The organism is Paenibacillus beijingensis (assembly GCF_000961095.1).
Taxonomy (GTDB): domain Bacteria; phylum Bacillota; class Bacilli; order Paenibacillales; family Paenibacillaceae; genus Paenibacillus_O; species Paenibacillus_O beijingensis.
Map to the genome: position 1 here is coordinate 1,145,001 of NZ_CP011058.1, position 115,343 is coordinate 1,260,343.

The window sequence follows — 115,343 nt, forward strand, 5'->3', positions numbered from 1 at the left end:
TTTAAAATCTTTTACTCTTCTTTAGTTCGAAGCTGCCCTGTTTTTAACTCTGTAAAAGCGGCAGGAATCATAGAATAACACATTAAAAGAATAGATGCAAGTCTTTTGTAACAATCCTTTTTTAACCAGACACGACTCTCGAGCAGCGGCCAGCTCAATCCTTCCCGCTAATCTATAGACCGCCTGCCGCACGTGCAGACGGTATGAGATCGGATGGGGAAACGTGTTGCCGGTTTGTGAGATCATGCAGGGACTTGAACACGTAGCCTTGACGTCTGGCCTCGTCAATGATGCGGCCCAAGGCATGTGCGTTATCGCTCGATACCGAATGAAGCAAAAGCACCGCGCCGGGATGAAGCTGCTTGACGACCGATCCGTAGGCGTATTCCGCCCCTTTTTGCGCCTTAATATCCCAATCTTTGTACGCCGCCGACCAGAATACGCTCGTATAACCTTCTTCTTTGCTAACTGCCAGCACCCGATCGTTAAAAATGCCGCGGGGCGGACGCAAATAGGACATATCGGATTTACCGGTCACCTCCGTTACTTTTTGGCGGACGCGGCTTAATTCCGTTCGGATTTGCTGATCCGATATTTGCGTCATATCCGGATGACTCCAGGAGTGATTGCCGATAATGTGCCCTTCGTCCGACATGCGCTTGATGAGCTGTGGCTGATCCGTGACATAATGCCCGGTTACAAAAAAAGCGGCAGGCACTTGTTTATCCTTAAGCACATCGAGAATGGCGGCCGTAAATCCGTTCTCATAGCCGTTGTCAAAGGTAAGGTACAACTCTTTGCGGCCGGAGTCCCCCATAAAAATGGCGCCGTGCTTTTCAACGATCTCTTTAAAGCCTTCTTCATTAATAGAAGGAAGCGATCCGTTGACACTTTTTTTAAAGCCGAAATGATAAGCGCCCGCAGGCCCGGCTTCTGCATGTCCGGCCGCGGCCGTTGTCAGTATTGCGATAAGCAAAACAAGCCAGCAACGCTTCACGGCCCGTTCCCCCTCTCACTGATTTCATCGTTCTTCATATAGAGTACTATTTCACCATTGTCCGGAAAGTATGTTGGAAATTGTTGAGCGCCGGCATTAAACAACAAAAAAACCACGGACAACAGCGGTCCATGGCTCTTCGTATTCGAAAGAATTATGATGCGGTAGCAAGTGCATTAGCAATAACGGGAGATGACCCCGCTAAGCTCTCGGGACAAAGCTTCGGGACCTGCCGCAAGCTGCGCGTCGGAAAAATGGCACCGGACATAGGATTCGTCCATATCGAGCGCTTCCGCAAACAGGCTGCCGAGCCCTCTTGCCCGCCGGTCGATCTGCAGCAGCAGCTCCAAGCCGCCGCCATATGGATTGAAGATCAGTTCCAACTCGTCAAGCTGTCCGCGAAAATGCGACGTCGGCGCAAACTCAAACTCTTGAACGAACGGCAGATGGCCCCTGCCCCGTGGACATGTTCGCAATCCACCTTGATCAATCGGAAACCAAGAAGTTCCAATGCATGGAGCACCGTGTTCATTTGCGGGGTAGGCACAACTTCGATCCGGTCGTTGTCTCCCGGGTCCATTCCGCCTCGAACTTCCAGCTCCGTTTTGATCCACACCGGCGTCCGGCCAAGCGTCAGCGGCGTTTGCAGCGGCAGCGTAAAGGAAAACGGGATTTCAATCTGTTCGCCCGCTTCCAGCGTAAACGGGTCGCTCACATGGATGCGGGCAATCCCGCACGTTTGCCGGTATTTATTATCGTTGCTCTCGCGAATGTATTCGGTCATGACCGACAATGAAATTGTGTCGATGCTCTGCTGGACATTGCCGCCCTTGACCCGGACGATGCCGCTCAATTCTTCCCCCGGCATGAACCTTCCATGATCAAGCAGCGTGTCAATGGTCGCCGCCCCGATTCCGATGCTTGCAAGAAAACGATTGAACAAGTTCATTCCTCCTTAAGGTTTTGCGTTAGCATAACCGCTTCGTAAGCATAAGCTTTGGAATCCATATTCCCTACTCTCTACGGAGTTGCCAAGGAATTGGTTCCTGCTCATGCGTTCGATTTTGCAAAAATTTTTTTGCGGTCATGGGCGCTCCACCCTAACTCCCCGGATACAACACTCTATTCCGTCAGCTTTCGGTACGCGTCGGCATCCATTAAGCTGCTGACGGCTTCTTCGCCGCCGCCTTCCACTTCGATTTCCACGATCCAGCCGTTTTCATACGGACTTTCGTTGACGAGCTCGGGGCTGTCGATCAGCGCTTCGTTCACTTTCGTTACTTTGCCGGTAAGCGGACTGAACAGATCGGAAACCGTTTTTACCGATTCGATCGTCCCCATCGGCTGATTCATCTCCACTTCGGCTCCGACTTCCGGGAATTCCACGAACACGATATCGCCAAGCTGGCTCTGCGCATGGTCGGTGATCCCGATCCGCACGATACTGCCGCCTGCCGCAGCCGCCCATTCATGTTCCTCCGTATAACCGAGCCCTTGTCTAATTTCGCTCATGCTTCAACATCCTCTCCGCTAAATAATTGTAGATCGCTTTTTTCGCAAAAAAAGACAGAGAACCGGCCTGATGCCATGTTGCTCTGTCCCGGGTACCTGAAAGTTTAAACCGCGATTATGCGGTCCTTACCCCTTTGGCGGCCTGTGAAGCTCTCTCCAGAGATGCGTCGGAAGGCGGTTCGTTTACCTGAGAGATTGATCGCCGGACGGCTATCCGTGCGACTTGCTCCTTCGGTGCATGCGGTTATTTTATCCGCAAGTCTCTCCCGTCATTCGTCATTCGCTGCTTATTTGATACCCTTAGCGTAAAGCAGGTCTTGATTTCATGTCAATATAGATGACAAAAATCGAGGAAAAATAAAAAAAGTTGACATAGGCATGTCCCATCATGTAAAAAGGAGTTAGATAACCGAATATGCGGATGAACGTAATGGGAGAGACTGACCGGAACATGCGGCGGCGCCGAAGGAGTAAACCTACTTAAGGTGAATCTCTCAGGCAAAAGGACCTTTACGGGACGCACCTCTGGAGAGAACGGCCTTCACGCTGCAGCGGTTTTGGAGCGGCAGACGGCGCGTCACCCAAGGGGAAACCCGCATGGGGCGGGGTAACTCTCAGGTACAAAGGACAGAGCGAAACGGGAATGACAGCAGCCGGGAGGCTGCTTGCGTTAGTCCCTTTCGCGCGTTGTCCTTTTTTGCATTTTGATTTAAGGGAGTTAATAGCGGTTCAGTTGTCCACCATACAGTTATGGAGTTTTTAATTTTGAGGAGATGGTGAGTAAAGATGGTTCAACCGCTTAAAAGAACCCCTATTTTTCCGCTTTATGCCGATTGCAAAGGGGCACGATGCATCGATTTTGGCGGCTGGGAGCTTCCCGTGCAGTTTTCCGGTATTCAAAAAGAGCATGAAGCCGTCAGACGGCAGGCCGGCTTGTTTGACGTGTCCCATATGGGCGAATTCAATGTGACCGGCCCGGAGGCGGAGACGTTTTTGCAGCGGATGACGACTAATGACGTGTCCAAGCTTTCCGACGGGCAGGCCCAATATACGCTTATGTGTCACCCGGACGGCGGCGTCGTTGACGACCTGCTTGTCTACCGGCTGACCCCCGGCTCATACATGCTTGTCGTAAACGCCTCGAACATCGACAAAGATTTTGCGTGGCTGCAGGAACATCTGATCGACGGGGTGACGCTGGAGGATGTGTCGGCCGAAACGGCGCTGATCGCGCTCCAGGGCCCCCGCGCCGCAGAGATCATGGCGAAGGCGGCCGGCGCGGATTGCGGCTCGCTGCTCCCGTTTCATTTTGTCCGGAATGTTGATGTGTGCGGCGTAGAAGCGCTCGTTTCCCGAACCGGATATACCGGTGAAGACGGATTCGAAATTTATGTCCGTTCGCAGCGGGCGCCGGAAGTATGGAAGGGACTCATGTCCGCCGGCGAACCGTTCGGACTTGTGCCGGCCGGTCTCGGCGCGCGCGACACGCTGCGGTTCGAAGCGAGGCTGCCGCTGTACGGCCAGGAGCTGTCGCCATCGATTTCGCCGCTGGAGGCCGGAGTAGGCATGTTCGTCAAGCTGGCCAAAGGGGATTTTATCGGTCGCGATGCCCTTATGAAACAGCGAGAAGAAGGACTTCCGCGCAAGCTGGTGGGCATTGAAATGGTCGACCGCGGTATCCCGCGGACGCATTACCCCGTCTATGCGGAAGACCGGCTGATCGGAGAGGTGACGACGGGCACGCAGTCTCCGACACTTAAGCGCAGCCTCGGACTTGCGCTCATCAGCGCCGAATACGCCGAAGCAGGCACGGAGGTTCAGGTCGAAATCCGCGGCAAGCGGCTGAAAGCGGTCGTCGTGAAGACGCCTTTTTACAAAAGAACCGCCAATTAAGATGAACCGATAACCGCGCATACGGTGAAAAAAGGACTGCCGCTAGGCAAGGTGCTTCACGCTGAACCGGCAACATTGCAGGGGGACATCTCTTCCGGCAGCAGCATGGGTCTGTGCCCTGTATGGCAGCATATTAACTTTGAGCAAAGGTGGAGAACGATGAGCTATAAGCACCGTTATATTCCGATGACCGAACAGGATGAAGCCGAAATGCTGCAGACAATCGGCGCCCAAACGATCGAGGATCTGTTTCGCGATATCCCCGCTTCGATCCGCTATCGGGGAACGCTGCCGATGTCGTCCGCTCTTGACGAACAGGAACTGCTGAAGCATATGAAGGAGCTGGCGGGCCGCAATGCCGACAACGAACGGTTCATCAGCTTCCTTGGAGCCGGTCTGTACGACCATCACATTCCGGTCGTCATCAACCATATTATTTCCCGCTCCGAATTTTATACCGCCTATACGCCGTACCAGCCCGAAATCAGCCAAGGCGAGCTGCAGGCGATCTTTGAGTTCCAATCGTACATTTGCGAGCTGACCGGCATGGCGGTCGCCAACGCCAGCATGTACGACGGGGCGACGGCGCTTGCGGAAGCCGGCGCGCTTGCCTCAGCCGCCACCCGGCGCAAGCAGGTCGTCATCTCCCGCACCGTCCATCCGGAAGCGCGGGAAATTATGCATACGACGGCCCGCGGCCTCGGGCTTGAGGTCGTGGAGATCGGCTATGCCGGCGGCGTTACCGATCTGGAGCAGCTTCAGTCAGCCGTGTCGGATCAGACGGCGGCAGTTATCGTCCAGTCGCCGAATTTCTTCGGCTGCGTGGAAGATATCACCGCCATCGAGCCGATCGTTCACGCGCGCAAGGGACTGCTCGTCGTCAGCATGAATCCGATGGCGATGGGTCTGCTGGAGGCGCCAGGCCGTCTCGGCGCCGATATCGTCGTGGGCGACGCCCAGCCACTCGGCATTCCGGCGTCGCTCGGCGGGCCGACGTGCGGCTTCTTTGCCGTCGCCGAGCCGCTGATGCGCCGGATGCCGGGCCGAATCGTCGGCCAAACGGTCGACAGGGACGGCAAGCGCGGCTTCGTGCTGACGCTTCAAGCCCGCGAGCAGCATATCCGCCGCGAGAAAGCGACGTCCAACATTTGCTCCAACCAGGCGCTGCTCGCCCTGTGCGCATCGGTCTATTTGTCGACGATGGGCAAAGCGGGCATCCTGGAAGCGGCGAACCTCAATCTGCAAAAGGCGCACTATGCGGCCTCGGCAATCGGTTCGCAAAGCGGCTGCACGCTTCCTTTCCCGTCCCCTTTCTTCAATGAATTCGTCGTCAAGCTGCCGGACGGCGCTTCCGCCGCCGAGCTGAACCGGGGGCTGCTTGCTTCGGGATTTATCGGCGGCTATGACCTTGGAGAAACCTATCCCGAGCTTGCGGGGCATATGCTCGTCGCCGTCACCGAGAAAAGGACGAAAGCGGAAATCGACCAGTTTGCCAATCGATTGGGGGAACTTGTATGAAACCGGAAAAAGCGTTGATTTTTGAAATGAGCAGGCCCGGGCGTGTCGCGTATTCGCTCCCTGCTTGCGACGTCCCGGAATCGGCGCCGGCCGATTACATTCCGGCGTCCATGCTGCGCAGCAAGCCGGCGGAGCTGCCGGAAGTGTATGAGGTCGACGTCATCCGCCACTATACGGAGCTGTCCCGCCGCAACTTCGGGATTGACAACGGCTTTTATCCGCTCGGCTCGTGCACGATGAAATACAATCCGAAAATTAACGAAAATACGGCACGTTTTGCCGGATTCGCCGGCATTCATCCGTACCAGCCGGTCGAAAGCATCCAAGGCGCGCTCGAGCTGCTGTATACGCTGCAAAACGATCTGGCGGCCTTAACCGGCATGGACCAGGTAACGCTGCAGCCGGCGGCCGGCGCCCACGGGGAATGGACCGGCCTGATGATGATCCGCGCTTATCACGAAAGCCGCGGCGAGAAGCGGACAAAAGTGATCGTGCCCGACTCCTCGCACGGCACGAATCCGGCGAGCGCTACGGTGGCCGGATTCGAAACGATCACGATTACCTCGAACGAGCGCGGACACGTCGACCTGGACGCGCTGCGCGCCGCTGTCGGTCCTGACACGGCGGCGCTTATGCTGACCAACCCGAGCACGCTCGGTCTGTTTGAAGAACAGATTGAAGAAATCGCCGCCATTATTCATAAAGCGGGCGGACTGCTCTACTATGACGGCGCCAACTCGAACGCCATTATGGGCATTACGCGCCCCGGCGATATGGGCTTTGACGTCGTCCATCTGAATCTCCACAAGACGATGAGCACCCCGCACGGCGGCGGCGGGCCGGGCGCCGGTCCGGTCGGCGTCAAGAGCAGGCTCATTCCGTTCCTGCCGAAACCTGTCGTCGCAAAACGAGAGGACGGAACGTTTTATTTCGATTTCGACCGCCCGGCCTCCATCGGACGGGTAAAAGCCTACTACGGCAACTTCGGCATTCTCGTACGGGCTTACACGTATATCCGCACATATGGCCCGGAAGGGCTGCGGCGCGTGTCGGAGTGCGCCGTGCTGAACGCCAACTATATGATGCGCCGGCTCTCGAATGCATACGAAATTCCGTATCCCGGCGTCTGCAAGCACGAATTCGTCATGTCCGGCCGCGGTTTGAAGCGGTACGGCGTGCGCACGCTCGACGTCGCCAAACGGCTGCTCGATTTCGGCTATCACCCGCCGACCATCTATTTTCCGCTCAATGTGGAGGAGTGCATCATGATCGAGCCGACCGAAACCGAGAGCAAAGAAACGCTCGACGCGTTCGTCGACACGATGATCTCCATCGCCAAAGAAGCGGAGGAAACGCCGGAGGTTGTGCTGAACGCCCCGTACGACACCGTCGTCCGCCGGCTTGACGAGACGCAGGCGGCGCGCAAGCCGGTGCTGAACTGCTCCTGCGGCTGACGGCTGATGGCCGAAGATAAATTAAACAAAAAGGGAAGGTGCCCGCAGCACCCTCCCTTTTTGTTATGAAATCAATCCGCATCCCGAACCATTCGGGTAAGTGAGCGGCATTCCTGCTGCTTATTGAATCATCCGCATCCTCATCCGGCTTCTTTCGCGCAGCAGCTCCGGCAGGCCGACCCCAAGCAGCACCAGAACGACTCCGGTCCACTGGAGCGCACTGACATATTCGCCCAGCACGAACGAGGACATCAACGTCGCAACGGGCAGCTCCGCCGCACCGAGTACGGCGGCCGTTCCTTCACCGATATGCGGTACGCCTGCCGCGAACAGCACCGGCGGTATGAAGGCGCCGAACAAACCAAGCAGGAAGGCGTACAGCAGCAGTTCGCCCCATAATTCTCCGTTCAATATAAAGCCCGGGGGCAAAATGGACCAGCTCGTAATGAGTCCGCCCGTCATCATCCAGGCACTGCGGGATGCGGGAGGCGCCTGGGTCACCACTCTGCCGTTGAACAACACGAAGAGCGAATAGCTGAGCGCCGAAAGCAGCCCGAGAATGACACCCCACATTTGGAACTGTCCTGCGTCCCGTTCCAATATTCCGGCTGCAAACAGCGTTCCGGTCAGCAGCACAGCCAATGTGATCAACATGCGGTTATCGGGGCGTTTGCGACTGCTCACCGTCTGGATCATAACGCCGATCCACGTGAATTGGAACAACAGGATGATCGCCAGCGACGCCGGGATATATTGCAACGCGCCGTAATACAGCAGGCCCGTTGCCCCTGTCGGAATACCGGCTGCCATCAGCAGCAGCCTTTGCTTCCAGACGAGACGCTGCGGGGGAATGACCGCTCGACCCGCTTCAACGCTTTTTCGCAGCGTCCGTTTCTTTTTCCACCCGTTTGCGGCAACGAGCAGCCATGTCAATGCCGTTCCCATCAGCAGCTGACTGCCGGCCACCTCTCCGAGCGTGTATCCATGTCCGTAGGCCAACACCACAATGGTGGATAAAATGCCGTAACTGCAAGCACCAAGTAAAACAAGAATTTGGTTCCTCATGATTTCCTCCTATCCGGGCACAGAGCCGCTTGCCGGCTCATCATTGTCGCCCCTTGCAACCATTCCGGCAGCACAAAAAAACTTCCCCGCTGCGAATACAGAACCGGCGAAAATACCGATTCCGTTACGTAGCTGGGAAGTTTCGGCTTCCTGTAGAAACCCCCATCCATAATTATGGGGTTATACGTAAATGAAAATATGCCAATATGGTTACGTTTTCGCAATATTTATAACCTTACATCATACGTTACATGTTACAGTTTGCCAAATCGTTTTGTCAAGGGGGTAAATGCGGATCATTGAAAATATTTTTTTGGCCCAGAGTATGTTATAATTCAACCGAAAATCAACCAACCGGGCGGAGGCGTTATATGCTTACTTTTGAACAAAAGCTTGCCGTTTTTGAATCTTTTCCCGAACTCGAGCGCCGCAACGTGTCGCTTGGACGTGTCAATTTTCATTATGAGAACAGCTTGTACGACAAAAAAACCGTCGCCTATCATTTGCATCCGAACGGCAATGGCTTTGTGTATGCGGGTTTAATGGACGAATACAAGACGGACGCCAAAGGGCTTGTGAATATTCGCGATTTTTCGGAAGACGAGCTGCGCAAGCTAGTCGAAGCATCCATCCGCTCTTTGTCGCAGCGGGCTCCTGAGGAAGCGGCCGCGCCCAAGAAACGCAAGCCCGCAAAGGAGCAGCGCTGGCACAATAACGACGGACAAACGCTGCTGCTGAAATATGAGGACGAGCTCTGGTACATTTACATCGGCCTGAACCTGGAAGCCGCTTTCGAGACGTTCGAAGAAGCGGAGGAATATTTGCGCGAGGAAGGATTTACCCCGACTGCTTGATGCAACAAGACCAAAAAAGATCACATTTGTGGATTGGCAGGGGAAAAAAATGACTGCAATACGCTCATCGGCACGTCAGCGCATTTTGGATGTTGCGAGTAATTTGTTTTATCGGGAAGGCATTCGTTCGATTGGTGTAGACACGATTGTTGAGAAATCCGGAGTGGGAAAGGCGACGCTCTATCGTCATTTCCCAACGAAAGATGATTTAATTGCTGCCTATCTCAAGGAAACGGATCATCTCCATTGGAAATGGTTTGATGAGGTCATCGCAAAGCATGAAGGATCGCCTAGAGCGCAGCTGCTGGCATTGATCGAAGCCACCGTTCAAATCATGATGGAGCCGGGTTATCGTGGCTGCGCCTTATTGAATGCTCTGGCTGAATTCTCTGAAGCCGATCATCCTGCCCATCGAATAGCGGTAGAATACAAACATGCGTTACGATTAAAGTTGACTCAGCTGAGCCAGCAAGCCGGTGCACATAATGAAGAACTGGCCGATCAGCTTATACTGGTAATCAATGGAGCGCTGGCTTCAGTCCCCGTATTCGGCTCAGCCGGTCCAGCGGCTCAACTCAAAATGATAGCGACACATCTGATCGACCACCATCTTGAAAATGGTCAGCGAAATCATTCATAGGGCAGTAAAAAGAGATAAGGTGTCAATTGAACAGCACCCTCAAGAATAATCATTTGGAATTAAAATTCGTTATTCCGATGAAATTCTTTCGGGGTGCATTTTTTTGCGATTAAGGTCAAAAGTTAATTCCACTAAGTATGCGGTAACGGAACCATGCAGCAGCCGTGTTCACGATTGGATTACGTTGCTTCTCTTGACGCGAGACAGATCTGTACTGTAATATAGCTAAATGAGACAGAACTGTTCTGTTTCGTTACAAGCCGCGAGTGGATACAACAGCGGTTTCGATCCTATGGTGATGCTATTGTGATCCTCTGATCCTCAGTAGTGGCAAGCTCGTTTGTAAAATGACATGCATATAGGAGGATGAAGAATATGTCGACAAAAAGTTCGTGATCTAGTGATCGACGAGCCGGCTAAAAATTTTGTCCTGACCGCGTAGAACCCGCTGGGAAGCATGAGTCAATAAAACTTAAATTTACGAGGTGTTTATGAATATGAAGGCGATCTTTTTCGATAAAATCGGTTCCCCCTCAGACGATTTTGACGTTCTCCAGATGCGCGATATTCCAATGCCTGAGATCCGGGAAAACGAAGTCCTTATCAAAGTCGTTTCCGCTTCAATCAGCCCCACGGATTTTATATTTATGCAAGGGTTATATCCGGAACCCCATGTTCCTGTTTTTCCGCAGATTGCCGGGTCACATGGCGCCGGTGTTATAACGAAAGTTGGAGAGGGAGTATCACTGAAACCAGGAACGTTCGTCGGATTTAACTACCACAATTGTTGGGCCGAATATGTCGCTGTGCCCGTAGAATGGTTGTTTCCGTTACCAACCGACTATCCGATTGAAAAGGCCACTCAATTCTTCAACCTCATATCTGCATGGGATTTGTTCCACAATGCTAAGGTTGAGCCTGGTCAATGGCTGGCGCAAACAGCCGGCAACTCAACCGTCGCGACACTTGTATCGCAATTAGCCAAACGAAAAGGTGTGAATGTCATCTCCATCGTGAGGCAAGCACAGGATCATCTGAATCTGAAAGATCTGGGAGCGTCTGAAGTCATCGAGCTCTCGAAACTCTCAAAGCCCGTCAGTGAGCGGATCATGGAGATCACGCAAAACAAAGGCGTGGCAGGTGTCATCGACTGCGTCGGCGGCCCCGTTACGAGTGAATTAATCAGATCCCTTTCCCTTGGCGGGCAGGTAATCCTTTACGGTGGTCTCAGCTCTGAAAAATTTGAGCTCCATAACTTCGACCTTCTTTTCAAGGTCGCCGAGATCAAGACCTATGCCTACCGTTACCTCTTCACTCCGCCCGAAGAGGAAGACATCACGTTGCTTCAAGAGATCGCAGAGGTCTCATCGGAATTTTATAGTCCTGTAGGTGGAGTGCACGCTCTAGAAGACTTCAAAACCGCAATTTATGAGAGCTTACATCATCCGGAACGCGGAAAACGTTTCTTCAAGATCTCGAGCTTGGAAGATTAAAGCCGCAGATGATATATCATCTCGCGGGATAAGAAAAGCGCTCCTCATGCCGAATGGCGGCCGGGAGCGCTCACTTCTTTATGAAGTATGACATGAATTATTGAACGGGCTTCATCATTTTTTGCTGAAAAAGCGCGATCGCCTCGTATTCCTCTTCCATCTTGCGCGCGATGCGGATGTACATCGGCAGCAGCTCGCGGTAAATTTGCACGTACTCGCGGTTTGGCTCGTGAGCGTGCGTGGTGCCGATCATGCCCGACACCGCATGAATGCTGTCGATGCGGCCGGTGGCGTACAAGCCGAGAACGACGGCCCCGAGACAGGAGCTCTCGAAGCTTTCGGGAACGACAACCTGCTGATCGAATATGTCCGCCAGCATCTGGCGCCATAAGGAAGAACGGGCAAATCCCCCCGTGGCGTGGATTTTGGCCGGAACGCCGATGCGCTCCTGCATCGCCAGCATGACGGTGTAAAGGTTGAACAGCACCCCTTCCAGCGCAGCCCGGATCATGTGCTCTTTCTTATGATGCAGCGTCAGTCCGAAAAACGAGCCGCGCGCGTTCGGATTCCACAGCGGCGCCCGCTCGCCGGTCAAAAACGGGTGGAACAGCAGTCCTTCCGCTCCGGGCTGCACTTTTTCAATAATTTTCATCAGCACTTCGTAAGCTTCGATGCCAAGCCGCTTCGCCGTCTCCACCTCGGAAGCGGCAAACTCGTCGCGAATCCAGCGGAAAATGATACCGCCGTTATTGACCGGTCCGCCGATCACCCAGTGATCCTTCATCAGGGAATAGCAGAAAAATCTTCCCTTGGCATCGGTGACCGGCTTGTCGACGACCGTACGGATGGCGCCGCTCGTGCCGATCGTTACCGCCACCACGCCGGGATCGATCGCCCCGACGCCGAGATTCGAAAGCACGCCGTCGCTGGCGCCCACTACAAAAGGCGTTTCGGCGCTGATGCCCATTTCCTTCGCATAGGACGGATTGAGGCCGTTCATCATATGGGTCGTCTCGACGAGCTGCGATAAATGCTCTCTCTTAATGCCGGCAATCGTCAGCGCTTCCTCGTCCCAATCCAGCTTCTCCAGGTTAAACAGCCCGGTAGCGGAAGCGATCGAGTGGTCCACCACATATTCGTTAAACAATTTGGCAAAAACATATTCTTTGATCGAGATGAATTTATGCGTCCGGCTGAACACATCCTGCTCATCCCTCGACAGCCACATCAGTTTGGTGAGCGGCGACATGGGATGAATGGGCGTTCCCGTGCGCAGGTAGATTTCATGGCCGTTCATTTCCTTTTTCAGCTTTTCCGACCATTTGGAGCCGCGGTTATCCGCCCACGTAATACAGCGGGTGAGCGGCACGCCCTCCTTGTCGATTGCAAGCACACTGTGCATCGCCGAGCTGAAGGAGACGAACAGTACCTGTTCGGGCCCGATGCCGCTCTCCTCGATCACCTTGCTAACCGAACCGACGACCGCTTCCAAAATTTGATCCGGGTCCTGCTCCGCTACAATCGGGGTCGGCGTGTACAGCGGATACCCGATGTTCCCTTGGGCGACCACAGCACCGTTCTCCGTAAATAGAACCGCTTTCGTACTCGTCGTACCGATATCCACACCGATCATATAACTCGCATGGCTCATTGAATTTACCCTTCTTTCGTTAGCTTGCTGTACCCGGCCGTTACACGAACAGGCTTAACAGCAGAATCAGAATAAACGAGAAGACCGACAAAATCGTTTCCATTGCCGTCCAAGATTTCAACGTCTGGGTGACGGACATATTAAAAAATTCTTTTACCATCCAGAACCCGGCGTCATTGACGTGAGACAGAATAAGCGAGCCGGCGCCGGTAGCCAGAACGACCAGTTCAATGTTCGCCCCCGGAGCTACCGCGAGGACCGGAGCGACGATACCGGTTGCCGTCGTCATGGCGACGGTGGCCGAGCCGGTAGCAACCCTTATCAGTGCAGCGACCAAATAAGCGAAGAAAATAACGTTGATGTTCGCATTCACGGCCAATTCGGCAATCGCCTTGCCGACGCCGCTGTCGATCAGCACCGCCTTGAACGCGCCGCCGCCCCCGATAATAAGAATAATGGAAGCGGTTGGCGCTAAGCAATCGTGCATGAATTTTGACAGCTGTTCTTTGCTGAAGCCGCGAGAGAAGCCCAGAGAGAAGAAAGAGAATACAACGGCGATCAAGAGCGCGATGATTTCATTGCCAATAAATTTGCAGAAGACCGTAAGCGCCCCTGTTCCGTCCGGATCGGCGATCTCGGCTACGGAACCGATCAGCATCAAAATAACGGGCATCAGAATCGTCAGCAGCGTAATGCCGAAACCCGGCAAATTGGTATCGTTTTTGGTCGTGAATTGAGCGGCCAATTCGGCGGGCGGCTGTACTTGAATACGCTTACTGATAAAGGAGCCGAACACCGGTCCGGCGATGATGGCAGACGGAATGCCGATGATGAGCGCGTATAAAATCGTTTTGCCGATATTGGCGCCAAACGCCTCGATTGCGATCATCGGCGCCGGATGGGGAGGCAGCAGCCCGTGAACGGTCGAAAGGCCGGCCAAGAGCGGAATTCCGATTTTCAGCAGCGGCATATTCGTCTTGCGGGCAACGGTGAACAAAATCGGAATGAGCAATATAATGCCGACTTCGAAAAAGATCGGGATGCCGACGATAAAAGCGACTGTAACCATCGCCCAGTGAACTCTTTTCTCGCCGAAACGGGCGATCAGCGTATTCGCGATGCGTTCGGCTCCGCCCGACTCGGCCATCATTTTGCCGAGCATCGTTCCGAGACCGATGACGATCGCGATCGTGCCGAGCGTCTTGCCGAGTCCGGTCGTAACGGATCCGACGACATCATTCGGCTTCATGCCGATGAGAAGACCGAGCAGGACGGAGCTCAGCAGCAGCACGACAAAAGGATTCCACTTGAACTTTGCGATAAAGACAACGAGAAAGACGACGGCCAGCAGTGTCCATATTAACATCGTTGCGTTATGGCTTAAACTGAATAGCGTATTCATAACCCAATTTTCCTCCCTGATGTACGTGACTCTTATTTTTAACCTGCCGGTAACATGACAAAGCTATCGGCTGAGCCAGCCGCCGTCGACGGCGAGCAGATGGCCGTGAATGTAATTTGACGCCGCGGAAGCCAGAAATACGACGGCCCCCTTCATATCGTCCGGATTCCCCCACCGCCCAGCCGGTATCCGGTCGATAATCTGGACGCTGCGGACGGGATCGTTCATCAGTGCCTCATTCATCTCGGTCGCGATATAACCGGGAACGATCGCGTTAACGTTTACCCCGTGCTTGGCCCATTCGTTTGACAGCGCTTTAGTCAATTGGGCGACTCCGCCTTTGGCGGCTGCATAAGCGGGAACGGTGAAGCCGCCCTGAAACGAGAGCAGCGAAGCCGTATTGATGATTTTGCCGCTGCCGCGCGGCACCATATGGCGCCCCGCCTGCTGGCATAAAATCCAGACCGTCTTCAGATTGACGCGCAGCACGTCGTCCCAGTCGGCTTCCGAAAAATCGAGGCTCGGCGATCTTCGCTGGATGCCGGCGTTATTGACCAGAATGTCGAGTTTGCCCAGCTGCTGCACGACTTGAGGCACCGCATCCTTCACCTGTTCCAGATCGTCCATATCGCATGGAATAATGACGCATTTCCTGCCAAGCGCTTCGATTTCGGCTTTCAGCGCGGTCTGCGCCGGCGAGCGCTGCAGCAGCGCCACATCCGCACCGGCTTCCGCCAGCGCGAGCGCCATCGAACGCCCAATTCCGCGGGTAGCGCCTGAAATGGCGGCTGTTTGCCCGCTTAGATCAAACAGATTTCCTTCCATTGTGCTACTCTCCTTCCAATGGCCTCGTATCCACTAATGCCCCGCTAATGCCTCGCACCCCGACTTCCGAAAAGGTTCTTTCGGTTTCGTCCGTAAGCGCTGTCAGTTATGCTCCATCAGGCTCAAGCCGAACCCGTTGACTCGATGAAATCCCATTGTATACGCTGTCAATTCATAAATTACTGCGTTTCGCTTTGATTGCGTCTTTATCTGCGTCTCTTGCCAGCATCTGCGTCCATCCACGCTTCACAGCGCCGTTTGTTGTATTCTTGTCGACAAGTTAGGCAATAAAAGACGCCAAACGAGGCAGTGAGTAAGAATCGCAGCAGATCGTTTGCAAACAATAGACCGGCCTTTCTACAGATAGCGCTTTCAAAGTGTCGCTAATGCGATAATGAATGGATTTTAAACATGAGACTCCTTCTATTCGAGAAAGCATGGTTGGATACTTGTGTACAACCTGATTTGAATTATACATGGGAATTATTGTTTTGTAAACGGTGTCAAACAAAAAAACCGAAGCGGACCACGAATCCCGCTACCGACCGGCTAGCCTCTCGGGGCCCACAGGATGATCGATGCTCCAATGATGCAGACGGCCGCTCCGATCCAGTCGTACATATCGGGGCTCTTCTTGTCGACAAGCCATCCCCAAAGTACCGCCAGCACAATAAAAACACCGCCGTAGGCGGCATAGATTCGGCCGAACGCCGGAAAATGCTGCAGTGTCGGAATAACGCCGTACGCGGCCAGCAATATGACGCCGAGCAGTCCGACCCACAACGGCCGCGACTCCCGCAGCCACAGCCATACGAGATAGCCGCCGCCTATTTCGGCCAGCCCCGCCAGCATAAACAAAAAGATCGATTTTATCATTATTTTACGAAGACCTTCCCGCCGCGCTGCGCGCTAGAGCAGCCCTTTCAGTTTGGCGAACGGGTTGTTTTCGAATCCTTCCTCGGCGTATACGACTTCGGTTTCGTACTTATCGTAATGCTGATTTTCGGAAAATGAGAAAATATCGTTGTCCCGCTCGTACATCGCTTTTAAAATTTCAAACGTATAATGCGTATCCGCCAGAGCGTCATGCAGCAGCTCCGATTGGGCGATGCCGAGATCCTTGAGCGCCTGGGCGAGACCGATCCGCCGGTTGTGATTGAATTTGCGGCCGAACATCATCTGGATATCGTTATAATTGCGCAGCCAGTCCGTGCCGAGCCCGTGCCTGCGGCACTCATCGATAAAGATGTTGCGGTCGCTCAGCGACCACGAGCAGAGGTAATACGTTTCTTCTCCGATCCATCTTAAAAACTGGGGCTGCACATCGGTAAAGCTCTTGGCCTCCTGAAGCTGCTCGCGCGTAATGCCCGTGAAACGGGTCGTCTCCATGTTGATCGGCGTGCTCGGCCGAACAAACGACATGTAGGTGTCCAGCTGGGTAAAAGTATGATTTTCAAGTCTGACTTTCAAAGCGCCGATCTGAATCAGCTCAGCTTCCTTGCGGTTCCGCACCACTTTCGTTTCCAGATCGTGAAAGACAAGCAGCATAGGGGCACCTCCTTTGCGTTCGGTTGCTTTCTGTTGCTTTCTATTAGTATATCTTTTCTTTGTTCCTCTGAAAACCGGAAGTTTAATGGCCGGCCGGAGACGAGAGCGTCACGCCTTCCGCCTGCAGCCGCGCCCGGATGCGTTTCGCAAAAAGGAGCGCCTCGCCGCCGTCCCCGTGGATGCACACCGTCTGGGCGGCAATCGGCACGTCGGTCCCCTGCCGGGAGCGGACTGTACCGTATTTGATCATTTGCAGCACCTGCAGAGCTGCCGTCTCCCGGTCTTCGATGAGCGCACCCAGCTCGCCGCGCCGCGTCAAGCTGCCGTCCGCCTGATAAGTGCGGTCGGCGAACACTTCGCTTGCCGTCGCAAGAGAAGCCTTCTTCCCCGCCCGGATCAGCTCGCTGCCGGATAAGCCGAACAAAATGAGACCGGGGTTCACCCGGTAGACGGCTTCGGCGATCGCCTCGGCGAGCGCCGTATCTCGAGCCGCCATATTATACAGCGCGCCGTGCGGCTTCACATGGCGCATGACGCCGCCTTCCGAGCGGACGAAGCCATCCAGCGCGCCGATTTGATACACGACGATGTCATAAGCCTCCTGCGGCGAAATATCCATATTCCGCCGGCCGAACCCGCTCAGGTCGGGCAGTCCCGGATGGGCGCCGATCGCCGTATGATGAGCGATCGCCAGCTTGACGGTCCGGCGCATCGTGCCGGGATCGCCCGCATGGAAGCCGCAGGCGATGTTGACCGAGGTGACAAGCGGCACGATTTCCTCATCGCGGCCCATCCGGTAGGCGCCGAAGCTCTCTCCCAAATCACAGTTTAAATCGACCGTATGCATCCGCGTCTACCTGCTCTCTTTCATATAATGTGCGATTGCGGCGGCCGCCTGTCTCAGCTCCAGCTCACCGAGAATATACAGCTCTTCTGCCTGCTCGATCGTTACCGGCGCGAACCGGACACGCTGACCGGGCCTTAGCTGCGCAAGCAGAGGAAGGTCCGCCGTAACGACCTGGGCAACGACCGGATATCCGCCGATCGTTTGCCGGTCGGCCATCAACATGATCGGCTGCCCGCCTTCCGGCACTTGAACCGTACCGGTCGCGACCGCCGACGATATCGGTTCGAGCCGCTCTTTTAACGAAAGCGGCGGTCCTTCAAGCCGGTATCCCATCCGGTCCGACTGTGGCGTTACGCGATACGATCGGCCTTCAAACCATTGTCTGCTCTCCTCGGCGAAGCTGGAATAATCGCGGCCCGGAACGAAGCGGATCGCCGGATGTTCCGAATAGCCCGGAAGCGTGCTGCCGCCGGCAAACCATGACGGGGCGGCAAAAGGGCTCGTCCCCGCGACCCGCTTCAGCCGCTCCATGTACTGCGCGGACAGCGCGGACGGAATGCCGACCGAAAGCTCATCTCCTTCCTTCAGCGCTCTTCCTTCGCAGCCGCCAAGCCCCGCCCGCAAGTAGGTGCTGCGGCTCTCCATCACGATTGGAACGCCGATGCCCCCGGCGACGGCGACATAAGCGCGCGCCCCGCTCCGGCAGCCGCCGAACCGGAGTGTCTGCCCCGCCCGGATCCAGACCGGCCTCCACATCGGCAGCGGCCTCCCTCCGACCTCCGCCGACAGATCGCCCCCGCAAACGCTGATCAGCGCATCTTGTCCGAACGTTATCTCGGGTCCGATAAGCGTCGCTTCCAGCGCGGCTTCTCCTTCCGCGTTGCCGACCAGCAGATTGGCCATCCTTAGCGCAAAGCGGTCCATCGCGCCGCTGACGATAACCCCCTGCCGCTGATAGCCGAATCGCCCCAAATCCTGTACCGTTGTAAGCAGGCCGGGATTCCCGATACGAAAGCTCATGTCCCGTCCTCTCCCCACTCTATGTACTGCTCGTACCGAATCGGACGGAACCTGACCAGATCGCCGGCCCGCAGCAAGCTCGGCTCGGCGCGGTCCGGCTGAAACAGCTTGAGCGGCGTTCGTCCGATCAGCCGCCATCCGCCCGGCGTCGCGATCGGATAGATGCCGGTCTGACTGCCGCCGATTCCGACGCTGCCCGCTTCGATGTTCACGCGCGGCACGCTCCGCCGCGGCGCGGCGATCCGCTCGGACATGCCTCCCAGATAAGGAAATCCGGGCGCAAAGCCGATCATATGCACCCTGTAATCCGCTTGTGAATGGATGCCAATCACTTCCTCGGGTGCAAGTCCGTTCAGCTCGGCCACCTCCTGCAGATCGGGGCCGAGCTCTCCGCCGTAGCAAACCGGAATTTCGACGATTCTGGAGACGTCTTTCTCGTCGTCCGAACCGAGGCTGGCCGTCAGCCGGCTGAGCAGGCTGCTGACGATGCCAAACGGGGAGCGGATACCGTGGCCGGAATGCGAGCTCCACGTTTCTCCGGTATGCGGATCGGCTACCTTCATCGGATCGTAATAAACGGTGACCGTCACGAACGCCGGAACGGCCTCGATCAGTCCGGGAAAAGGATGCTGCTCCAATATTGCGATCAGTGCCTGTACCTTCCGGCGCGCCGTCTCCCCGATGCGGCTGCCGAACTGCACGACCGCCGCGGCATCTCCAAGCGGGAACAGCCTGACAGGCGCCGCCTGCTCCCGGTCCATGCGATTCATGGCCTTCGCCCACCTCCGATAAAATACGAAAAAAACACGATTTAACGAAATCTGCGCATCTTGATTCGGTTTTGCTAGCGTATACGGTCAGTTCAGGACCGCTTAACCGGAAATGAGCGCCGTCAGCACTTTTCCGATGCTGTCCTGAATTAAATAGTTGGCGCGGGCGTCGTAAGGCGTCGCCGATTTGTTGATCAGAATCAGCTTGTCTCCCTCGTATTCGGCTACCAGTCCGGCCGCGGGATAGACGCTGAGCGACGTGCCGCCGACGATGAGAATGTCCGCTTCCCGGACCGCCTCCTGCGCCTTGAGCAGCGTATCGGTATCGAGCATTTCCTCGTACAGCACGACGTCCGGCTTCACGGTGCCGCCGCAGGCGCCGCACTTCGGAACGGCATCCTCCGCCTGCAAAATATAGTCAAGCTCAAACCGAGCGCCGCACTCCATGCAGGTATTGCGTTCCACCGAGCCGTGCAGCTCCAGCACGTTCCGGCTTCCCGCCTTCTGGTGCAGCCCGTCGATATTTTGGGTAATGACCGCTCGCAGCTTCCCCTGCCGCTCCAGTTCCGTAAGCGCCAGATGCGCCGCGCCTGGCTTCGCGTGGGGGTGAACCATTTTGGCCCGGTAAAATTCATAAAACTGCTCCGTATGCTGCATGAAAAAGGTGCGGCTTAGCATTACCTCCGGCGGATAGGCAAACGCCCCCCCGCTGCCGTAAAGCCCCCCGGCCGACCGGAAATCGGGAATATCGCTTTCGGTCGACGTTCCCGCTCCCCCGAAAAAGACGATATTGCCGCTATCCGCCACGATTTTTTTCAGCTCCGAAAAATTCACCCGCTTCCCTTCCCCCTTCCGCCCCAATGGCTCGTTACCTTTATTGTAGCTTTGCTTAGGGCAACATGCCACTCCCGGATTCACAGCGCTAGTGCAAGCGGGGTTGGCGCTATAGTGGACTTCAGGATGCAGTGCCGCCCCGCGCGCCGGGGACTAGAGCTGCTGGCGGCACCGGCAAGTTTTCGCAATTTAGGAAAACATAGTACAATAACGGATAGAGTCATGATCGCACAGGTAAGGGAGGAAACGAACCGATGAGTTATGAAGCTTATTTTGAATCGAACCGGGAGCAGCATCTGGACGAGCTGAAACAGTGGCTGTCCATTCCGAGCATTTCCGCCTTGTCGGAGCATAAAGGCGATATGCAGAAGTCCGCCGAGTGGGTTGCGGATGCGCTGAAGCGCGCCGGCCTTGAGCAGGTGGAGATCCATCAGACGAGCGGGCACCCGATCGTGTACGCCGAGCATTTGCATGCGCCGGGCAAGCCGACCGTGCTGATTTACGGCCACTACGACGTGCAGCCCGTCGACCCGCTTCATCTGTGGACGACGCCTCCCTTCGAGCCCGACATCCGGGAAGGCAAGCTGTACGCAAGGGGCGCTGCGGACGATAAAGGCCAGCTTTTTCTGCATATTAAAGCGATCGAGGCGATTTTGAAACAGGAACAAAAGCTGCCGGTCAACGTCAAGCTGATCATCGAGGGCGAAGAGGAAATATCGAGCGAAAGCCTGCCGCCGTTTCTGCAGGCGAACCTTGACAAGCTGGCTGCGGACGTCATCCTCATCTCCGACACCCACCTGCTTGCGCCGGGCAAACCGGCCATCAGCACCGGGCTGCGGGGGCTGTGCTCGCTTGAAGTCGCGGTGAACACCGCCAATACCGACCTGCACTCCGGCACGTACGGCGGCGGGGTGCCGAATGCGCTGCACGCGCTCGTCGCGCTGCTGGCCACCCTCCATGACGATCAAGGCCGCGTAAGCGTCGAAGGCTTTTACGAAGGGGTGCCGGAGCTTTCGCCGCTGATGCGGGAGGAATTCGCCAAGCTGAAGCTGGACGAGGATAAGCTGCGCGCGGGACTCGGGCTTGAAGCGCTGTACGGCGAAGAAGGCTTCAGCTTCCCGGAGAGGACGGGCGCGCGTCCGACACTCGAGCTGAACGGCGTGTACGGCGGGTTCCAGGGCGAAGGAACGAAGACGGTCATCCCGAAGGAAGCGCACGCCAAAATCACCTGCCGTCTCGTCGGCAGCCAAAATCCGCAGGACATTTTGGACAAAATCCAGCGCCATCTTAAGGCCCACATTCAGCCGGGCGCCAAATTAACCGTCACGCCGCGCGAAAAGGCGTTCGCGTTCAACATCGACCCCGAGCACCGGATGCTGCAGCTGGCCGCCGACGCCTACGAAACCGTATACGGCACGCGGGCGCTGTTCACCAAGGACGGCGGATCGATTCCTATCGTCGAATTGTTCTCGCGGCTGCTGAGCGTTCCGGTCGTCATGATGGGCTTCGGGCTGCCGGACGAGAACCTGCATGCGCCGAACGAGCATTTTAACCTGGAAAACTTCGATAAAGGATTGCTGACGATTGTGGAGTTTCTGAAACGGCTGTAATCCGCTACACGTTCGTCCCGTTCGTCCGGTAAATCGCCTTGTTTTCGAGTCCCCGGATCGGCGGCGTCCACGGCTCGGTGTCCGGCGTCGAATCGAGCGCATCCTCGACCATCTGCATTTTGGCGTCGAGCGCGTCGATATGATGCAGGGCGACGGCCTCGGCGGTCTGCGGCAGCACGGGGCTGCCCCATTCCGGAAGGTTGTGATGCGACAGCACCATATGCTGCAGCGCCACCACCTTCTCGGACCGGGGATCGATATTAAGGCGGACGGCGGCTTCCGTAATCCAGCTCGCTGCAATCGAAATATGGCCGATCAGCTTGCCCGTCAGACTGTATTCGGAGACGATGCCGAGCCGGGCGTCCATTTCTTCGGTTTTGGCAATATCATGCAAAATGATGCCCGCTTTCAGCATATCCGGGTTTAAAAAGGGCCGCTGCCGGCATAAAAATTCGCCCAGCTCCAGCATGCGCGCCATATGATACGCAAGTCCCGCATAATAGGCGTGATGATGGGTTTTGGCCGCGGGATAATGCATCAGCTTCTCTTCCGCTCTGTCAACGCAGAAGGCGGTCAGATCGTGGATTTCGCGGTCCGTTATGCTGCCGAGCGCCTGCTTGATCGCATGCACGAGATCGATCGGCCGGATCGGCGCGGAGCGGATAAAATCGGTCAGCGACACTCCGTCTTCGTCGTTCGCCTTGCGGATCTGCATAATTTTGACCTGAAGCTTCTCGCGGTACAGCTGCACGATGCCCTTCACCTTCACAAGCGCCATCGGGAAAAACGTCTCTTTATCCGTCGGCGACACGTCCCAAAATTTGGCGGATATTTGCCCGCTCGAATCGCCCAGCACGATATCGAAATAATCTTTGGGCGGCGTCGAATTGGTCTGCCTCACTTCGAGCTCCCGCAGCAGGTAAAAGCCGACGAACTGATCTTGCGCATTCATATCTTTTATTAGTGTCATGATTACTCCTTCCCTCAGCCATCCCGATGTTGCCGCGGATGGCAGAGCGCTTCCGACAATGTCCGGAACTCGATCTTTTTGATCTACAGCAATTCGACAAAATTCAAGTTAATCCTGCTTCATAAGGAGGCGTCAATATGCTGACAAGCCTGTATGGAAAAGAAGTCGCAATTTATTTCATTGACGGGACGAGTGTAAACGGGGGAACACTGGAGCAGGCGGACGATACGTTTGTGAAATACCGCACGGAATACGAGGATCTGTATATTCCCGTTACGTCGATCCGCAGCATAACCGTTAATACAAAAGAACGCCAGCGCCCGCGCATCGGGTTCGGCATCGAATAATATGGCAATAAACGTTAACGGAGGCTAGCATGAGAAAGCTTGTGTTTTTTCTGGGACCGGCCGGAGCGGGAAAGACGACTCTGGCGAAAACGCTGGCGAAACAGCGCCGCGCCGCTTTTTTTGATATGGATACGCTGACCCGGCCGGCGGCCGAGGCGATCATGACACTGTTAGGACAGGATCCGGACGACCGCGACTCGCCCGTTTACAAACGGCACTGCCGCGATTTGGGGTACCGCATCACGATGGACGCCGCGCTGGAAAATGTGGAGCTTGGGACGGACGCGTTCGTTGTTGGCCCCTTCACCAAAGAGATTGAAGACCCTTTATGGCATAAGCAGGAGCTTGCCCGGATCGGCGCTTCACCAAATGACGTTGACGTCAAGGCGCTGTTTGTTTTTCTCCCGGACGACGAGCACTACCGCCGCCGCATTCAGGACAGAGGTTCGCATCTGGACGAGTGGAAGCTGAGCAACTGGAGCCGCTTCAGCCCGTCGCTGATCCGGCGGGACATCAAATGGGAGCTTCCTCCCTCTTCCATCCTCTATTTCGATAACTCGGGACCTTTGACGGAAGAGAAGTTTGCGCAAATCGAGCGGTTCGTGTACGGAAACGACGGGGGAAAATAAAGAAGCTGCCCCAAACCACCATGACCTAGGGGCCACCGCCATAAGGCCGGTCAGTGGTTGGCTCTTTCGGACCTCAACGCGGGTTGTCACTCCGACATGGTTTTGCCTACAAAAAGACGCTTCCTTCCCCGGCTTATACAGTGGTTCCGGAAGCGTCTTTGCGCATTGATTGGGACTAACTCACTGACTCACACCCTGATACCCTTTTGGGAAGCCCCTTGTCGTTTCACTGAAAACCCGTCATTTTGATCGGCCGGCAGCGATCTCCCGGATTAAATCCGGCAGCCAATCGTTCAGTTGCTCGAACGCAAAACCGGCGGCTTCCGCTTTTTCCGTATCCATGTACCAAGGCTCGGGCACGCCAAACGGCGACATGTGGATCTGCTCCGTCTCGCTGACGATATCGGCCGGTTTGCCGACCGCTTCCGAAATAAACGACACGATTTCCCCGGGGGATATTTCCCCTTTGGAACAAGCGTTTACCGGCCCAGCCAGCTCGGATCGGCCCAGCCAGGCGAGGAACGCGGCCGCTTCGTCGGAACGGATGAACGACATTTTTGCGCCCGGGTTCGGGATGCCGAGCGGCTGCCCGTCCTGGACATGCTCAATATGAAAATGAAGCCTGCGGGTATAGTCGTCATGCCCGAGCACGATCGGGAAACGGACGGCCGCGGCCGGAAACGGCGCTTTCTGGAACACGACCGCCTCCACCAGCCGTTTCCCTTCCGCATAGTCGCCTTTCGGCGGCAAGGGGTGCGGCAAAGGATAGCGGTACGGGTCAAAATCGCGCTCGCTTAGCCGCTCTTCCCCAAACGGGTAGACGCTGAGCGACGACGTGACGATATATTTGCCGGTCCGGTCCGCAAATAAAGCGATAGCGTCTTCCGCTTCCTGCGGCGTATAACAAATGTTGTCATATACGACATCGAACGAAGAGGAGCCAAGCAGGCGGCTCAGCGCCGCCTTATCGGTGCGGTCGGCCTGCAGCCGCGTTACAGCGCCGCCGAACGGATCGGGAACGTTGCCCCTTGTGACGATCGTGACGCCTGCCCCTTCGCCTACCAGCCGCTCCACCAGCTTTTTCCCAAAAAACCTCGTTCCGCCCAAAACAAGCACCTTCTTCAATTCCTCCACCCCCTTCACAAATTTTACCACAAAATATTCCCGGCTTGCGCCTATAGCGTCCTGCTGCCGAATATGCTGAAAAGAGCCGTTTATTGAAGTTAGGGGGATGTGCTTATGCATCGCTTTGAGACGCCGCGTCAGGGCGGCGCCGGGCTGCTCGCCTATACGTCCAACCGCGGAGGAACGTTCGAAATTTGGATTTATGTCCCTGCTGCCGGGCTTACTTATCCCATTACCCGGGGGCTGGGAACGGAATTTTCTGTCCCTTATTGGTCGCCGAACCGAAGAAGAATCGCCTTTATCGGAGCAGGCAGCATCCTATACGCGCTTGACACGGCAGCGGGATCCGCCGCACAGATCGATCAGATCGAACCGTACACGCTGCTGGACTGGTCGCCGGACAGCCGATTCCTTACTTATGTGAAAGACGGACAAATCGTCATTTACAATGTGCTCACTCATACGAGCCGTTCCATCCTTCAGGAGGGGGCCGCCGATGCCCAGTGGTTTCCTTCGGGACGCGAGCTTTTGTTTGCCGCACCGGATTCGGCCGGAATCAGCCAGCTCTACCGCATTAACAGCGACGGTACGGATAAGCAGCAGCTGACGCAAAATACGGAAGGCCCGCTTCATAACGTCCGGCTGTCTCATGACGGCCGTTTCGCGCTGTACACTTCACCCGGCGTCAGCATATCCATCATCTCGACGGTCGATTTGGCTACCGGTCAAACGGTTCAGCTCGAAGGCGGACCGCTCGCCAAAAACTACTTTCCGGAATGGTCGCCGGACGATTCGTTAATCGCCTACAGCGCCACCGCGATGGAAGACAACCGCTATATTTCGCTCATCCAAACCGACAGCCGCAGCGGCGGGCAAATGAAAACATGGGCGCAATCGGACTGCTTTGCCTCGCCGGTAAGCTGGTCGCCGGACGGAAACCGCATCGCATATTTGTCCGGATGTACGATCGCCGAACAGGCAAGCCAAATTTGGCTGGTCGATATCCGCAACCCGGCGCCGTTCAAAATCGTGGAAGGAGGCCGCATTGCCGCGCTGCAGTGGTCGCCGCCCGCTGCTGCCTTGCCGCAGACCGACCGGTATATCAATCGGCAGTACCGGGTTTCGTTTCCTTACCCGGCCAGCTGGCGCAAAGTGACGGAGGAGCGATACGAAGGAGCGGACGGTTTTTTTCAAATATCCGCGATTTCGTCCGAGAAAGGGATTGATGAGGTGTGCCGCGCGGAAGCATTTCATCCTTTGCGTCCTTACGGTTCAGCCCCCCGGATCGTCCGGGCAAACATTCAAAATCAGCCGGCCTGCTTCATCTTTCCTTCCGCCGACCAGCCGGCCGAGATGCGAAGCCAGTCGGCGCTGATTGTGAAGTATCCGAAGCCCGTTCCGATTCAGGGGACGGTTTACACCTATTTTATTTTGTGGGCGGACCGCAATCATATCGTTCCAATCGGACAGAGGCTGATGTTCGTTTAACCGGTACTTCCTTCCATACAAAAATGGCCCGCAAGAGGACGTTTTTTGTAATGTCCTTCTTACGGGCCGCCGTTTTTGGGCTGCTTCGATGACAGCCTCAAACAAAGCTATTCCTTATAAACAATGCGCTCCTGGCCGTCTACGAATGCCATCCCGCGTTCAATCGCCAACTCGACCCCGCTGCGTACCGCTTTGTCCAAAGCCGGTCCGGAGCGGGCATATCCGAGCGCTTTCAGCGTTTGCTTGGCCAGGTCCTCTTGCGACAGGCTGATTTGGGCTGCAAGCACCCATTTCACAGCGTTTGCCACTTCTTCCGGCGGCAGATCCTCGGCGGTGCGGCGATGGGTATCTTCCCTCGCTGCGCGGAAGCCGGTATATTCATCCGGCCCGGTTCCTTCCGGCCAGAAAAACGCCCCGCCCGCCGTTTCCGTCCGATTGACGTTTAGCCGGGACAAAAGCTCTTCCATCCGCCGGTCGATTTTGGCGCCCATCCGTCCGATTCCCCATGCCTGCAGCACCCGCTTTGCAAGCAGACTGCGGCTGATCGGTCCTTCCGCGTTAACAACTTGCTTCAGCTGCTTAAGCAGCAGCGGCGTATGCTCCGGAGCGTAAAAAGCGTCCATTCCGAGCGAAACGGCCTCCGGCTGGCACGGCGCATACGGCATCGCCCCGCTTGGAAGCGGATGGTCGCCGCTTGAAGGGATCGGCTGGGCCGCCAAGGCATCCGATGTCGGGGCGCTCGACGTGGAGCCACTCGCCGTCGTGGCGCTCGACGCCTGGGCGTCCACCGTGGAAGCATCCGCGGAACGGGCGCTCGCGTCAGGGGTATCCGTCGCAGAGGCATCGGCCGCCGGAGCGTACACCGTGCGTTCATCGGCTTCCGGGATATCCACTATGGTGGACTTCTCCGGGCGGGCGTTCGCCGTGGGATCCTCCTCTGAACGGGCGCTTGCCTCAGCGCTATCCGCCATAGAGACCGCCGCCATGGAGGCCTCCTCCGTTATGCCGGCCGGCTCTGACTGCAAGGCAGACGCGGCGGCCGCTTCCTGCTGCGCCCGCACGATTCTGATCCGCTCGACCGCCAGCCCGATTTTGCGCAGCTCCGCTTCCCGGTTTTCCCACCAATCCGGCATCCATACGCGGTGCAGGCTCCAGCCAAGCTGCTGCAGCACTTGAGGACGCAAAATGTCCCGGTCGCGCGCCGTCTTCGCTTGGTGATACATCGGACCGTCAAGCAGAATGCCGAGCAAATATCGGCCGGGGTCGTCCGGATCGAGGACGGCAACGTCGATCCGGTATCCCGAAGTACCGATATGAAGACCGGCCTCGTAGCCAAAATGCTTTAGTTCATCCGCTATCGTGCGCTGGATATAACGAACCGAGTCGGCCTGTGCGGCGCTATCGCCGACCGGCAGCACATGCTTTCCTTTTTCCGCAAAGTCCAGAAAAGCTTTCAATCCGAGCACGCCCTGCGCGCTCGTCCGGCTGGCGCTCAGCTGATCGGAACGCAGGGTGGAAAAGACGATCATTTCGCGTCTCGCCCGCGACACCGCCACATTGAGGCGGCGCCACCCTCCCTGCCGGTTCAGCGGCCCGAAGTTCAGGCTGATCTTTCCCGCTTCATCCGGACCGTAACCGACCGAAAATAAAATGACGTCCCGTTCATCGCCCTGCACGTTTTCCAAATTTTTGACGAACAGCGGCTCCGGCAGCTGCGCCATCAGCAGCTCCAATCCCGGCTCCTTCTTCAGCTCCTCATCGAGCAAATCCTCAATCAGCGTTTGCTGGATAGAGCTGAACGTGACAACCCCGATGCTGGATTGACGCAGTTTATCGTCTTTCAGCCGCCGTGAAATTTCCGCAATGACCGCTTCCGCTTCCGCGCGGTTTTGCTTGGAGCGTCCCCGGTCGTAAAATCCGCCCACAGGGCGCCACGTCACGCTGGATACCGGCTCATCGGGCGACGGGAACGTCAGCAGTTTGTTGTCGTAATAGTGCGCATTGCTGAACGCGATCAAACTTTCGTGGCGGCTGCGGTAATGCCAGGATAAATGCATCTGCGGCATGCCCAGCGCCAGCGCGTCGTCGAGTATGCTTTCCATGTCCTGAACCGCCGTTTCTTCTTCGCCTTCTTCATCGTTTGTTTTGGAGAAAAAGCTTGTCGGCGGCAGCTGCTTCGGATCTCCAACGATGACGGCCTGTTTGCCCCTGGCTAAAGCGCCGACCGCCCAAGCGGTAGGAACCTGCGAAGCCTCGTCGAAAATAACGAGATCGAATTTGGCGCCTGCCGGATCCAAATATTGCGCGACGGAAATCGGGCTCATCAGCATGCAGGGCGTCAATCTCGGGAGCAGATTCGGAATTTGCTCGAACAGTTTCCGGATCGAAACGCCTCTGCCGCCGCTGCGGATCGCCCGCTGCAGGATGCCCGCTTCGGAGCTCTGGGCCGCTTCTTGCGTCATTTGCGGAACTTTGGCCGAGAGCCGCGCGGCGATCTCCTGTCGGGTCAGTTCCTCAAAGCGGCGGTCCGTCTCCGCGAACCGCTCCATGCTCTCTTCAAACAAAGAGCCGGAGAAAGAGCCCAGCCGCTCGTCATTGGCAATAATATCGTTTGCGCAAGCTTTATACAGCCCCCGCTCAAAAGCCGGAATCAGCTGTTCATTCGGCAGCTCGCCTCGCTCGTAAGGAATAAGGAGCGGGAGAAGACCTTCCGCCTCCGCTTGTTCGCGCACCCGCTGCCATGCGCACCAGTCGCGCAATGCGTCCAGGCTCATGGCCCATACGCCCGTTTTGCGCTGCATGAACGAATACCAGCTCGCAGGTCCGGCCGCAGCCGCAAGCTCTTCCCGATCAACCTGCAGCTGCAGAAGCAGCTCCCGCTCAAGCGCATCGGTCTGCTTGTAAAGAGCTGCCGCGCGCTCCAGCACCCCGCTCTGCGCCATAAAAGCGCTGCGCCCGCTTTGGAGCAGCTCGCCGATCCGGCTGCGCGCCTGCAGCGCAGCGGCCGGACTGTTGTACCAGCCGGCAAGCAGCCTGTCCAGCTGCATAACCCAATCGCAAGTCTTCAGCACGGCGTCCCAATCGCCATGCTCTTCGTTCCACAGCGTGCTTCCGATCAGCGGGGCGGCGGAACCGCCCGCTTCTTGCAGCTTTTGCTCTTCTTCCTGCCAACGGATGATATCGTTCAGGTGACCTTTCACCCGCTCCTTGGACAGGTTTGTACCGGGGAGCGCCATCCCTTTCAGCAGCTTCAGCACGCGGTTTTGTCCCGTCCATTTCGGCAAAAACCACTGCAGCTCCGCCTTCGTCCACTCCGAAAGCGTCAGCCGCGCATCGAAACGGACAGCATCCGGGCTGAAGCTGGCGCAGACGGTTTGACGAATCGCATCTCTTCGTTTCCCTTGTTCCGCCGCGGCTTTCAACCCGGCTGCGGTTTCCTCCAGATTCGCAGCTTGCAGCAAAGCCGGCTTCACGTCCGGCACTTGGAGCAACAATTCGCATAACTGGACGAGCATCGTTATATCGCGGGCGCACAAGGCTTCTGAACCGGTTTGAAGCAGGCTGGCGGCCTGGGCCAGCGCATCCTGGCAAGGCTGCAGCTCGGCGCCATACCGTTCCAGCAACCGCTCCACTTCATCTTTAAACGGCTGCGAGTAAGCGGCGCAGCGCGCTTCGCGCCAAGGATGTCCGGCCGGAGTTCCGCTTTGACGCCCCGCCGCTTGAATCCGGGAGGCGAGGTCCCGCCAAACGCTCAGCTTCTCCGGCGTGAGTGTTTCGATGGCGGCCAAGTCGAAGCGAACGGGATCGAGCCCTTTGCCGGCACGTTCAAATCCGGCTATCGCCTCAAATAAAGAAAGGCCAAAGCGGTGCTGACGATGAAGCGCGGTAGCGTACCCGTTGAGTTCGCCGCGCAAGCCTCCCAGGCGGTCCGCCTGAACGCTCCACGTTTCCGGCGTCTGCGCCCGCGGCGCTTCCATTGCTGCGTTAAGCTGATCGAGAACGGCTTTCTTCGTGCTTTTGTTCGAATGCAGCTCCAGACAGAACGGGCCTAGACCAATCTGCTCCAGCCGCTTCTGGACAACGGACAGGGCAGCCATTTTCTCCGCCACGAACAGCACCCGCTTGCCGCCGGCGAGCGCGCTTGCGATCATATTCGTAATCGTCTGGGACTTGCCGGTCCCCGGAGGGCCGTGCAGCACGAAGCTTTGGCCGTCTGCCGCCGCCCGTATCGCCGACAGCTGGGAGGAATCGGCGCTTACCGGGACGGTAAGCCGGCCGGGATGCTCCTCGTCAAGCGGCCTCTCCTCTCCGGCCGCTTCCTGCCACAGCAGCTTCCCTTCCATTAAGCTGGCGACGATCGCGTTCTCCGCCAAAGCATCGACGCGTGTGCGGATGTCGTTCCACATGACAAACTGGCCGAAAGAAAACAGTCCCAAATATGCGGATTCTTCCACATCCCAGCGGGACATCTGCATCAGGGCATGCCGGATGACGGTAAAGATCCCTTTCAGATCAACGCCGTTATCGTCTCTCGGAAGCGGATCAAGCCCGCCGATCTGGATGCCGAAATCTTGCCGGAGCATTTCCAGCAGCGTAATATTGATTTGCGGTTCCTCGTCCCGGCCGCGGATCACATATCCGAGGCGTGACGATTTTCGGACGATATCAACCGGGATGAGGACGAGCGGCGCATACCGGGGCAGTTCGCTGACGTTCGTCTCGTACCATTTCAGCAGTCCGAGCGCAAGATACAGCGTGTTTGCTCCATTTTCTTCAAGCGAGCTGCGGGAGGAGCGGTACAAATGTACGAGGCGTTTTTCCAGCTCCGCCTCATTCAGGTCTGCGCGCAGACGATTTCGTTTAAATTCTTGATGGAGCAGCTCCGCCAGAGGGTGGCTGCCGCTTATGCTTTGATATAAATTCGCGCTTCGCACCTCGTCCTGCCAGTCCCCTGGCTTTGCGAGCAGAGAGAACTCTTCGCGCCGGGCAAGCGCATCCTCCAATTCGCCAAGCTGAACGGTCATTAGTGACACGCTGGCTTTCGTCAGCCTGAAATTAAGAAGCGTATTGCGGAGGGACAAATCGAGCAGGCGGCGCTCCCACAGCTTCTGGCGGGTGATGGGGATCGACTCCGCATCCTCCGGTTTCGCAATCACTTCGACCGGCAGCGGAGCAGCGGACGAATCGGCTTCGGGAAGCGGGGCTTCGATCTCCCATCCTTCCGGCGTTGCCGTCCGCAGCGGCAACGGACGAATGGAACCTCCACGCGCACGGCGCACGTCCACGACGCAATCAAATTGATCCGGATTTTGCAGCTTGGATTCCGCCCGCAGCACCGCATCGTCGAAAGTGGCCCCCGTTCCCTGCACGAAAGCGGTCGATTCGATCACGCATATTTCGTTAACGCCGGAAGCGATCCGCTTCGTCAGCAGTGAAATATCGTCCTGGACGCTCTCGGAGAACGTCTCCTCCACAAGCCAAACGCCCGCAAACGCATGCCCCTCGGTAAAAATGAGCAGCGGATGCAGCCCGACCGCTTCCATGCAGGCGGCATACAAAAGCGACAAATCGAGGCAGTTGCCCATACGCTGAGCAAATACCGCTTCCGGAAGACGGACGCGCTGGCCGATCTTCTCGAAGCTTGGCGGCGCTACGTTGTAAGAGATGCCTCTGTTTTGCAGCGCCGCATAAATGGCCGCCGCCTGCATCCGCACCCGGTTAGGGTCTTTGCTCTGATAAGCCGTGAACGAAGGATTGCCGCTCCATTTGCCTAAATTGTCTGCCGCTTCACGCACAATCTGCGCCACCTGCGGGTGATTGGGCATTACGAATGCGGCGGCCAGCTCCGGCAGTACGGCCAGCCCGCTCCACTCATCAAACGTGAGCACGGTGATCGGCTGCCTCTCCTGCAGCAGCGGCGTTTCGCCCTGCATGACGGTGAGGGTCATCGTGCCGCTTACCCGCTCCGACAATCCGCCGAGATACGAAGCGGACATGTGCACATCGATAGTTCCGAGATCCGCCGGATGCCCGGCCGGCAGCACATCATATGTTTTGCTCCATTCAAAAGCAAAATCCGGCTCGGCAGTCAATGTTACCGTTACGTTATGCAGATCATCATCCGAATTATTTGTTAATACAACCCGTTTTACGACAGGCACGTGATTTTGCTGCATCGCATAATTGATCGTTTCGCTGTACGTCCAATCGCATGTGATTTTGTAGCTCAATTGCAAGCCTCCCGTTTTCATGCAAAATATTGGATTCTCCTGTTTAATACGGAACTATATGGGTCTTTTCATAGTATCATAGCATTGATGCCTTAAACACTATAACCATTTTCCTGCGTAATTCACGAAAAAGCAAAAAAACCCTTTGCCCGCGCAAAGAGTTTCAACATACTGTGTACCGCAAAAAAATCGGCAGGCCAAGGGTTCCCCCTCAACCTGCCGTCAGCTGGCATTGTCTAATCGACCTAGATGATTCGAATTTCGTTAAGCGAGCGGATAAGCACATCCGCCTCCGGAGCCAACACTTCTTCAGAGCCTTCATACGTGATGATGCCTACAGCCAGACTTCCCGCCGCCTTAGCCATTCTCATATCCACGATTGAATCGCCGACGACCGCCATATCGGCAGGTTGGATACACAGCTCTTCGCACGCCAAATGGACCATGTCGGGAGACGGCTTGCCGGTTTGAACTTTCTCGGGTGTAATGACAAAATCCAATTGTTCCAATATATTTAGCAGACGCATGCAATCTTCCGTTCGCGCCAGAGCATCCGAAGTCAAAATGCCGGTGTAGATTCCCTCCTGACGCAGCGCATGAAAAATTTCAGGTGCTCCTTCGACACGCTTGAAAGCAAGGTCAATCTGAAGCTGTGCATCAGCGGTTCTGAAAATTTCCGACGCGATCTGCTTGCATTGCACCCATGAACCGCCTCCCAACTGATATAGAAGCCCGGCGGTCATAATAATCTCTTCCTGAGTGGACGCAACCGCCAGCACGCCATGATGGTCAACACCATCTTCGGTTATCCCCATCAGCCTGCTCCATGCCTGCCGATGCCCGTCGCCCACGACAGACAGAAACGCTTCTTTGCGCAAATTATCGATATAGGTCCAGAAGCCGAAGGCATCGAACAGCGTTCCATCCTTGTCGAATGCCACGCATTTAACTTGGGCACTCATCGCGCCAAAACAAACTGTTCTCCCTGTCAACGCATAATTCCTCCTTTATCTGTTGGCTGCAATCCGATCCGCCATGCTGTCGATCTCCTTCGCCGTGGTCAAAAATCCAAACCTTGTGCTGAAAAGACTCGACTCCTGAGGCTGCAAGGACGCAACGCCCCGGCCTGCCCGCTCCCTCACTCTTCCGTTCAGCCCGCAGTTGGCCGGTTCGAACCCGATGCAGTAAACCCCTTTACGAATACCTTTCCACAGCGAAAATGCAGGGAATTGCACGGTATCGTACTTCAAATAAAATCCGATTCCGCGCTCCCGGTTTGCCAGCATGACGTATCCGTTTCCGTCCGCAGAAGGATTAATATCCAGATGAAGAACCTCTTCGTCAACCGTATCGCTTGGCGGAGGAACTTCATTATAAGCGGGTAAATCCGCAGTTGGCGTCCCTTCCCATGCCCGTATCGAAGCGCAGTTGGCGACGATGACCGCACCCTCGTCAACCAATGGAAATCCCAAATTAATGTGATACATGAACATAAACGGAGAAGCCGAATGTCCGCAGTTCGTAACCGTATCCTCAACCAAAATTTCATTCGATCCGTATTCGGTCGTGATGGCCCGCTGCAATTCAACATACTCCCCATACAGCGAAGATTGTGTCACGACTCCGCTGACCGATAAGCGGTACACATCGCCGTCCCACCGTTCCCGATGCGACACCTGGGTTGCCGGAAGATTGGAAATCCTGCCGTGAAGCCCCAGCTTTTCGTCTCCGTCCTGACAAGCTTCACCCGTTTGAGTGAGACCGCAGGTCGTCAGCAGCCCTCCGGCAAAATTGCGCAGCCACCCGTTCCCGTCCGGTTCATAATAGGCGCTTGCCGCATAGCCAACCGGAGAAATCCAGGCAAACGGCACTCCTTCGCACTCCACCTGTCCAATATCCATTCCCCTGTCAGCTAATACGTGGAATCGCAGACGGCCATTTCGCACATCAAACGCTTTTACTCCAGCCGCTTTCCCCTCCTGCAATACGATGGGCTCAATTCCCGCCAACTGCCGGATGGAACCGATCCGGGACAGGTTGCTCCGCTCAAGCAAGTATCGGTTGTCCTTCATGCGCTGTTTCTTTCCTTTCTCCGGCCTCTGCGGTTCGTAATGAACACGATCAGCAGAGAAAGAATGATGAAGATAGAGTAGATCGCGTTGATTTGCGGCGAAAAGCCGAACCGGATCATGGACCAGATCTGCATTGGCAATGTATTATCGGTTCCAATAAGGAAAAATGTGACTATGACCTCGTCGAAAGAAACCGTCAGTCCGAGCAGCATACCGCTAATAATCGCCCCTTTAATATTCGGAAGCGTGATCCGGAAAAAGGTCGTTACCGGACCTGCTCCAAGATCCATCGACGCCAATTCAATGGATCTATCGAATCGTTTGAGACGGTTCATCGTCATCAGCATGATCAGCGGAGTGATCAAGACGGTGTGTCCCAAAATAACGGTGAACAGAGATGAAGGCACACCCAGAAATTTAAACATCAGCGTCAGTGAAATACCCGTCAGAATGCCAGGGAGAACATAGGGCAATAGGATCGCCATATGCAGCATGCCCTGCCCCGTAAATTTATGGCGATGAAACAGAAATGCCGCCATCGTGCCGATAATTGTGCTTACGATAATCGAAGGCAGGCTGACCAGAAGACTGTTTTGTGCTGCGGTCCACAGCTTTGAATCGCTAAACAGTTCCGAATACCAATGGATACTGAAGGATTGAATCGGAAATGCAGGCACTTTCCCGGAGTTGAAGGAGAAAAGTACCGTAACCAGAATCGGGAAATACATAAAGAAAAAAACGGAGCATACGAACAGAAACAACAAGAACTTCCAGACTTTCATCTCAGACCCTACCCTTCTTCAATGACGCCTTTGACATCGCCCAGCTTCTGGGAAACGACAATGACAAGCAGCGTCATGATCAGTATGATAATAGCAAGGGCAGAACCAAGGGGCCAGTTGAAACTGTTTCCGAATTGGGACTGGACGATATTCCCAATCATAATTCCGGAAGTCCCGCCTACGAGCGAAGGCGTCATATAATCGCCCAATGCCGCGATGAAGGCGAACATGAAGCCTGTTACAAGTCCCGGCAGACTGAGCGGAAACAGTACGGTTATGAACGTTTGCCGCGTACTTGCTCCGAGATCTGCCGCTGCATTCAGCAGATAGGCTGGTATTTTTTCAATAGCATTGTAGATGGGAATAAACGTAAACGGGATGGCGATGCACAGCATCGTAACGACAACGGAAAAGCTATTGAACAACAGCTTGTCGGTAGGCTCCGCCAATATGCCTGTCATCGTCAGAATGGAATTAATGACACCGTTCTCGCTCAAGATCGACCGCCATGCGTAGACCCGTATCAAATAACCGACGAGCAAAGGAGCAAGCACGGCAAGGTAAAGAAAATGCTTGTATCTTCCCCCGAAATAGCGAATGTACACTGCGAGCGGGTAACTGATGAGCGACGCCAGCAAACCAACGAACACGGACAGCCTGATCGTCTTCCATAGAACCGAAAGATAAGTACCGTTCAGAAATATTTCCTCATAATTACGAAAGCTCATCTTCTTTACAATCTTGAAATCCTCCACACTCCACAAACTGTATGCCGCCATGACGCCGATCGGAATAAGGATAAACAGCAGCACCCACGCTGCAATCAACCCGATTACGATATTTCTATTCATAGGCTGTCCCGCTTTTAGGTATGGAAATGACGTCTTTCGAGCGAAAGTAAATGTCGGTTACTGTCCCTTCCGTCAGATCGGCAGACTCACGATCGTTCAGCTTGACGAGCATAGGCCCCCACTCCCCGGTATTCAGCAAAATTTCCCTTTCCGAGCCGTAATAGGATTGATCTACGACTATGGCTCCAGATATACAGTTATCATAGCTGTCATCAGGCTTCGAAAACTTCACGGTATCCGGACGAATGGAAATATAAAACGGTTCCCGGGCCTGAAAGCAACTGTCGTCTTGAATTTTCAAGCCTTTCTGATCGTGAGAAAGGATGAATTGACGTTCCGAATTAAGTGTGCCTTCCAATATATTCGTCTTCCCGATAAAGCCCGCGACAAATTTCGTCGCAGGCTTCCGGTAGATGGCGGAAGGTGTATCCACCTGCTGGAGAACGCCATGATTCATCACGGCAATCCGATCCGAGAGACTAAGCGCTTCGCCCTGATCGTGCGTAATATATACGAACGTAATGCCGCTCTCCCGTTGCAATTGCTTCAGCACTCGCTGCATCTCCTGACGAAGATGGAAGTCCAGAGCCGACAAAGGCTCATCCAGAAGGAGAATATCCGGTCTTGAAATCATCGCCCTGGCAAGCGCAATCCTTTGCTTTTGTCCTCCGCTAAGCTGATGGGTTGCCTTCTGCGCATGTTGGGTCATGCCAACCATATCCAGATGCTCCATAACCGTTTGCCTGATGGATGCTTTGTCCGCTTTTTTGATCCGGAGAGGGTATGCGACATTGTCAAAAATGTTCATGTGCGGAAATAACGCATAGTTCTGAAAGACGGTGTTGACGTTCCGTTTATATGGAGGCAGACGATCGGACGGCTTCCCAGCAATCTCAATCGTGCCGGCTGTCGGAAATTCGAAACCTGCAATCATCTTTAGTATGGTCGTTTTGCCGCAGCCGCTCGGCCCGACGATAGAGAAGAACTCCCCTCTTTGGATAGACAAGTCGAGCCTCTCAATGGCAGTATAACCTCCGTACTGCTTCTTAACGTTCTGAAATTCCAGCACGATGTCTTGTTGTTTGACCATATTACCCTACCTTCCTTAAAAGGATCAGCAGCGCGATCGATGCTTACTGCGCCTTCACTTCATTCCAAAGCTTCACGCGGTTTTCAAAGTTTTCTGGAGATGCGACATAAACGAGCCTATCGAAATAGGAGGCATCATCCATATGAGACTTTTTGGCCTCTTCAGGAGTCAGATTTTCGACAGACAGCTTGTTGACCCCGCCGTAGCCGGTTTTTTTGATCAATTGCGCCTGTACCTCGGAAGAAATCAAATAATTAATGTATTCGTAGATTAGATCGGGATTTTTCGTATCTGCACCAATCGTGGCATTATCGATCCATACAAGCGCGCCTTCTTTTGGAATAACCTCTTCGATATTCATCCCCTGAGCCTGAAGATCAGTGATCATTGTCGGCCCTTGCGTAAACATCAACCATGCCTCTCCGCTCGCCATTAAATTTTTGCCGTCTTCAAATCCGGTGTAATAAGAACGAACAAGAGGCTTTTGTTCAATCAGCTTCTGCTTTACCTGATCAAGCTGCTCCGGCGTGAGATTGTACGGGTCCGAGAAACCAAGCAGCAGCGCCGTCGTTGCAACCTGATTGCTCGCATCATCCATCGTACCAATTTTGCCCTTGTACTTGCTGTCCCATAGAGCGGACCAGGACGTGATCGGTTCTTTGATTTTATCCTTGTTCACAGCCATCGGAAGCGAGCCCCAGGCAAACGGAATGGCGAATGTCTTACTATCGAATACGACATGACTGTCATTGATCGACTTCATGTTCGGAATAAGGTCGCCATAGTGCTTCAATTTGGAGACATCAATGGGCTGAATCAGATTCAGTTTGTTGTACCTCGTAACGGATCCGCCATCCATAAAAATCAGATCGTATTTCAACGAGCCCGATGCGGCTTTCGAAAACATTTCGTCTACGCTGCCCGCATAAGTTACATTTACTTTGACGCCATACTCCTCCTCGAAAGGCGTGACCCATTCGTCCTCCTGATACCCTTCCCATGATAGAACGTTGATCTCTTTCCCCGCATAAGGCTTGTCCTTGCTCGAAGATTCTTCGTCAACACCTTTATTGTTCCCGCACGCAGCCAATACCACCAACATCAACCCCGCGACAAACAGCTTATTCAACCAATTGCTTCTTGTCATCTATTACACCTCCCTAGTTATTCCATTGCATAATGCATTTTTTCCAAGACCATTGTTTCGAAGCTAGCACTTCCGCCGTCTCATGCGGCAAAATCACCCGATCGGCTATGTCATCAATATGCAAAACATGATTGCCTACGCTCTCAATCGCTTTCACCCAAACAGAAGGAGCATTCGTTCTTCCATAAATCGTCAGATTTTTCAAAATTATTTCCCTATGGGGAAACCGTTCCGTCTCTTCTTCCTTTAATCCGTATAAAATAATCCGCCCGCCGACGCGAACCAGCTCTACCGCACGCTTCACCGTTTCGGAATAGCCCACTGCGTCGATAACCAGATCAAAGCCGGAATGTTCCCGGTATGGAGCTGTATCCGCCAGTTCCAGAATGCTTCCACTTTCAGCGAACTGTATCGCGCCATAGCGGCGCAGCTCTTCTATTCGGGAGGCCAGCTTGTACGATACCGAGATGGAGGCGGCTCCCATCATGCGAACGATCTGTACAAAATACATCGCTGCCGGCCCGTCTCCGATGATAAGCACATGATCCCCGGTATGAACGCCTGCTGCTTCTGCAGCGCCAAACGGGCAGACAAGCGGTTCGAACACAGCTGCAGCTTCATTGCTCAAAGAATCCGGAATAGCGTACGCGCACCTGGCAGGCGCTTTAACGTATTCTGCCCACCCTCCATCAACATTAATTCCAAGCTCGCGATAATGGAGGCAAAACTCCGGGCGGCCCGTTCGGCACGACCTGCATGTCTCACATGGAATAGCAGGATCAATGACTACTCTGTCACCCACTTTCAAATGCTCGACGCCTTCCCCGATCTTCGCTATCGTTCCCGTAATTTCATGACCTGGAATGTAAGGAGCATCATAAGGATATTGACCGTTAAAAATTTCCTGATCCGTTGCGCAAATGCCGGCATATTGCACCTGAACGAGCACCTCTTTGGCTCCAATCGCGGGAACCGGAACCTCTTCCAGCCGTAAATCGTGTACGCCATGCCACACAAGCGCCCGCATTCGTTGTGTCACTCGGCATCCTCCTCGTTCATGTGCTCTGTACTTGCTATTTTGAAACATGACGAAAAGCTTGAATTTTTTATAATATCATACCAATACGCGGTTGAAACTCTACAGCTGACTCATCATCATAAAATACCATTTCCCGGATTTCGTCCTTCGCCAAACCGTTGAAATCAGATGCAAGATCAATGCCTAATCCGGAACGACCACTCATCGCCAGCTTCCCGTCAACAATATTCAGCTTGTCTTGCAACACATCGGAAGCATACCATTCATAGTGCGTATCGCTGGCAAAAACGAAATTCCGTGAGGACGCGATCAGATGTGCGTTTGCCATCGTTGCAATTCCGGTTTCAGCCCAAGAGCCTGTCACGCACCAAATGCCATAACTGTTCGCCAGCTCCACGATCTGCTTCGCTTTCAGCAGTCCGCCCGCTTCCGACGGATATACGGTAAACGCTGATACAGCCCGCTTCTCGATCAGCTTCAACGCGGAATCGAAGTTGGTACAGGATTCGTCTGCCGTAATTGGAACCGGAACTGAACGGCTTACCGTCGCCATCCCGTCGATGTCATAATAAGGTACCGGCTGCTCAACGAGATGCAGCCCATAGGGAGCCATCTGGTTAATCGCACGAATTGCTGTCGGGACGCTCCAGATTTGGTTCGCATCAATTCTTAGCTTCACGTCTGGACCGACGGCGCTGCGAATTTCCTTGATCCGTTTAGTGTCAAAATCGACCTCTCTGCCTACTTTGATTTTGATTTCATCGTATCCTTTGGCTACAAGCTCTTCCGCTTCTTTTGCATTTACGAGTGGATCGTCGATAAACAAATAACCGGCGAAACGAACATCATTCCGATATAATCCCCCCAGCAGGTTATACAGAGGCGTATTCAATATTTTGGCTTTGAGATCCAGCAGAGCAATATCAATGCCGGCCAGAGCATAGTAACCAATTTGCGACCAATTGAGGATATATTCCTCCAATTGATGCAAGATCAGCTCGGTTTGCATCGGATCCTTGCCAAGCAGAAACGGTTTGAATTCTTTTTCAACAATGGTTTGAATGGTCGGAATGGTTGGACCTACACATTCACCCAATCCAATCAATCCTTCATCCGTTTTCAGTTGAATAATAAGTGCAGGAGCATTTCTGCGGGTACCTCCCGACCATTTTGCCGGTTTTTTGAAAGGAATTAGCACAGGTGTTGTAATGACGTCTATAATCCTCATTGTGACACTCCTTAGCCGTTATTATTTTTTCATCAATAGAATATTAAAGAATTATTAAATTGTCAACAATAACATAATTGTTGATGATTTACTGTAAATGTTGACGAAAGAATATTTGTCCGTTATTGTAAAGGGTAGTACCCTAAATACAGACTGGAGGTAAACCTCATATGAACTCCGAATTTCGGTTTTCGATAAAAAAGACAGACACTTTGCGAAATCAAATTTATCAGGATATCAAGGACGCCGTTATCGGCGGACAATTAAAACCCGGTCAGCGATTGCGGGAACAGGATTTATCCAATGACATGGGCGTCAGCCGGGGTCCAATTCGCGAAGCCATTCTGCTGCTGGAGCGCGAAGGACTGCTTGTTACGCAGACCCATCGTGAAACAACCGTCGCTCAAGTGGAGAAAGAAGAAGTTGATGGCTTGCTTAATCCGCTTCGCCTGTTGTTGGAGTCGTTCTGCATCCAGAAAATTATTTCGCTGCTGAGTGACGAACATTTTTCTGACCTCGACAATATTTTGAATGATTTGATTGACGCCTGCAAAAATCAGGATTTGGGGAAGGTTGTCAAAAAAGACTTGCAGTTTCATGAATATCTTGTCTCACTGACCGAAGAGCCATATCTCATTTCACTTTGGTCGGGCGTATCTTCAAGAATTGTTTTCCATTTCATGAACAACTCCCAAATCCATCAGCAAAATGACTTCTCCCTTTTTATCAGCGAACATGTCCAATTGCTTAATGCGATCAAAACGAAAGATTGGTCCAACATTGAGCCGGTCCTGAGAAAACATATTTATTAAGTCGAACGAAAAGCGCCCCTGACATTGCTCAGGGGCGCTTTTCGTTCGACTTCGTTTAAGCAGGATACGCTCCCGCGAATAATGGTGCGGACAACAAAAAAAGCTCCTTGCGTAAATGCAAGGAGCTGAACCTTATAAACGAATGGAGCGGGTGATGGGAATCGAACCCACGCTACCAGCTTGGAAGGCTGGAGTTCTACCATTGAACTACACCCGCAATAAAAGATGGTCGGGACGACACGATTTGAACATGCGACCCCCTGGTCCCAAACCAGGTGCTCTACCAAGCTGAGCTACGTCCCGAAGTTAAAGCTTTATAAATGGCGTGCCCGGAGAGATTCGAACTCCCGGCCTTTTGATTCGTAGTCAAACGCTCTATCCAGCTGAGCTACGGGCACTTATGGAGCGGAAGACGGGAATCGAACCCGCGACCCTCGCCTTGGCAAGGCGATGCTCTACCGCTGAGCCACTTCCGCTTAGGTGGTGCGGTCAAGAGGACTTGAACCTCCACGTCATTGCTGACACTAGAACCTGAATCTAGCGCGTCTGCCAATTCCGCCATGACCGCAAATCATGATATGGTGCGGTTGAGAGGACTCGAACCTCCACGAGCGTACGCCCACTACCCCCTCAAGATAGCGTGTCTGCCATTCCACCACAACCGCAAATATTTATAAAGTGAGCCATGAAGGACTCGAACCTTCGACACCCTGATTAAAAGTCAGGTGCTCTACCAACTGAGCTAATGGCTCATAACAAATGGCTGGGGATCTAGGATTCGAACCTAGGCATGACGGAGTCAAAGTCCGTTGCCTTACCGCTTGGCTAATCCCCAACAGGATTTAACATGGGGCGATCGAGGGGAATTGAACCCCCGAATGCCGGATCCACAAACCGGTGCGTTAACCACTTCGCCACGATCGCCATGAAAAATAACTGGTGGAGGATGATGGATTCGAACCACCGAACTCGTCAGAGAACAGATTTACAGTCTGCTGCGTTTGGCCACTTCGCTAATCCTCCAAGGGTGGTGCCGTCGAGAGGACTTGAACCCCCAACCTACTGATTACAAGTCAGTTGCTCTACCAATTGAGCTACAACGGCATGGACCTTTATAAAAATGGTGGCTCGGGACGGAATCGAACCGCCGACACGAGGATTTTCAGTCCTCTGCTCTACCAACTGAGCTACCGAGCCCTATAATTTCATAAGTGGCGGAGCTGACGGGATTCGAACCCGCGGTCTCCTGCGTGACAGGCAGGCATGTTAGGCCTCTACACCACAGCTCCGTATTCCGTATAGGGTATTCCGACGTCTTGAACGCGCGTACGGAAGTCTCCAATAATAATGTTTGGTTGCGGGGGCAGGATTTGAACCTGCGGCCTTCGGGTTATGAGCCCGACGAGCTACCGGACTGCTCCACCCCGCGGTAAGATGATGGTGGACGCTGACGGGATCGAACCGCCGACCCTCTGCTTGTAAGGCAGATGCTCTCCCAGCTGAGCTAAGCGTCCAGGTTATTGGTGACCCGTAGGGGATTCGAACCCCTGTTACCTCCGTGAAAGGGAGGTGTCTTAACCCCTTGACCAACGGGCCTTGAAAAATGAAATCGAACGGAGAGAGAGGGATTCGAACCCTCGCACCGCTTGCGCAGTCTAACCCCTTAGCAGAGGGTCCCCTTGAGCCACTTGGGTATCTCTCCAAATGAATGGCTCCCCGAACAGGACTCGAACCTGTGACAACTCGATTAACAGTCGAGTGCTCTACCAACTGAGCTATCAGGGAACGAATAGGTGAATGGTGGAGCCAAGGAGGATCGAACTCCTGACCTCCTGCTTGCAAGGCAGGCGCTCTCCCAGCTGAGCTATGGCCCCATTATTTTCCCTGTCATGAAGCGGAATCTCCGTAAAATTACCGGTCCTAAGCTTCAAAACCCGTTTAGGAAAGTATGGTGGGCCCTAGTGGACTCGAACCACCGACCTCACCCTTATCAGGGGTGCGCTCTAACCAGCTGAGCTAAGGGCCCGTACTCATAACAAAACCCACTGTTGTGGGTATTTTGGATAACAAATTACACCCTGAAAACCGGATGCGAAAGATTGCTTGTGCTTCCTTAGCTGATTCATATGCCTTGCGGTTTTCCTCACTTGGAAAACCCATTAGGATAAGCCCTCGACCGATTAGTATTCGTCAGCTGCACACGTTGCCGCGCTTCCACCTCGAACCTATCAACCTGGTCGTCTTCCAGGGGTCTTACATACTGGGAAATCTCATCTTGAGGGGGGCTTCACGCTTAGATGCTTTCAGCGCTTATCCCGTCCGTACTTGGCTACCCAGCGGTGCTCCTGGCGGAACAACTGGTACACCAGCGGTACGTCCATCCCGGTCCTCTCGTACTAAGGACAGCTCCTCTCAAATTTCCTACGCCCACGACAGATAGGGACCGAACTGTCTCACGACGTTCTGAACCCAGCTCGCGTACCGCTTTAATGGGCGAACAGCCCAACCCTTGGGACCTACTTCAGCCCCAGGATGCGATGAGCCGACATCGAGGTGCCAAACCTCCCCGTCGATGTGGACTCTTGGGGGAGATAAGCCTGTTATCCCCAGGGTAGCTTTTATCCGTTGAGCGATGGCCCTTCCATTCGGTACCACCGGATCACTAAGCCCGACTTTCGTCCCTGCTCGACTTGTAGGTCTCGCAGTCAAGCTCCCTTATGCCTTTGCACTCTGCGAATGATTTCCAACCATTCTGAGGGAACCTTGGGGCGCCTCCGTTACATTTTAGGAGGCGACCGCCCCAGTCAAACTGCCCGCCTGACACGGTCCCCCTACCGGTTTCACGGTAGCGGGTTAGAACTCAAGTACGATCAGGGTGGTATCCCAACGGCGCCTCCACCGAAGCTGGCGCTCCGGCTTCTTAGGCTCCCACCTATCCTGTACAGATCGTACCCAAGTCCAATATCAAGCTGCAGTAAAGCTCCATGGGGTCTTTCCGTCTTGTCGCGGGTAACCTGCATCTTCACAGGTATTAAAATTTCACCGGATCTCTCGTTGAGACAGCGCCCAAGTCGTTACGCCATTCGTGCGGGTCAGAATTTACCTGACAAGGAATTTCGCTACCTTAGGACCGTTATAGTTACGGCCGCCGTTTACTGGGGCTTCGGTTCACAGCTTCGGATTGCTCCTAACCGCTCCCCTTAACCTTCCAGCACCGGGCAGGCGTCAGCCCGTATACTTCGCCTTACGGCTTCGCACAGACCTGTGTTTTTGCTAAACAGTCGCTTGGGCCTTTTCACTGCGGCCCCCTCGGGCTATTCACCCTACCGAGGCACCCCTTCTCCCGAAGTTACGGGGTCATTTTGCCGAGTTCCTTAACGAGAGTTACTCCGCGCGCCTTAGCATGCTCTGCTCGCCTACCTGTGTCGGTTTGCGGTACGGGCACCTTCTCCTGGCTAGAGGCTTTTCTCGGCAGCCGGAGCACATGACCTTCGGTACTGTAATTTTCCCTCCCCATCACAGCCCAGCTTTAACGGTTGACGGATTTACCTATCAACCAGCCTCACTGCTTGGACGAGCTATTCCATCAGCTCGCGTCACTACCCTTCTGCGTCACCCCATCGCTCATAGCGGATTACGGTGGTACAGGAATATCAACCTGTTGTCCTTCGACTACGCCTTTCGGCCTCGCCTTAGGTCCCGACTTACCCTGAGAGGACGAGCCTTCCTCAGGAACCCTTAGGCTTTCGGCGGATGGGATTCTCACCCATCTTTTCGTTACTCATACCGGCATTCTCACTTGAATGCAGTCCACCAGTCCTTCCGGTCTGACTTCAACCCGCATTCAACGCTCCCCTACCCAAGTACCTAAAAGGTACATGCCATAGCTTCGGTGGTGTGTTTAGCCCCGTTACATTTTCGGCGCAGAGTCACTCGACCAGTGAGCTATTACGCACTCTTTCAATGGTGGCTGCTTCTAAGCCAACATCCTGGTTGTCTGGGCAACTCCACATCCTTTCCCACTTAACACACACTTGGGGACCTTAGCTGATGATCTGGGCTGTTTCCCTCTTGACGATGGATCTTAGCACTCACCGTCTGACTCCCGGTCTTACGTCTATGGCATTCGGAGTTTGACTGGACTTGGTAACCCTTGGCGGGCCCCGCACCCAATCAGTGCTCTACCTCCACGACGCATAATGACCGAGGCTAGCCCTAAAGCTATTTCGGGGAGAACCAGCTATCTCCGGGTTCGATTGGAATTTCTCCGCTACCCCCACCTCATCCCCGAATTTTTCAACATTCGTGGGTTCGGGCCTCCAGTGCGTGTTACCGCACCTTCACCCTGGACAGGGGTAGATCACCCGGTTTCGGGTCTACATCCACGTACTAAAGCGCCCTATTCAGACTCGCTTTCGCTGCGGCTACGGCTTCCCACCTTAACCTTGCACGTGAACGTAACTCGCCGGTTCATTCTACAAAAGGCACGCCATCACCCATAGATCGGGCTCTGACTTCTTGTAAGCGCACGGTTTCAGGATCTGTTTCACTCCCCTTCCGGGGTGCTTTTCACCTTTCCCTCACGGTACTGCTTCACTATCGGTCGCCAGGGAGTATTTAGCCTTGGCAGATGGTCCTGCCGGATTCCCACGAGGTTTCACGTGTCTCGCGGTACTCGGGATCCGTCTCGGAGGGGATGAGCTTTTAGCTACAGGGCTTTTACCTCTTCTAGCGGGCCTTTCCAGACCTCTTCACCTAACCCATCCCTTTGTAACTCCATGTGAGACGTCCCACAACCCCAGGAAGCAAGCTTCCTGGTTTGGGCTAATCCGCGTTCGCTCGCCGCTACTGACGGAATCACTTTTGTTTTCTCTTCCTCAGGGTACTTAGATGTTTCAGTTCCCCTGGTATGCCTCAACCTGACCTATGGATTCAGTCAGGAGTGACTGCGCATTACCGCAGCCGGGTTTCCCCATTCGGACATCCCCGGATCAAAGCCTGCTTACGGCTCCCCGAGGCATTTCGTCGTTCGCCACGTCCTTCTTCGGCTCCTGGCGCCTAGGCATCCTCCGTGCGCTCTTACTAGCTTAACCTAAAACGTTGCAACGCAACGTCGCTTCGAAAGCATAAGCTTTCCGGTTGATTCGATGACGTCTCCGTTGCAGCCCTGTTTCTTTGATCACACGCTAACGCGGTGGAAACACGTCTGCAAAAGTCGCTTGTCATTCGAACAACCTCCGTCCTACCGGACAGAAGTTCGCTCCATTCCCGAAGGAATGTCGCCCAACCTAAAGCATATTTAAAACAGCTAAAGGATGTTTCAGCATTTCTTTCGCTATCCAGTTTTCAAGGTGCAACCCTGACCGCTCTCGCGGCAGGAAGATCATCTTATCATGGCCGTTATGCCAATTTCAACACCAAAATGTTGGAAATCGCTTGCCATGATTCGATTCTCAAGGTGCTTAAAGCACCGCTTGGCGACGTCCTACTCTCCCAGGACCCTGCGGTCCAAGTACCATCGGCGCTGGAAGGCTTAACGGTCGTGTTCGGGATGGGTACGCGTGGTTCCCTTCCGCCATCGCCACCAAACGATGTTGCGTTTGAAAGATCGTTCCGAAATGCATCGGAATTGCTCTTTCAAAACTGACAACGAGCGAATCAAGCCGGTTTGTGCTTACGCACATTTTGATGCTTTCGCATCGTATTTGAATGTTTCCATCGCAGGAAACGATTCTCCATAGAAAGGAGGTGATCCAGCCGCACCTTCCGATACGGCTACCTTGTTACGACTTCACCCCAATCATCTACCCCACCTTCGGCGGCTGGCTCCTTGCGGTTACCCCACCGACTTCGGGTGTTGTAAACTCTCGTGGTGTGACGGGCGGTGTGTACAAGACCCGGGAACGTATTCACCGCGGCATGCTGATCCGCGATTACTAGCAATTCCGACTTCATGCAGGCGAGTTGCAGCCTGCAATCCGAACTGAGACCGGCTTTATAGGATTGGCTCCGCCTCGCGGCTTCGCGGCCCGTTGTACCGGCCATTGTAGTACGTGTGTAGCCCAGGTCATAAGGGGCATGATGATTTGACGTCATCCCCACCTTCCTCCGGTTTGTCACCGGCAGTCGTTTCAGAGTGCCCACCACTACGTGCTGGCAACTGAACCTAAGGGTTGCGCTCGTTGCGGGACTTAACCCAACATCTCACGACACGAGCTGACGACAACCATGCACCACCTGTCTCCCCTGTCCCGAAGGCCGCCGCTATCTCTAGCGGATTCAGGGGGATGTCAAGACCTGGTAAGGTTCTTCGCGTTGCTTCGAATTAAACCACATACTCCACTGCTTGTGCGGGTCCCCGTCAATTCCTTTGAGTTTCACTCTTGCGAGCGTACTCCCCAGGCGGAATGCTTACTGTGTTAACTTCGGCACCAAGGGTATCGAAACCCCTAACACCTAGCATTCATCGTTTACGGCGTGGACTACCAGGGTATCTAATCCTGTTTGCTCCCCACGCTTTCGCGCCTCAGCGTCAGTTACAGCCCAGAAAGTCGCCTTCGCCACTGGTGTTCCTCCACATCTCTACGCATTTCACCGCTACACGTGGAATTCCACTTTCCTCTTCTGCACTCAAGCCTTGCAGTTTCCGATGCGACCTCAGGTTGAGCCCGAGGGTTAAACACCAGACTTACAAAGCCGCCTGCGCGCGCTTTACGCCCAATAATTCCGGACAACGCTTGCCCCCTACGTATTACCGCGGCTGCTGGCACGTAGTTAGCCGGGGCTTTCTTCTCAGGTACCGTCATTCGCAGAGCAGTTACTCTCCGCGACATTCTTCCCTGGCAACAGAGCTTTACGACCCGAAGGCCTTCCTCACTCACGCGGCGTTGCTCCGTCAGACTTTCGTCCATTGCGGAAGATTCCCTACTGCTGCCTCCCGTAGGAGTCTGGGCCGTGTCTCAGTCCCAGTGTGGCCGATCACCCTCTCAGGTCGGCTACGCATCGTCGCCTTGGTGAGCCGTTACCCCACCAACTAGCTAATGCGCCGCAGGCCCATCTGCAAGTGACAGCTTGCGCCGTCTTTCCCGATTCCTCTATGCAAAGGAACCGCTTATCCGGTATTAGCTTTCGTTTCCGAAGGTTATCCCGGTCTTACAGGCAGGTTGCCTACGTGTTACTCACCCGTCCGCCGCTAACCATCCGGGAGCAAGCTCCCTTCAAGTCCGCTCGACTTGCATGTATTAGGCACGCCGCCAGCGTTCGTCCTGAGCCAGGATCAAACTCTCCATAAAAGTTTTTGACCGAAGTCAACTTTATTTCGAAGCTTGTTAGCTCATTTAAAACTTGGCTTTAATTCGCTCGTTGTTCAGTTTTCAAAGAACAATTTGTTTCGTCCGTGTTTCGTTTGTTTCGGGCTTTTTTCTCGCCCGGAATTAGAATATAACACACGATTCAACAAAAGCGCAAGTGTTTTTTAAAAACTTTTTTAAATCTTTTTTAAAGCCGCAGATTTCGTACATAAAATAATTCGTTTTTATTAACTGTCATTGAATTAATCCGTTCGTTATTTAATTACTCCAAATATGGAAAAGAGCTGACCAAAATAAAGACAGCGTTCTGTTTTCTTCCCGCTCTCTATATAAGAAGCAACTTTAACCGATAGCATTAAGGGACTCGCGGCTGCATGCGTCGCGAACCCCGTCATGCGACACTTCACCGCGCACAGTGAGCTGCGGACGGCGCAAAAAGAAAGTAACAAATGAGCTGTCCCCGGCAGGCAAATCTGCTCATGGAACAGCCCATCTTGGGGCAACCTATGTTGGCCAGCCAATCCATCCGACTCGTTGCATCACATCACATGGTTGGCTTGATGACCATCAGCACAACAATGATCAGCGTCAGCACAAGCACTGTCGCTTCCAAAGGCGCAATTTTGCCCGTCAAAGCCGTATATCCCGCCGGAATTTCCTCGCCTTCGCTGGCTGCTACAAGCTGCCCGACTTTTTTCATGCCAGGTTCGACGAATCCGATAATAATGACCTCGATCACAATGAAGAGCAACAGCGACAGGTTCAGCCACAGCAGCGATAGTCCGGTTTTGCCGATCACCATGAGCAAAATCCCGGTAACGATTAACGTGATGCCTCCGGTCTTCGGAAACTTGTTTATTTTTTGAAGGAGGCTGAACACGAACCGGAGCTGACTCCCCGTTTTGGCCGATTTTCCCACAATCGGAAACACAAAAGCGGGGCCGATGCCGACAATGGCGGCTGCTACATGCAGGATAAGCAAAATGTCATATAAAATATCCACCCGCTATCCCCCTCATCGTTTGTAAAACAGGATATTAATGATCGTGACCGCTCATACTATCCATGCCGGCCGGCATAATTTTGTCCTGTTCTTCGCGGGAAATGTAATACAGATGCATATCGTAATGAGGAACTAAATAGCCCTCATGGCCTTCCGGATTCCAGTCGATATCGAAATGGTCGATTTTCGCGGGGGTCGGAACGAGCGTGCCGGGAACGTCATGTACCGTTTTGTCCAGATCTTTGGCAGGCATATATTCCAAAAAGACGAGTTTCCCATTATATACGCCATAGATCGGTCCGAGCGGCAGATCTTTCGGATTGGCCCAATGCTCGCCCATTTGCGGAACAACCGGTGATACCATGATTGTGCCTTCGGGAAGTATGGTCGCATTTACGGTGCGGGATTCATGGTCCCACCCGACCTGGGAAGAAACACCGCCCAGCGCATAGGTCAGCGCCCGGATCGAAGCGGTTCCACCCTTGGCATCGGGAGCACCGTATGTATCGGAAACAACCGTACCGTTCAGCTTGAGCACATTCGATTTTGGGTTCCATTCCACTTTCGCTCCATAATAAGCGGCGAATGTATCTACGGTCACATAAGCGCTGCCGTTATCGGCTATGTAAGCTTTAGGATCCGCAACACCGCTTCCGTTAAAGTTTAATGCGATGGACTTTTCGGCAAAAACCGTCGGTACAGCAAATAACAATCCTGCGACAGCCGTCAATACGATTTTTCTTTTCATTCTTTGCCCTCCCAATAATATGATGATCCAGCCGCAATCATGACCTTTATCGTTACATTCCTAGCGCTACGCCCCGTCCACCTTCGCCTCCATTCGCCATTGCCGTTTATTCCCAAAAATATTCTATCGCTCCGGCAGCAGACAGATAAGTGTAAACATATTTGTCTGCCCAATAGAAAAAAGCGGACATCGAAATGTCCACCTTACCGCATGCAATCGTTTGATTATGGGTCCAAAAGGCCCAGCAGCTTGCACCTTCGCGCCAATTCCTTGCTCGGGAGATGCCAGTTCAGCTTATCCAAAATGCGCTTGATCCGCTTTTTCACCGCATCCAGGCTGACCCGGTTTTTTTCGGCGATTTCCTGCTGCGTCATTCCTTGCAAAATCATGTTCAGCAGCTCGATGTCTTTGGCGTTGATCAAGCGCTTTTTCTTTTCGACCATCAGCTTTCGCAAGCGATCGCCATCGGGAGAGACGCCGGCTTGGACGGCCTGGACGATCTTATCGGCCAGCTGCCCGATATTGTTGTCGTTACAGGAGCCGAATGCCCCGTTCAAAAACGCTTCGTACATGGCCTCGTCGTCATGCTCGGAAGCGCTGATTACGATCACTTTCAAGTTTGGAAAACGGCTTGTAATGTCTAAAATGACAGCCGATCCAAAATCGCGGCAATCGTTCAAATAAGCATCCATCAACAAAACTTGCACCGGCTCCCCGCGCAAAACGCTAAAAGCGGTCTCGATGCTTGAAACGAAGGTCAGCGTCCCGATCCGATTGCGGCCGCCCAGCAAACCGGTCAGTCGATCCCGCCAGCGGCTGTCATCCCCGACAAACAATACACGGATGGGATTTCCGGTCGTACCGGACGTTTGGATTCTGCCGTCTGCCAAGCAATAGTCGCTCGCTTCCTCCTCCAAGCCTTGACGCTTGCACCATTCCTCCGCCTTTTGATACAACCGCTTTACGGCATTTGCATCCGATTGTCGCAGCTTTTGCAGCAAAAAACCGGAGAATAGCTGGTGAAACCGATACCACTGACACTGCTCATCGAGCGGTACGATAAACAGTTGGGAAGCGGCGAGCTTCTCAAGCATCGCTCCGCTGCCGGCATCATCCGTAACGGCCTTGCATAAGGAGCCGTTCATACGGTTAAGAATGGAACACTTCATTGCAAATTCCCGCATCGGTCCGCTCATCGAACTGAATATTTCTTCAAACAAATAAAGATCAATGGTACGCAAATTTCCGGAAAAAACGCGAATGAAGGCCGGTACATCCTCATATTTTCTAACCGAAAGGCCGGCCAGCTTCATCGCGGCAATCCATCCTTCGGTTCGCTCCACAAGGAGCGCCGAATCGCGCTCGGACAGGATCAGGTTCATACAATCCCGGTAAAAATGTGCCCCTTCCCGCTCGTCGAAACGCAGATCTGCGGCATTCACGCGAACAACCATTCCTTGACATTCAAGCCGGGCTAACGGGAATCCCGGTTCCGTGCGGCTTGTCATATAAAGATGCAGATGAGCGGGTAAATAATGGATAAAATAGCTGAACGAGCGGATGATCGTTTCATTGCGAATAACGTGAAAGTCGTCCAGCACGAGGATAAGCGGTTCCCGAATGCGTTCGATTTCATTGATTAGCGCTGCAACGGCACTCTCCAGCCCATTTGGATGCAGAGCGGTTAGAAAAGGAACCATTTTTTGTGAAAAGCCGGGCTCTACCGTATCGATGGCAGCCGCGATGTACTGCCAAAACCGGACCGGATGATCGTCTCCGGAATCAAGCGATACCCAGCACGTTAGTGCGCCCGATCGGTACGCCCAACCGCTGACGAGCGTTGTCTTCCCGTAACCGGCCGGAGCGCACAGCAGGGTAAGCTTCGCGCTTAACCCCTCGTTTAATATTTTCGACAACCGCTGCCGCCAGACCATCTCTTCTTTGCATGCGGGAATATGCAGCTTCGTAGAGAGAATTACATGTTTCAGCCAGTCTTCGTAATCATCGAAGCTTGCTTTCATCGTAGAGGAGGTCCCTTCCCTTCCCTGGTAAATAAATCGTCAGCCGTTATTTGTGGCGAGTCTATAAACGGTTCCCGCTAGTTCTTCTAGTTTACTCCAATTTTCCACCCTTTGGTAGTTAGCGCTAACAGAAATACGGAAAATTTCCGTTATTCAATCAAGGATCAATCCACAATCAAAAAAAAGGTTGAACATTTCCGGCAATCGGGTATAATGATGATAATGATTATCATTTTAACTTGACTTAAGGAGTCGTGGTGATGAGTCTACTGCTGCCGGTTATGACCTTAATCCTCGTTGTTGTTGGCGCATTTTGCATCTTTCTTGCGATGGAGCACGATCGGAAAATAAGACAGAAATCGCTGGGCAAAGCAACCGCAACGAACGAAGCGGCGGTACTGGGACAGCGGCAGATGAATCATGTCTAAATAGGCGAAACGGTATGTTGAAAAAAGCCGGGCGCCCCCCTTGTTTGGGGGGCGCCCGGCTTCTTGTTTTAGGAGGATAAAACAGCGGGTTTGTTCCGCAGTAACCGGAGACCGTTCAAAATGACGAGGATCGTGCTTCCTTCATGCCCGACGACGCCGAGCGGAAGCGCAATGCCTTCAATAAAATTAGCGGCAATCAGCAGCAGAATGACGCTGAGCGCAAAGACGATATTTTGTTTGACGATCCGGATCGTCCGCTTGCCGAGCGCAATGGAATCGGCTATTTTTCCGATATCGTCGTTGAGCAGCACAAGATTTGCCGTTTCGAGCGCCGCGTCGCTTCCGGCCGCCCCCATTGCGATTCCGACCGTCGCCGTCGCCAGAGCGGGCGCATCGTTGATGCCGTCGCCCACCATCGCAACGGAGCCGTATTGCCGCTTCAAGTCTTTAATCCGGTTCACCTTGTCTTCCGGCAGCAGCTCGGCAAACACAAGGTCGATGCCCGCTTCGCGCGCGATCGTTTCCGCCGTGCGCCGCTGATCGCCGGTCAGCATTGCCACCTGGACGCCCTGCCGCTTCAGCCGCGCGACCGCCTGCGCCGCCTCCGGCCGGATCGTGTCGCGCAGCGCGATCACCCCGGCCGCTCCCGCCTCGTTATGCATGACGGTTACCGTCTTGCCTTCCTGCTCGAGACGGCCGATCAGCTGCGACAGCTCATCGCCGGCCAGCCTCGAGTCCATAAAAGCGGGCTTTCCGATTTTCCACGTTTCGCCTTCTACTTGGGCCTCGACACCCCAGCCCGTCCGGGTTGAAAATTCGGCGGGACGTGTGAGCGCGAGCCCCTGCTCCTGGGCGTGCAGCACGATCGCTTTCGCCAGCGGATGCTCCGACAAGCTTTCCAGAGAAGCGGCAATGCGCAGCATCTCCGTCTCCTCATATCCTTGCAGCGGAATCAGATCGGTCACCTCGGGCTTGCCGGTCGTAAGCGTGCCGGTTTTATCGAAGGCGACCACCTTCGTATGCGCCAAATGCTCCAGATGGGCGCCGCCTTTGAACAACAGTCCTCTTCTGGCGCTGCTCGAGATGGCCGACAGCACGGCCGGCATAATGGAAGCGACGAGCGCGCACGGAGAGGCAACAACCAGAAATACCATCGCTTTATACAGCGTCGTCTCCCACGACCATTGAAAAAGAAAAGGCGGGAGTGCAATCAGCAGCAGCGATACCAAAATGATGATTCTGGCATACAAACGTTCAAAACGTTCAACGAACAGCTGCGACGCGGGCTTCTCGCTTTGCGCCTCCTGCACAAGGCGGATGATTTTGGCGAAAAGCGCCGCTTCGCCGGGACGGCTCACTTCGATAAACAAAGCGCCCTGACCGTTTAACGTGCCGGCGAACACTTCGTCGCCGGCTTCTTTATCGACCGGGATCGACTCCCCCGTAATGGATGACTGGTTCACGGCCGAAGCCCCTTCTGTCACGATACCGTCGGCCGGAATCCGCTCCCCCGGCTTAACGACAACCGTATCCCCGACTTTCAGCCGCTGGATGGAAACCGTCGTCTCCACACCGTCCTGATATAGAACGGCGGTTTCCGGCTTCAAGTCCATCAGCGCCGAGATGTCCCGGCTGCTCCGGTCCATCGTATAGCTCTCCAAAGCGCCGCTGAGCGAAAAAATAAAGATCAGCACCGCCCCTTCCGTCCAGTAACCGATGCTGGCCGCTCCGATTGCGGCAACGATCATCAGCAGGTTGACATCGAGATCGCGTTCGGCAATTAACGTATGCAGGCCTTCCTTTGCTTTCACAAATCCGCCTACGAGAAAAGCGATGGAATATAACACGACCGCCCACGTATGAGAGGTGTGATCGATCCCCCATGCAGCGGCAATAAAGAGGCCGCTGGCGAGCGCCGCCAGCCCTTCCGCGTAACGAACGAGCGGATGCTCCTCCTTATTCGAGAGCTTCATATCGGACTTGCCGATCTCCTTGTTTTGCATTGTTTTTTCTGCCGCTGGCAACATTGACATCACCGTCATCACTCCTCTTATTGAGAATGAAACCCATTATTGGACCCCTTAAAACAGCACATGCTGCTCCTGTACAGGAGCAGCATGGTTTAATGAGAACAAGATTTTATTGAGAAAAACGACGATCGGAGTCATTCGAAGATGAGCGACCGCGTCTAGCGGAAGTTTTTATCGCCAATCGGAAAGAATTGCACTTCGCTTTAATAACTTTAGTGAACTTAAACTTTCCGATGTGGTCAATTAAGTTTCCTCCAGGAAACTTTATAATAATAATTATAATCTGGAGAGTGGGGAAAGTAAAGCCTAATTACGGGGAGCCGTAGTGAGCGCCGTTGAGCGCTGTGAGAGCCGGTGAGCGTCCGAGCGTACGGCGGCGGAAGCGCTCTCTATTAACCATGCGCTTAACCGCGCCGTCGCTGACGCCTACGATAATGCTCTTTTGAAGCCGATCCAGATGCCCGCCGCATTCTCCGAGCTTCGATTCTCCGAAAAATGGGGTGTCATCGCGTTATAGCAAATTGAATCGCCTTGTTTGCAAACGATAATTTCCTCGCCCAAATGAAGCGTAATTTCCCCTTCGATCACGTACAAAAACTCCCAGCCCTCGTGCGTGGCCAAACCGGCTTCCGCCCCGATTTCCGGCTCTAGGGTAATGTGCATCGGCTCAATTTCCAAATGCTCTCCCGGGGTCAAAATCCGGATTTGCCGGTTCCCGTTGCTTCCCCCCACGGTAAACTGTTTTTCATAGGGGAAAAATAAGTATTGCTGCTCGCTGTTTCTCGATTCGAAGAAATAGTGCAAGCTTTTATTGAACGTGTCGCTCAGTTTAAGCATGACTTGAAGAGAAGGGATCGCCTTCCCGTTTTCCAGCAAGCTCAAATAGCCGGGAGACAGGCCGGTCAGCTCCGCCAGCTCGCGAAGATTCAGCCCTCTCTGGTTGCGAAGATCACGCAGACGGTACCCGATTTTTTGCAGCTCCGCCGACTCTTTGATCAGGTCGTTAGACATGTCGAACAAGCACCCCGCTTAAATGAAAATAAATAAATAATTTCAGCTTCACCGCATTATACCATTTTTTACCCGTCTGGGAGGAACAAACGAAACAAGGACTCCTCCTTAGGCACCGCGGCCGGAAGGAAAAGTCCTTGCATTTATAGAAGCGCCTGATTGGCCAGGTCGGCAAGCACGGCATCGTCCGCAGGCGGGTTGTGCAGTCCCGCTCTTACGTCACGGTACAGCCGCTCCAGCGGCAGCGCGCGCGAAAGGCTTGCTCCCCCGACGATTCGCATCGCCCGGTCGACAATTTGAATCGCGTTATTGGTGGCGACATATTTGGCGAGGCCCAGCTCGGATTTCATATCGGCCCGTCCCTCTTCGTCGTTGTCCCAGCGCTGCGCAGCCGAATAAAGCTGATTGCGGGCAACGCGCAGATCGGCTTCCATCAGTCCGATCTGGTGGCGGATTGTCGGCAGATCGGCAATCGGACAGTTCAAGCTGCTGGGCTTGTAGTTGCGGGCAAAGTCCAGCGCAAAATCGCGCGCGGCAAACGCAATGCCGAGATAGCAGGCCGGAATGTGCAGCAGCCAGCCTCCCCCGTCATCGAGCCGCTGCGGCTTTTGCCCGATTTCCGTAAATTCCAGCACTTCGTCGTCCGGCACGAACGCGCGCTCCATGACCAAATCATGGCTTCCGGTCGCCCGCATGCCGAGCGTATTCCACGTCTCCTCGACCCGGACACCTTGCTGGGCACGGATCAAGAAGTCCCCGACCCGGTTCTCATCCTTAATCTTCGCCTTGACGACGAAGTGGCGGAGCGCCGGGCTGAGCGTGCTGTATGTTTTCCGTCCGGTAACAAGCCAGCCGCCATCCGTCCGCTCAGCTTCCGTTGCCGGAACGCCGCCCCGGCTTGGGCTGCCCGTGCTCGGCTCGCTGAAGAGCTGGTTCACAAGCGCTCCGCCATCCACGACTTCGCGGCAAAACGATTCGAACAGCCGCTGCGGCCAAAACTTCGCCGTGCGGTAATGGAGCATCAGCCCCATATGCCAGCCTACGGCAAGGGCGGTCGATCCGTCCCCGTACGCGAGCCGCTCCTGCAGCAGCACCATTTGGTAAAGCGAGATTTCCTCGCCGCCGTATTCCCGCGGCACGGCAAGCTTCGTGAAACCCGACCGGCGCAGGTCTTCGATATTTTCAAACGGAAAGCTGCCTTCGGCATCGTGCCTCGCGGCTCTTTCCCTAAACTTCGGCAATAAGAGATCGACAAGAGCGGCTATACGTCTGTCGTCTTCGCCCCGGATATATTTATCCCACTCTTTTACATATGCCATAATCGGATTACACTCCTGCCAAAATAACTAGATTTGTGCGGAGCGAAATTTATTTCTCTCCAAGGTACGCTTGACGGACCCGGTCGTTATGAAGCATTTCCTTCGCGTTTTCTTCAAACGCGATCCGGCCCGTTTCCAGCACGATTCCGCGATGTGCCACTTTAAGCGCCTGACGCGCGTTCTGCTCGATAATCAAAATCGTAATGCCCTGTTGTTGGATGACCCGAATCAGCTCGAAAATTTGCTTGATGATGAGCGGAGCGAGCCCGAGCGAAGGCTCGTCCAGAATGAGCAGCTTCGGTTCGGACATAAGAGCGCGGCCGATGGCCAGCATTTGCTGCTCTCCGCCGCTTAACGTTTCCGCCGATTGGCTGAACCGCTCCTCCAGACGCGGAAACAAATGCAGCACATAATCAAGCGTCCGCTTTACCTCTTTGGCGTCTTTGCGGATATAAGCGCCCATGACCAAATTTTCGCGAACGGTCATGGCGGGAAACACCTTCCGGCCTTCCGGAGAGTGGGAAATGCCCAGACGGACGATCTGATCCGGCCTTAAATGGTCGATTCTCTCGCCCATAAACCGGATCTCGCCTTCGCGCGGCTTCATCAGCCCCGAGATCGTCCGCACCGTTGTCGTTTTTCCCGCCCCGTTGTTGCCGATAAGGGCAACCGTTTCGCCCGCGTTAACTTGAAAGGAAATGCCGCGCAACGCGCAAATATTGCCGTAATAGGCGCTTAAATTACGAATTTCCAGCATCGTCATCGTCCTCCTCACCCAAGTAGGCTTGAATCACTTTCGGATGGGTACGGATCTCGCTCGGAACGCCTTCGGCGATCTTTTCGCCGAAATCGATGACATAGATGCGGTCGCACACTTCCATAATGACGTTCATGTCATGTTCGATCAGCAGAACGGTATGTCCGGCCTTCCGGATCGTACGGATATGCTCCACCAGCCGGTCGGATTCCGCCCCGTTCATTCCCGCCCCCGGCTCGTCCAATATAAGCAGCTTCGGCTCAGTAGCCAGCGCCCGGATAATTTCCAAATAGCGCTGCTCCCCGTAAGGCAGACTGTCCGCCTGGTAATTCGCTTTCGATTCGAGGCCGAACAGCAACAGCAGCTCGTAGGCTTTGTCTTCGATCCGCTTCGTTTCCGCCCGGTACTTCGGCGTCTTTAAAATCGAATTAAGCATGCGAAGCTGCGATTTCGGATACAGCGCGATTTTTACATTATCGATTACGCTTAGCGAGCCGAACAGCTTGATGTTTTGAAACGTCCGGGCCATCCCCATCAGCGCGATGGAATGAACGGGAATGCGGGTGATTTCTTTGCCAAGGAAATGAACGCTGCCTTCGCTCGCCTTCTGCACGCCGGTCAGCAGATTGAACATCGTCGTCTTCCCGGCGCCGTTCGGACCGATCAATCCGAGAATCTCCCCTTCCCGGACGTGCATACTTACGCCGTTCACGGCAGTGAGACCGCCGAAACGCTTCGTTAAGTTCCGGGTTTCCAGCAGCATCCTATTTCCCTCCCTTGCTGTGAATGTCGGCGGCAGCCGCCGCTTGTTTGGAAGCGCGGCCGCCAGACCAAGCGGCCCATTTCAGCGAAACCGTTTCACTGATCAGCCCCTGCGGACGCAGAAGCACCATCAAAAAGAGCAGCACGCCGTAAATAATCATCCGGTAATGATCCAAAAAGCGCAGCGCGTCGGGCGCTACCGCGAGCAGAAACGCTCCCAGGACGACACCCGGCACGCTTCCCATTCCGCCGAAAACGACCATCGACAGCAGCGTTATCGACTCGGCAAACGTGAAATTGCCCGGATTAATATAGGCGGCATGGAAAGCGAAAAATCCGCCGAACAGGCCGGCCACCCCGCTGCCGACGGCAAAAGCCTTCACTTTATAAGCATTGACGTTGATGCCCAGCGTCTGCGCCGCTTCTTCATTTTCCCGGATCGCGCGAAGCGCCATCCCAAACGAAGAGTAACCGAGCCGCCACATCGCATATAACGTCGGAATAAGCAGCGCCAGCAGGAAATAATATTGGCTCGTGTTGCTTCGCAGCTCAAATCCGAACAAGGAAGGATACGGGATGCCCGTAATTCCCATCGGCCCGCGCGTAACCGAAATCCAGTTCAGCAAAATAAGGCTGACAATTTCGCCGAAGGCAAGCGTCGTAACCGCCAAATAGATTCCCCTCAGGCGGATCGTCGGGAAGGCGATCAGATAGCCGATTCCAGCCGATACGAGCGCTCCCGCCGCCAGCGCCAGCAAGTACGGCAGGTGAAAGTGGACGGACAGCAGCGCCGCCGTATAGGCGCCGATGCCGTAAAAAGCGGCCATGCCCAAATTGAGCATGCCACCGATACCGAAAATAATATTTAAGCTGCAGGCGAGCGCGATATAGATGCCCGCCATGATCATCACTTTTACAACGTACGGACTGACGGCAAGCGGCACAAGCAGCGCGGCCAGCAGCAATGCCGCTGTTGCCAGAGCTAGCGGTGACAGCCGGCGAATGTTCATATCAGGAACGCCCCTTCCTGCCGCCGAGACCGTTCGGCCTTACGACCAGCAAAAGGATTAGAAACAGGAATGCGATCGCATTCTGCAGCCCGGTAGAAATATAGGCGCCGGCCAGCGATTCCGACATGCCGAGGATGATTCCGCCGATAACGGCGCCGGGAACGCTCGTCAAACCGCCGAGCGCCATCGCGACAAACGCTTTGATGCCGGGCATATAACCCATATGGGCATCGACGGCGTTGTAATATAAAGCGACCAATATTCCGGCGGTCGCACCAAGCGCGGACCCGATCGCAAACGTATAATTGATTGTTTTCTCCACGTTGACGCCCATCAAATAAGCCGCGTCGCGGTTTTGCGAAATGGCGCGAATGCCGAACCCGATTCTCGTCCGGTAGAGCAGCTGCTGAAGTCCAAGCATGAGGCCGACCGAAACGAGCAATATGACAAGCTGGATGCCGGAAAATTTGAAATCTCCGAATCCGTAGCTCTGTTGCAAAAACGGAATGTCCGTGCTCATCGACTGGGTTTGCGGACCCCAGATCAAAGTGGCGCACTCTTTTAGCAAAATGGAAAGCCCAAGCGTTGCCAACAGCGTCGTCTCATGCTTCGTATTGCGCAGCGGCTTGAACGCCGCTTTTTCCATCGCCATGCCGATCAGCGCTCCGGCCGCTACGCCGCCGCAAAAGGCGGGGACGAGTCCCCACCCTAAATATTGCGACAGACTGAAGGTGACAAACGCGCCAAGCATGAAAATTTCACCGTGGGCGAAATTGACCAGGCCGAGCACGCCGAAAATAAGGGTAAAGCCGATGGCCGTTAAGGAATAAATCATCCCGACGCTAAGACCGTTTATAATTTGTTGAAATAACAACCGGAACTACTCCTTTTTGTACAGAATGAATGTACCGTCCTTCACTTCGAGCTTGGTCAATTCCTTATTGACGTTGCGGTTTTCGTCAAAAGCCGTTTTCCCGGTAACGCCGGCGAAATCTTTCAAGCCCGCGAGTCCGTCGCGGATGCCTTTGCGGTCCGTCGCCCCTTGTTCGATGACGGCCAGAATCATATTGACGGAATCGTATGCGAGCGCCGCGAACATGTCCGGCTCGTCATTGAATTTTTGTTTGTATGCATCGGCAAACGTTTTGACGGCCGGACGCGGGTCTTCAGGGAAAAAGTAGCTCGACGTATGAGCCCCTTCGACGGCCGTGCCGCCCAATTCAATAAACTCTTTGGAATACAGAATGCCGGTTCCGATGACCGGAACGTTCAAGCCGAGCGTTCTCGACTGCTTGGCGATCAGCGCGGACTCCGTGTAAGGCGAGCCAAGGTAAATAACGTCCGGATTTTGCTCTCTGATTTTAATCAGAATATTGTTGAAGTCTTTCGTATCCGGGTTAAAATTCAAGGAGCTGACAATGTCGCCGCCGTTCTCTTTAAACTTCTTCTCAAAGCTGTCTTTGGCCGAAAGCCCCCAGTCATTCTGAATGTAGATGACGGCAGCCTTGCTGTATCCGAGCTCCTTCGCGTAGTCGGCTACAAATCCGCCTTCGATTTCCTGCGTATCCACGTTGCGGAAAATAAAATCGCCGGTTTTCGTAAAATCCGGATGCGAAGCCGTCGGGGACAGCTGCACGAGTCCGGAGCGCTGATAGATCGGCGAGCCGGCCATCGAAGTCGTACTGGAGAAGTCGCCGACGACCGCGCGGATCGCATCGTCATCGGCAAACTTTTGGGCGATGTTGGCGCCTTCCTTCGGATCGTCCTTGGAATCGGCTTTTACGAGCTTTACTTTAACGTTCGGATTTTTTGCATTATAGTCGTCGATAGCCATCTGCGCCGCGTTGCTGAAGCTTTTTCCGTACTGCGCACGGTTGCCCGTAATCGGCGCGACAAGCCCGATCGACACCTCTTTCACTTGGTCTTCTCCGGCACCCGAACCGGACGATTGCTTGCCGCATGCCGTTACAAGCAAAACAGCAATCATAGTAAATACAACGGCGATGGAACGAAATGGACGGTTCATACGGTTTTCTCCTCCAATTTTAACATTAAAATTTTTTTCTGTAAGTAAACAAGAAGGTTAAAAAAAAAGACTCCTATTCGCCTTCCTGTTGTACCCCACCCTTCATAGGATCTCAAAACCATTTCTTCCCATAGAGATCATCTATCGTCTGTTTCTACGGCAAGCAATTTTAATAATTCCTATGTTTTAACTAAGATATTACTTGGTATGTTATCACCCGCATTATTTTCTGTCAACGAGAATTTAGCGACCGAATTTAACAGCCGAATGGCGAAGGACAAATTAAAGAAACTGTCACTTTTTTAACGGCTTCGCACATACTTATTCGCTACGAATAAGACAAAAACCTCCCGGAACGGGAGGCTGGAATGAAAGGATGCTAGCGGTCAAAAAAAGGTCAAACCATATGCAACGACAACAACTCCAAGCATAAAGGATATCGCAAATTTGGAGTTCCAACGAATAATGTTTATCGGACTGGCGTTTAACTGATGTGCCATAATAGAGGTTGCAATATTAAAAGGACTGACCATTAATAATGAAATGGAGGTCCCTATGAAAAGCAGCGCAAGGCTATCCTCCATCCCTTGCGAAAACGGCAATATAATTCGGGTAAGCAGTATAATGGTGACAACAGAATGAAAACCGCAAAATGACATCAACCAAAACAATAAAGATAAAAGCAAAAAAAAGAAAAATAGCGGAATATGATTCATTTGATATTTTAAAAAGCCGCTCAAGTAACCGAATAAATCCGACTGCTGCGCCATTGTAATAAAAAAGCCGGCTGAAAGAAACACGGCATGAAAATGAGCTGTTTTCTTAATATTTACCGCCCAATTTTTTTGAATGGTTCTCCAAAATAACGGCAGTTTCTTTAGCAAAAAGCTCCAACAGAGTGAAAACGGGATCAAAACGATCGTGATGGCGATCATCATTCCCTGTTTCAGCAGAGCATTCACAAGAACAACTAAAATCAGGAGGATGATAACCGCCAAAAGCAGTTGGCACACCTTAATCAAATCTTTTCTTGGTGAACGGAAATGTTTGCGTTCCGGAACCGGGTCTAACGGGATATTATCCTTATTCCTTACCAGCCGCCAGTCTGCCACAAGGTAAACGAGGCCCAGAAGCAGCATGACCGGCATAATATGCAAATAATTTCCACCTGTGTAATCAATACTCGTCACAACAAGCAATTCTACCGGACTCCAAAACAACGCAAGACTGTATGCGCGCAGCATCGAGCTGGAAAAAAAGCGTTGGTGATCATGATCCTGGAGCACGGAAGACGTTGTTTTTCCGAAACTTTGATAACCGATCGGTAATGTCGCAATCGTAAGAAAAATAGACAATAAATAAGTGCTCAAGGACGTTCTGCGGTAAATCGTACCCAAATGAAGGGCTCGGAATTCAATGATCCGTTTCATGCTTTTGTCAAATCGGCCTGTACGAACAACGCCTTGTATAAAAGGAAGAACAAGAAAGATTCCCAACACTCCCATCATCGGGTGGAACGCACGAATCCATTCTGATGCCTGTACATGCGAAGTTAAGAAGATCAAGAGACCGAGACCAAGAAATACAATTGTAGATGCCAAATAAAGAGATTGGATGTGCTTTAAAGACAGTAAAATTGAAATAATGGCGAGAATCATCAGAATAATATCGACAACAAGAAGATGGACGAATAAATTCCAAATATAGAATATTGGAATTAAGGTGTAAACGATGATTCTCATGTTGGCAGCCTGCTTCCAATTCCTTCAACGCCAGGAATGCCTCCGCGTTTTTTTCTCCAATCGTCTTTCCAATTTGCTATAGGGTGTAATGCCAATGTCATCGGCTCCTTATTGGTGAAACGACTACGATACAATATCTTTCTGTATGGAGCTGCTGCTATAATTCGGTTTCAATATATAGAGCCGCAAAATCGGATAGGCCAGCAGTGAAACGACGATCGACGTGAAAAATTCGATCGGAATAAAGCTCTTCAGAGCATAGTGGGCGAGAAAAACACCGATCACAACCGAAAGCACACCCGACCAATTAACCGCTTCAGCATGAAAAATTTCCATATTCCGATGACCGAGTACCGGGCGAACAATGAAGTAATCCGCGATCATGACCGCCGCGACGGCGGTTGTCACAACACCCAGGAATGTAATCCAAGCATTAACCAATTGCAAAAGACTTCCATAAAGCATGATTAATCCGATCACATTCGCCATAATAATAAATACAAATCTGCCTGGATACCATTTGAATGAAGCAAACAGATTGGACAAGGCAAGCGAACCGCTGTACGTATTGAGAACTTGCGCCTTCCCTTGAGCCAAAACCATCAGGATCGTACCTGTAATGCCTCCGAAGATGATAAATGCAGCAGCAATACTATTAGGACTTTGCGTAGCGGCTTGTGCGGCTTCCGACATACTCATCCCTTGCGTATTCATATAGTATTCGATTAATCGGGGCATCCCTGCAAACATAATAATTCCACCGATAAGCAGCATGCCAATATCCATGGCCACATTGCCAAGGAAAGCGGCTATACCAATGTCTCTGGATCTTCTGGCATATCTCCCGATATCTGCATCGACTAATGCCAGAGCGCCAGCCGAACCAATTAAAACATTAATAGCAAAGATCAGCTTACCTAAGTTTGTGTCGGCATGCATGGATGCCAAAACTTCAGGGGGGAATTGGGCGCCATAGGATAAAACCGAACGCCAAGATTGCCCGGAAGAAAGAATAATATCGAGCAGCATATAAACAAGAACTCCCATAAATAAGACGAGCGTTATCGAGGATACCTTGGCTACAAGCTGAAAACCGAAGCTGGTAAGAATAATCCAAAACGCTGTTAAAATTCCGTATATTAATATTTTGGAGATCAAGGTATCTCAAGGTATCCTTTAAATCGAAATAGAACAAAAACCCTTTGTATAGAAGCGCATTTTCCAAAGCCAAAAATCCAAGAATCATAAAACCAAATAAAGCTGAAGTAAGAATGGACCCTTTGCTGCCAAATCCAAAGACTCGGGACATCACCGTACTGGACAGCCCCGATTTAAAAGCGATGTGTCCAACCGCCCATCCAAGTAATCCGCCGATAATCGTTACGAGTACACCTGCCGTCAACCCTATTTTGATACCGGCGGTAAATGTAACAAGTACACCGAAAAATAATTGAATCAAAGAGGTGACGATTCCGGCTGTATTCCAGGTAAGACTAAGCCAGCCCTTCCGTTCGGATTGCGGAACCGATTCTAAAGCGTGGTCTTCCATCGCATTTTGCGAGCTTTTGTTTCCCATGTTCTAAATCCTCCTCCCCTTGCGCAACAGCTGCTCGGCAAGCATGTAACCCGAAGTCGCGTTCAATCCTCCGCCGGGCCAGGTGGACGCGCCTGTTAGGAACAAGCCCTGGATCGGGGTATTATATCTGGACCATCCGGGAACCGGACGGAATAAATAATTCTGATCGAGATGGTGGCTTCCCGATACGCTGTCCCCTCCTACAAGATTGGGATTGTCCGCCTGCAGATCGCGGGGGGACATTACATGCCGCGCCAGAACCGTTTCCTTAATATTAGGCGCATATTCGGCTATTTTGTCGATCACCCGGTCAGCATACTGCTCTTTCATTTCCCGCCATGAGGCGGAATGAATTTCGTTTAATGCGTCGCTCTTCGGTTTCGCCGGGAGAGCTCTCACCTGAACCCATAATGTATGTTTGTTCTCCGGCGCCCGCGAGGGGTCCGGGCTGGATTGTTGTCCGACAACAAGCAATGGGCTTGCCGGCAATCGACCGTTCAATGCGTCCGTATACGTTTGGGCGACATCGGAAGTATAAGGACCGATGTGGACGTAGCTGAATTGCGAAAGCTCATCGTTCGCCTTCCAGTTCAAGGGAGCATTCATTGCCAAGTGAATCATCATCGTACCCGGACCATATCGATAAGTTTGGACACGTTTCACGTACTGGGAAGGCAGATGTTCGGGGGCGATTAGTTTCTCAATCAATTGGGACGGATTCACATTCGCAATCACACCATATTTGGCAAACAGCTTTTCTCCATCTTCCATCTCAACCCCGGCTGCCCGTCCATTTTGGACAATGATTTTACTTACGTGGCGTCCAAGAACGACTTTTCCTCCCATTGATTCCAATGTTCGGATCATGGACTGAATCAGAGTTCCAACCCCGCCTTTAGCGAGCGCCATACCGTTCATATGATCCAGCGGCACCTCGAGAAACGGGAACATCGCTCCTCCCGCAACGTCAGGTCCAAAATCCAGGTGAAAGCTCCAAGGAATGAATAAGGATTGAACCTTCTCCGATTCAAACCACGATTCGGCGAATTGACGCGGGGTCTGCAGCAGCAGCTTCATAAGCTCAAGTGATCCGGTCCGGCCAAGCCGGCGGTACAGCTGGAATAAATGTTTTGCCAGCGCAAGAGACGGCATCGGAAGCTGCATGATGGGCAGTAAATACGGGGAGGTTTGTTGAAAATATGCAAGAAGATCCGTCCAGGCGGCCGCATCCTTTGCCGATTGCCGCTCAAACTCTCGAAGCGTTTTTTCCGGATTCCGGTAGACGGAAATGGCATCGTCATCCGGAAAGACGCTTACAAACGGCTTGTCGGATACGACCGTTTCAAAGCCGTTCCGATGAAGCTCGCTGCCCATTTCCCGATATAAGGCGGAGCCGAGAAATAACCCGATGTTCGTCGCATAAAGATCGTGCTTGAAGCCGGGAAGTGTGATTTCCGCCGTTTTGGCCGCTCCCCCCGGCTGGTTGGCCCGTTCCAGAACGACCACACGCCAACCGCTTCGGGCCAGCTTAAGGGCGGCGGCCAAACCGTTGTGCCCGGAGCCCACGACGATAATATCCGCATCGGTCATATCATTTCCTCCACTTCGACAGCAGCAAACCATTCTTTAATTTCGATCAGCATGCGGTTATAATCCGAGGCCCACAGCTCGTCCGAAAAAATTTCAAGATCGTAAGGTCCCGTATAACCGGCCTGTTCAATCTTCCCAATTATTTCACGGACAGGAAAAACCCCTTGCCCCGGAAGCGCCCGATCGCTTAAGGAACGGGTCGGGTTGCGCCAATCCGCAAGATGGACCCCCTTAATTTTCCCTTTGCATTTTGGAATCACATGTTGAATTGAAGGATCCCACCCGATATTGAAAGTATCCAAAAACAAACCGAGCTGAGCGGAGCCGATTTCATTCACAAGCTGAAGGGCGAAATCAAGCGTATGAATAATCGAAAAATCGGTAACATACATCGGATGAATCGGCTCCAATGCAAGATGGACCTGTCTCTTCTCCGCATAATCGCACACTTCAAGCAGCCCTCTTCGCACATATTCAACCGCTTTGTCGAAACTGTGGTTTCCAAGCGGGCCGCTGATCAGTAGGAGGCAGTCCCCTTGCACCTCCTTTGTGAAGTCGATCGCTTTCTTTGTTTCCTCTATTGCAGATCGACGCGCCTCCTCATCCTCACCCGTAAAAACTCCGCCGAAGCAGACATTGGAAACATGAAGATTGTTTTCCAACATCAACTGTCTTACGGCCTGAGGCGAATGCTGCCCACATTTGAACAACCAGAGTCCGATATTTGAAATTCCGTTGGCGACAAGTCCTTTCATATCTTCTTCGAGTGACCAGTTTTTTGTCGTCATCCCGCTTATGCCGAGCCGCTTCAAGTCCATGAAAATCGCTCCTTTTCCTGTTGAACAACGGTATCCATTCCACCAATTGAGTCCAAGGGGACCCAACAACGCCGTCGTGTCATCCTGTAAAAAAACCCGGGCATTTACTCCGTATGCAGCAGAGTATCCCGGGTATATGAGGATAAACAAGCTTCTTCTTATACGGCCAGATAACCTCCGTCCACGATCAGAGGAGCGCCTGTTACATAAGAAGATTCATCGGAAGCGAGGAACAATATCGCCTTCGCTATTTCTGACGGCAATCCGTGACGATTCATCGGAGTCGTTCCTCCGGCAATCGACCAAAATTCATCCATGCTCACCGCATTTTGTGTATGCTCTTCTTTGATTTGGTTCGTTCGAACCGGCCCCGGACAAACCGCATTCGCTCTGATTCCGTCCTGGCCATAGCGGGTGGCAATCGATCTGGCCAGCTGCAGTGCGCCGGCTTTTGTCATATTGTACAGAACGGTGCTTTTGCCCATCATTTCCTGCCCAACAAAAGAAGAGATCGAGCCCAGATTAATAATCGAACCGCTTTTTTGCTTCTGCATTTGAGGAATGACGGCCTTCGTGCATAAAAACATGCTTTTGAGATTAATGCCCACACAGAGGTCGAATTCGTCGGCGCTAATATCCGTTATATCTTTGATGTAGTGAATTCCCGCATTGTTCACAAGAATATCAATCCGGTCGAATTGCGTTACGGCAGCTTGAACTAAAGCGTCAGCCGTCTCCTCAGTCGCGATGTCACCGGCAACGGCAGCGTGTTTGGCCGGGTTTCCTGTCGCATGGATGACGTCTTGAATTCCGGCCGGGTCAATATCATTCAAGACGAGGTGCGCCCCTTCCGAAGCAAACAATTCCGCAGTCGCTTTCCCGATTCCGCTGCCGGCTCCGGTTATGACGGCAACTTTTCCCTCCAACCGTGATCCCGCAGCCATATTAGGACACTCCTTCTTTTTGTGCAGACTCGACCGGAGGCTCAACGGATTGAAGCGGCGGCATCGCTTCCATCGGATTGAGTCCCATGCTGAGCAGACCTACCTGATCCGCGCAGGCATCGATGTTGGGGGGCATAATCGGAGCTGTCGCCGCGTCGCGAATCATACGCTCGAGGTGGAGCTCCTTCGTCATTCCGTGAGCCCCGCAAGCGACCGAAGCGGAATGGGCCGCATTGGAGGTGGATTCTGCGATCATATATTTCGCCCGCATGAAATGATGGAAGGTCGCAATGCTTGGGCCGTAAGTATCGCTGTACCATGCGGCATACAGCATCGCCAGCTTTGCCGCATGAAGCTCTGAGGCCATGATCCCGATTCTGTGGCGGTTGTCGGGATGAAATCCCTGGGGCTGGGCATACCCTTTGGCCTTGCGCGCCGTCAACAGTTCCGTTGCATAGCTCAAAATGCCAAGTCCAACCCCAAGATAAACGGCGGCAAATCCGCCGAAGGACCAATTCGCGCCGCGAATGATAAAATCATTCAAAAATTCGTCCGTTCGGTGCAAATAAAGCTCATCCGGTACAAAAACGCCGTTATAGTCAACCGTATTGCTTCGTGTCGCTCTCATCCCCATCGTATCCCATACATCGTGAATCGTAACGCCTTTCACCCGTCCTTTGTCTATGGGCACGAGGAAACCGATGCTGGCCTGAGGATTCGGATCTCCTTCGGGATGGGCATAAAGATATACATAATCGCTGGACTCGACCATCGAACAAAACGCTTTTTTGCCGTAAAGCTCATATCCGCCCTTCACGCGGCGGGCTTCAAGCGATGGCGTATATGAGGTGGCCAATAAACTGGAAGAGGAAGGTTCCGATACGGATGTGCACATCAATTTACCTTGATTGATGGCCAAATCGACGACCATCCGCTTAACATTCTCCGGGATATCCGGATGATGCGCGATCGATCCCGTTGCGTTGGCATGCATATTAAAGGAGTTTGCCGTAGCCGCACAGCCCTGCGCAAGTTCGGTTATAGCCAGCGTATAACCCAGAAATCCAATTCCCAATCCTCCATATTGTTTTGGGACGGCAATTCCGAACAATCCGGCTTCTCGCAGCTTTTCATAATTTTCCACCGGGGCTGTACGGTCACGGTCATGCTCTGCGGCCCGTGTCAGGAAATCTCCGGCCAATTGCCGGCAAGTTTCAATAATCTTCTGCTGCTCTTCCGTTAATCTGAAATCCATTTGAATTCCCCTCTCAAGTATAATCCTTCCGTGTGAATTCGCCTGTTGATTAATCGTTCCAGCCGGTCATGACCGCCCCTACTTTTCCTTTGCATCTGGTCTACAGAAGTAATTATGCCTGGAAGCTGGTTGCCATTCTGCTAACCGGTTAACGTTTTGCGGATTAAAGAATAATGCTCACTTTCCCGTGCGGACGTAAATAGTCCATATCAAGAATGACTCGCTTTTCAAGGATTTTGATATTTCCGTTCTCGCAAACAAGCTTATATTTGTAATGTCCCACGTACGTATCCAATACGCCGCGCTTCGTGCGCGAAACCATGAAATTGCAGGCGACACTCATCGCATCGTCTTCTACGCCTTGGATCCGCACGTTGGTGACCATATGCCTCGTTTTTGAATGCGGGTACTCGATATGCGTTTCCTTCTTTAACAGTCGTTTCGCTCTTTCTTTGATCCGAAAATACGGATCGGCGATAATATATAACGTCGAATTATAATCTTCCGATGCGTTGTTCATGGTTGGAACAGCATAGGCTCCCCGTTCGGAAAACAGGTCCGACCATTCCATAAGCAGCCATTCGTCCAGCAGCTCCGCTTCAAAAAATAAAAAGTCTTCCACTTGTTCCCGCTTGACGTCCTGGATGTTGTTCACCGTTACCACCTTCTCCGCATTCACTTGGTATCCCCCTTTATTCTTTCGTCATGATTTCGTTATACTGTTTCCAAAATGCCCGCATCTGCAGCTCATCGTCGAATGATGGGGTCTCTTTGATCATCCCTTTTGAAATATCGTTCCACTGGACTTCCTTGTTGTTTTTATAGCCCTCCTGACACAGCTCAAGCGCTTCGATATCGTCAGGCGTACCAAATCCGCCGGGACCGACAAACTCAACCAAATTGTTCAACCGCTTGCCTTTCATGTCGGCCCCTTCTTCCTTCGGCGCCATCGCCCAAATGCTGATTTCCATATAATCGGGACTCACCGGAAAGAAAGTGCGGACAGTGAGAGACATAATATCGCTGATAATCATATTCGGGAATACAATGACGTTGCGGTTCCGTTTCGCTATGCGCTGGGCTCGTTCCTCGCCGACTCGGGCAATAAGCAGTTCCATCTTTTCGTCCAATTCCTTCTTGCCCTCTTCGCCCCATGCGGGAATCCACTTCGCCACTGGCCGGCCCCAAGGAGAAGCATACTCCATAACCCCATGGCCGTTGCCCAAATCCCTGCCGACGCCATGCATCGGCTCTTCCGATACTTTAATGTTCGTGTTATTCAAAAAATCAAAATACGTTTTATGCGTCGGATGCGTATGATAGTTATCAACGGCATTCTCCGACAGTAGCTTCCAGTTGCAGCGCATACTGTACTCTTGCGAACCTTCTCCGAAAACTTCCAGACCGGTTTCGGCCTGGTCGACGACCAGATCAAAATACTCTTTGGCATTGCCGAGATAATCTTCCAAGGACATCGCATGATAGTCAAAGTTGACGAAATAAAAGCCTTTATAGTTTTCCATTCGTGGAACCTTCTGAAGATTCATCGATTCGTCGCAATTAAAATCGGAAGGGTAAGCGTCTTTGCCCGGCATACCGACCAGTTTTCCTTTATTGTTAAACGTCCAGGCGTGGTAGAAGCATTGGAACGTTTTTGAATTCCCTTTATGCTCTCTGCAAACAATCGAACCGCGATGAGGGCATGCATTTGAAAATACGTTGATATTCCCATCGCTGTCCTTTGTAAATATAAGCGGTCTGCCTGCTACTCTCCGGTTAATAAAATCGCCCGGTTTCGGCAGCTCGGATTCGTGTCCCAGGTAAAACCAGCACTTGTCGAAAATCTTCTTTTTCTCCATTTCAAAAATGTCCATATCCGTAAAGACCTTACGATTTACTTTGAACACATTCTTGTCCTCATCCATGATGATCAGCGGTTCGGATAAGGATGTCTGAAGCTGCTTCGTCTCCATCTTCATCGGTCATTCTCCTTTTCTATGGGCATATTTCAATCGGTTCAACAGACCGGCCGGCAGCAAACCTTAAGAATGTTCCATATGTTCACCTCTCCCCGAATAAGATTTGGATTGCATCGGGTAGCTTTATCTTATCCGGTTGCCGAACGGTCAACTATTAAGCAGTTAACGTTCCTAAAAAAGTCCATGCCGGGGATCGGAGCTTGAACTCCAAATCCCGGCATGGACTTTACCGTATCGATAATCAATTCAATTGTCCCGGACACATTAGCCTTAATAATTCCGGTTTTTTTATGTAAATGACTTTATTTCGATTGTCGATAATGTGTTCGCATTTCCACTTCCTTAAAATTTTATAAACCGAAATCCTCGTTAAACCGGTATAATCCGCCAAATCCTGCTGCGTAATATAGATTTCGCCATTCTTGTATACGCGCGATAATTTGATTAACGTAATGGCGACCCGCTGTTCAGCAGAATAAGCGTTTTGCATAATGCTGGTCGACAGATTTCGTATTTTTTGAGTTAAAGATTCCATCAACAAATCAATTAATTCCGGTGACGAAATCAAAAGCTCCTTTAAAATCCGGTTGGGAAAATAGTAGATGATGCAATCTTCCAATGCGAGAGCTGTCGTGCAATAATATTGTTTGTCAACCGCCTGCTCGCCGAATAATTGTCCCGATCCGAACAGATCCAGGATCCTTTCATCCCCCTGATGCGAATACGTGACAATTTTGATCATTCCTTTGGATAAGAAGTAAATACCGGCCCCTTCTTCTCCTTGGCAATAGATAACCGAGTTTCGCTTCTTGTACAATCGTTCCCCATACCGCAAATAATGCTGCCATGAATCTTCATTCGGATGCTCTTGTTTCGCAATCATTATCGCTTCCATCGATCCACCCCACTATATGAATATCATCATAACGACACCATATTTGCTAATCGGTTCTTCCGGACAAATTCGCACATTTGTTCTTTGTAGAACATTATTTCATCTATTTCTATGCTATATCATACGTCAATGATGTGTCAAGATATATAACATATATTTTCGGCCGCACCTTTTACTTTGTGCCGAACACAAAAAAACACTGCGAAATTCGCAGTGTTTTAGCGGCATCATGATACAATTATGTTATAATATATCCCGTTTCAATCGGCAAGGAGCGGTGCACAATCGATGACGTTATGAAAATAAAGACTCCATGGCCGGATAAAGCTGTACATACTTCTCGTACTTTTTCTCATAGTGCGCAGAGAAGACATCGTCCGGAAAGTACCGTTTAACCCGCTGCTGGCTGAACCACCGACGGCAAAAATCGGAATAGGTTTGTTCCCAGCCCATGTTCAGGAAACCGGCTGCAGCCGCCCCGATCGAGGGGAGATACTGGGATTCCTCTGGAACGATCACCTCAATGCTCAGAACATCGGCGATAATCTGGTTCCATATTCCGCTTTTGCTTCCCCCGCCAATTAGCGTTAGCCGGTTGTCCCTGTAATTCGGCGCAATCATTTCCATCACTTGCTTCATCGCCATGGCAACCCCTTCAAGTACGGAGCAGCACATTTCTTCCTTGGTCGTCGTTGCTCTAAGGCCGATAAAGCATCCGGAGGCATTCGGATTTTGAACCGGGCACCGTTCGCCATTCAAGTACGGCAAAAAAAGCACGCCGTTTGTTCGGCGGTCACAGGCCGATATCAGCTGCTCCAGCTCATCATAGGCCTTCTCATCATTATGGTGACGGCCAAATACGGATTTCGCCCATTGATAGGCATTTCCCGCATTCATTAAGGGAGCGACGGCAACGAACAGGTTCTCATCCGCATAAGCGAGGTTAAAAACGCTGTCGCTAACATACGATACCTTAGGAACGGGCGCGGCAACCCATCCCGTTGTTCCGATGTAAGCATACAGATCTCCCGGGCGGACCGCCCCCGCTCCAATCGTCGCCGCTCCGGCGTCCCCGATACCGGATAATACTTTCGTCCCCTGCACAAAACCGGTATACGCTGCGGCATCACCGGTCATATAGCCGACAACTTCATCGGAAGCACGAATGGCGGGTAGTTTACCCGCTTCAATTCCGTACAGCTGCAGCCAGTCCGATTCCCACCTGCGCTGCGCGATGTTCATGCACCCGGCTGTCGAAGCCGTGGTCGGATCGGTGACGCTTTCGCCGGTAAGGCGGTGAATGACATAGTCTTTGGAGCTCATTAAAAACATCGCCGTTTGCCTGTAAATTTCCGGCTCCATCTCCTTGACCCATATCATTTTGGGAAATACGAGCGTACCATCCATATGATTTCCGGTAATCTCACGAATGGACGTTTCACCAATGTCCCGCTTCATCCGGTCGGACTGATGCCCGGCTCTGCCGTCCGAATACAAAATGGCAGGCCTTAGCGGCTTCCCATGAGCATCGACAGGGATACAGTCCTGCATCTGGCCGCTAAACGAAATCAGAGCGATTTCACGGGGATGTATGCCCGCTCTCCACCATTCGAGCGCAATGTCCCTCACCGCTTCCAGCCATTGCTCAGGCTCCTGCTCAATCGCCGTATCCTTTTGCAGGGTCGTTAAGGACCTATTGAATTCAAGGGAAGTCCGGCCCTCACGGGAAACCAATAGTCCCTTAGCGTTTGTTGTCCCGATATCAAAGGATGCAATATACGCCATCGCCTCTTTACTCCTTTTTCACGCATCTGGATGTTTGCAGCTTCATATCCGCAATCATCCTATACAGATAATCCTGCTCGCCATTCTCACACCTTGCAACAAATGCCGATCCCACAACGGCGCCGTCAAATCCACTGTCAATCGCCATTCTCACCCTTGCGGGCGACCTTAATCCAAAACCGGCAATAACGAGCGCGGAAGAGTGCTGTCTTGCCTGTCTGCATAATTCCGATAAATCCTCCAATTGGGCAAAAGGATTGCCCGTTGCTCCGATATAGGATTGTGCATAAAGGATGGTCGCGAGCTCGCCTGCTGCCGCCAGCTCCGAATCCGTCATTTGAGGATTGATGAAGCGAACGACATCCACTCCGTACCTGCACACTTTCTCATGAACGTCGTTTTGTTCCCGCAAGGAGCAATCCGGCAATACCAAGCCGTCAATGACACCTTCTTCCGCAAGCCGGACGCCCAAACCCGAATCGACAAGCTCATCTTTATAACCCATCGCCCAGATTGGATTATCGATATCGGCCCGCAATTGGCGCGCATATTCCATTAACCCGTTATCCGAATCAAATTGTGAATTTTGAATGGCCCGTTTATGGCCGCGTTTAATAATATCTCCATCCAGATAAGGATATCTGCTTGGAATCCCCAATTCCACGATATCGATCCCGGCAGCGACGGCTCCTTTCACAAGCTCCATCGATTGATCAAAGGACGGATCGCCTGCAATCAAATATCCGATCAACAGACCCTCGCCCTTCTCCTCCGCCTGCTGCGAAATTTCATAATTTCTTCTGCTGTAAAAACCTTTCCTCAATGCGTACCACGACCCAAACGCTGTAAGATCACCGCTGCAATGACGATAATTCCTGTAATAACGTCCTGCATAAAGGTCGGCACTTCCAAAATCGTTAACCCGTTAGCCAAAATGCCGATAATTGCAGCGCCTACGAATGTCCCCCACATATTCGGCACGCCTTCCTTGAACGTCGTCATGCCGAGAAAAGCGGCTGCATAGGCCGGCAGAAACAATCCGTTGCCGCTTGTCGGATGGGCTGAACCAAGACGTGATGCCATCAAAATTCCAGTCAGGGCGGCAAGCGCGGCACAAATGGCAAAGGCGGCGTTTTTATTCCGGCGAACATTGAGTCCGGCAACGCGGGAGGCCGCTTCATTACCGCCGATCGCGTACAGTCTTCTGCCGAAAGCCGTTTGGGCCATGATGTACCAGAACAATACGGTCAAAAGAATCATAAGCAGCGACAATAACGGAATACTTCCCCATTTCGTTTGCCCTAAATAGCGGAATGAATCCGGAATATTTTCAAAAATGGTCGCTCCGCCTGTCAGCCAGAACGTAATCCCGCCTAACACGGTTCCCATTGCCATTGTGGTAATAAAAGAAAGGACCTTGAAGCGGGTAACGATCCAGCCGTTAATAAAGCCGATGATTACCGATGCAGCCAAAGGAACGAGAAAAGTGACCCAAACCGGCATGCCGGATACGGCCAGCTTCGCCGCCAGAACGCCGCCGAAGCTGGCAACCGCGCCGATCGAAAGATCAAATTCTCCGATCGACATGACAAGAGTTGCGCCCAGGGCAATGATGACAAGAAAGGAGATTTGTCTGCTGATATTAATCACATTGCCGATTGAAGCAAAGGAATCGGGACTTAGCGCGCTAAAGCAAATGACTATAAGCAGGCAAGCCAACACGGTCCCATACATTCGTAACAATCGGCCAATGTTCATGCCGGAATCTTTTAAAATCGTATTCATTCCCCGTGTTCACTTCCTTTTCGCCTATAACAAATCTGTAGAATCTGCTCCGGTACAATTCCGTCATTATCGAGCTCGGCCACCATTTCGCCGGCTTCGAGCACATAAATGCGGTCGGCAATGTCCAAAACCTCCTGCAGATCGGATGAAACGAATACGATTCCGCATTTATGAGCCGCTTGTTCTTTCAGCATCCGATGAATTTCATCGCGGGTCATGACGTCTACCGCTTGCGTCGGTTCGTCGCATAAAAACAAAACCGGGTTGGACAAAAGCGCCTTTGCAAACACGATCTTCTGCTGATTCCCGCCGCTTAATTCGCGTATAAACTGCTCCGTCCCCGTCGCCCTTACCTTCATGGAGTCCATCATGGCCGTAACTTTTTGTTTTTCGGCCTGTTCCAAAATTTTGATCCCGTTCGAGAATTGATTCAGTACAGGCAAAGTCATATTTTCACGAATGCTCATGTCCATGATTAAAGCGTCCGATCTGCGGTCTTCAGGGATCAGAACGACCCCTTGCCGTAAAGATTGCATCGGTGACGGCTTGCCGAGCGTCTTGCAGCCGATAATTACGCGGCCCTCTTTGATCGGACGCGAGCCGTAAACCGCCTCAAGCAGCTCGGTTCGTCCCGCGCCGGCAAGGCCGAAAATGCCAACGATCTCCCCTTCTCTAACCGTCAGATTGGCATTCTTCACTCTTCCGTCCGCCGTTGAAAGACGGTCTACCTTCAGCACAGTCTGCGCGTTCTGAGGCAGCGCCGCTTTCTGGATCGCCGATTTTTGGATATCGAGGTTGGTCATCATACGGATGAGCAAATCTTTATCCGCCTCGGATTTGTTCACGGTTCCTGCTAATTTTCCGTTTCGCAGCACCGTGATCCGGTCGGATAAGCGGAAGATTTCGTCCATCCGATGCGAAACGTAAAGAATAGCCGTCCCTTGCGCCGTAAGCTTATGAATGAGTTTAAACAGCAGCTCCGTCTCCTGGTCCGTTAAGGATGCGGTCGGCTCGTCCAGAATAAGCAGACGGCAATCCAGCATCATCGCCCGAAGAATTTCGAGAATTGTTCTTTCGGAAGGGGACATTTCCTGAGCCGTTTTTTTCAAATTAAGTTGGATGCCCAACTCTTTCTTGAGCTGTTCCGCCCGTTTGCTCATCCGATTCCAATGAATTCCGATCTTTAACTTGCGTTTTGGGTATTCCATTCCAAGGAACAAATTCTCCATACCGGAAAAAGAAGGAATTAGATGGCGGTCCTGGTGAATCACGTTGATGCCTAATTCGCGCGCATGTTTGGGATGAAAAATCGCCTGCTCTGTGCCGTTCCAGTAGATCCGGCCTCCGTCTGCGGTATATACGCCGGTAATGATTTTAATAAACGTTGATTTGCCCGCGCCATTCTCCCCCACCAGCGCATGCACTTCACCGGGACGAATATCAATTGAAATTTGGGAGAGAGCATAATGCAGCCCGAACCTTTTATCCAACCCATCGGCTTTCAATAGTGACATCGGCTTCCTCCCTTGAAGCTTAAGAGAATTTAAGAGAAAGCGGCTGAAAATCCGCTCTTTTCCGTTTTTTATTTCGCATTCTCTTTTGTAATCAGGGTGGCAGGGGCATACATTTGGGTATCCTCTGCCTGCTTGCCTTCAAAGACTAGACCGATCTGTTTCACAACGAGTTCAGCCATGCCGTCGAAATTTTGCTGGACCGTTGCAATGAGCGGCGAGCCTTTCTTGATCATATCGATCGCCTGGCTGTTGCCGTCGATGCCCGTCACGACGATATCTTTGCGGCCGGACGCTTCAATGGCTTGCGCCGCACCGATCGCAGGCTCGTCCCATCCTGCCCAAACGGCGGTAATGGCGCCTGCGTCCTTGTTGGCCAGCAGCAGGCTTTCCATTTGTTTTCTGGAATTTTCGATCGGACCGGGAACTTGAACTTCCTGTTCCGTAACCTTTTTGACGTCCGGGGTTTGCTCCAGCATTTTGTCCAGCTGCACCGACCTTTTCAATACACCCGGATGAGGGCGGTACGTCAGCACGACCATATTGGCTTTGTTGTTCGTCGTCTTCAATAAATACTCCGTGATCATTTTGGACATCGCTTCATTATCGCTTGTCGCATTCATGGCCATTCCCTCGATATAGCCGGAATCGCAGCCGAAGACGGGAATATTCTTTTCAGAAGCCTGCTGGATTTGGGACTTGAGCTGATTGGGATCCGTGCTGACGATAATAATCGCGTCGACATTGGTCGAAATGACATCTTCCATGCGGCTTGCAAGCTGACCCACATCGCCTTTCGTATCGACGACATTTGTTTTCCAGCCCTGGTCGGCGGACTGTTTCTTTAAGACTTCAATCATTTGATTCGTTGTAACCGAGGAAAGATAAGGCGACAGGATCGCAACTGTTTTTTGTGAATCCCCCGATTTCCCTCCACACGCAGCCAAGCTTAGAATGATGAAGGCCGCTATAAATCCTGACAACCATTTCTTCATCTTTATCCTCCTCAATTTTTTTTGAGTGTCGATTACTATTGTACAGGATGGAAACGGTGCCATTCCAAGACTTTCTTTGCGGTTTCCATATCAATTACCAGAATATCGACCCAGCGCCCTCGAAGCGCTGCCGTAATGGCAGGCACTTTGTCTTCACCGCTGGCCGAAGCGATAATATTCGGAATCCTCCTCATCTCTCGGGCCGTAAGTCCGATCATCTTGGATTCCGCGCCATAAACGACAGTTTCCCCTTTCTCATCCAGGAAAGACGTGCATATATTGGCAACTGCCCCAAGCTTCCGAACCTCTTTGATGTCCTCTCCGGTTAAGAAACCGGCATTTACAATCGTTGATTGCTCCGAAACCTGTCCAAGACCGATGATGGCCACATTCGCCTGCTGCGCTAAGGAAAGCACTTCAGAAATCTCGGCTTCCTCTAAAATGACGTTGCGCGCCTGCTGTGACGTAACGAGGGCCGGCGCGTTCAACAGCCAATATTTGGATTTCAGCTTTTCGCCGAACAATCGGCTGTTCGAGTTCGAATGCCAGGAAGTTCCTTCGGCTCCCCAGCCTCCGATCATCGGAACGAACTGCATGTTTTTTCTTTTGAAATATTGAATCTCATTGCCGATCGAAGCGATGGTGCGGCCGGCCATTACCGCGACAATGTCTTGATCCTTCAGCACGTTTTCCAGTAGAGCCGCCGTTGACCGGGCAAGTTGAAGATCGATCAATTGTTGGTCCGCGTTTGGAATATGGACCACGATGACGTCATGAATGCCAAATGCTTCCGCCAATGCCTTCTCATATTGATGCTCCTCGGCATACTGGTCTTTTATCGTGATTTGCACGATGCCCTCTTCTCTGGCCGCGCTTAACATCCGGCTGATTTGGGCCCGGGAAATGCCGAATCTCTCCGAAATCTCTTGTTGATTCAATCCATCGATGTAATATAACGTGCTGACCTTGACCAATAGCCGCGTTTTTTCGGTTTCCGTCATCTCTTTCATCCTTTATGCACATTTTCTCATTATCGAAATTATTTTCAAAATTAGTATATATTGTGCATAACGAATTTACAATCCTATTTTCCGTTTTCCTTATTCAACGACCCGCTTCGCTGGCACAAGTGCAATGGGACGAATCGGGCTCCCGCTTCCACCCGTAATTTTCAGAGGGGTGGCAATAATAACGGCTCCTCGCGCCGGCAGAAGATGAACATTGGCCAGTTGAGCCAACCCATAACGGTTAACCTCGTGCATGTAGTGATGACTGGGGAAGGGGACGTCAAAACTTCCGGCTATCCCTGCATCCGTTCCGACCGTTTCAACACCGGCGCCCAACACTTTCCGTTCATAAGCCAGAAATTTGGATGCCTCCATTGTAAATCCCGGCGTGTGCGGCATACCGTCTTCCCCTATATTAAAAAATTGTTCCGGATTTTGCGCATACTCCCCCCATCCGGTATACAAAATGACCCATGCACGCTCAGGAATCCGACCATAACTCAATTCATAAGAAAGGATGTCGTCCACTGTTAACAAATAATCCGGGTTGTCTGCGCACTGATCCTTTACATTAATGACACACGCTTCGCCGATCATGTTCTGAACGGGCATCGTATCCACTCCGTCCTTCCCTCGGCCGCTGATCCAATGATTAGGCGTGTCAAAATGAGTCCCCACATGCTCGCCGGCCGTGAAATCATTCCAATACCAAGCCGGTCCCGCTTCGTCATAGTCCGAAAGTTTATGATACTTGAATCCTGCGGGATTGGCAAAAGGCTCCGGTAATTGAATGACAGGCGTCTGCTCATTCAAAGGCTGTGCCAAATCGATAACTTCAATGTCGCCGCTGATTATCCCCTGCACCAAGCTCTCCAACAAACTCCTCACTCCTCCAAATTTTATTGACCTGTATTGATGCCTTAATCATATAAACGCCATAATAATTAATCTATTAAACAGTTAACGTTTAGAGCTGATTTTAATAACGATATACCAATATCAGCCTGAACTCCTATCAGCTTCACTGAGCGGGGCAGTGCAATCATTTGAGTAACCGCTTCGAACACTAAGCCAGCCTCCTTAAGGCTTGTACTGAATTTTCCCATAAAAAAATCCCTCCTGCGTGTCTACAGTAAGAAGCTTAATTCTCACCATCTACACAAGAGGGATCATACCAAGGAGTAACCCTACTCCATCAAGGTTTCAAATACCAGGTGCATCACCTACAGGAAATATTTACCGGCATATGGATGAGAAGCTACCTCCTACTTTTGACTCTTGCAAATATTTTGTAAAAGGACATCGACTCTTTTTGGCGAATTGGATGGTTACCACACAAACCCATTTCCAAGAAAAGAAGATGTCCCAATTCCATGGTAACCTTGCTTTACGCTCGTCAAGTTCATTTCCGTTCTGTCGCTAGGCTTTCGTCACCTTCAGCTCCGGCACTTCATTCGCTTTGTTCACGGCATCCTTCATTTGACTCACCGCTTCTTCGGGGATCAAATCTTCCGCCTCTTTCCTGGGGCAAACGCCATTCTCCTGAACCCATGTCCACATCGCGGCAAAAATAGGCTGCAGACGCTGACCGCGTTCGGTAAGGTCATATTCGACATGCAGCGGTACACCAGGGTAAAGCGTGCGTGTGACGATTTCCTTCTCCTCCAACAGCCGCAACCGGTCTGTCAATGTTTTCGGACTGATGGGGTGCAGCTTACGGCGTAATTCCCCAAAACGTCTGGTGCCGTTAAACAGTTCGAGCAAGAGAAGAAGCGTCCACTTTCCATCCAAAATCTCCAGGATGGGTTCAATGGCACCAGGGCAAGATCGATCCATCATCGGCTTTCCCTCCATAGTTCATTTTTTGAAACTATTGCACTTTTCTGTAACTACTTTTCAAATGTACCATACTTCAAATATGATTGGAATCGAGGAGAGGAAAAAAATTGAAAAGTGGCAGAGAGGAGGGATGCACAAATGGAGAGACCGTTTGAAGTCGATCTGATTGAGTACCCATTCACCGATCGCTGGCTGCCTTACCGTGACGGTTATATTCATTACCTCGATGAAGGGCAAGGACCGACGGTTCTTCTTCTGCACGGCAACCCTACGTGGTCTTATCTTTATCGGAACGTCATCAAAGAGCTGCGCGGGGAATACCGTCTTATTGCTCCGGATTATCCCGGATTCGGCATGTCGAAGGCGCCTGCCGGCTATCGCTTTACGCCGCAAGAGCAATCAGAAGCCGTTCTTGATCTGATCCGCCGCTTGGATCTAAAGGATTTTGTACTAGTGGTTCAGGATTGGGGAGGTCCGATCGGCCTGAACTACGCGGTACGGCATCGGAAAAACTTGCGCGGCATCGTCGTGATGAACACCTGGGCCTGGCCGGCAAAAATTTTGCCGATGAAAATGTTCTCGCTCGCCATGGGAGGTCGGCCACTCGGGTACTGGCTTCAAACACGGCGCAATTTTTTCGCCAAGGTCATTGTTCCGCGCGGGATTTACCATGCCGAGAAAGTGACGGACAGCTTGAGAAAAGCTTATACCGCCCCGTTCCCGACCGCGAAGTCCAGGATACCGACATGGGTCTTTCCCGGGCAGATCCGCAAGGCGCGGCCATGGCTCGCCGACATTGAATCGAAGCTGTGGAATTTGTCCGATTTACCCGCGCAAATTTTATGGGGCACGAAAGACAGCGCCGGCTTCCCGCCCGAACAGATGGCTAAATGGCAGAGATATCTGCCAATGAGCGAAACCGAGATCCTGGACGACGCCTCACACTATGTGCAAGAGGATCGGCCGGATCGGGTAGCGGCATCAATCCGAAGAGTATGGATAAGAACATGAGGAGGAATTCGATAATGAAAACGATTTTATGGGCAACCTTAACCGCTAACGGCAATTATGCGCAGTCCAGCCCCGAGAACCCGCCGAAAAAGGAAGCGCTGGACGACTTCGCGACGCAAGCCAAAACAGCAGGAAATTTCATTGTCGGACGCCGGACTTTCGAGCGTATGCTCGAAGACGGTGGTGGTGGTGCGAGTCCCTTTGCCGATATCGATATCGTCGTCGTTTCCAGGAACGGCGCGGAAATCCCGGGCGTAACGGTTGCAGGGTCGCCTCAGGAAGCCTTGAATTACCTGCAGCAAAAAGGCCATCAAACCGCTCTCATTGGCGCCGGCGCGGATATCCACAATTCGTTTCTGGGTCACGGGCTTGTAGACGAGGTGATTTTCAATGTGGCGCCTGTGATGGAGGGCAAGGGGTTAAATCTTGTGATCGACAAAGATAACTATCAATATAAACATGTGCAATTGCTGGACTGCAAACCCCTCGGCAGCGGTGTCGTTCAACTGCGCTATGCGCTTGAACGGTAAATGCTCGAGGCCTAATTGCACCGCGCGCAGCTCCCAGCGCACGGTGCGGCATTGCATGACGGACGACCACAATACTATTCCAATTCCAGCTCGATGACGATATCGAAATCGTCCGGAAGCGAGGGGCCCGGCAAATGAATAAAAACAACGCCGCTGTTGATCGTCCGTCCAAAGTCCGCAAATGTTTCGATTCGGATTTGTCTTTGAGCAGCATCGTTTTCGCAACTTGCGGTTCCGCGTCTCGCTCTTGGACTCACTCTCCCATTAACTCAGGAACCGAGCAGAAATGGCTGTCGCTGACCTTATCGGCGAACAAAAGTTTCGCGTTAGAATATCAGAAAAGGAAAAAGCAGATTTTATACTTTCTGATATTTTAAGAAAGGCTCCTCTTCGAAGCCCTCTCCACGATGAATGGCACTACGTAAGAGGTAGCTTTTCATGCCGAACAGAAATTTCCTGAGCCGATGGGAGAATGGACAAAAGATGCTGACAAGTGACCTGTACCATACATCCCTCACTATATTTCTCACAGTCATCATCAACCCCGTTTCCGCGCCGAAACGTTATGCTTTCTTAATCTTATTGAAAAAAAGACGCCGTTTGTACGACGTCTCTGTTCGTTCTCGAGTTACGATTCAGTATGCCTCGCGCAGAACATTCGCTTGAATACGGGATAAAACAATAAGAGCAGCCGGCGGCTGCTCTCTCTTTTGTATTTGGGAAGCCCGCTTCAGTTTTCTTTATTTTGCAGGCTCAATTTTTTTCTGTATACGACTTTGGAAATGGTGATGCTGATTTCATACAGTAAACAAAGCGGCACGATGACGATAATATCCGATAAAATATCCGGCGGGGTAATCGTGACCGCAACAATGACGAGCAGGAAGTAAGCGAGTTTGCGGGCTTTGGCGAGCCTGACCGGATTCACGATTCCGAGCTTGGTCAGAAACATGACGACGGCAGGCATTTCGAACAGCAGCCCGAACGGGACCGTCATATTGACCATAAAAGTGAAATATTTTTGGGCGGTGTACATCGCTGCAAAGTCGTCGGCCGCCATTTCGTACATGAAGTGCAGCACCATCGGAAACAAAATAAAGTAACCGAAGCTGATGCCGACGAGAAACAGCGCCGTAATGGCCGGGATAAAAAGAATCGTGGCACGCTGCGCCGCCGACGGAACGGCCGGCTGCACGAACTTCCACGTTTGATAAGCGGCGACCGGTATCGTGACGGCGAGAGCGACGATGGCGGCGATCATCATGTAGACCCAGATCACATCCGAAGGCCCCAGCACGACCAGCTTCTGGTCGATATCCCGTGTGAGCCACGCGTAAATGTCGCGTACATAGATGAAAGCCGCGGCCATGGACACCAAAAAAGCGATCAGCGTCCGTATAAGCCTCGACCGCATTTCCTCCAAATGCCCGATCAGATTCAAATCATTCGGGTCTTTCATCTTATTTGTCAGCAAGCGGCTGCTTCGTGTCGGATTCTTTCTTGCCGTCGTCTTCACCGTTTACCAGGCCGCGGGTCGCGCCTTTGAATTCGCTTAATGTGCGCCCGAAAGCCCGGCCGAGTTCAGGAAGCTTGGAAGGTCCGAATATAATCAGTGCGATGATCAAAATGAGAACCAAACCGCCGATACCAATATTGCCAAAAGGCATTGCTGTCACGCTCCTCTTAGTAAATGACGGCCGGAGGGGAAAGGTCCGCTTCCGGCCGGTAATGATAAAATTCCGTTATAATGCTGGTCTATTGCTCCGCTTTAATTAACCGAGTTTGAAACCGCTGATTGCCACGACGCCGGCGCGGGCCTTTTTATCGCCCGGACGGTGAGGCCAACGGCTCGTCGGATTGTTCAGGTCCGACGTTTCTTCGCCCGGATGCTGGATGGATAAGAACAACGTTTTTTCATCCGGCGTGAAGTAAGGACCCGTCAATTCGCACTCCACCGGACCCGAAGCGAACTGCAGCGCGGTTCCTTGGCTTGGACCGCTCGTCGGAATAACGAAAAGTCCGTTGTTCATGAACGGTTTGTGCACGCCTTTGTTTTGGCTGCCGCTGGAGATGTCCGTCACGACCCACAGGTTGCCGTTCGAGTCGAAAGCAAGATTGTCCGGCGAGCTGAATCCCGACTGGCGGCCGCCGGCTGCAAAGATTTCAAAATCGAATTCCAGCGCGCCCAGGTCGTTGCCCGATTCGAAGATGCGCGTAATGTGGCCGTGAATGTTGCCATGGATATCGTTGTTCGTATGGCAAATGAATACCGTGTTGTCGAACGGGGAAATTTCGATATCCTCCGGACGGTCCGTCGGCGTGCCGCCCACGAGCAGTGCCGCTTCCTGGCAGTATACAACGACGTCAGCCTGCGTTTGATATTTTTTCAGCAGATCATCGCGTTTGGTGGATACGCCGAACGGCGCCTTGAACTTGCTGTCGTTGATCACTTTCTGAACGGCCTCGATCGTTACCGGCAGCCATTTGCCCGACTTAAGGTTGGCGACATAAAGCGTGCCGTCTTCCAGCAGAGCCGAGTTGCCGCGGCCTTTCAACGGGTCAAACTTGCCTTTGCTAATAAATTTGTAGACGCAGGCGTCCTTCTTGTCATCGCCCATATAAACGACGACGCGGCCGTCCGCCGTAAGGCCCATTGCCGTATTCTCATGGTTGAAACGGCCAAGCGCCGTATGCTTTTTCAGGTAGGATTTGTTAAATGGATCGATCTCTACGACCCAGCCGTAATGGGTGACGTTCAAATTGGACGCTTCGGCCGTTTCGGTAAAGTTCTCTTCGCAGGAAAGCACCGTGTTCCACAGCGTTACGCCGCCGGAGCAGTTGGCGAAGGTGCCCTGAACGGTCGAAGCGCCTCCAACGGCCGCCGTCCCTTTTGCCGGCCCGGTAAGCGCAAAATTGGTGAAGCCGTTGATGCGCCGCGCATAATTGGACGTCGTGTCCATTTTCCATGTGCCGTTCTCGTCGCGGAATACTTCAATGACGGACATCCCTTGGTAGTACAGATTTTTTTGCACCTGTTCCGGCGTCATTTTGCCATCCACAGGTCCGATGCTAAATACGCCGGTATATTCGTGATTGTTGACCAGAAGGCCGCGCGAATTGGAGCCGTTAATCGGGAAATAAGCGTTGTAGTCCGAGCCGTCGCCGAACTTCTCGCCGGCTTTGTTGATCACGTCGTCCAGCGCGGCGATAACGTCATATTTATAACCTTTCGGGAGAATAAGCTTGTCTTCTTTGGAAGGCGTAATCGGTTCGAAATACCCGCTTACTTTGTTCGTTTTGAAACCGAAGAGGTGATTGGCTGTCGAAGATGCGGAAGCTTTGCCCTCCAATGAACCGAGGCCGGCCGATGCTGCTGCCAATGCGGCAGCCCCTGTGCCTAAATAGGATAGAAACGTGCGGCGGTCTATGCTTTTGCTCAACTTGTTCACTCTCCATAGTGATAAAATTTACCTTCGGAGAGAACTATACAGGTGAAGTGTTAAGACCAGGTCAAGCTAATATGTTAAATTTGTAAAGTTTCATCATCCGCAATGAATTGGATGTCTTCCGAGCTGATGCTCATATACCGGTAGCCGTCCTCGTCCCGCTTTTTCAATGCTTTTTCCTTATAAAATTTCGGGCTTCCCGCGCCGGCGTCTTCGTCGTAGACGAGCACAATGCCGTCCGTTTTGCGCAGCAGCAGATCGTCTCTGGCCGAGAGCTGCCAACCCCCGCTGTACGGCTGATTGCTGACCGACCCGTAATAATCGACCCCTTTTAAAATTTGGTGAAAATATTCTTGTTTATCTTCCTTCCACTTTTCTTCCGGGCTGCGGTAAGCCGAAATAATGGACAGCTTCAATTGGGGATACTGCTGTTTTAAGGCGATGACGGTCTCGCACGCCCACAGGTCGACCCCGTACTGGCCCGGCGTGACGACCCATTCCAATCCTTCTTCGATCAGCGGGATCAATTTGGCGGCGATCGCCTTTTGAATGTAGACAATCCCTTTATGGTTCCGGCTGAAAATGTTCATCTCATGCGCGCGGTAACCGGTCACGAGCAGGTTTTTCATTTTTGATCAAATCCTTTGCAGAATCTTTCAAGGTAGAATCCGGCTGCTGTAAAACGGCAATTGAACGCTTATCCAACCCGCTATCGATAAGGTACAAATACGGATAAATAGCTTACGAACCGAGTCATCGTTATTTGTACTTATTGAACCTGTTCCAAGATCTAACGAACCGTAGATTCATTATTCGATTCATATCGACTCGGTTGGGTTGTTTTTTGATGAAATAATGATTGTAGGGTTCGTTATCGCTCAAGAAGTCTCATTATTCCTGAAATAACGGTTTTACGATTCTTTAGGTCCGTTTCAGAAGGCGAAGGCTCGGAGGAAGAGCTGCTCCCACCCCGAAAGCCGCGGACTTTTTTGTCCGCAGCTAACAGTTTATCGTATCGATGCGAGAAAGTATACCGGGTACGGCAAGCTTGGAATGCAGTCATTCGGTCCTGCCGTGCTTGGAATTGATAACCAGATTCCCATCAACGGCTGCCTCGGCCGATACCATTGCCGAAGTAAATGCCCCTCTAACTCTGCTCGCCAATCTGCTGAGGCATCGATATCTGCACATCAAGAAGCTGAACCGAGCCCTGGCCCCGGTTCACAATCGTTAGAAGCGGGAGGGCGGACGGACGCTCCGACTCCGTCGCAGCAAGAAGCAGTTCGCCCGCCTTTAACAAGCATGTTCCGCCGCCATCGCCGCCAATTCCGATCTCCAAATCCCCGTCCGCCGCATACAAAACCCGGGACAGCCGGGTCACTCCTTTTTGAGAAGAAAGCGGAGCTGCCAGGGAGATTTCCTCGCGGGGAGGAATGTCCAGGCAGATTAGCTCCGCGTTACACTCTTCCGCAAATATAAGATTGAAGTTAGTCACCAGCCCGCTGCTAACCGTGCGCCATTCGCCCTCGAAGCGGTCCTGCCGGAAAGGCTTCAGCATGCTGTGATGACGGCCTTCGTGATCGAGCTCAAGCTCGCCCTTCAGGACCATCAGGATGCGGCGGAACCCGGGCAGCGGGGTAAAAACGGACTGCTGCGTTTCAATCGTCGCCGTGCTTAGTCTCCACATAAAGTTTCGGGCCGCATAATCCGCCGTTTCCGGATAGATGGCGAGCTGCGTCGTCGTCCCTCCGCTCCACATGTCGGTTGAGAGGCTTTCTTGTCCGATATGCACCCATGATTGTCCACGCATCTTCTGTCATCATCCTCTTCCTCGTCTTCCTGTTCGTCAAAGCAGTGTGCTTATCAAAATCCAAACCCGCTTTTTCCCGTCCTTCATGCGGTTCTCTCTATTATAACGATTCGCGATTGGAAATCTACAAGATGCCTTTCGAAGAAGGGATACCGGTCATGCCCGGCTCAATCCCGGCCGCTTCCCGGAGCGCTCTGCCGAGTGCCTTAAAAATCGCCTCGATCATATGATGCGTGTTATGACCATAATGAACGATGACGTGAAGCGTGATCCGCCCCTCAAGCGCCAGCTTCCACAAAAATTCCCGTACCAGCTCCGTTTGAAAACGGCCCGTCTGCATGGAAGGATATTCCGCCCTGTATTCCAGATGCGGCCGGTTGCTCACGTCGATGACGACCTGCGCCAGTGTTTCGTCCATCGGAACAAAAGCGTTGCCGTAACGCCGGATTCCTTTTTTGTCGCCTAAAGCTTGCCTGAGACATCCGCCCAGCACGATCGCGATATCCTCCACCGTATGATGGTCGTCGATTTCGATATCCCCGTTGGCATGGACGTCCAGATCGAACTTGCCGTGAACGGCGAACAAGTGCAGCATATGGTCGAGAAAAGGTACGCCTGTTTGCAAGTTGCACTGCCCCGTGCCGTCAAGCGAAAAAGAGATGCGGATATCGGTTTCTCCGGTTGTACGGCTGATCGCCGCTTGTCTTACGGTTGCTTCGTTCATCGTCATTCTCCTCTTTTGGATAAAATGGATCGAAAAAAAAGAAAGCCCCAAAGGGCAAATCCGAGTGGATTTTCCCTCTGCAAAGCTTTCTTCTATTAACTGGTAACTAAATAAAAGCTTCCTCTGATCAATTCTGGATTTCAGGGATGGGCGGCCGCGTGCAGAATACAGCCAATCCATTTGGCCACGTTCAAATCCGCAGCTCCCTACTCCGTCCGGGTGACAAACCGGTAAGCGAGCAGCGCGTACACTTTTGCGGCTTGCAGCACCTCATCAAGCGGCACATATTCGTCAGGAGCGTGCGCGACGTCGATGCTCCCCGGTCCGAACAGCACCGAAGGAATGCCGGCGGCTGCGAGCATTTCCACCTCGGCGTAGCCGTTAAAGCCGGTGAATTCGGGCTTTCTCCCTGTTGCGTCCTGAAGCGCTCCTGAAAGCCCGCGCACAACAGCTTCCGATTCGTCCACCGACCAATTGTTAAGCGGCTGCTTCAGCGTCAGCTCCGCCCCGATGCCTTCCGCCTCATTCACCCGCTCCGTCAGGTCGCGGATTTCCCGCTCGGCCTCAGCGATTGATTCCGTCGGCATCACCTGCCGGTCGAATTCCATTTCGCAAGCGTCGGGTACGAGCGTCACGCCGACGCCCCCTTGAATCTTCCCGACGTTAACGGTGGGGTAGCGGAGAACGGGCTCGTCCATGCGGTCCTTTAACGAGTTGTTGTACAGCCGCAGCGCCTCCAAGTAACGGCCCATTTTGTAGATCGCATTGTCGCCCGCAAACGCGATGCCGGCATGCGCGCTGCGTCCGGTCGTGCGCACCGAAAATTCGAGCGACCCTTTCAAGCGATTGCCGATCTTAAGGCCCGTCGGTTCGGAGACGTATGCCATGACGCAGCCGGCAAGCTTTTGTTCCGCCAGCAGCGCGTTCGTCCCTTTGAAGTACACTTCCTCATCGATTACGGCGGCGAACATCAGGCTCCGCTCTAGCGCAGCTCCGCTTTGCTTCACCGCTATTACAGCCGCTATCATTGCAACCAGCCCGGCCTTCATGTCCGAGGAGCCGAGCCCGTACAGCCGTCCGTCCCGGATAACTGCGCTCCAAGGATCGTCCCGCCACAGCTTCGCGTTTCCCGCCGGAACGGTGTCCATATGGCCGTTGAACAGCAGCTTATCCGGTCGCTTCCCTTCGAGTACGGCAATCACGTTAAACCGCTCGCCTTCCACCGGCTGCAGCTCCACCTGACAGCCTGCCGCTTCCAGCGCTTCGGCGACGACCCGGCCAACGGCCCGCTCGCGGCCCGGCGGATTCTCACTGTTGATCCGGACGAGCCGCTGCAGCAAAGCGGTCAGCTCACCGGCGTCGATAAGTTCCAGCAGCGCCTGTTCTTCCGCAGTCAGCATGACGTGCCTCCTGTCCTAGTGTTCTTCTGAATGATCAAATCAGGAAGCAGCCTACTTCCCGGACTCTCCGGTTTTTCTCGGTTTAGTCTGCAAGCGAAATTCACGCGCAGCGGCCTACCATCCGCCCTTTAAAGAAGTGCGGCGATTTAGCAGCGGAGCGGGCGGGGTTGAATCTGGAGAAGCGTTAGCTACAAGCTTTCTGGAAGAAAGCGGACTTCATAAGCATATGCTTCGCTTTTGTCCCCGGATTCCACCCTTATCAAGGGTTATCGAATCAAAGGAATCCGGGGACGGAGGCGATCGTAAGATCAAACCCGCCCGCGCAGCGCCCACCTTTTTCACCGCACACTTTCATAATACTCCCAGTTAGCACCCACATGCTCCGGCTTATGAGCATCGGAGCCGTATACCGTCTCGATCCCGTTCTCGCGGCACAGCCGGATAAACCACTCCGGCGCATAAGCGCTGCCGCAGGTCGGAACGCGCAGCCCGGCAACGTTGACATCGACGCCGATCCCGGCTTCTTTCAGCAGCGGCACGAGTCTTTCCAGCCGCCGGCGGATGAGCGCTTCGTCGATGGCGGGAAGCACTTGCGAGAACTTGGTGATGAGCAGCGGATGCCCGATCCGTTTGCGCATCGGCAGCTTCGCCGCCCAGGCGATCGACATTTCGATATGGTCGAAATAGGCTTCCGCAGCGCGGTCCATCGAGCCGTAGTAAGGAAGCAGCGTTTCCCTGAAATCATCGGCGGTAAAATCGACACAGCGCATGCCGCCGATGCCGGGAAGATAATGGACGGAAACGACGACATCTTCCAGCACATCCATATACGGTTCCAGCATTGCATCGGAAAAGGCTTCGTTCCCGTACAGATAATCCATCTCCAGCCCGACCGTAATCTCGATCCGGTCCGCATACCGCTCTTTTGCTTCACGTACATATTCAAAATACTCCGGCAGCTCGGCCATCGGCATCGCAAGCTCGGCCATCAGCGCCGGGTCCACTACCCATTCGTCCGGCAGCGGCGGGTGCTCCGTCACCGAATACCGCGTAAACCCAAGCTCGATGGCGCGCTCCACATATTCGGACAGCTCCGCCGGATTGCCGTGATAACAGAAGCGGGTGTGCGTATGTCCATCCCATTTGAGCGTCATCCGCTTCCCTCCTTTTTGTCAGTCGTTAATGTGAACATGTTCCTTCTTTGCGCCAAATTGGCTGCCGAAGCGGCGATAAACCCTCCAAGCAGACCGACCGCCATCGCCAGCAAAAAACGAGGAGCATCATTGCTCAGCAGCAAAGCGGCGTAGGACGGCACGTAAGCGGTCGACTTCAAGCCGAATTGCCCGGCAATCATCCCCACCAGACCGGAAGAGACGATTGCGCCGGCTTGAACGAATTTATTTTCCTTCATGTAGCGGTAGGAGGCCTCGATAAACGTACCGAAACCGATATTCATCCAAAGCGGCCGCAGAAGCGGTTTGCGCTCTTCCGGCGCTGCCGGAAAGGCAATCCGGGCGAGCAATATCCCCGCGGAAACCATGACCAGCCCTGCCATATCGAGCGCCCCGAAAAAGCTGTTGCCCTCCTTCTCCATCTCCAGCAAAATGAGCGGAAGCACCGTCGCGTGATACCATCCGCGCATAATCGCCGGCCACATGAGAAGGCCGAAGCCGAGGCCGATCACTGCGGGATTCAGCTGCAGCAGCGCCTCCAGCGCTTGACGGATGCCGTTAGCCGCAGCGGTTGTAAGCGGCCCGAGCGCGAATAGAATGAGCAGGCCGGGCGCAAGGCCGGACAATGCGCCGGCGGTAATGTTGACCGTCGTAGCGGGAAAATTGCGCTGCGTGCACAGCCGGAACGTCCAAGGCGCGAGCCAGCCGGCGGCAAGACCGGCAATGATGGCGCCGATAATGCCGCCCGGAACGGACAGCAAACCGGCGGTGACGCCCGCGATCAGCGTCACTTCGCCGAGATCGGCCACTTTCCGCGCGGCAAGCGCGGCCAGGATGACCGGCGGCAGCGCCGACAGGATGAGAACCGCATCTTGCAGCCCGCTTAGAAAAGGGAGCTTCGCGAGCGACATGATGACGAGCACGGCGATAAAAGCGGGCATCGACGACGTCATAATGCCGCTGATCTTTACCCGTTTCCAGCCACTGCCGCTGCTCCCGCCGATCCCGCCGTCCCCCGACGCCATCCGGTACGGCAGCTTCCAATAGCGGCTGAGCGCCATCGCATACGATACGGCGCGGGTCAAATTGGTCGTGCCCGTCGTGCCGGAAAAAGCGATCACGTTCGCTCCCTTGCTTTTTACCGTTGCCATCGAAGTGCCGCCCGTGCCCACAACCGGCAGCTGGCGCCTAGCCGCCGCTTCGACCGCCCGGCGGTTCGCGCCGCTCGGATCGGCGCTCATCAGGATCAGGCCGTCGATCTCGCCTTCTTCAATCATCCGGGCAATCTCTTCATCAAGTGCCGCCGCTTCGCGGTTTATCTCAGCCAGAGTGCCGCCAGCCAACCGCTCAAAGCCTTCCGACGCCGCGTTCCACCCATACATCGCAGCGGGCGTCGAGCCCTTCAGATGGTCCATGGACCCTTCGGCGGCAATGAATTGAACGGCCTGCACGGTGATGTCCGCCGCGCGGCACTGGGTCTGAATCTCGCGGAGCAGACTGACCGGATCGCTGCCGCCCGAGTGGAACAAATTACCGCCGCTGCTGCCCAGCACCGCCACTTTTTTGGTCATGGCCATCCTCCTCAAGTTTTTGCGGAGCAAAAACACTTCATAAGCATAAGCTTTGCTAAGCGTATGTACGAAGCGATTTTTTGAAAATACCTGCATTCGTACATCATTTTCCTTATTATTTAACCTCCAGGAAAAAATTGATGCGGATATACATTTTTTGCCGGTCCAATTTCGGTTCAGACAAGTAAAGCCGGGAATACCTGCGCAATTGCAAGCTTTCCCTCCGGATAGGCGATTTCGATCGATAATAACTGCACATTTGCAGTTACGCTCAAGTAGAAATCTTCATGCAGCCTTTCGCCGATCGCGAAGACGACGTGCCGGGCGGTTTCGCCTCTAGCCGTTCGCCGCTGGCCACAGCTTACCGAGGCGTTCGAGCCGCCCTTCCGCGCGCTCGTCCTTATTGATCCAAACGCGCTTATCGGCGCCTTCGAGCAGCCGGTTCATGCCGGACCACCACAGAAACGGCGAACGCTTGTAAAACGCTTCGGTATCAAATGCAATATGACTCGTCAGCGTCACATTGTCAAGCGCGAGAAGCGGATGGCCGGGCGCGAGCGGCTCCGAATCGAACACATCGAGCGCCGCACCTGCAAGATGGCGCTCCTGCAGCGAAGCGGCCAGCGCTTCCATATCGATCAGACTGGCTCGCGCCGTATTGATCAAATAAGCGCCCGGCTTCATGCGGGCGAGCTCGTCCGCCCCGAGCAGCGGCGGGCTGCCTGCGCTATGCCTGGAGTGCAGGGAGACAATATCGCTGGTGGCGAGCCACTCGTCGAGTCCGACCGGATGCGCGCCGCTCTGAGCGATGGCTTCATCCGGCACGTACGGGTCGTACACTTGAACCCGGCAGCCGAAGCCGCCCAGCTTTTTCACGACGAGGCGGCCGATTTCGCCGAAACCGGCGAGACCAATCGTCAGCTCCCGCATTTCGGGAATGCGTCCCGTATTCGGGAATTCCTTCGGCCAGCCGCCGCCGCGGATGTCGGCGTGACAACGGGCGATATTGCGGATTTCGGCCAGCATCATGCCGATCGTAAAATCCGACACCGCCTCCGACGTCCGTCCAAGCGTGTGAATGACCGGGATGCCCAGCTCCCTCGCCCCTGCGGCATCGACGTTTTCATATCCGCCGCGCAGGACGCCGACGGCAAGCAGGTGCGGATGCCGGCGCAGCAGCGATGCGCTCACCGGACAAATATGAACGATGAGCAAATCCGCGTCCGCGAGGAGCGCGTCCAGCTCCTCCGGCGCCGGCAGCGCGTCGGCTCCTTCGCGCTCGAGCACAAGCAGCTGCTCATCCAGCTCATGCAGCGTCGCCGGTCCGAATCGGCACGGCACGACCTCCCAGCCCGATTCGGCAAGCGGCGCAAAACTTTCGGCCAAAAATTCGGGCGTCAGCAGCGCGTCGCCGACAACGACAACTTTCGGTTGATGTTCCATCCTGTTCACAAGCCTTTCCTATCGGTTCATTCGAGTGTTTGATTTGAATTACGTGTTTCGACGCATGGTTATGGATGCGTACGTTACTTAGATACGTGATTTGAGATACGTGACTTGAGATACGCTATACGACTTTCCAACTGCGTGAGTCCACTTGCGTTATTCGCCCCAATGTTCGACTTACGTTATTCAGCCTCCATCCGCTTGCGCACGGAAGCCTCCGCGTCCAGCCATGCCGAGTAATGTTTGTACGACTTGTCATACACTGCGGCAAACTCCCGCCTCGGGTGAATGACCACCCCCGGATGCGACCATGCGCGGACGGCTTCATCGACACCGGCGAACCGGCCGACCGCCGCGGCGGCCAGCATGGCGGCCCCGAGCGGGGTCGCTTCGCGGACGGGCGACAGCTCGAGCGGCCGCTGCAAAATATCGGCGAGCGACTGGCGCCAAACATCCGATGCGGTCGGTCCGCCCGCCATCACGATGCGCTCGAAGCGTATGCCGATTTCGGCATACGTATCCAAAATGCCGCGTATGCCGTAGCCCGTACTTTCCATCACCGACCGCACCATATGTCCTAAAGAGTGGTGCAGGCCCAGATTCGCAAACAGTCCGCGCGCATCCGGGTCCCAGCGCGGCGTGCCCGTACCGCTTAAGTTTGGCAGAAAAATCAGTCCGTCCGATCCGGGGCCGACATGCGCCGCGCTGTCGCTTAGATCGGCAAATCCGGCAGACGAGCCCGCAGCGGCAAGCATGTTACGCAGCCAGCTCATCGCGCCGCCGGTCAAATAGTGGGTGCCCATCATGAGCCACTGTGAAGGAAGCGCGGAAATATTGGTCATCATGCGGCCGTCGGCAAGCGGGGCGACTGTCGGCGCCATTACAAACGTGCCGGTGCCCAGATTGACCACGGCTTCTCCGGAGCGGCCGACGCCCATACCGAGCATCGCGCACGGCTGGTCCGACGCGGCGGCGACAACGGTGAGGCCTGCGGGCAGGCCGGTTTGCCGCTCGGCTTCCGGTCCAAGCGAGCCGACGACCGTTCCCGGCGGCACTACCTCGGGGAACAGCTCCACATCGACATTCAAATACGCGAGCATGTCTGCAGCGGGCTTGCGGGTGCGAATGTCCAAATGAAAAAAACAAGCGTTCGTTTCATCGGTGACGAAACGGCCGCATAGCTTGTCCAATATATAAGCGTCGACGGATGCGACCCGGCGGATGCGCTTGTAGAGCTCGGGAGAGCGACTGCGCAGCCACAGCAGCTTCGCCAGTCCCCAGCTGTCCGAGGGCGGAATGCCCGTCGTCTCGGTAAGCCAGCCGCTGCCCATACCTTCTTCCGCGCACCGGACCAGAAGCCGCTCGACCTCTTCCGTGCAGCGCGTGTCCATCCAGAGGAGCGCGGGAGCGACCGGCTGCCCGTCTTCGTCCAAAAAAACGCATGTGATTTGCTGATTGGTAATCGCGATCGCCTCGACCTGCGAGCCGTCATGCCCTTGCAGCAGCTCCCGAACCGTCCGGCACAGCCCGTCCCACCAAAGGGACGGATCGGTTTCGGCCGCGCCCGTTTCCGGGACGCTCAGTGGAATTTCCACCTGGCTGTCCGCCAAAACTGCCCCCGAATCGCAATCGTACAAATAACTTTTGACCGCGCTGGTGCTCAAATCCGTCACGACCATCGTTTTTTTCAACCGACCGGTTATCTTCATCTGATCCATCTTGTTCATCTGACCTGTTCTCTTCATCTCATGCGTTCCATTCATCTCATCGCCTCCGTCGTCCGGCTTCAGGCAAACAGAGCCTTTGAGATTTGATCGGTTTCGGTAAAAGCATCAACAAGGTTGGCCGCCGTGTACGCTTTGCCCATGCTGTGAATCGTTTCCTCCGGCTGCAGGGCGCGGCGGGCCGCAAGCGTAAGTCTTGCCCGCAGCTCTTTCCCTTCCGTATCCAGACCGACCCCCGCAAGTGAAAAAGGAAGCCCGATCGACCGGCAAAATTGCAAAAACCGCTCCGCCTCGCCGGTCTGCCCGAGCAGAACCGCCTGCACGGCGGTGCAGAAACCGACCTTCTCCCCATGCAGCAAATGGTGGCATTCGGCCAGCTCCGTCAAGCCGTCATGCAGCGAGTGCGCCGCGGCGAGCCCGCCGCTTTCAAAGCCGATGCCGCTGAGCAGCGTATTGGCCTCAACGACGCGTTCGAAAGCGCCGGTCAGCAGCCCGCGCTCCGCATCCTGCAGCGCCTGCACCCCGTCGCTGGCCAGAATGCGGTCGCACAGAACGGCGGCCGCCGTGCCCAGCTGGGTCGGATAGCGGCCGAGAATCGTCTTCCCGCCGCCATGCAAACAAGCGAGCGCCTCGGGACCGGTTGCGAGAGCGTCCCCCATGCCGGCGGCAAAATACCGCAGCGGCGCCCGCAATATTATTTCGGTATCGACGAGCACAAGCTCCGGATTGTGCGGATGGGTTTCGAGCTGCACGACCCGCCCCTCGTCATCGTAAATGACCGACAGAGCGGAGCAGGGCGCGTCGCTGGATGCGACCGTCGGCACGATAATGACCGGCAGACCGAGCCGGTAAGCGGCCGACTTGGCCGCGTCCAGCAGCTTGCCGCCGCCGATGCCGACGATGACGTCCGCCCGGTGCTCCGAGGTCTCTTGTCCGATCCGCCCGATTTCCGCGTTGCTGCACTCCCCGCCGAACGTGAGGAAGTGGGCGCTGAGACCCAGATCGTCCCACCGGCTCAGCCACGTTTTATCCAAACGGTTATAACCGCTCCCGGTAACGAGCAGCAGTACCCGCTTTCCGTATCTTGCGGCGCACTCGGGCAGCTCGCCGATCGTTCCTGCGCCTTGGCGGTATTGCGTCGGCATTATAATAAGGCGATCCTGTGCTTTTTCTTGGCTGTTACTCTGTGTCGTACTGATGGTGCACACCTCCTACGCTTGTCCCGTTACTATTTCGGCAAGCGCGGCGATAAACCTTTCGTTTTGTTCCGGACTGCCGACCGTCACCCGGATATGGTTCGGATAACCCCATCCTTTGCAGGGACGCACGATAAAACCGGCTCGCAGCAGCGACTCGACGATCGGAGCAGCCTCACGCTTCGTATCGGCAAACAGAAAATTCGAATAGGAATCGGGCACATCGAAGCCAAGCGCCGTCATTTCCCGCTGCAAATATTTCAGTCCGTCGCGGTTGGAGGCGAGAATGAAGTCGCGGTATTCGGTATCCTCGAGACTGGCGATCGCCGCGGCGACCGCCATCCGGCTGACCGGAAACGGCTCGCGCACGGCAAGCAGCGGAGCGAGCACTTCCGGCGGAGCAATCGCATAACCGATGCGCGCGGCGGCGAGTCCGTACAGTTTGGAAAACGTATGAACGGAAATGACGTTATATCCTTTTTTAATAAATTCAATGCCCTTCCGGTAGTCCCGAAGCTCCACGAATTCCACGTACGCTTCGTCCAGCACGACGACGACATGGCTTGGCACTTTGCGCAGAAACGATTCCAGCTCGCCGTCGCCCACTATCGTGCCGGTCGGGTTGTTCGGATTGCAAATATAGACCAGCTTTGTCCGTTCGTTAATGCTGCCGAGTATGCGGTCAAGGTCGAATTTGTGATCCCCGGTGAGCGGTATTTCGACCGGCACGGCGCCCATCATGACCGTGGAGGTTCGATAAACGGGAAACGTCGGCACGCAGTACACGACTTCGTCCCCGGCATTGATGTAGGCTTGTCCGATCAGCATGAGCACGTTGTCGGCGCCGTTGGAAATTAAAATTTGCGCGGAATCGACCCCGTACTGCTCCCCCAGCATGGCGCGCAGCTCGGCGCTTGTCGACTCGGGATACAAATGGCTTTCGGCTGCAGCCGCCTGCATCGCGGCGACCGCTTTCGGAGAAGGGCCGTACGGATTTTCGTTGGAAGCGAGCCGTGTAATTTCGCTCAGGCCGAACTGCTTTTTAACCTCTTCAATCGATTTGCCCGGAACGTAAGTTTGAAGCTTCATTACATCTTGGCGCCATAGCTCGGTTGACATGGAAATGCCTCCTAATATCCTATACGATTATGAAATCTTTGACCACTTTTCGAACAAAAGCTCGACCTTGCGGCCGATTTCGCGCTCGCTCACCGTGCGGATGCCGGTCTTGTCGAAGACGGAACGGCCGGCCACGACGACGTTCGTAATCGCCCCCGGCTGCATGGCGTACACCATGTTGGCGAACAGCTCATTTCTTGGGGCAAGCGATAAATCGTGCAGGTCGATTCCGTTAAAATCGGCACATTTCCCGGCTTCGAGCGTTCCCACCGGCAGCCGCAGCATGTGGCCGGCGTTTTCCGTCCCCATCCGGTACACCTGCCCGGCCGTGATGCACGTGCCGTCCAGACGGGCCACCTTCTGCAGCAGCGCACACATGCGCATTTCTTCGTAGACACTGATCCGGTTGTTGCTGCAGCCGCCGTCGGTGCCGAGCGCCACGTTGACGCCCGCCTTCACGAGGTCGGGAATGCGGGTGATCCCGTCGGCGAGAAACATATTGCTCGACGGGCAATAAGCGAGCGAGCCGCGGCGCGCTCCGATTAATTCTACTTCGGAATCGTCCAGCCATACAAGATGGATCGCGATCATCCGCTCGTCGAGAACGCCGAGCGAATCGAGATAATGAATCGGGCGAAGGCCGTAATCGCGCAGCGTCTCCTCCACCTCGAACATTTCCTCCGCCACATGAATATGGAACGGCGTATCGAGCTCGACGGCCAGACGGTGTCCGGCTTTAATCATCTCCGGCGAAGCCGCGTGCAGGCTGTGCGGAGCGGGATGAACCGTCACCATCGGATTGCCTTGGTATTTCTTCGCCAGCGCCCGCGTCCGCTCCACCGCATCCGGCACCGTTTCCCGGTAAGCGGGCGGAGCGCCGTCCCAGTCGTACATCGTGCGCGCAAAAACGAGGCGGATGCCAAGGTCTTTCGCCGCCTGAATGACAGCTTCGTCGTATGCGGTACCCCCGTTGTGTACATAAAAGAAATCGCTGACCGTCGTCACTCCGTAGCGGAGCATCTCGCCGAATGCCAGCAGCGCCCCGGTATAAACCGCTTCTTCGTCCAGCAGCGGCGTATATTTGTACAGCGCCTGATCGCGCCATTCGAGAAACGGCTTGTCGATCGCGATGCCGCGCAGCAGACTCTGAAAGGAATGGTTATGCGCATTGACCGTGCCGGGAACGATCGCCTGCCCTTCCCAGTGGACCCGGTCCGCATTCGGGTAACGGTGCAGCAAGTCTTCGGCGTCGCCCGTATCGGTGATCATTCCGTTTTCGACCAGCAATGCGCCTTGTTTTTGAAAAGCGCCGTTTAAATAGACATAATCGGCCAGGTACAGCTCCGCCATTACAAAATCCCCCTTAACTGTTGACCCATCGGCTGATTGCAAACCGCAAGCATGCCCCCAGCTTAAATATTCATCATTTATTTCAGCTCTTCATCCAGCGCCAAAATCGCATGCAGCAGCACATTGGCAACTTTCTCGATATCGTGAGTCCGGCTTTCCTCTTCGGGACAGTGGCTTTTTCCATCGAGGCTCGGCACAAACAGCATGCAGGAGCGGGTTAATGCCGCCATATGCGCGGCGTCGTGCCCGGCCATACTTCCTAGCGAAAAATGCGGGTAGCCAAGCAGCTCCGCCTGCTGCGCGCAGATGTCCTGCATGAGCGTATCCATCGACACCGGGTGCTGATCGAGCAGCAGCTTGCGCTCTACGCGCACCCCTCTTTGGATGCAAACGGCAGCCGTTCGCCGCTCCCACTCCTCAAGCGCTTCCTGGATTTCGGCGCGCGTTTTGCCGCGGATTTCCAGGTGGAACTGCACTTTGCCCGGGATAATGTTGGCGGCATTCGGATAATTGGCGATTTTGCCCACCGTGCCGACCGTCTCCGGCGCCGGATGCTCACGGCATACCGCTTCGAACGCCAGCATGATCTCCGAAGCGGCCATCAGCGCGTCGCAGCGGTCGTGCATCAATGTCGTGCCGGCATGATTCGCCACGCCCAGCACGGTCACTTCCTCGCGGTAAATGCCCGTTATCGCCGTCACGACCCCGACCGGAATATCACGTTCCAAGAGCCGCTTCCCCTGCTCGATATGAACCTCGAGAAAAGCGGCCAGTTCCTCGGGCCGGCGCCTTGCCTGCTCGTAGCGGGCGGGATCGCCGCCGGCGGCCGCAAGCGCGTTGGTCAGCAGCTCACCTTGATCGTTCGCGACGCCTTGCAGATCGCTGCGGCGCAGCTTGCCCGCAACGGTGCGGCTGCCGAAGGTCGACAGGCCGAACGGGTTCGGCTCCTCGGCGCTGAACGAGACCAACTCCAGCGGATGACGTGTAAGGATGCCGTTTTCCTCCAGCACCGCCATTACCTCCATCGCCAAAATGACGCCAAGCGCGCCGTCGTATTTGCCGCCGTTTGGCACCGTGTCGATGTGGGAGCCGAACGCGATAACGGGCAGCTTGTCGTTCTTTCCGTCGCGCCGCGCCCAGATGTTTGCCGCTTCGTCGACGCGCACGTCCAGATGCAGCTCTTCGCGCAGATTTGCTTTCAGCCAGTCGCGCGCGGCCAGCTCGGCCGGCGTAAACGTCGTCCGGTCCAGCCCGTCCGCCGCGTTAAGGCCAAAAGCGCCGAGCTCCTCAATCGTCCGCGCGATCCGGGCGGCGTTCACGCGCAGCTGCGCCACGGTTGTTTTTTCATTTTTTCCACGCTGCGTTATGCCTGGATCTGCTTTCGTCATGCATGCCCTCTCCTTCGTCATCCGTCTGCGTCTGCTCTTTTTTTACGCCGCCCAAGCGCACTCTCTGCGTCATGCGCCTGCCCCCTTTTCGTCGAGCCTGCACCTTTTTCCGTCATCCGTCCACCCTCTTGCCGTTCACGATCACGGGCCGGCCTTTTTTGATGACGGTATCGACGAGATTCACCGCGTAGTGGTACTGCAAATACATATAGTTGGGCGCGTCGAACAGAACGATATCCGCCTGCTTGCCGGCTTCGATGCTGCCGATCCGGTCGGCCCGGCCGATCGCATGGGCGGCGTTGATCGTACACGCCGTCAGCACCTCCGCGGGCGTCATCCGCATGCTCAGGCACGCCAAATTCATAATAAACGGCAGCGATTCGGTCGGGCAGGAGCCGGGATTGCGGTCCGTCGACAGCGCAACCGGCACCCCGGCTGCGATCATCGCCCTGGCGTTGGCCGGCTTCGTCATCAGGAAGAACGCCGTACCAGGCAGCAAAACAGCAATCACTCCCGCCTCCGCCATCGCCCGTATTCCTTCATCGGATGCACGCAGCAGATGCTCCGCCGAAACGGCGCCGATCTCGGCCGCCAGCTCCGCCCCGCCGTAAGGGACGATTTCATCGGCGTGGATTTTCGGCTTCAAGCCCCACTTTTTCCCCGCTTCCAAAATCGAGCGCGACTGCTCCGGCGTAAAAACGCCCTCCTCGCAAAACACGTCGCAATACTCGGCGAGCCTCTCCCGTGCGACCGCCGGAATCATCTCCTCCGTCACGAGCCTCACGAAAGCGCTCGGATCGCCTTTATATTCCGGCGGGACGGCGTGCGCACCCATGAAGGTCGATACCAGGTCGACCGGGTGCTCTTCATTCAAGACACGGGCGGCGCGCAGCTGCTTCAGCTCGTCCTCAAGCCGCAGACCGTAGCCGCTTTTCGCTTCGACCGTCGTCACCCCGTGGGCAAGAAAGCGGTCCAGCCGCTTTCTTGTCTCTTCCACGAGCTGCGCTTCAGAAGCCTCGCGCGTTCTCGCGGTCGAATAAAGAATGCCGCCGCCCGCATTCAAAATATCCATGTACGTCGCGCCCTTTAGCCGCAAATCCAGCTCGAATTCGCGCGATCCGGCGAACACGACGTGCGTATGCGGATCGACGAGCCCTGGCGTAACCAGCTTTCCGGAGGCATCGATCACCGTTACCTCATCGCCGTCTGCGGCTTTGCTGTCCACGTAATGCTGAGCCTCTTTGTCGCTTCCGACGAAGCGAATCGTCTCGCCTTCCAGCACGACGCCGCCGTTCTCGATCACATGCAGCTGCCCCATGTCGTCCCCTGTTTTAGGCGTATCGCTCGCGCCGGCTACCGTCACGACCTGGGAAGCGTTACGAATGTAGATCATCCCATTCACCCGCATCCGGATCAGCCGAGCATCGGCATCCGGATCCCTTTCTTCTTCGCGGTCTCGACCGCCAGCTCATAGCCGGCGTCCGCATGCCGGACGACGCCCATGCCCGGGTCACTCGTCAGCACGCGCTCCAGCCGTTCTTCTGCTTCCTTCGTGCCGTCGGCGACAACGACCATTCCCGCGTGCAGCGAGTAGCCCATGCCGACACCGCCGCCGTGATGCACGGAAACCCAGCTGGCTCCCGATGCGGTATTAACGAGCGCATTCAAAATCGGCCAGTCGGCGACCGCGTCGCTGCCGTCACGCATCGCTTCGGTTTCGCGGTTAGGGGACGCAACCGAGCCGGCGTCGAGATGGTCGCGGCCGATGACGATCGGCGCGGACAGCTCGCCGGAGGCGACCATGTCGTTGATGATTTTCCCGAACTGCGCCCGCTCGCCGTACCCGAGCCAGCAAATTCGCGAAGGCAGCCCTTGGAATGCGATTTTCTCCTGCGCCATCCGGATCCACTTGCACAGCGCTTCATTGTGGGGGAACGTCTTCAAGATCGCTTCGTCGGTTTTATAAATATCCTCCGGATTGCCCGACAGCGCCGCCCAGCGGAACGGTCCTTTGCCCTCGCAAAATTGCGGGCGGATATAAGCCGGTACAAAGCCCGGGAAATCGAACGCCGCGCCGACGCCTTCGTTATAAGCGACCTGGCGGATGTTGTTGCCGTAATCGAAGGCAATCGCACCCTGCCGCTTCATCTCCAGCATCGCTTCGACGTGAAGCGCCATGCTTCTTTTGGCCAGCTTCACATATTCCTCCGGATTGCTTTCGCGCTGCTTCGCTCCTTCCGCCAGCGTAAACCCGGCGGGCAAATAGCCGTTCAGCGGATCGTGGGCGGACGTCTGGTCCGTAATAATATCCGGAATAAAGCCGCGGGCGATCATCTCCGGCAGCACCTCGGCCGCGTTGCCGAGCAGGCCGATCGACAGCGGGCGTCCGTCTTCCTTCGCCTCCTGCGCCAACGAAATCGCGTCGTCCAGGCTTTCCACCAGCATGTCGCAGTAGCGGTCGCGAATCCGCTTCTCGATGCGGGTGCGGTCGGTCTCGATGCCGATCACGACGCCCTCGTTCATCGTAACCGCGAGCGGCTGCGCGCCGCCCATGCCTCCGAGACCGGCGGTGACGGTAATCGTCCCCTTCAGGCTGCCGCCGAAATGCTGTCTGGCGCATTCCGCGAACGTTTCGTACGTGCCCTGAACGATCCCCTGCGTACCGATATAAATCCAGCTTCCGGCCGTCATTTGCCCGTACATGATCAGCCCTTTCTTATCGAGCTCGTGGAAAGTATCCCAGTTCGCCCACGCCGGCACGAGGTTGGAGTTGGCAAGCAGCACGCGCGGCGCATCCTTGTGCGTACGGAAGACAGCCACCGGCTTGCCCGACTGCACAAGCAGCGTCTCGTTCTCCTCCAGCGTCTTCAGCGTCGCCACGATCGCATCGAAGCTTTCCCAGTTGCGCGCCGCTTTCCCGATTCCGCCGTACACGACGAGCTTATCCGGATGCTCGGCGACCTCCGGGTCCAGATTGTTCATCAGCATCCTGAGCGCGGCTTCCTGCACCCATCCCTTCGTGTTCAGCTCCGTGCCTCTTGGTGCGCGCACCACTCGGTTCGTCGTATTCATGCTCATCTCTCCATCCTCCTTAATTGTAACTGTGAAAAATCGTCGACTTCTTCAGTTGGCAACCACCGCGAGACACGGTGGATGTTCCAAGACGACTGTCGGCAAGCGGTTCTCCCGCACAGACCGATCTGCTTTTCCCCTCGAAAAAGGAAAGTAGAGCGGGCGGGTTTGAATCTGGAGAAGCGAAGCGGGCGCCTTTGTGGACGGATTCCAACCCTGCTAAGGGTTTATGGAATCAAGGAATCCGTCCACAACAGCGATCGGAAGATCAAACCCGCCTGTGCAGCGCTCCTTTTTCACAACTCCGCCAACTCCGCGAGCGAATCCGCCTGCTTCATCCACTCCGCGATCGTCTGAAAATCGTGCGACAGCACGCGGTCCTCGTCGACAAAAGCGACCCGCTCCCGGCAGCGGTCGTACAGCTTCTTCGTGCCGCTGCCGAGCAGCTGCGGGTCTCGGAAATCGAGCGCCTGCGCGGCGCTCAGCAGCTCAATCGCCAGCACCGAATAGGCGTTGTCGACGATCTGCCTCGCTTTGCGGGCGCCGATCGTGCCCATGCTGACATGATCCTCCTGGTTGCCGGAGGAAGGGATGGAGTCGACGCTGGCCGGATGGGCGAGCGACTTGTTCTCGGACACGACGGCAGCGGCCGCGTACTGGGCAATCATGAAGCCCGACTGCAACCCTCCGTTTTTCGTCAGAAACGGCGGCAGCCCTTCGTTCAAATGCGGATTGACGAGCCGCTCGATCCGCCGCTCGGAAATGTTTGCCAGCTCCGAGGCGCTGATCGACAGGTGGTCCATCGCCAGCGCGATCGGCTGTCCGTGGAAATTGCCGCCCGAAATGACCCGCTCTTCATCGGCAAAAATAAGCGGATTGTCGGTAGCCGAATTGATCTCGATTTCCAGCTTTTCCGCGATATACTCGAGCGCATCGCGGCTAGCGCCGTGAACCTGGGGCGCGCAGCGGAGCGAATAGGCGTCCTGCACCCGCCGCTCGCCCTGACGGGTCATCAGGCGGCTTCCGGTCGTGAGCTTCTTGATGTTCTCCGCCGACTTCCGCTGGCCCCGGTGCGGGCGGATTGCATGCGTTGCCGCATCGAATGCGTCCCGCACGCCGTAGAGCGCCTCGCAAGTGAGCGCTGCTGCGCAGTCGGCCCATTCGGCAAGCCGCTGCGCATCCCAGCAGGCGAGAACGCCGACGGCGGTCATCACCTGCGTGCCGTTGATCAGGGCGAGCCCCTCCTTCGCTTCAAGGGCAAGCGGCGTTATGCCCGCCAGCTCCATCGCCTTGCCGCCCGGCATGCGCACCCCTTGATAATACGCCTCGCCTTCGCCGAAGATGACGAGCGCCAGATGCGACAGCGGCGCCAAATCGCCGCTTGCGCCGAGCGAACCCTTCTCGGGAACGACGGGCGTCACGCCCCGGTTCAGCATGTCAATCATCAGCTGCACGACCTCCGGACGAATGCCCGAATAGCCGAGCGCAAGGGCGTTGATGCGGAGCAGCAGAATGGCTCTCACCACCTCTTCCGCAAACGGACTGCCGATGCCGCAGGCGTGGCTGCGGATCAGGTTGACCTGCAGCGCCTTCGCATCTTCTCCTGAAATATACGTGTCGCTGAATTTTCCGAAGCCCGTCGTCAGGCCGTACACGACCTTTTTCTCACTAAGAAGCTTCTCCACATATTGACGGGTACGCTGCATTTTGAGGGTGCTGTCCGCGTCGATTCCCACTTGGACTCCATGGCGCGCCACACCTACGACCTGCTCGATCGTTAAGGAATGTCCGTTCACGATAACCGGTTTTACGGCTGTATACTGCATATTTCCACCTGCTTTACGAGTAATGAAAAAAGCCCATACCTAATAAAGGTACCGGCTTCTAAATCACTAATCGCTAAATGGCCGCTGATTCGGTTGGGGTTGAAACTGTTAACTGTTGATCAAACGCCGGTCGTCTGCCTGCTACTCTTCTAACCGCAGCTCTACCGACCTGGCGTGGGCTTGCAATCCTTCGAAATGGGCGAGTGCGGCGATCTTGTGCCCGTTCTTCAACATGTCTGTGCCGCTGTAATGAATCAAACTTGTTTTCTTAATAAAATCATCCACTGAGAGCGGGGAGGAAAAACGCGCCGTTCGTCCCGTCGGCAGCACGTGGTTCGGACCGACAAAATAGTCGCCGATCGCCACCGGGCTGTTCTCGCCGATAAAGACGGCGCCGGCATGCTTTATTTTTCCAATATATGCAAACGGATCGGAAATAAACACTTCCAAATGCTCCGTAGCGAGCTCATTGACGATGTCAAACGCCTCTTCCAGATCGGCCGCCACACAAATCGCGCCCCAGCGGCGGATCGACTGCTCGGAAATCTCTTTGCGCGCCAGCTCCGGCAGCTGCTTCGCTACCTGCGCCTGCACGTCTTCGGCAAGCTTGGCGGACGTCGTCACCAGCACGCACGAAGCGAGCGGATCATGCTCCGCCTGCGCCAGCAGATCGGCCGCAATGTAAACCGGGTTCGCCGTTTCGTCGGCAAGAATGACCACTTCACTCGGACCGGCAATCATATCGATTGCCACATGGCCGAACACTTCCCGCTTGGCGGCGGCGACGAACGCGTTGCCCGGACCGGTGATTTTATCAACCCGGCGAATGGTCTGCGTACCGAACGCAAGCGCGGCGATCGCCTGCGCGCCTCCCGTCTTGTACACCTCGGTAATGCCGAGCTCGCGGGCGGCTGCCAGCACGGCGGCGTTCAGCTTGCCGTCTTTGCCCGGAGGCGTCGTCATGACGATTTCCGGCACCCCGGCGACGAGAGCCGGAATCGCGTTCATCAAGACCGAGCTCGGATAAGCGGCCGTTCCGCCGGGCACGTAAATGCCTACCCGCTCGAGCGGCCGGATGATTTGCCCCAGCATCGAGCCCGTTTCCGACGTTGTCGTCCACGACTGCCGCACTTGGCGCTGATGGTAATCGCGGATGTTGACGATCGCCTCGCGAATCGCTTCCAGCACGGCCGGATCGATCACCCGGTACGCTTCCTCGAACTCCTCCGGCTGCACCGCCAGTTCCGTCAGCTTCACCTTGTCGAATTTTTCGGTAAGGTCAAACAGGGCGGCGTCCCCTTCAAGCTTCACCCGCTCTATAATGTTCAGAACGGCTTCCCGGCGTTCCTGGCCATCCGCGCCCGAATTCCGGTCCACGTTCAATTGATTTCGCTCTACGATAGCTATCAAGCTTTTCACCCCGGAATCCTTCATTCTATGACTTGGTTTTTGTGACGCTAAGACATTCATTGAGCGGCGATGCTTGTTTGAGCAGCTAAGCCTTTGTTTTGAGCGACAAATTTTTCAAAGACTTTTGCCGTTCCAGCTCGGTTACGATTTCCCGTTTGTAATGAACGAATTGATCGGTCAGCTGGTCGTTCCAGTCCCTCGGCTTGCGCATTTCAATCGTCATTTCCTTCGCCACTCTGCCCGGATGGGCGCTCATCACGTAGACGCGGTCCGACAAATAGATCGCCTCGTCCACATCGTGCGTCACAAACAGCACGCCGCATTTCTCTTCCGTCCAGATGCGCATGAGCAGATCCTGCATATCTCTGCGCGTCTGCGCGTCAAGCGCGCCGAACGGCTCGTCCATCAGAAGCAGCTTCGGCCGGTAAACGAGCGCCCTGGCGATCGCCACCCGCTGCTGCATCCCGCCGGACATTTGCGCCGGATACGATTTCTCGAACCCTTTTAGCCCGACCAGCTCCAAAAAATGATACGCCATCTCTTTCTTCTCGGCTTTGCTCGGTCCGCTCACCTTCTTCAAGGCGAAAGCGACGTTTTCCCAGGCGTGCATCCACGGCAGCAGACTGTACTGCTGGAATACGACGCCGCGGTCTCTGCCGGCCCCATTGATCGGCTCGCCGTTCAGCAGCAGCTTGCCTTCCGTAATCGGGTCAAGCCCGGCCACCAGCCGCAGAAAAGTCGACTTGCCGCAGCCGGACGGACCGAGCAGCGAGACGAACTCTTCCTTCCGGATCGTCAGATCGACCTGGTCGAGGGCCGTCATTTCCTTGCCGCCGCTGACAAACGTCTTCGTTACTTTGCTTGCGACCAGCATGCTTTCTTTCAGCTCCGGTTGTTCGTTACGTACTTGAATAGCCATGATCCCACCTCATCCCTTCGCTTTTTCGAGCGCTTTCCAAGGGAACAGTTTTTTGTAAAGTCCGGCAAACAGCAGGTCCGTAATCAGTCCGAGCAGGCCGATGACGACGATGCCCAGTACGATGCGCTCAGTTGCTAAATACCGCTGCGCCTGCATAATGCGGAAGCCGAGGCCTTCCGAAGCGGCCACCAGCTCGGCCACGACGAGATACGTCCACGCCCAGCCCCATGTCGTCCGGAACGTGTCGACCATTCCGGGCAGCGCCGCGCGGAACACGATGCTTTTCATCACTTCGCCCTTCGAAAGCCCGAGCGTCTTGCCGACTTCGACCAGCGACTTGTTCACCGTCTTGCAGTTGTCGGCGATCATGATCACTTCCTGGAAGAAGACGCCGAGGAAAAGAATGAAAAACTTTTGCAGGTCGGACGTGCCGAACCACAAAATCGATAACGGAATGAATGCAACCGCCGGCATATAGCGGATCAATCCGATCAGCGGCTCCCAGATCGCCTGCCAAGTGCGCGAGGTGGCCATCATCATGCCGATCGGCACCGCAAAGATGGTCGAAATGAGGAAGCCCATCAAGATCCGGTAAAAGCTGACGGCAAGGTCTTCAAAAAAGATGCCTTCGCGGATCTCATCCACAAGCGCCTGCAGCGTGTCGCCCGGCGTCGGCAGAAACAGCTTGTCGATCGTGTTCGAATAAGTGAGATAAGCCCAAATCGCGAGCACGAGGAGGATGCTTGCTGCCGAGATCGCCGAATATTTCTTCATATGTTACCCTCGCCTCCTGTTCAAGTTCATACCCAGCATCTGAAAAAGCTGCATGTTAAATATGGTTGAAGCCGAAGCCGATCGCTTCGTGCTCGAAGCCTTTCTTCGGAGCGCCGATCGTGCCGTAAACGCAGACTCCGATCCACTCCCCTTCATGATTGACGGCGCCGGACATTTTACCGCGAACGATGGAGAAGGTCAGCCCTACGGTACGCAAAATGTCGCCGAACTGCACGACGCCGCGGCCGACGCTTTGGATCGCTTCAATAATCGCGTGGTAAATGGCGTGCACTTCGCGGTACGATTCGCCGTCGATGATCTGGTTGTTCTTGGCCGCAGTCTCGATCGCCGCCACGACCTTGATCAAATCCATCGCGCCCACTCGGCCGATCGTGAACCGGTAGCCGCCCTCCGTCAGCTGCTGCTCGATCGCTTTGCGCCATTCATGCTCCTGGAGCACCGCGAGCAGGATCGTCAGCTTGCCGATCGGAAAGTCGGCGCCGGAATGTTTGTCCACCGCTTTTTTGTCCATCGCTCATTTCGCTCCTTTCTGTTGTCTGCCTCATCCATGCGGCATGCCGAAAGCGGGCGGACAGCCTTCCGCTTTACTTGCATGTTATCAAATGCGCCGTTTCCCATACCGGACGGGAAACGGCGCTTTCCGCTTACTTAATTTGCAGCATCGACTTCAAATCGACCTGCTTCTTCAGCACCGTCTGGTTCGTCAGAATGCCTTGAATGTTCTCGGCCGCTTTCAACAGTTCGCCGGAATCGGCCATCTGCTGCTGATCCGCCACCGTGAAAAATTGAAGTCCCTCTAAAATAACCGGCAGCTCCTCTGCGGGAATGCCGCTTTTTTCCGCCAATATTTTATTGCCTTCCTCCTGATTCGCCTTCCAGTACGTCAGCGTTTCGTCCCATACCTTCTGCAGCTTGCCCTTCACGTCAGGGTGCTTGGAAAGGAACTCGGCGTCGATAACGGTCATATCGCTGATCAGTCCCGGGGAGTTCTCGCCGGAGTACAAAATCTTGACGTCGCCCTTGCTCTTAATCGTCGAAATGTAAGGCTCATACGTGACGGCGGCATCGACTTTGCCCGAAAGGAGCGCAAGGCCCGCGTCGGACGCCGGCATGTACACGAACGTGACCTCTTCCGGTTTAATGTTGTTTTCGGCGAGCGCCTGCCGGAATAACAGATCGGAGGTCGTACCTTCCTCGAACGCGACTTTTTTGCCTTTCAAATCGGCAACGCTGCCGATTTTGCTTGATGCGAGTACGGCATCCGCTTTTTCCGATTGATCGAGGAATACAATTCCCTTCAGCGCAAGATCGTTGTTGCCGACCATTTTGATTGCGGTATGCGTGGCAATGTTGGCGGCTTGGATGTTTTTGGATGCGAATGCGGCATTGATGTCCGCGTCCTGGTTAAAGTTTTCCACCGTTACATCAAGACCGTTTTTCTTGAAGATCCCTTGCTCGGCGGCAATCCACCAAGGTCCGTAGCCGATCCACGGCTCGACGCCCATTGTGAAGGAAATGGTTTCACTTTCGCTTGATGCGGAACCGCTGCTTTCATTCGTCTTCGTTGCACTTGCGCCCGTGTCGGCAGATCCGTTCTTGCTGCTTCCACATGCGGAAAGTGTTAATGCGGTCAGGCAAATAACGGCAAGCAGCATCCATTTCTTCTTCAACATACATCCACCCCATTAAGTAAGTTTATGATTCCAACATTTCATTTAAGCCCGCTTGTCCATTCTCAAATTCGACAGCGGTCGTCCAGCCCGAAGAAAATTTCCCCCCTTAAAAAAAAAATAAATGCGCTCGACAACAGGAACCCGGTGAGTTCCCGTCAATCAAAGACACATTCTTTTAACTAGAAACTATATCGCGCTTTTGTACATTTTACACTCGGCCATTCTCTGCTGTCAATGATTTTATGTCAGGTAATGTAACGCAAAAAGTTCATCCCATCCGTCCCGGGACCTAGTGGAAAAACATGCTAAAGAAGGTCGCTCGCAGGCAGGATTTCTTTTACAATAATCGTGAACTTAAGAGATGGATCATGGATGGGGGAGGATGAAATGTCCATACTGGATGTGAGCGGGCTGCGCAAGACGTTCGGCTCCGTAACGGCAGTGGAAGACATCGGATTCACCGTCGAGGCGGGGGAAGTGTTCACGATCATCGGACCGAACGGCGCCGGAAAAACGACGACGCTGGAAATGATTGAAGGGCTGCAGACGCCGGATCGGGGACAGATCGCCTTTGGGGGCCGGACTTGGGCGAAGGATGCGGAAGCGATCAAAATCATGATCGGCGTGCAGCCGCAATCGAGTGCGATGTTCGATCTGCTGACGGTTGAGGAGAATCTGGAATTGTTCGCGACGTTTTACCCGAAACCCCGCCAATCTGCGGAAATTCTTGAAATGATCAACTTGACCGACCACCGCAGCAAACGGGTCAAATCATTATCCGGCGGGCAGCGCCAGCGGCTCGCGATCGGGCTCGCCATGATCAGCGATCCTGAAATCATCTTCCTCGACGAGCCGACAACCGGCCTCGATCCGCAAGCACGCCGCAATATATGGGAAATTATACTGAAGCTGAAATCGCTGGGCAAAACGACGATTCTGACCACGCATTACATGGAGGAAGCGGAGAAGCTGAGCGATCGGGTGTGCATCGTCGATCAAGGGCGCGTCGTGACGCTCGATTCGCCCGCCATGCTGATCGACCGGTTGACGAAGGAGCGGGAAGTACGGCTGTCGTTTACCGACGGCGCGGAAGCGGCGGCTGAGGCCGAGCGGATGGCGCAAAGCCTGTCGTCGGTCGTTCGGACGGACCGGGACGGCGCCGACTTGAAGCTGTGGACGGAGCATCCGGAGGATACGCTGCTGGATTTGTTCGGATTTACGAAACAGCGGGGCTTTCGGGTGGAGCAGGTCGCCATCCGCGAGTTAAGCCTCGAAGACGTGTTCATCGCCTATACGGGCAAGGAATGGAGGGACTGAAGATGAGCTATGCCAATCAGTTCGGCAAGCTGTTCTCCGCACATCTGAAGATGATGTTCCGCGAGAAGCAGGTTTGGTTCTGGAACATCTTTTTTCCGGTCATTCTGATGGTTCTGTTCATGATTATTTTCGGCGGCAATTCGGGGGGCAGCTTCAAAGCGAGCATCGCCGTCGTGGAGCCGCAGGCCAATTCCACCTCCCAAATGCTGCTGGAGCAGCTGCGCCGGGTGCCGGTGTTTGAATGGAAATCGGAGCAGCCGGTCAGTCTGGAGCAAGGAGATAAGTGGGTCAAAGACAAGGATGTGGATGCGCTCATCGTGCTGCCAGAAACGGAAAGCGCCAATACGATGCGGCTGATCGTCAACAAGGAGGAGGAGAAAAATTCAACGACGATGGCGGTGGCGGGCATTCTGGACAAATTCGTCCAGCAGTCCAATCTAGCCGTTGCCGGGGCTACCCCTGCGTTCGAGCTGAAGACGGAGTCGGTCTCCTCGGGAAGCGCGGATCTCAAGTATGAAGACTTTCTGCTGACCGGCATGATCGCGCTGTCCGTCGCGCAGGGCGGCTTGTTCGGCATGGTGGATATGGTGGAGATGCGCCGCAAAGGAATGTTGACGCGATTGCGCTTAACTCCAGTAAAAATGGGGCTGTTCGGCCTCGCAGGCATGACCGTGCGCATGGTGCTGGGCGTCATTCAAATCGTGCTGCTCACCCTGATCGGCGTATTCGGCTTCGGCGCGAACCTGCATCTGGATATTGCCAGCCTTATCATCGTCTTCCTGATCGGCACGCTGGCCTTCAACGCGATCGGCTACTTGTTCGCTTCATTCAGCAAATCGCTCGAGTCCTACATGGGCCTTGCGAACATTGCGAGTTTTCTGATGATGTTTCTGAGCGGGATCTTCTTCGCGGCTTCCTCGCTGCCGGAATGGCTGCATCCCGTCACGAAAGTGCTGCCGCTCACCTATTTCGTCGACGGCATGCGGGACGGCATGGTATACGGCAGAGGGGTTGCAAGCGGCGCATTCTGGACCGGCATCGGCATCCTCGCGTTGTGGGGCGCCGTCACGTTTGTGATCGGATCGCAGCTGTTCCGCCGGCAAGCGGCGGTACGCTCATAACCGGACCATCAGGCAGTCCGCTATAGCTAGACCGCCAACCGGACGACCCCACGACTCCAAAAACAAACAGGATACTCTCGGAGTGATCAAGCTCATTAGCTGCAAAAAGCAAAAAAACGAACCGGTTAAGGGTATATCCTTGACCGGTTCGTTTTGGCTCGGGTCCGCTGACTGCTGCTTTAGCAAATTGCGGGCAAAGTGGAGACCGCAAATCTGAGGTCCGCTTGAGAATCAGTCTAGATCGCCGGCATCACATTGCCGCCCGAAACCGGAATATACGCCCCGGTGATGAAGCTGCTTAAGTCCGATGCCAAAAAAGCGACGGCGTTGGCAATTTCCTGATCGGTCCCGCGCCGTTTGAGCGGAACGGTCCGCTCGTACGATTCGCTGCGCTCAGTCTGATTTTCCCGGTCACGATCGCTGATCGTCCAGCCCGGAGCGACTTGGTTGACCGTAATTTGATGCTCCCCGATCTCCTTGGCCAGCACGCGGTACACGCCGTCCATCCCGCGTTTGCCGGCGACGTAAGCGGACTGGCTCGGAAAATTTTGCATCGCGCATTCCGTATTGATCGCAATGATGCGGCCCGCTCTCCGCTCGATCATGTGCGGCACAAACGCTTTGGCCAAATGAACGGCCTGCAGTACGGTGGAATTGAACTGGTCGACGTAATCGTCTACGCTCTGCTCCAGCACGGAGGTCCAGCTATACTGCGAAACCGCATTGGCAACGACGATATCCGGCAGCTGAAACCGGCCCTCGACTGCCTCTTTCATCCGCATCACCGAGTCCAGATCGGCGACATCCGCTTGTACGATCATGGCCTTGCGGCCGAGCTGCTCGATCTCCTGCTGAAGCTGATGCGCTTTGTGCTCATTGCTGTAATAGTGGATGATGATGTCGGCGCCGCCCTTCGCCAGCGTCCGCGCCATAACGCGTCCCAATTCGCCGGTTGCGCCCGTAACGAGCGCCGTTTTCATCGTCAAGTCAATCGAAATCATTGCAGCATCCTCCTCCCCAATCGTTTATCTCCTCGTATTCACCCGGCTATCTGGTATTCTCCGGCGTTCCTTTTCATACAGGTCGGGTCTGCGGTCGTAAAAAGGGGCGACGATGCCGGCCCGCCGGTTTTCCTGAAGCTGGGAAAAGTCGATCGTGGCAAAGAGCGTCATATTCTCATTCGTTTCCCCGGCTTTCAAAATGCCGTCAGGCGGAAAAGGACGGTCGCACGGCGCAAATAAGCCCGCCTGACCGTAGCCTTTGTCGATTTGAGGCCGTTCCTCCGGAAGCTCGCCGACGATTCCGCTCAGCGCGACGAACAGCTGATTTTCGATGGCGCGCGCCTGGCATGTATTGCGAACCCGGTAGAAGCCGGAAGCGGCATCCGTATAGGAGGGGCATAAAATCAGCTCCGCTCCACGCTCCGCCGCGATT

Annotated in this window: 95 protein-coding genes, 20 tRNA genes, 3 rRNA genes, 1 pseudogene and 4 riboswitches (1 of these 123 only partly in view); of the genes and pseudogenes, 16 read left to right on the top strand and 103 right to left on the bottom strand. The window is 54.1% G+C overall.

Annotated elements, in window-relative coordinates; genetic code table 11:
• Positions 1–172: 172 nt before the first annotated feature.
• The 3 genes and pseudogenes from pdaA to gcvH all read right to left on the bottom strand — a co-directional run bounded on the left by pdaA (position 173) and on the right by gcvH (position 2,509).
• Complete coding sequence (gene pdaA / locus VN24_RS05260) at positions 173–976, bottom strand: delta-lactam-biosynthetic de-N-acetylase (protein ID WP_420798625.1); 804 nt, start codon at positions 974–976, stop codon at positions 173–175.
• 197 nt (positions 977–1,173) lie between these two features.
• Positions 1,174–1,946, bottom strand: a pseudogene (locus VN24_RS05265) (sporulation protein).
• 173 nt (positions 1,947–2,119) lie between these two features.
• Positions 2,120–2,509 (bottom strand): glycine cleavage system protein GcvH, encoded by a 390-nt coding sequence (gene gcvH / locus VN24_RS05270; protein ID WP_045669549.1) that lies wholly within the window; start codon positions 2,507–2,509, stop codon positions 2,120–2,122.
• A gap of 165 nt (positions 2,510–2,674) precedes the next feature.
• Positions 2,675–2,788: riboswitch (glycine riboswitch) on the bottom strand.
• Positions 2,789–2,930: 142 nt separating this feature from the next.
• Positions 2,931–3,029, top strand: a riboswitch (glycine riboswitch).
• Between the two features lie 3 nt (positions 3,030–3,032).
• Positions 3,033–3,142, top strand: a riboswitch (glycine riboswitch).
• Positions 3,143–3,295: 153 nt separating this feature from the next.
• Between gcvH and gcvT the strand changes: the two genes are divergently transcribed.
• The 3 genes from gcvT to gcvPB all read left to right on the top strand — a co-directional run bounded on the left by gcvT (position 3,296) and on the right by gcvPB (position 7,374).
• Positions 3,296–4,402, top strand: a complete 1,107-nt coding sequence (gene gcvT, locus VN24_RS05275) for a glycine cleavage system aminomethyltransferase GcvT (RefSeq protein WP_045669550.1) — start codon at positions 3,296–3,298, stop codon at positions 4,400–4,402.
• A gap of 159 nt (positions 4,403–4,561) precedes the next feature.
• Entirely contained in the window at positions 4,562–5,920 is a 1,359-nt protein-coding gene (gcvPA, locus tag VN24_RS05280; RefSeq protein WP_045669551.1) for an aminomethyl-transferring glycine dehydrogenase subunit GcvPA, read from the top strand.
• The gene (gcvPB, locus tag VN24_RS05285; protein WP_045669552.1) at positions 5,917–7,374 is read left to right on the top strand and encodes an aminomethyl-transferring glycine dehydrogenase subunit GcvPB; all 1,458 of its coding nucleotides are present in this window, start codon (positions 5,917–5,919) and stop codon (positions 7,372–7,374) included. The genes gcvPA and gcvPB overlap by 4 nt, the downstream gene beginning before the upstream one ends.
• 120 nt (positions 7,375–7,494) lie before the next feature.
• Here gcvPB and VN24_RS05290 read toward each other — a convergent pair whose 3' ends face one another.
• Complete coding sequence (locus VN24_RS05290) at positions 7,495–8,439, bottom strand: EamA family transporter (protein ID WP_045669553.1); 945 nt, start codon at positions 8,437–8,439, stop codon at positions 7,495–7,497.
• Positions 8,440–8,548: 109 nt separating this feature from the next.
• Positions 8,549–8,647, bottom strand: a riboswitch (purine riboswitch).
• 163 nt (positions 8,648–8,810) lie between these two features.
• Between VN24_RS05290 and VN24_RS05295 the strand changes: the two genes are divergently transcribed.
• The 3 genes from VN24_RS05295 (at position 8,811) to VN24_RS05305 (ending at position 11,426) form a co-directional block, all read left to right on the top strand.
• A complete protein-coding gene (locus tag VN24_RS05295) occupies positions 8,811–9,293 on the top strand; it encodes a hypothetical protein (RefSeq protein ID WP_045669554.1) in 483 nt (160 codons plus the stop codon).
• 49 nt (positions 9,294–9,342) lie between these two features.
• Entirely contained in the window at positions 9,343–9,933 is a 591-nt protein-coding gene (locus tag VN24_RS05300) for a TetR/AcrR family transcriptional regulator (protein WP_045669555.1), read from the top strand.
• 497 nt (positions 9,934–10,430) lie between these two features.
• Positions 10,431–11,426: a quinone oxidoreductase family protein gene (locus VN24_RS05305; RefSeq protein ID WP_045669556.1), complete on the top strand. Its 996-nt coding sequence runs from the start codon at positions 10,431–10,433 to the stop codon at positions 11,424–11,426.
• 97 nt (positions 11,427–11,523) lie between these two features.
• Here the strand turns inward: VN24_RS05305 and gntK are convergent, their stop codons facing one another.
• The 9 genes from gntK to VN24_RS05350 all read right to left on the bottom strand — a co-directional run bounded on the left by gntK (position 11,524) and on the right by VN24_RS05350 (position 20,323).
• Positions 11,524–13,077 (bottom strand): gluconokinase, encoded by a 1,554-nt coding sequence (gntK, locus tag VN24_RS05310; protein WP_045669557.1) that lies wholly within the window; start codon positions 13,075–13,077, stop codon positions 11,524–11,526.
• 40 nt (positions 13,078–13,117) lie between these two features.
• Complete coding sequence (locus VN24_RS05315) at positions 13,118–14,479, bottom strand: GntP family permease (protein WP_045669558.1); 1,362 nt, start codon at positions 14,477–14,479, stop codon at positions 13,118–13,120.
• A gap of 63 nt (positions 14,480–14,542) precedes the next feature.
• Positions 14,543–15,304 carry an SDR family oxidoreductase gene (locus VN24_RS05320; RefSeq protein WP_045669559.1) on the bottom strand — a complete coding sequence of 254 codons (762 nt, stop codon included), beginning with the start codon at positions 15,302–15,304 and terminating at the stop codon, positions 14,543–14,545.
• 549 nt (positions 15,305–15,853) lie between these two features.
• Positions 15,854–16,180: a YnfA family protein gene (locus VN24_RS05325; protein WP_045669560.1), complete on the bottom strand. Its 327-nt coding sequence runs from the start codon at positions 16,178–16,180 to the stop codon at positions 15,854–15,856.
• A 33-nt stretch (positions 16,181–16,213) separates the two neighbouring features.
• Positions 16,214–16,852 (bottom strand): 3'-5' exonuclease, encoded by a 639-nt coding sequence (locus VN24_RS05330; protein WP_045669561.1) that lies wholly within the window; start codon positions 16,850–16,852, stop codon positions 16,214–16,216.
• An 82-nt stretch (positions 16,853–16,934) separates the two neighbouring features.
• Positions 16,935–17,699: a 5-oxoprolinase subunit PxpA gene (locus VN24_RS05335; RefSeq protein ID WP_045669562.1), complete on the bottom strand. Its 765-nt coding sequence runs from the start codon at positions 17,697–17,699 to the stop codon at positions 16,935–16,937.
• Between the two features lie 6 nt (positions 17,700–17,705).
• A complete protein-coding gene (locus tag VN24_RS05340; RefSeq protein ID WP_045669563.1) occupies positions 17,706–18,719 on the bottom strand; it encodes a 5-oxoprolinase subunit C family protein in 1,014 nt (337 codons plus the stop codon).
• On the bottom strand, positions 18,716–19,489 hold the full coding sequence (gene pxpB / locus VN24_RS05345) for a 5-oxoprolinase subunit PxpB (RefSeq protein WP_045669564.1): 774 nt from the start codon (positions 19,487–19,489) through the stop codon (positions 18,716–18,718). The genes VN24_RS05340 and pxpB overlap by 4 nt, the downstream gene beginning before the upstream one ends.
• Positions 19,490–19,591: 102 nt before the next feature.
• Entirely contained in the window at positions 19,592–20,323 is a 732-nt protein-coding gene (locus VN24_RS05350; protein WP_045669565.1) for an NAD-dependent protein deacylase, read from the bottom strand.
• 254 nt (positions 20,324–20,577) lie between these two features.
• Here VN24_RS05350 and VN24_RS05355 point away from each other — a divergent pair, with 254 nt between their 5' ends.
• Positions 20,578–21,933: a dipeptidase gene (locus VN24_RS05355; RefSeq protein ID WP_045669566.1), complete on the top strand. Its 1,356-nt coding sequence runs from the start codon at positions 20,578–20,580 to the stop codon at positions 21,931–21,933.
• A 4-nt stretch (positions 21,934–21,937) separates the two neighbouring features.
• Here the strand turns inward: VN24_RS05355 and VN24_RS05360 are convergent, their stop codons facing one another.
• Positions 21,938–22,903: a 3'-5' exoribonuclease YhaM family protein gene (locus VN24_RS05360; protein WP_045669567.1), complete on the bottom strand. Its 966-nt coding sequence runs from the start codon at positions 22,901–22,903 to the stop codon at positions 21,938–21,940.
• Between the two features lie 137 nt (positions 22,904–23,040).
• Between VN24_RS05360 and VN24_RS05365 the strand changes: the two genes are divergently transcribed.
• Together VN24_RS05365 and VN24_RS05370 are read left to right on the top strand one after the other, a co-directional pair.
• Positions 23,041–23,250: a hypothetical protein gene (locus tag VN24_RS05365; RefSeq protein WP_045669568.1), complete on the top strand. Its 210-nt coding sequence runs from the start codon at positions 23,041–23,043 to the stop codon at positions 23,248–23,250.
• A gap of 29 nt (positions 23,251–23,279) precedes the next feature.
• On the top strand, positions 23,280–23,879 hold the full coding sequence (locus tag VN24_RS05370) for a P-loop nucleotide/nucleoside kinase family protein (RefSeq protein WP_045669569.1): 600 nt from the start codon (positions 23,280–23,282) through the stop codon (positions 23,877–23,879).
• 240 nt (positions 23,880–24,119) lie between these two features.
• Here VN24_RS05370 and VN24_RS05375 read toward each other — a convergent pair whose 3' ends face one another.
• Positions 24,120–25,004, bottom strand: coding sequence for an NAD-dependent epimerase/dehydratase family protein (locus tag VN24_RS05375; protein WP_045669570.1), 885 nt, complete (start codon positions 25,002–25,004; stop codon positions 24,120–24,122).
• Between the two features lie 114 nt (positions 25,005–25,118).
• Here VN24_RS05375 and VN24_RS05380 point away from each other — a divergent pair, with 114 nt between their 5' ends.
• The gene (locus VN24_RS05380) at positions 25,119–26,492 is read left to right on the top strand and encodes a PD40 domain-containing protein (RefSeq protein ID WP_045669571.1); all 1,374 of its coding nucleotides are present in this window, start codon (positions 25,119–25,121) and stop codon (positions 26,490–26,492) included.
• Between the two features lie 107 nt (positions 26,493–26,599).
• On the opposite strand, the gene VN24_RS05385 is transcribed toward VN24_RS05380, so the two are convergent.
• The 9 genes from VN24_RS05385 to VN24_RS05425 form a co-directional block, all read right to left on the bottom strand.
• Positions 26,600–32,722: a DUF3320 domain-containing protein gene (locus VN24_RS05385; RefSeq protein ID WP_158453649.1), complete on the bottom strand. Its 6,123-nt coding sequence runs from the start codon at positions 32,720–32,722 to the stop codon at positions 26,600–26,602.
• Between the two features lie 245 nt (positions 32,723–32,967).
• The gene (locus VN24_RS05390; RefSeq protein WP_238590834.1) at positions 32,968–33,714 is read right to left on the bottom strand and encodes an HAD family hydrolase; all 747 of its coding nucleotides are present in this window, start codon (positions 33,712–33,714) and stop codon (positions 32,968–32,970) included.
• Positions 33,715–33,729: 15 nt separating this feature from the next.
• A complete protein-coding gene (locus VN24_RS05395; protein ID WP_052702804.1) occupies positions 33,730–34,794 on the bottom strand; it encodes an aldose 1-epimerase family protein in 1,065 nt (354 codons plus the stop codon).
• Positions 34,791–35,576 (bottom strand): ABC transporter permease, encoded by a 786-nt coding sequence (locus VN24_RS05400; RefSeq protein ID WP_045669573.1) that lies wholly within the window; start codon positions 35,574–35,576, stop codon positions 34,791–34,793. Before VN24_RS05400 ends, VN24_RS05395 begins: the two co-directional genes overlap by 4 nt.
• An 8-nt stretch (positions 35,577–35,584) precedes the next feature.
• Positions 35,585–36,427, bottom strand: coding sequence for an ABC transporter permease (locus VN24_RS05405; protein ID WP_045669574.1), 843 nt, complete (start codon positions 36,425–36,427; stop codon positions 35,585–35,587).
• Positions 36,420–37,517 (bottom strand): ABC transporter ATP-binding protein, encoded by a 1,098-nt coding sequence (locus tag VN24_RS05410; protein ID WP_045669575.1) that lies wholly within the window; start codon positions 37,515–37,517, stop codon positions 36,420–36,422. Before VN24_RS05410 ends, VN24_RS05405 begins: the two co-directional genes overlap by 8 nt.
• Positions 37,518–37,560: 43 nt before the next feature.
• Entirely contained in the window at positions 37,561–38,664 is a 1,104-nt protein-coding gene (locus VN24_RS05415; protein WP_045669576.1) for an ABC transporter substrate-binding protein, read from the bottom strand.
• A gap of 13 nt (positions 38,665–38,677) precedes the next feature.
• Complete coding sequence (locus tag VN24_RS05420; protein WP_045669577.1) at positions 38,678–39,703, bottom strand: zinc-dependent alcohol dehydrogenase; 1,026 nt, start codon at positions 39,701–39,703, stop codon at positions 38,678–38,680.
• A 67-nt stretch (positions 39,704–39,770) separates the two neighbouring features.
• Entirely contained in the window at positions 39,771–40,931 is a 1,161-nt protein-coding gene (locus tag VN24_RS05425; RefSeq protein ID WP_045669578.1) for a mandelate racemase/muconate lactonizing enzyme family protein, read from the bottom strand.
• A 212-nt stretch (positions 40,932–41,143) separates the two neighbouring features.
• Here VN24_RS05425 and VN24_RS05430 point away from each other — a divergent pair, with 212 nt between their 5' ends.
• A complete protein-coding gene (locus VN24_RS05430) occupies positions 41,144–41,743 on the top strand; it encodes a GntR family transcriptional regulator (protein WP_238590835.1) in 600 nt (199 codons plus the stop codon).
• Positions 41,744–41,886: 143 nt separating this feature from the next.
• Here the strand turns inward: VN24_RS05430 and VN24_RS05435 are convergent.
• The 26 genes from VN24_RS05435 to VN24_RS26190 all read right to left on the bottom strand — a co-directional run bounded on the left by VN24_RS05435 (position 41,887) and on the right by VN24_RS26190 (position 52,825).
• Positions 41,887–41,960, bottom strand: a tRNA-Gly gene (locus VN24_RS05435).
• A gap of 9 nt (positions 41,961–41,969) precedes the next feature.
• Positions 41,970–42,046, bottom strand: a tRNA-Pro gene (locus tag VN24_RS05440).
• A gap of 18 nt (positions 42,047–42,064) precedes the next feature.
• A tRNA-Arg gene (locus tag VN24_RS05445) sits at positions 42,065–42,141 on the bottom strand.
• Positions 42,142–42,144: 3 nt separating this feature from the next.
• Positions 42,145–42,219, bottom strand: a tRNA-Gly gene (locus VN24_RS05450).
• 5 nt (positions 42,220–42,224) lie between these two features.
• A tRNA-Leu gene (locus VN24_RS05455) sits at positions 42,225–42,311 on the bottom strand.
• 11 nt (positions 42,312–42,322) lie between these two features.
• A tRNA-Leu gene (locus VN24_RS05460) sits at positions 42,323–42,408 on the bottom strand.
• Between the two features lie 14 nt (positions 42,409–42,422).
• Positions 42,423–42,495 (bottom strand) — tRNA-Lys (locus VN24_RS05465).
• 8 nt (positions 42,496–42,503) lie between these two features.
• Positions 42,504–42,578: transfer RNA gene (locus VN24_RS05470), tRNA-Gln, on the bottom strand.
• Positions 42,579–42,591: 13 nt separating this feature from the next.
• Positions 42,592–42,667: transfer RNA gene (locus tag VN24_RS05475), tRNA-His, on the bottom strand.
• 13 nt (positions 42,668–42,680) lie between these two features.
• A tRNA-Tyr gene (locus VN24_RS05480) sits at positions 42,681–42,766 on the bottom strand.
• A gap of 5 nt (positions 42,767–42,771) precedes the next feature.
• A tRNA-Thr gene (locus tag VN24_RS05485) sits at positions 42,772–42,847 on the bottom strand.
• 17 nt (positions 42,848–42,864) lie between these two features.
• Positions 42,865–42,940 (bottom strand) — tRNA-Phe (locus VN24_RS05490).
• A gap of 15 nt (positions 42,941–42,955) precedes the next feature.
• Positions 42,956–43,032, bottom strand: a tRNA-Asp gene (locus tag VN24_RS05495).
• A gap of 63 nt (positions 43,033–43,095) precedes the next feature.
• Positions 43,096–43,172: transfer RNA gene (locus tag VN24_RS05500), tRNA-Met, on the bottom strand.
• A gap of 9 nt (positions 43,173–43,181) precedes the next feature.
• Positions 43,182–43,257 (bottom strand) — tRNA-Val (locus VN24_RS05505).
• Positions 43,258–43,264: 7 nt separating this feature from the next.
• A tRNA-Glu gene (locus VN24_RS05510) sits at positions 43,265–43,339 on the bottom strand.
• 18 nt (positions 43,340–43,357) lie between these two features.
• Positions 43,358–43,445: transfer RNA gene (locus VN24_RS05515), tRNA-Ser, on the bottom strand.
• Positions 43,446–43,452: 7 nt separating this feature from the next.
• A tRNA-Asn gene (locus VN24_RS05520) sits at positions 43,453–43,528 on the bottom strand.
• Between the two features lie 13 nt (positions 43,529–43,541).
• Positions 43,542–43,617, bottom strand: a tRNA-Ala gene (locus tag VN24_RS05525).
• Positions 43,618–43,692: 75 nt separating this feature from the next.
• Positions 43,693–43,769, bottom strand: a tRNA-Ile gene (locus VN24_RS05530).
• 134 nt (positions 43,770–43,903) lie between these two features.
• Positions 43,904–46,836 (bottom strand): 23S ribosomal RNA (locus tag VN24_RS05535).
• Positions 46,837–47,215: 379 nt separating this feature from the next.
• Positions 47,216–47,332 (bottom strand): 5S ribosomal RNA (gene rrf / locus VN24_RS05540).
• A 152-nt stretch (positions 47,333–47,484) separates the two neighbouring features.
• Positions 47,485–49,035 (bottom strand): 16S ribosomal RNA (locus VN24_RS05545).
• The 16S, 23S and 5S rRNA genes sit together here with 20 tRNA genes alongside, the layout of an rRNA operon.
• Positions 49,036–49,597: 562 nt before the next feature.
• Positions 49,598–50,056 carry a DUF2269 family protein gene (locus VN24_RS05550; protein WP_052702805.1) on the bottom strand — a complete coding sequence of 153 codons (459 nt, stop codon included), beginning with the start codon at positions 50,054–50,056 and terminating at the stop codon, positions 49,598–49,600.
• A gap of 34 nt (positions 50,057–50,090) precedes the next feature.
• Positions 50,091–50,804 (bottom strand): hypothetical protein, encoded by a 714-nt coding sequence (locus VN24_RS27900; RefSeq protein ID WP_193790097.1) that lies wholly within the window; start codon positions 50,802–50,804, stop codon positions 50,091–50,093.
• A 224-nt stretch (positions 50,805–51,028) separates the two neighbouring features.
• Entirely contained in the window at positions 51,029–52,825 is a 1,797-nt protein-coding gene (locus VN24_RS26190) for a winged helix-turn-helix domain-containing protein (protein WP_052702806.1), read from the bottom strand.
• A gap of 260 nt (positions 52,826–53,085) precedes the next feature.
• On the opposite strand from VN24_RS26190, the gene VN24_RS27620 reads away from it, so the two are divergent.
• On the top strand, positions 53,086–53,253 hold the full coding sequence (locus tag VN24_RS27620) for a hypothetical protein (protein WP_158453650.1): 168 nt from the start codon (positions 53,086–53,088) through the stop codon (positions 53,251–53,253).
• 68 nt (positions 53,254–53,321) lie between these two features.
• On the opposite strand, the gene VN24_RS05565 is transcribed toward VN24_RS27620, so the two are convergent.
• From VN24_RS05565 to VN24_RS05685, 27 genes are all read right to left on the bottom strand, one after another.
• Positions 53,322–55,226, bottom strand: a complete 1,905-nt coding sequence (locus VN24_RS05565; protein WP_238590909.1) for a heavy metal translocating P-type ATPase — start codon at positions 55,224–55,226, stop codon at positions 53,322–53,324.
• A gap of 483 nt (positions 55,227–55,709) precedes the next feature.
• Positions 55,710–56,294, bottom strand: a complete 585-nt coding sequence (locus tag VN24_RS05570; protein WP_045669580.1) for a helix-turn-helix domain-containing protein — start codon at positions 56,292–56,294, stop codon at positions 55,710–55,712.
• Positions 56,295–56,437: 143 nt separating this feature from the next.
• Complete coding sequence (locus tag VN24_RS05575; RefSeq protein ID WP_045669581.1) at positions 56,438–57,613, bottom strand: acyl-CoA dehydrogenase family protein; 1,176 nt, start codon at positions 57,611–57,613, stop codon at positions 56,438–56,440.
• Positions 57,614–57,662: 49 nt separating this feature from the next.
• A complete protein-coding gene (locus tag VN24_RS05580; RefSeq protein ID WP_082083630.1) occupies positions 57,663–58,370 on the bottom strand; it encodes an ABC transporter ATP-binding protein in 708 nt (235 codons plus the stop codon).
• Positions 58,354–59,133 (bottom strand): ABC transporter ATP-binding protein, encoded by a 780-nt coding sequence (locus tag VN24_RS05585; protein WP_045669583.1) that lies wholly within the window; start codon positions 59,131–59,133, stop codon positions 58,354–58,356. Before VN24_RS05585 ends, VN24_RS05580 begins: the two co-directional genes overlap by 17 nt.
• 1 nt (position 59,134) lies before the next feature.
• Positions 59,135–60,142: a branched-chain amino acid ABC transporter permease gene (locus VN24_RS05590; RefSeq protein WP_052702807.1), complete on the bottom strand. Its 1,008-nt coding sequence runs from the start codon at positions 60,140–60,142 to the stop codon at positions 59,135–59,137.
• Position 60,143: 1 nt separating this feature from the next.
• The gene (locus VN24_RS05595; RefSeq protein ID WP_052702808.1) at positions 60,144–61,016 is read right to left on the bottom strand and encodes a branched-chain amino acid ABC transporter permease; all 873 of its coding nucleotides are present in this window, start codon (positions 61,014–61,016) and stop codon (positions 60,144–60,146) included.
• A 6-nt stretch (positions 61,017–61,022) separates the two neighbouring features.
• Positions 61,023–62,168: an ABC transporter substrate-binding protein gene (locus VN24_RS05600; protein ID WP_052702809.1), complete on the bottom strand. Its 1,146-nt coding sequence runs from the start codon at positions 62,166–62,168 to the stop codon at positions 61,023–61,025.
• Between the two features lie 386 nt (positions 62,169–62,554).
• The gene (locus VN24_RS05605; RefSeq protein ID WP_045669584.1) at positions 62,555–63,910 is read right to left on the bottom strand and encodes a hypothetical protein; all 1,356 of its coding nucleotides are present in this window, start codon (positions 63,908–63,910) and stop codon (positions 62,555–62,557) included.
• 123 nt (positions 63,911–64,033) lie between these two features.
• Positions 64,034–64,939, bottom strand: coding sequence for a cytosine permease (locus VN24_RS27940; RefSeq protein ID WP_202967412.1), 906 nt, complete (start codon positions 64,937–64,939; stop codon positions 64,034–64,036).
• Positions 64,863–65,486, bottom strand: a complete 624-nt coding sequence (locus VN24_RS27945; protein WP_202967413.1) for a purine-cytosine permease family protein — start codon at positions 65,484–65,486, stop codon at positions 64,863–64,865. Before VN24_RS27945 ends, VN24_RS27940 begins: the two co-directional genes overlap by 77 nt.
• A gap of 3 nt (positions 65,487–65,489) precedes the next feature.
• Positions 65,490–67,076, bottom strand: coding sequence for a phytoene desaturase family protein (locus VN24_RS05615; RefSeq protein ID WP_045669585.1), 1,587 nt, complete (start codon positions 67,074–67,076; stop codon positions 65,490–65,492).
• The gene (locus VN24_RS05620) at positions 67,073–67,894 is read right to left on the bottom strand and encodes a sugar phosphate isomerase/epimerase family protein (RefSeq protein ID WP_045669586.1); all 822 of its coding nucleotides are present in this window, start codon (positions 67,892–67,894) and stop codon (positions 67,073–67,075) included. Before VN24_RS05620 ends, VN24_RS05615 begins: the two co-directional genes overlap by 4 nt.
• A gap of 158 nt (positions 67,895–68,052) precedes the next feature.
• Entirely contained in the window at positions 68,053–68,838 is a 786-nt protein-coding gene (locus VN24_RS05625; protein WP_045669587.1) for an SDR family NAD(P)-dependent oxidoreductase, read from the bottom strand.
• 1 nt (position 68,839) lies between these two features.
• The gene (locus VN24_RS05630) at positions 68,840–70,093 is read right to left on the bottom strand and encodes an acyl-CoA dehydrogenase family protein (protein ID WP_045669588.1); all 1,254 of its coding nucleotides are present in this window, start codon (positions 70,091–70,093) and stop codon (positions 68,840–68,842) included.
• Positions 70,094–70,256: 163 nt separating this feature from the next.
• On the bottom strand, positions 70,257–70,772 hold the full coding sequence (locus tag VN24_RS05635; protein WP_045669589.1) for an aromatic-ring-hydroxylating dioxygenase subunit beta: 516 nt from the start codon (positions 70,770–70,772) through the stop codon (positions 70,257–70,259).
• A gap of 13 nt (positions 70,773–70,785) precedes the next feature.
• A complete protein-coding gene (locus VN24_RS05640) occupies positions 70,786–72,072 on the bottom strand; it encodes an aromatic ring-hydroxylating oxygenase subunit alpha (protein ID WP_082083631.1) in 1,287 nt (428 codons plus the stop codon).
• 241 nt (positions 72,073–72,313) lie between these two features.
• Positions 72,314–72,967 (bottom strand): Crp/Fnr family transcriptional regulator, encoded by a 654-nt coding sequence (locus VN24_RS05645; protein WP_045669590.1) that lies wholly within the window; start codon positions 72,965–72,967, stop codon positions 72,314–72,316.
• Between the two features lie 294 nt (positions 72,968–73,261).
• Positions 73,262–74,752, bottom strand: a complete 1,491-nt coding sequence (locus VN24_RS05650) for a xylulokinase (RefSeq protein WP_045669591.1) — start codon at positions 74,750–74,752, stop codon at positions 73,262–73,264.
• 7 nt (positions 74,753–74,759) lie between these two features.
• Positions 74,760–75,575: a tryptophan synthase subunit alpha gene (gene trpA, locus VN24_RS05655; RefSeq protein WP_045669592.1), complete on the bottom strand. Its 816-nt coding sequence runs from the start codon at positions 75,573–75,575 to the stop codon at positions 74,760–74,762.
• Positions 75,572–76,537 (bottom strand): ABC transporter permease, encoded by a 966-nt coding sequence (locus tag VN24_RS05660; protein ID WP_045669593.1) that lies wholly within the window; start codon positions 76,535–76,537, stop codon positions 75,572–75,574. The genes trpA and VN24_RS05660 overlap by 4 nt, the downstream gene beginning before the upstream one ends.
• A complete protein-coding gene (locus VN24_RS05665; protein WP_045669594.1) occupies positions 76,534–78,051 on the bottom strand; it encodes a sugar ABC transporter ATP-binding protein in 1,518 nt (505 codons plus the stop codon). The genes VN24_RS05660 and VN24_RS05665 overlap by 4 nt, the downstream gene beginning before the upstream one ends.
• A 68-nt stretch (positions 78,052–78,119) precedes the next feature.
• Positions 78,120–79,043 (bottom strand): sugar ABC transporter substrate-binding protein, encoded by a 924-nt coding sequence (locus VN24_RS05670; RefSeq protein ID WP_045669595.1) that lies wholly within the window; start codon positions 79,041–79,043, stop codon positions 78,120–78,122.
• A gap of 35 nt (positions 79,044–79,078) precedes the next feature.
• The gene (locus VN24_RS05675; RefSeq protein WP_238590836.1) at positions 79,079–80,044 is read right to left on the bottom strand and encodes a sugar-binding transcriptional regulator; all 966 of its coding nucleotides are present in this window, start codon (positions 80,042–80,044) and stop codon (positions 79,079–79,081) included.
• A 99-nt stretch (positions 80,045–80,143) separates the two neighbouring features.
• On the bottom strand, positions 80,144–80,929 hold the full coding sequence (locus VN24_RS05680; protein ID WP_238590837.1) for a cyclase family protein: 786 nt from the start codon (positions 80,927–80,929) through the stop codon (positions 80,144–80,146).
• Positions 80,930–80,994: 65 nt separating this feature from the next.
• Positions 80,995–81,156, bottom strand: coding sequence for a hypothetical protein (locus tag VN24_RS27625; RefSeq protein WP_158453651.1), 162 nt, complete (start codon positions 81,154–81,156; stop codon positions 80,995–80,997).
• A 313-nt stretch (positions 81,157–81,469) separates the two neighbouring features.
• Positions 81,470–81,889, bottom strand: coding sequence for a winged helix-turn-helix transcriptional regulator (locus tag VN24_RS05685; protein WP_045669598.1), 420 nt, complete (start codon positions 81,887–81,889; stop codon positions 81,470–81,472).
• A 138-nt stretch (positions 81,890–82,027) separates the two neighbouring features.
• Here VN24_RS05685 and VN24_RS05690 point away from each other — a divergent pair, with 138 nt between their 5' ends.
• Together VN24_RS05690 and VN24_RS05695 are read left to right on the top strand one after the other, a co-directional pair.
• Positions 82,028–82,900, top strand: coding sequence for an alpha/beta fold hydrolase (locus VN24_RS05690; RefSeq protein WP_045669599.1), 873 nt, complete (start codon positions 82,028–82,030; stop codon positions 82,898–82,900).
• 14 nt (positions 82,901–82,914) lie between these two features.
• Complete coding sequence (locus VN24_RS05695) at positions 82,915–83,430, top strand: dihydrofolate reductase family protein (protein WP_045669600.1); 516 nt, start codon at positions 82,915–82,917, stop codon at positions 83,428–83,430.
• Positions 83,431–83,504: 74 nt separating this feature from the next.
• On the opposite strand, the gene VN24_RS05700 is transcribed toward VN24_RS05695, so the two are convergent.
• The 24 genes from VN24_RS05700 to VN24_RS05815 form a co-directional block, all read right to left on the bottom strand.
• Positions 83,505–83,687, bottom strand: a complete 183-nt coding sequence (locus VN24_RS05700) for a hypothetical protein (protein ID WP_045669601.1) — start codon at positions 83,685–83,687, stop codon at positions 83,505–83,507.
• A 473-nt stretch (positions 83,688–84,160) separates the two neighbouring features.
• Complete coding sequence (gene tatC, locus VN24_RS05705; RefSeq protein WP_045669602.1) at positions 84,161–84,889, bottom strand: twin-arginine translocase subunit TatC; 729 nt, start codon at positions 84,887–84,889, stop codon at positions 84,161–84,163.
• Position 84,890: 1 nt separating this feature from the next.
• Positions 84,891–85,097, bottom strand: coding sequence for a twin-arginine translocase TatA/TatE family subunit (tatA, locus tag VN24_RS05710; protein ID WP_045669603.1), 207 nt, complete (start codon positions 85,095–85,097; stop codon positions 84,891–84,893).
• A 105-nt stretch (positions 85,098–85,202) separates the two neighbouring features.
• Positions 85,203–86,870, bottom strand: a complete 1,668-nt coding sequence (locus VN24_RS05715) for a PhoX family protein (protein WP_045669604.1) — start codon at positions 86,868–86,870, stop codon at positions 85,203–85,205.
• Positions 86,871–86,953: 83 nt separating this feature from the next.
• Entirely contained in the window at positions 86,954–87,505 is a 552-nt protein-coding gene (locus VN24_RS05720) for an SLOG family protein (protein WP_045669605.1), read from the bottom strand.
• Between the two features lie 518 nt (positions 87,506–88,023).
• A complete protein-coding gene (locus VN24_RS26195) occupies positions 88,024–88,686 on the bottom strand; it encodes a HutD/Ves family protein (RefSeq protein ID WP_052702810.1) in 663 nt (220 codons plus the stop codon).
• Positions 88,687–88,810: 124 nt separating this feature from the next.
• On the bottom strand, positions 88,811–89,410 hold the full coding sequence (gene hisB / locus VN24_RS05730) for an imidazoleglycerol-phosphate dehydratase HisB (protein WP_420798602.1): 600 nt from the start codon (positions 89,408–89,410) through the stop codon (positions 88,811–88,813).
• Positions 89,411–89,616: 206 nt separating this feature from the next.
• Positions 89,617–90,810 carry a M20 family metallopeptidase gene (locus VN24_RS05735; protein WP_045669607.1) on the bottom strand — a complete coding sequence of 398 codons (1,194 nt, stop codon included), beginning with the start codon at positions 90,808–90,810 and terminating at the stop codon, positions 89,617–89,619.
• A 338-nt stretch (positions 90,811–91,148) separates the two neighbouring features.
• Positions 91,149–91,964: a histidinol-phosphatase HisJ gene (gene hisJ / locus VN24_RS05740; protein ID WP_045669608.1), complete on the bottom strand. Its 816-nt coding sequence runs from the start codon at positions 91,962–91,964 to the stop codon at positions 91,149–91,151.
• The gene (locus VN24_RS05745; protein WP_045673014.1) at positions 91,961–93,553 is read right to left on the bottom strand and encodes a PTS sugar transporter; all 1,593 of its coding nucleotides are present in this window, start codon (positions 93,551–93,553) and stop codon (positions 91,961–91,963) included. The genes hisJ and VN24_RS05745 overlap by 4 nt, the downstream gene beginning before the upstream one ends.
• Before the next feature lie 336 nt (positions 93,554–93,889).
• On the bottom strand, positions 93,890–94,996 hold the full coding sequence (locus VN24_RS05750; protein ID WP_045669609.1) for an NAD(P)-dependent oxidoreductase: 1,107 nt from the start codon (positions 94,994–94,996) through the stop codon (positions 93,890–93,892).
• 185 nt (positions 94,997–95,181) lie between these two features.
• Positions 95,182–96,762, bottom strand: a complete 1,581-nt coding sequence (locus tag VN24_RS05755) for a xylulokinase (protein ID WP_045669610.1) — start codon at positions 96,760–96,762, stop codon at positions 95,182–95,184.
• Between the two features lie 23 nt (positions 96,763–96,785).
• On the bottom strand, positions 96,786–97,931 hold the full coding sequence (locus tag VN24_RS05760; protein WP_274520420.1) for a glycerol dehydrogenase: 1,146 nt from the start codon (positions 97,929–97,931) through the stop codon (positions 96,786–96,788).
• A gap of 3 nt (positions 97,932–97,934) precedes the next feature.
• Complete coding sequence (gene hisC / locus VN24_RS05765; RefSeq protein ID WP_045669612.1) at positions 97,935–99,038, bottom strand: histidinol-phosphate transaminase; 1,104 nt, start codon at positions 99,036–99,038, stop codon at positions 97,935–97,937.
• A gap of 27 nt (positions 99,039–99,065) precedes the next feature.
• Positions 99,066–100,388 carry an amidohydrolase family protein gene (locus VN24_RS05770; RefSeq protein ID WP_045669613.1) on the bottom strand — a complete coding sequence of 441 codons (1,323 nt, stop codon included), beginning with the start codon at positions 100,386–100,388 and terminating at the stop codon, positions 99,066–99,068.
• A gap of 77 nt (positions 100,389–100,465) precedes the next feature.
• A complete protein-coding gene (locus VN24_RS05775; RefSeq protein ID WP_193790098.1) occupies positions 100,466–101,776 on the bottom strand; it encodes a Zn-dependent hydrolase in 1,311 nt (436 codons plus the stop codon).
• A 112-nt stretch (positions 101,777–101,888) separates the two neighbouring features.
• Entirely contained in the window at positions 101,889–103,169 is a 1,281-nt protein-coding gene (hutI, locus tag VN24_RS05780; protein WP_420798603.1) for an imidazolonepropionase, read from the bottom strand.
• Positions 103,170–103,189: 20 nt separating this feature from the next.
• A complete protein-coding gene (gene hutU / locus VN24_RS05785) occupies positions 103,190–104,854 on the bottom strand; it encodes a urocanate hydratase (protein WP_148505198.1) in 1,665 nt (554 codons plus the stop codon).
• A gap of 290 nt (positions 104,855–105,144) precedes the next feature.
• A complete protein-coding gene (gene hutH, locus VN24_RS05790) occupies positions 105,145–106,674 on the bottom strand; it encodes a histidine ammonia-lyase (protein ID WP_045669615.1) in 1,530 nt (509 codons plus the stop codon).
• 141 nt (positions 106,675–106,815) lie between these two features.
• On the bottom strand, positions 106,816–108,081 hold the full coding sequence (gene hisD, locus VN24_RS05795; protein ID WP_045673017.1) for a histidinol dehydrogenase: 1,266 nt from the start codon (positions 108,079–108,081) through the stop codon (positions 106,816–106,818).
• Positions 108,082–108,169: 88 nt separating this feature from the next.
• Complete coding sequence (locus VN24_RS05800) at positions 108,170–109,003, bottom strand: ABC transporter ATP-binding protein (RefSeq protein ID WP_045669616.1); 834 nt, start codon at positions 109,001–109,003, stop codon at positions 108,170–108,172.
• Positions 109,004–109,012: 9 nt separating this feature from the next.
• Positions 109,013–109,777, bottom strand: a complete 765-nt coding sequence (locus VN24_RS05805) for an ABC transporter permease (RefSeq protein WP_045669617.1) — start codon at positions 109,775–109,777, stop codon at positions 109,013–109,015.
• A gap of 55 nt (positions 109,778–109,832) precedes the next feature.
• A complete protein-coding gene (hutP, locus tag VN24_RS05810; RefSeq protein ID WP_045669618.1) occupies positions 109,833–110,309 on the bottom strand; it encodes a histidine utilization transcription antiterminator HutP in 477 nt (158 codons plus the stop codon).
• A 133-nt stretch (positions 110,310–110,442) separates the two neighbouring features.
• A complete protein-coding gene (locus VN24_RS05815) occupies positions 110,443–111,471 on the bottom strand; it encodes an ABC transporter substrate-binding protein (protein WP_045669619.1) in 1,029 nt (342 codons plus the stop codon).
• A gap of 387 nt (positions 111,472–111,858) precedes the next feature.
• On the opposite strand from VN24_RS05815, the gene VN24_RS05820 reads away from it, so the two are divergent.
• Positions 111,859–112,788 (top strand): ABC transporter ATP-binding protein, encoded by a 930-nt coding sequence (locus tag VN24_RS05820; RefSeq protein WP_052703178.1) that lies wholly within the window; start codon positions 111,859–111,861, stop codon positions 112,786–112,788.
• A 2-nt stretch (positions 112,789–112,790) separates the two neighbouring features.
• Positions 112,791–113,909, top strand: a complete 1,119-nt coding sequence (locus VN24_RS05825) for an ABC transporter permease (protein WP_045669621.1) — start codon at positions 112,791–112,793, stop codon at positions 113,907–113,909.
• Between the two features lie 236 nt (positions 113,910–114,145).
• On the opposite strand, the gene VN24_RS05830 is transcribed toward VN24_RS05825, so the two are convergent.
• The gene (locus tag VN24_RS05830; protein ID WP_193790099.1) at positions 114,146–114,910 is read right to left on the bottom strand and encodes an SDR family NAD(P)-dependent oxidoreductase; all 765 of its coding nucleotides are present in this window, start codon (positions 114,908–114,910) and stop codon (positions 114,146–114,148) included.
• Between the two features lie 24 nt (positions 114,911–114,934).
• Positions 114,935–115,343, bottom strand: the 3' portion of a protein-coding gene (locus VN24_RS05835) for a carbon-nitrogen hydrolase family protein (RefSeq protein WP_052702812.1). The gene runs 491 nt beyond the window's last position; the window shows 409 of its 900 coding nt (coding positions 492–900); the start codon falls outside the window, past its right edge; the stop codon is at positions 114,935–114,937.

Coding starts and splice junctions, on each gene's coding strand:
- gcvH (WP_045669549.1), bottom strand. CDS start 2,509: ATGAGCGAAATTAGACAAGGGCTCGGTTATACGGAGGAACATGAATGG.
- gcvT (WP_045669550.1), top strand. CDS start 3,296: ATGGTTCAACCGCTTAAAAGAACCCCTATTTTTCCGCTTTATGCCGAT.
- gcvPA (WP_045669551.1), top strand. CDS start 4,562: ATGAGCTATAAGCACCGTTATATTCCGATGACCGAACAGGATGAAGCC.
- gcvPB (WP_045669552.1), top strand. CDS start 5,917: ATGAAACCGGAAAAAGCGTTGATTTTTGAAATGAGCAGGCCCGGGCGT.
- VN24_RS05290 (WP_045669553.1), bottom strand. CDS start 8,439: ATGAGGAACCAAATTCTTGTTTTACTTGGTGCTTGCAGTTACGGCATT.
- VN24_RS05295 (WP_045669554.1), top strand. CDS start 8,811: ATGCTTACTTTTGAACAAAAGCTTGCCGTTTTTGAATCTTTTCCCGAA.
- VN24_RS05300 (WP_045669555.1), top strand. CDS start 9,343: ATGACTGCAATACGCTCATCGGCACGTCAGCGCATTTTGGATGTTGCG.
- VN24_RS05305 (WP_045669556.1), top strand. CDS start 10,431: ATGAAGGCGATCTTTTTCGATAAAATCGGTTCCCCCTCAGACGATTTT.
- gntK (WP_045669557.1), bottom strand. CDS start 13,077: ATGAGCCATGCGAGTTATATGATCGGTGTGGATATCGGTACGACGAGT.
- VN24_RS05315 (WP_045669558.1), bottom strand. CDS start 14,479: ATGAATACGCTATTCAGTTTAAGCCATAACGCAACGATGTTAATATGG.
- VN24_RS05320 (WP_045669559.1), bottom strand. CDS start 15,304: ATGGAAGGAAATCTGTTTGATCTAAGCGGGCAAACAGCCGCCATTTCA.
- VN24_RS05325 (WP_045669560.1), bottom strand. CDS start 16,180: ATGATAAAATCGATCTTTTTGTTTATGCTGGCGGGGCTGGCCGAAATA.
- VN24_RS05330 (WP_045669561.1), bottom strand. CDS start 16,852: ATGCTGCTTGTCTTTCACGATCTGGAAACGAAAGTGGTGCGGAACCGC.
- VN24_RS05335 (WP_045669562.1), bottom strand. CDS start 17,699: ATGCATACGGTCGATTTAAACTGTGATTTGGGAGAGAGCTTCGGCGCC.
- VN24_RS05340 (WP_045669563.1), bottom strand. CDS start 18,719: ATGAGCTTTCGTATCGGGAATCCCGGCCTGCTTACAACGGTACAGGAT.
- pxpB (WP_045669564.1), bottom strand. CDS start 19,489: ATGAATCGCATGGACCGGGAGCAGGCGGCGCCTGTCAGGCTGTTCCCG.
- VN24_RS05355 (WP_045669566.1), top strand. CDS start 20,578: ATGAGTTATGAAGCTTATTTTGAATCGAACCGGGAGCAGCATCTGGAC.
- VN24_RS05360 (WP_045669567.1), bottom strand. CDS start 22,903: ATGACACTAATAAAAGATATGAATGCGCAAGATCAGTTCGTCGGCTTT.
- VN24_RS05365 (WP_045669568.1), top strand. CDS start 23,041: ATGCTGACAAGCCTGTATGGAAAAGAAGTCGCAATTTATTTCATTGAC.
- VN24_RS05370 (WP_045669569.1), top strand. CDS start 23,280: ATGAGAAAGCTTGTGTTTTTTCTGGGACCGGCCGGAGCGGGAAAGACG.
- VN24_RS05380 (WP_045669571.1), top strand. CDS start 25,119: ATGCATCGCTTTGAGACGCCGCGTCAGGGCGGCGCCGGGCTGCTCGCC.
- VN24_RS05395 (WP_052702804.1), bottom strand. CDS start 34,794: ATGAAGGACAACCGATACTTGCTTGAGCGGAGCAACCTGTCCCGGATC.
- VN24_RS05400 (WP_045669573.1), bottom strand. CDS start 35,576: ATGAAAGTCTGGAAGTTCTTGTTGTTTCTGTTCGTATGCTCCGTTTTT.
- VN24_RS05405 (WP_045669574.1), bottom strand. CDS start 36,427: ATGAATAGAAATATCGTAATCGGGTTGATTGCAGCGTGGGTGCTGCTG.
- VN24_RS05410 (WP_045669575.1), bottom strand. CDS start 37,517: ATGGTCAAACAACAAGACATCGTGCTGGAATTTCAGAACGTTAAGAAG.
- VN24_RS05415 (WP_045669576.1), bottom strand. CDS start 38,664: ATGACAAGAAGCAATTGGTTGAATAAGCTGTTTGTCGCGGGGTTGATG.
- VN24_RS05425 (WP_045669578.1), bottom strand. CDS start 40,931: ATGAGGATTATAGACGTCATTACAACACCTGTGCTAATTCCTTTCAAA.
- VN24_RS27900 (WP_193790097.1), bottom strand. CDS start 50,804: ATGAAAAGAAAAATCGTATTGACGGCTGTCGCAGGATTGTTATTTGCT.
- VN24_RS26190 (WP_052702806.1), bottom strand. CDS start 52,825: ATGAAAGCAAGCTTCGATGATTACGAAGACTGGCTGAAACATGTAATT.
- VN24_RS27620 (WP_158453650.1), top strand. CDS start 53,086: ATGAGTCTACTGCTGCCGGTTATGACCTTAATCCTCGTTGTTGTTGGC.
- VN24_RS05565 (WP_238590909.1), bottom strand. CDS start 55,226: ATGAAGCTCTCGAATAAGGAGGAGCATCCGCTCGTTCGTTACGCGGAA.
- VN24_RS05570 (WP_045669580.1), bottom strand. CDS start 56,294: ATGTCTAACGACCTGATCAAAGAGTCGGCGGAGCTGCAAAAAATCGGG.
- VN24_RS05575 (WP_045669581.1), bottom strand. CDS start 57,613: ATGGCATATGTAAAAGAGTGGGATAAATATATCCGGGGCGAAGACGAC.
- VN24_RS05580 (WP_082083630.1), bottom strand. CDS start 58,370: ATGCTGGAAATTCGTAATTTAAGCGCCTATTACGGCAATATTTGCGCG.
- VN24_RS05585 (WP_045669583.1), bottom strand. CDS start 59,133: ATGCTGCTGGAAACCCGGAACTTAACGAAGCGTTTCGGCGGTCTCACT.
- VN24_RS05590 (WP_052702807.1), bottom strand. CDS start 60,142: ATGAACATTCGCCGGCTGTCACCGCTAGCTCTGGCAACAGCGGCATTG.
- VN24_RS05600 (WP_052702809.1), bottom strand. CDS start 62,168: ATGAACCGTCCATTTCGTTCCATCGCCGTTGTATTTACTATGATTGCT.
- VN24_RS05605 (WP_045669584.1), bottom strand. CDS start 63,910: ATGAGAATCATCGTTTACACCTTAATTCCAATATTCTATATTTGGAAT.
- VN24_RS27940 (WP_202967412.1), bottom strand. CDS start 64,939: ATGCTGCTCGATATTATTCTTTCTTCCGGGCAATCTTGGCGTTCGGTT.
- VN24_RS27945 (WP_202967413.1), bottom strand. CDS start 65,486: ATGGGAAACAAAAGCTCGCAAAATGCGATGGAAGACCACGCTTTAGAA.
- VN24_RS05615 (WP_045669585.1), bottom strand. CDS start 67,076: ATGACCGATGCGGATATTATCGTCGTGGGCTCCGGGCACAACGGTTTG.
- VN24_RS05620 (WP_045669586.1), bottom strand. CDS start 67,894: ATGGACTTGAAGCGGCTCGGCATAAGCGGGATGACGACAAAAAACTGG.
- VN24_RS05625 (WP_045669587.1), bottom strand. CDS start 68,838: ATGGCTGCGGGATCACGGTTGGAGGGAAAAGTTGCCGTCATAACCGGA.
- VN24_RS05630 (WP_045669588.1), bottom strand. CDS start 70,093: ATGGATTTCAGATTAACGGAAGAGCAGCAGAAGATTATTGAAACTTGC.
- VN24_RS05640 (WP_082083631.1), bottom strand. CDS start 72,072: ATGAAGATGGAGACGAAGCAGCTTCAGACATCCTTATCCGAACCGCTG.
- VN24_RS05645 (WP_045669590.1), bottom strand. CDS start 72,967: ATGGAAGCGATAATGATTGCGAAACAAGAGCATCCGAATGAAGATTCA.
- VN24_RS05650 (WP_045669591.1), bottom strand. CDS start 74,752: ATGGCGTATATTGCATCCTTTGATATCGGGACAACAAACGCTAAGGGA.
- VN24_RS05660 (WP_045669593.1), bottom strand. CDS start 76,537: ATGAATACGATTTTAAAAGATTCCGGCATGAACATTGGCCGATTGTTA.
- VN24_RS05665 (WP_045669594.1), bottom strand. CDS start 78,051: ATGTCACTATTGAAAGCCGATGGGTTGGATAAAAGGTTCGGGCTGCAT.
- VN24_RS05670 (WP_045669595.1), bottom strand. CDS start 79,043: ATGAAGAAATGGTTGTCAGGATTTATAGCGGCCTTCATCATTCTAAGC.
- VN24_RS05675 (WP_238590836.1), bottom strand. CDS start 80,044: ATGACGGAAACCGAAAAAACGCGGCTATTGGTCAAGGTCAGCACGTTA.
- VN24_RS27625 (WP_158453651.1), bottom strand. CDS start 81,156: ATGGGAAAATTCAGTACAAGCCTTAAGGAGGCTGGCTTAGTGTTCGAA.
- VN24_RS05685 (WP_045669598.1), bottom strand. CDS start 81,889: ATGATGGATCGATCTTGCCCTGGTGCCATTGAACCCATCCTGGAGATT.
- VN24_RS05690 (WP_045669599.1), top strand. CDS start 82,028: ATGGAGAGACCGTTTGAAGTCGATCTGATTGAGTACCCATTCACCGAT.
- VN24_RS05695 (WP_045669600.1), top strand. CDS start 82,915: ATGAAAACGATTTTATGGGCAACCTTAACCGCTAACGGCAATTATGCG.
- tatC (WP_045669602.1), bottom strand. CDS start 84,889: ATGAAAGACCCGAATGATTTGAATCTGATCGGGCATTTGGAGGAAATG.
- tatA (WP_045669603.1), bottom strand. CDS start 85,097: ATGCCTTTTGGCAATATTGGTATCGGCGGTTTGGTTCTCATTTTGATC.
- VN24_RS05720 (WP_045669605.1), bottom strand. CDS start 87,505: ATGAAAAACCTGCTCGTGACCGGTTACCGCGCGCATGAGATGAACATT.
- VN24_RS26195 (WP_052702810.1), bottom strand. CDS start 88,686: ATGCGTGGACAATCATGGGTGCATATCGGACAAGAAAGCCTCTCAACC.
- hisB (WP_420798602.1), bottom strand. CDS start 89,410: ATGAACGAAGCAACCGTAAGACAAGCGGCGATCAGCCGTACAACCGGA.
- VN24_RS05735 (WP_045669607.1), bottom strand. CDS start 90,810: ATGCTGACTGCGGAAGAACAGGCGCTGCTGGAACTTATCGACGCCGGT.
- hisJ (WP_045669608.1), bottom strand. CDS start 91,964: ATGACGCTCAAATGGGATGGACATACGCACACCCGCTTCTGTTATCAC.
- VN24_RS05745 (WP_045673014.1), bottom strand. CDS start 93,553: ATGACCAAAAAAGTGGCGGTGCTGGGCAGCAGCGGCGGTAATTTGTTC.
- VN24_RS05750 (WP_045669609.1), bottom strand. CDS start 94,996: ATGGAACATCAACCGAAAGTTGTCGTTGTCGGCGACGCGCTGCTGACG.
- VN24_RS05755 (WP_045669610.1), bottom strand. CDS start 96,762: ATGAATGGAACGCATGAGATGAAGAGAACAGGTCAGATGAACAAGATG.
- hisC (WP_045669612.1), bottom strand. CDS start 99,038: ATGTCAACCGAGCTATGGCGCCAAGATGTAATGAAGCTTCAAACTTAC.
- VN24_RS05770 (WP_045669613.1), bottom strand. CDS start 100,388: ATGGCGGAGCTGTACCTGGCCGATTATGTCTATTTAAACGGCGCTTTT.
- VN24_RS05775 (WP_193790098.1), bottom strand. CDS start 101,776: ATGACGAAAGCAGATCCAGGCATAACGCAGCGTGGAAAAAATGAAAAA.
- hutI (WP_420798603.1), bottom strand. CDS start 103,169: ATGATCTACATTCGTAACGCTTCCCAGGTCGTGACGGTAGCCGGCGCG.
- hutU (WP_148505198.1), bottom strand. CDS start 104,854: ATGAGCATGAATACGACGAACCGAGTGGTGCGCGCACCAAGAGGCACG.
- hutH (WP_045669615.1), bottom strand. CDS start 106,674: ATGCAGTATACAGCCGTAAAACCGGTTATCGTGAACGGACATTCCTTA.
- VN24_RS05800 (WP_045669616.1), bottom strand. CDS start 109,003: ATGGCTATTCAAGTACGTAACGAACAACCGGAGCTGAAAGAAAGCATG.
- VN24_RS05805 (WP_045669617.1), bottom strand. CDS start 109,777: ATGAAGAAATATTCGGCGATCTCGGCAGCAAGCATCCTCCTCGTGCTC.
- hutP (WP_045669618.1), bottom strand. CDS start 110,309: ATGGACAAAAAAGCGGTGGACAAACATTCCGGCGCCGACTTTCCGATC.
- VN24_RS05815 (WP_045669619.1), bottom strand. CDS start 111,471: ATGTTGAAGAAGAAATGGATGCTGCTTGCCGTTATTTGCCTGACCGCA.
- VN24_RS05820 (WP_052703178.1), top strand. CDS start 111,859: ATGTCCATACTGGATGTGAGCGGGCTGCGCAAGACGTTCGGCTCCGTA.
- VN24_RS05825 (WP_045669621.1), top strand. CDS start 112,791: ATGAGCTATGCCAATCAGTTCGGCAAGCTGTTCTCCGCACATCTGAAG.
- VN24_RS05830 (WP_193790099.1), bottom strand. CDS start 114,910: ATGATTTCGATTGACTTGACGATGAAAACGGCGCTCGTTACGGGCGCA.